The following is a 111,023-nucleotide window of genomic DNA, read 5'->3' on the forward strand; positions in this document are numbered from 1 at the left end:
CGCGCGATGCTCTACTATCCGATGGTGACGGGCCGCCAGATCGACGAAATCCTGCGCCTGCTGATCGCGCTGCAAACGGCGCAAGAGCACCAATGCGCGATGCCGGAAAACTGGCGTCCGGGCGATGCGGTGATCGTGCCGACCCCGGCCACGCCCGAAGCCGCCGAAGCCCGCGCCTCGGAAGGCTACAACACGGTCGATTGGTATTTCTCCACCCGCGCGCTTTAAGGGGAAACTTCCGGCGCGGCAGCAATGCCGCGCCAAATGATCGCGAGTAGCGCGCGGCGCTAATGACGATATCTAGGGTGCCGAGATGAGACCCCAGTCTGAGGGTTCTTGTGCGGACGACTCATCGGAAGGAGCATTGTATAGAACCTCGGTGTAGAGCCGAATTCAACTTAAGCCCCTGATAGAGGTCAACTTCTTGACATATAATAAAAAAATATGGTGCTGCAAGAGAGGATTGAACTCTGCCATTTCCTTTGAAAATAAAGGAAAAATCGGCTTTCTGGCACCTGATCTGACCCCAATTCTGGCACCTAGTGACGTGGCGTCAACTTGGCCCCGAACTGCCTCATCGTAGGCACACGAAACAGGCAGCGTCGAGTGCGAAATTCTCGTTCAAATGCGCGGCATGCCCCCTTCCGCAGGGGGAATGGCTGAGGTCCACCGTTCCGGCGCCCCATCCCTCCTTTAGCGCTCGGTGCGCGTTTTATCCTTGCGCTCCAATCGCGGGAATGCTGGTCCCGTTGTCCCGTGCTGTAAGGCAGGTTGTGCTCGGTGGCAGAAGAACCTCGCCTAGGATTGACCCCGCGTCCGCGTCAGGCCGTGCTTGCCATTTGGCATAGGATTTCGAACATCACCGAAGCCCCCAGCCACGCGGTCCCGCCCGTTGGGTCGAAGGGCGGTGAGACCTCGACAAGATCGGCCCCGATGATGTTGACCCCATCAAGGAGACGGACCACCTGCAGGGCTTGGTAGGAATTCGGCCCGCCAATCTCGGGCGTGCCCGTGCCCGGCGCGAAGGCCGGGTCAATGAAGTCGATGTCGTAAGACAGGTAGGTGGGCGCAGTGCCGACGATCTCGCGCGCCTCGGCCATGACGTCTTCCACCCCGCGCTGATGAAATTCTTCGATTGGGATCACCCGCACGCCAACGCTGGCGGCAAAGTCGCGGTCCTCGCTGTCATAGGTGGTGCCGCGAATGCCGATTTGCACAACCCGCTTGGGATCGAGCAGATTTTCCTCGATCGCGCGGCGGAAGGGCGTGCCGTGGGTATACATATTGCCGCCGAAATAGCTGTGAAACAGATCGGTGTGGCTGTCGAAATGGATCATGCCAAGTGGTGCCGCCTTGCCGAGCGCGCGCAGGATCGGCAGCGAATTGAGGTGATCACCCCCGGCGGTGAGCGGGCGGATGCCGTGGGCCATGATCACCTCCATGAACCGGGTGATCCGTGCCATCGCATCTTGGATATCGGCGGGGTTGGGGGCAATATCGCCCAGATCGGCGCAATTGACCGCCTCAAAGGGGCGCATGCCCGTCGCGCCATTTTGCGCGCGGATCATGGTGGAGCAATCGCGCAATTGCCGTGGCCCGTGACGCGGGCCGGGGCGGTTGGTGGTGCCAGAATCCCACGGGCTCCCGATTAGACCGATCTGCACCTCTTTCAGCCGAGGATTGTCAAGCGCCACATAGGGCAGCCGCATAAAGGTGGGCACGCCCGCATATCGCGGCAGATCAAAGCCAGAAACCGGGTGGAAGAAGGGATCGTTGGGCATGTTCGGCTCCTGTTGCATTCTCGGGCTGCCACCGGCGCGTGTGGGGTCGGTGACAGCATTTGTTTGAGACGCTATGCGGGCGAGGAGAATTCCTCCACGGCGAAAAGCACCGATACGCTCAATCCGAGCGTGCTATTGGCGTGTTTGCCGCCAATGTGCGCCGGGACTGCCCTGAAAGAGCGCAGATGAATGACGCGAACCCTGGGATCAGGTGGGACTGGTTTCGCGTTAGTCTGGTCAGAACCACCGTTCCGACGCCTCATCCCGCATCCAGAAGTTCACGCAGCTTGCGCACGCGCTCTGGTGTGATCTTCGGGTCGCGCCCCGCGCTGATCACCCGGATGAATTCGATCCACGCCTTCTCGTTTTCTGAAAGCTGGTCCCACTGTCCCAGTGGTCCCATCGGTGTGATGAAGAGATCGGTCATTTGCCAAAGATACCCCGCAGGGTGGTCCGCCCCCGCGCGGTCATGCGCGGATCGCTGTTGCCCGACGCATCGCGCAGTTCCTCAAGCCAAGCGCGTTCATTGGCCGTGACCGGCGAGCCGAAGATCTCGGTGATCGCCTTCGCTGCCGTCGCACCCACCGCCTGCTCAAGCGCGATGCGTAAAAGATAGGCCGGATCGACCTCAAGCGCCTTTGCCAGCGAGGGCACCCGGTCTAAGGGTAACTTGCTCTTGCCCGATTTGAGGATCGACACGAAATTCGCATTCGCAAAGCCCGCCTCGGCGGCGATTTCGCTTTGGGTTTTGCGATGCGCTAAGGCGTCAACACGGTCGGTGATGAAGCGCGCAACTTCGCTGTTTTTGAAAGGTGTGGTCATTGGTTTTGTCTCACATTTATTGCTGATGAGACGACCGTATCGAACCGCGCGAACCGCGTCGGGTGGGACTTGCATGCGCGACGATGGGAACTGCACCGAGACCGAAGTCCTAGGGAAAAGGCAAGGGCGCTATGGGGATGCAGCCAGTGCCAGCCGGTCGGGGATGCGCGAACCCTCCAGTCCTGAGAGGCGAGGCACCCAATGGCGATGGTGCAGCATTATTTGCTGAGAGCTTCGGCATCGAAAGCGCTTGCCCCTTCGTTATCGAACTCAGCACATTCATCTCGGTGTCCAGCCGATGATCAGGACACTCGGCAAGACCGTTTGTTTCATATTCACGTCTTTTGACACCATCTCAGCTCACCTCGATCCACGATGTCATACCTGCCGCCGCATGGGCCAGCATATGGCAATGCAGCAACCATTTGCCGGGGTTGTCTGCCGTGAAGGCGATTTCGTGACTTGCTCCGGCCTCGGTGAGGAGCGTGTCGCGCATCGGCCCAAATCGTTCCCCTTCCAGCACTTCGCGGAAATGCATCCCGTGGAGGTGCATCGCATGCGGGAAGGCCGTGTCATTGACCATCCGCAGCCGCACCGGTTCCCCCAAGAACAGCCGCGCGAAGGGGGGATCGACCGGGCCAGCTTGACCGCCAAGGGTCCAAAACTTGCCGCTTTGCATTAGTCCGCGCATCCGGCTCATCGGCATTCGGCCCATTGCACCACCCTCGATCTTCATCTCAAGCGGGCGCGCTTGCGCCAAATCGGGTGGGTCCATTTTCGGGTTCGGGGGTAAGGCTGCGGGCGGGGCTCGGCGGCTTCGGCTTGCCGCCCCGGTAATCTGGACCCCAACCTGCCGAGACCACTGCGCATCATTGCCAAGCCGCTCGATTGCGGCCTCTTGCCCTTCCGCAGTGACATCGACGATCAGGTCGATACGTTGAGCGGGCGCAAGCACGATCTCCTGAGCGATGGGCTCTGGCGCGGGCAGCGGCATCCCGTCGAGCGCCACCTGCCAGCCCGAAAGCCCGGTCAAACGCAGCACGAAAATACGTGCATTGGCGGCATTGATCAGACGCAACCGCAAGCGTTCGTGGCGTTTGGCGCGCAAGGTCAGGGCAAAGCGGCCATTCGTCCCAATCAGATTGCCAAAGCGCCCGCCATGGCTGAGATCCATCGGATGGCTGAAATCCGGCGCGATTTGCGCGGTCTGTGGATCGAGCAACCAATCGTCGAACATCAGCACCTCATCTCGATCAACATCCGGCGCGTCGCGTTCTTGGACAATCAGCGCGCCAGACAGGCCGCGCGCGACCTGCTCCATCGAATGGGTATGGGCATGATACCAATAGGTTCCCGCATCGGGGGCGACGAAATCGTAATCGAAGCTGGCGCCGGGGGCCACGGCCTCCTGCGTCAGCCCCGCCACGCCATCCATCGCATTCTCGATGCGTATCCCGTGCCAATGCACCGAACTTGGCACCTCAAGACTATTGACGAAGCGCCGCTGCAGACGTGTGCCTTGCGCAAGGCGCAGCTCCGGCCCCGGAAGCCGCCCGTCATAGGACCAAATCTCGGTTTGGGGGTATCCCTCGGGAGCGATTTGGGCCAGCGCGCGCTGCGCGGTGAGCGGGATCGGGGCAGGATCGGCAAATCCCGCTCGGGCAGAAAGCGCCGTCGCGCCCAGCCCGGCCAGAACGGCGCGGCGTGTCAGATGAAAACTCTGCATGTCACTCGATCCCGTTGGCGCGCTGCAGTTCACGGACATAGGTCACGATATTGCCCACATCGGCGCGCGTTAGACCCGCTTGCGGTGGCATATTGCCAAAGGGCCAGTGATGTGCCCGCACGCCCTGAGTCACTGCGAGGAAGAATGCTGCATCCGCGTGGTGACCCGGTTCATAGATCCGGTGCACCAAGGGCGGTCCCATCCCCGCGCGCCCGGTGCCATTGGAGCCATGACAAGCGGCGCAGACCGCGTCGAAGGCGCGCTGGCCCATCTGGGCTTGCGGCGACAACGTCTCGGGCAATTGCGCTTCAACGATTGGGGCGCCAAGCGCAAGTTCAGACAGCGGACGCGGATTGGCCTGCGCCTCGGTGACCGGCGATTGCAGAAGGAGTGCGGCGGAAAGCGCGAGGGCCGTGCCCCCACCCGCCAAAAGAAGCGTGTGTTTCATAGAAGACTCATGCGTTGACGGCGCTGAATTGCCGTCGTGTTGGAAACAGCCCAAGGCAATGGGCGCGATGCAGGAGTCTTACAGGCGGGGTGGACGGGGGTCCGGGGCTAAGGCACTTTGTGCGTCAGCCGGTGGCAAGGCGTGAGGCCGTTGGTTCAGACGCAAAACCGCGCCGGGCAGAGCGAAAGCCGTCCCTTGCATAACGGGGGCGGCGCACCCCGCACAGCTCGCGCACAAACCGTTTTGCGTGCAATCCTGTCCCGCCTGTCCGCCCGCTGTATCGGGGCAGTCGGCGCAATCAGTGGCAATGGTCAGCGCCATTACCGCTTCCCCATGCGGCATCCCCTCATGGGCCATTGCCGCCGCAGGCTGCGGGGCAAGAACCATGACAAGGCCCAAGGTCAAACATATGAACAAGGCAAGGCAGCGCAAGGTTATCTCGTGTCTAAAGGCGATCGCGGGGCAACCGCCATATCTTGATCGCATGGATGGCGCGCCAAGACCATTGTTTTCAACGCTGATCAGCGCGCCGGGCTATCAGGATGGCGCAAACCCCGCGTCGGCCAGGGCCTCAGCCAAAGCTGCGCGCTGCGCGGAACTGGTCACCTCTACTTTGCGGCTCGGCGGGTCGGCTTGCACCACGGCACTCGGGTCAATCGCTTGAATCGCCTTGGTCACGCCACGGGCACAACCGTCACAGGTCATGGTTTCGATGTGGAACTGCATGATGGCTCCTTTCTGGGTGCGGATCATGCGATTTGAAATAGGGCTTCCCACAGTTGTAAGGTCAAGCCTCGGTCGGTTTGGTCACGAAATCGTGGGCCTCTTGACCTTCCCATGATTGGAAGCCCTAATTTGTGCAGCGGACCGAACCTAGACAGGAGGCCGCGATGAAAGATACTGCCACCAGATCCGACACGGCGATGATGCTCAGCTTCGAAATCGAGGGGATGACCTGCGCGTCTTGCGTCGGGCGTGTGGAGCGCGCCTTACGAGCGGCACCGGGGGTGCAGTCGGCGAATGTCAACCTTGCCACCGAAAAAGCCGAAGTCGTAGGCGAGGCGCTTGACCGCGCGGCTTTGGTCGGCGCCATCGAACGGCTGGGCTATGATGTTCGGCCCCATGAAGTCGCGCTTGAGATCGAGGGGATGAGTTGTGCCTCTTGTGTCGGGCGGGTGGAGCGCGCACTGGCGGCCGTGCCGGGCGTGACAAAAGCAAGCGTGAATCTGGCGACTGAACGTGCGCAGATCACCGGCACGGCGGCGCCCGCGGCCCTGATTGCCACCGTCGATCAGCTTGGCTATCCGGCCCGTCTGGCCACGGCTTCGGCGGGCCCGTCTGAAACCGCCAGTGCGCGCCGCGAAGAAGAGGCCGGGCAATTGCGCCGCGATCTGCTGGTGGCGGCAGTGCTGACTTTGCCCGTCTTTTTGATCGAAATGGGCGGCCATCTTTTTGCCCCGGTCCATGCGTTGGCGATGCAGACATTTGGCCAACAAGGCAGTTGGCTTTTGCAAGCCGCGCTCAGCACGACCGTCATGGCCGGACCGGGGGCGCAATTCTATCGCAAGGGGGTGCCCGCGCTTTTCAAGGCGGCACCCGATATGAATAGCCTTGTGGCCGTGGGCACACTTGCGGCTTGGGGCTATTCGCTGGTGGCGACTTTTGCGCCGGGGCTTTTGCCCACAGGCACGGTGAATGTCTATTACGAAGCCGCGGCGGTGATCGTGACGCTGATCTTGTTTGGTCGCTGGATGGAGGCGCGCGCCAAGGGGCGCACCTCGCAGGCCATCGCACGGCTGGTGGGGCTGCAACCGCGCACCGCGCGTGTGGTGCGCGCCGCAGATGTGCAAGAGATTGCCGTGGCCGATCTGAAGGCGGGTGATATCATCGATTTGCGCCCCGGCGAACGGGTGCCCACCGATGGTGCGGTGACCGAGGGCACAAGTTGGATCGACGAAAGCATGCTGACGGGCGAACCCGTCCCCGTAGAAAAACGCCCCGGCGATCAGGTCACGGGCGGCACTGTGAACCAGACCGGCGTGCTGCGGCTGCGCGCCACCGCCGTGGGGCAAGAGACAATGCTGGCCCAGATCATCCGCATGGTCGAAGAGGCGCAAGGTGGCAAGCTGCCGATCCAAGGGCTGGTGGATCGGGTCACACTTTGGTTCGTGCCGACAGTGATGGTGCTTTCTGCGCTGACCTTTGCGGTGTGGCTGATCTTCGGGCCAAGCCCTGCGCTCAGCTTTGCCTTGGTCAATGCGGTGGCGGTGCTGATCATCGCCTGCCCCTGCGCGATGGGGCTGGCCACGCCAACCTCGATCATGGTGGGCACCGGGCGGGGCGCGGAGATGGGCATTCTGTTTCGGCGGGGTGCCGCGCTTCAGGCTTTGCAAGATGTGCGCTTGGTGGCCTTTGACAAGACCGGCACGCTGACCGAGGGCAAACCACGCCTGACCGATATGGTGCTTGCGCCTGATCAAACCCGCGCAGAGGTGCTGGCCGCCATCGCCGCACTGGAGGCAAAATCAGAACATCCAATTGCCCGCGCCGTGGTCATTGCCGCCGAAGAGAACGGGCTGTCCCTGCCGCAAATCGACGGGTTCGAAAGCCACACCGGACAGGGCGTTTGTGCACATCTGAACGGAACACGGCTTGCCATCGGCTCGGCGCGGTTCATGGCCACGCTGGGGCTGGACCCTGGCCCACTGGCCGAGACAGCCGCGCAATTTGCCGAAGAGGGCAAGACCCCGAGTTTCGCGGCGCGCGGTGCGCAGGTGGTGGCGGTGCTGGCCGTGGCCGACCCGGTGCGCGACAGCGCCCCGCAAGCGATTGCCGCGCTGCATGGGCTGGGGCTGAAAGTGGCGATGATCACCGGCGACACCACCCGCACCGCGCAGGCGGTGGCGCGGCAGCTTGGCATTGACGAGGTGGTGGCCGAAGTGCTGCCAGAGGGTAAGGTGCAGGCGCTTGACCGGCTGAAACGCATCGGACCGCTTGCCTTTGTGGGCGATGGTATCAACGATGCCCCGGCGTTGGCCTCCGCCGATGTTGGCATTGCCGTGGGCAGTGGCACCGATATCGCGATCGAGGCCGCCGATGTGGTCTTGATGTCGCCGCGTTTGGGCGCGGTGCCCGAGGCGATTGCGCTGTCCCGCGCGGTGCTGCGCAATATCCGCCAAAACCTGTTTTGGGCCTTTGCCTATAACACCGCGCTGATACCACTGGCGGCCGGGGCGCTTTGGCCAGCGTTTGGGCTGCTACTCTCACCCGTCTTCGCCGCCGGGGCGATGGCGCTTTCCTCTGTCTTCGTTCTGGGCAATGCGCTGCGGCTCAAGCGCTTTGCACCGCCCCAAGGAGGTCAAACATGAATATCGGTGACGCGGCCAAGGCCTCGGGCGTTTCGGCCAAGATGATCCGTTACTATGAATCGATCGGGCTGATCCCCGAGGCGGCCCGCACGGATTCGGGTTATCGCAGCTATGGCGCGCGCGAGGTGCAAATTCTGCGCTTCGTGCGCCGCGCGCGCGATCTAGGCTTTCCCGTGCCGGTAATCGAGGAATTGCTCGCCCTTTGGGGCGACCGGGATCGGCACAGCGCCGATGTGAAACGGCTCGCGCTTGACCATGTCGAAAGCCTTGAGCGCAAGATCGCCGAGATGCAGGCAATGGCTGACACCTTGCGCCATCTGGCCGAGGCTTGCTGCGGCGATGCTCGCCCCGATTGCCCGATCCTTGAAGATCTGGGCGGCCCGACTGCCCCCTGACGCGCCCAGCAAGGAACCGGGGAAAGGGGGGCAAGCCGTTGGGCCCATGAGACCAGACGGGCAGACCGCCCCTCCAAGCGTATGGCGCTCTTCGATGAACCAAGGGCCATGAGATCGCCTAGGCTCTCATCACGCAGTCCGCAGAAGGTTGCGTTTGGGTTGCATTCTGGTTGCTTTTTGGTTGCGTTTTTGGGCAAAACGATAACAAAGCTGTAACAAAATACCCCAAAAGAGGTTGCGTTTTGCGCAAAAGACCCGAAAAACGCAACCTTGCGCAACCGCAAAACCCAATAAAATAAGGGGTTTCGAGCCGTCAGGTTGACAAAAATCACCGAAAACATTTTTTCGGCCTCCAAACGCAACCTGAAGCCCCCTCAGAAAAGTAACTTTGGGCTGTCCTCCCCTTACGAAACGGACCGCAGGAAACGGCACCCTGAAATCGAAATCAGGCCAAACACGATCGTCAGTAGTCGGGCGCGTTTCGATGGAGATGGCGCAGATTTCGATTTTGGTAGTCTGTCTGCGCAGCACCGCAACCGAAAGGAGGCGTGGCGCAGGTCCGGGGAAAACCAAGCAGCTAAAGAGCTCCGCAGCTTTGTTGCGGACCAGCTAGATAGCTAGATCCACCAACGGACCTTTCGGCTTGATCTGCCAGAGCGCGTGGGGCGGTCACTGGCGAGTCTGATACGCGCGCAGCACGATGACCACCTGAAAGACTGCGGATGTTGCTCAGTGCGCGCCCCAGTGAGTCTGGCGAAGGTTCCGCACGCAGAGCGGTGAAGCAACGGAGCCGGGCGTCTCGAATTTGCTTATCGAAGGGGTGGAGTGTTGGCGCGCCGGGCACGTCCATTCAGCCCTGCGGTCCCGCACCTGCAGACTCCAGTGCCATCCTCTTCATTCCTCGGGCAGCAACACTTCGAGGGGCTTTATCAGCTTCGCAAACCCCGGAATACCCGCCGCCGCAAGGCTGTCGCGATAGGCCGTGAAGGTCAGTGGCGGTGTTCGATAATGAAGAAAATCCCCGATCACCGCCTCGGCCATGACGTCCGGGCTGAGGTTGAAGGTCTCGATCAGAAAATCGTCTGGGTGCCGGGTATGCAGGCGGAACGGCGCGATCGCTTCGGCGGGGAAGTCCTTGAGGTTGAAGGTTACGATGACATCCGCACGGGCGATGATCGCCGCTGCCACCACATGCCGATCATCCGGGTCCGGCAGCGTTACTGCCTCAATGAGCGGATCGAACCCGTCGATCAGGCAGTCGGGCACCGCTTGGTTCATCAAAGCGCGCGTCCGGTCGAGGTCTGAGGCTTTTAGATCGGGGCGGTTCTTGAGCAGGTTGCGAACCCATTCGTCATGCACCCTGTCGCTCCAGCGCGCCCGAAACAGCTTCGTCTGTGCGCTGGTCACGACGAGGCTGCGCAAGCGCGCGCCGTAGAAGACGTTTGCGTCAAAGAAGGCAGTGAATGTCGAAATCATTCGAGACCGAGGCGGCGCTCTTCGTCGTGCAGATCAGCGAGGGCTTGCGTCTGTGCATGTCGGCAGTCGCGTTCATACGTCACGAGATCGGCGAAACGAACGCGACGATGCGCCCCGACCTTGCGATAGGGAAGCGCGCCGGCATCGAGCTGACGCACGAGAAACGGGCGCGACACATTGAGAAAGTCGGCGGCTTGCTGGGTCGAAAGCTCTGCATCATGCGGAATGAGCGAGATCGGCGTGCGGTTCGCCATCGCCTCAAGCACAGCATGAAACATCGCGACCGCCGAAGCAGGCAGCGGGACGACGATATTGGTGTCGGGGCCGCCGATCGACACTTTGACGCTTTGATGCGCCTCAGCGACGGCCTTGAGGCTGTCAGCAGCACGGCGCGCGACAACGGCCTCGGCCTCATCGGCGACGAAGGGAGCGCGGGTCTGATCCATCAGGGCGAGCATGGTGTTGTCCTCGATCTTTCTGGTGACGCAGATCACCACGCAGCACCCTAGCATGGTTGCGCGCGTCGCGTCATGTCATATTCGAAATAAACGCACCAGGTGAAATAAGTGTAATCGCAACGACGTCCAGTGCGACACTGCTCGGGGTCACGGCTTGGGCGCGCTGAATCTTGCAGATATGCGCCCGGCGCATGTCCGATCACCCCTGATTTGCCTTGTGCTTGGATTAGGGGAAGCGCATTTTGCACGCTATCAGATGGGTGATGCTTAGCATAATTTGAAGCGCATTCCCGAGCTTCAACCCTCTGCAAACCACCACCCCCTAAGAAGACCCCTTATAAGATGATAGCAAGCAAAGATCGCCCAATTAAAGCAGTAGGTTACATTCGTCTGTCTACGCAGAAGCAAGCTAGAGAAGACAGTGAATTTGAAAAGCAGGCAGAGCGCATAAGAAAAGCCTGTGAACGCCGTGGGTTCACCCTTGTCGTTATTTGTGACGATACGGCTTCAGGTGCCGATCCTCTTGGTGCTGTGCGTCGTGATGGTTTGAATGATGCTGTGGCGCGGGCGCGCTATGAGGGGGCTGCGCTGATCATTCCCGAACCGACCCGGCTGTTTCGTCATGTTGAAGCGGCGCGAGATTTTCTCAAGACGCTCGATGTTCCTATCTTTTCTGTCAAAGATGGTCGCTTCATGAAAACGCCCGCCCTCCTCCGGGCGATCAAGCGCGGTGAGGAAGTTGTTCACAACATCCGCGAGGGCACTTCTGAAGCTATGGCGGCAAAAAAAGCCGAAGGCGTCGAATTCTCTGACTCTGCCGTGCGCAAGAAAGCCGCGCAGGTCTCTGCGAAGGTTAGGTCGCAAAAGGCCGAAAGCATCGCACGTAAAATTGCCAGCATCCTCCGGTCCGACCGCGCCTACCGCGACCTGTCACACAAAGCGCTTGCGGACCTTCTGAATCGTCAACGTTTGCTCACCGGCGGGGGGCGCCCTTGGACGCAAAACAGCATCAGACCTGCGCGCAAAAGAGCCGAAGAGATCATTCGGTTCGAAGAGGAAATCGACAATATCGAGGATGATTTCGAAGCCCTGCCGGTCGCAGAGGTTGCCCCGGTGCCCGCGCCGGAGGAACTGACCGAGGATGAGCTTGAGCGCCAGATATTGGAGAGCAACCCCAACTATGGGATCTTCTGAAAGATGTCCCGGTCATAATGCTTACCCGGGGCTATTCGTAGAATCCTACGCCTCGCTTGCAGAATGCTGCCCCGGTTCGCCGGGGAATGGCAGCACAGCGGGACCGATCGCCAGCGATCGTTGAAATGGCCGCAAAAGGGTGTGATCTCCGGTCCCCGTATCCGTGATCGGTTAAATTTGGCGAGGGCCGCCACTCAAGACCCTCCCAGACTCACGCAGCGAGTCACTGGCAGCGCTTGTGGGGTCATCTGGTAGGTTGGGCGCAGAAAGCACCTCAGACTCACCAGTGACTCGCTCCGGGGCTCTGAGGGGCCATGCTCTGGGCGAGCAATATCGAAGTCCTAGAAGGATGGCGCAGGTGCGATGGGGATGCGTTTGGTGCCAGCCGGTTGGGGATGCACGAACCCTCCACTCCCGAAGAGTATGATAGTGGCGTGGAGGGCGGTTCCCGACCTTGCCGTCGCTCGCATCACTGAGTGTCAAGCTCCGAAGCAGCCACTCAAGCGGGCCGCAGCAAAAGCTGTGCGCAGACTCACACCCGGTTCAGGATCACTGCGATGCGTATCGTCAACGCGAAGGGATCTATATTATCGCGCTGGTCAGAGCTTTCGATGTTTGGCGTTTCAGGGGCGCAGCAGGTCGAGCATATCAGTGCCCAGACTGCTCCTTTGTCGCAAGGCTTGATAATAGGCATGTTCTTGTTGTGTTCGTCAACCGGCTGCTACCAAGCTTGCGGATGGCGGAAAAGATCATTCGGATCATGCGCCGCTTTGATCGCCGCAAGACGCGCGGCGTTCCCGCCCCAATACGCACTGCGGTAGTCAGCACGCCCACGTTCGGGGTAATTGACATAGGCCCCACCGCTGACATGCGCCGCCAAGAGGGTCTGCATCTCGGTCATAGACCGCGCGCGGGGTGCCCGCTCTGCTTCGTCCCAGATATCACCCGAGAAATATAGCAATGCAAAGGCGTCTCGGTGCGGCCAAGATGTATCATCTGGCGCGGGGGTGGCGGCGGCTCCGCCTAGTGCCTCGAAAACCAGTTTCACCGCGCCTTCGGGCTGGGCTAGCAGCAGCGCCACCATCGCATCGACGGTTTCTGGCGGCAGCGGACGCTCGAGGATTTCGGTGCGCGAATGAAACCTGACCGCCCCCATCCCGGCGCTGGGCGGGTGCATATGATCCACGATATCGACCAATTCCCCCGAAACCACGGCGTGCTCAGGCAAGGGCGTGCGGCGGCGTAAGAGAAGCCGCAGTTCTTCCATCAATGCGGCCCGGTCTCCCTGCGCGCGGCCCATAAGATGCACTAGGAAATCGCCGCCTGATAGTCGGAACAGTTGAAGATGCGTAGTGACATGGCTCGGATTACCCGCCGACCAAAGCTGCCAAAGATAGATAATCGGGCCAATATCGGCCATTGGCACTGTCACCGTCGTGTCGATTGAATGACCACCCGCGAAGGGAGCGGTGCGAAAGGTGAATTCCGTCAACACCCCGATCCGCCCGCCGCCACCTCCCCGACAGGCCCAAAACAGGTCTGGGTTTTCGGTCGCGCTGGCGCTAAGAATTTTACCATCGGCAGTCACCAGTCGTAAGCTTTCCAACCAGTCGATGAGCAACCCCTCTGCGCGCGCGCCATAGCCGATGCCGCCCCCTGGCACGAGGCCGCCGAGCGTTACCCCGCCGTAGCTGGCCCCGGGCAGGCTGCGCCCGAAAGGGGCGAGCGCGCGATAGATATCCCCGATCTGCGCGCCGGGCCCCGCGCGCAATCGGTGGCCGCCGTCCAAAACCTCAATCTGCACGATTTCACGGGTATCGATCACCGCCTCTGGATGCTGCGAAAACCCTGCAAAACAATGCCCGCCACTGCGAAGCGCAAACCCTAAGGGCTGGTTTGAAGCCCAATCAACAGCCCGCGCCACCGCCGCCTCAGAACGGCACAAAAGCCGGTTGCGTGGTGTCACAAGCCAGTCGGCGGCATAGGCCAGAGCCAAATCTTCAGCCTCAGGCGCATCGGCCGGCACAACGGTTAGATCAGTGTCCGCCGCTGGCCCCGCCGCATTGGCAAGCGCTAGACGAGGCGCGGCCAACGCGCAGGCAGCACTCAGCAGGAAATCGCGACGATGGATCATCGCTTCAGAAAGGCAGAAAAGTCGCCTACGTCAAGCGTCTGCAGTTGGGGTGCGACAAATGCGCGGGTTTTGCTCCGGTTCTTGGTTCGGAACGCGGTCGCGTGGTAACAATTTCGTGTGATGCTCAGTTTAAGAGGAGGGACGCTGATCATGACCACCTGGAATATTCATTTCAAACCTCGCGGTTGGCGCGTCATTGCGACGGCGCTCGCGCTCGGTCTCGCCGGGGGGGGCGGGGTCGCGCCGGCATCAGCCACCACGATCCTTTCGATGACCTGCGCCGAGATTGGCTCACATTACACCGTCGCACAGAACAGCGTGCAACTGAGCGTCACCATGGCTGCGGGGGAAATCATTACCGTGAGCAAGGCCAGCGGCACGGGCAGTTATTACGGCCCGTCGGGCTATATTGGCCCGTTCACCGGCAGCGTAACCGTTGCCGTTACCGACGCCAATGCCGGTGTCTGGCAATTTGCGCGCTCTGAGAGCACTTCGGACATGACCGCTAGCTGTAGCTCGGGCGGCAGCGACCTGAGCGATACACAAGCCGGGCTGAGTTCTATGGTGATTAGCAGCCAAGCCGCAACAATGGCCAGTGCTGTGCAGCGCAACGTGGACGGGCTGTTTAATGGCGGCGCTGCGCCTAGTATATCTTCAAGCGGCTTCTTCTTTCAGACCGCTGGGCTTGGCCGCGTCCTAGACGGAACTGGTGCAATGTCGTCGAAGTCGGGTCCGGAGTCCGAGTGGAACGTTTGGGGTCAGGGCCGCTACACCCGCTACGAAGGCGATGACAACAGCTTCTCGGGCGATCAGATCGACCTAGTGCTAGGCGCCGATTATCGGCTCAATAGCGATACCGTGCTGGGCGGGCTTGTCGGCTTCGGGACGATTGATCTCGATGTTGGTGCCAATGGTGGCTTTGACGCTGATGGCAATACGCTGGGTGTCTACTGGGCGCATCGCTTTGGCAGGCTTACGGCAGATGCGATGCTAACCCATACTTGGAGCGATTATGAGGTGACATCGGCAGGGGCGACTGGCAGCTTCGATGCCAAGCGCGTCACGCTGGCGGCCTCGTTGCGCGGGCAGGTTCAGCGCCCGGGCGTGACGCTCGAGCCGGTCGTGCAACTTCTTTACGCAGTCGAGGACCAGGACGGTTATACTGACAGTCTGGGCGGCGTCATCGATGCGACGACGATCAAGGCTGGGCGCCTGTCTCTGGGCTCGCGTTTCCTATTCGATCAACGGATGACGAGCGCGGGACTTTATCGACCCTGGCTGGGGGTTTACGCCGATTATCATTTCTCGGATGCCAATACGAACCCGGCGTCGAGCTTGCCAGCGCTGGATGACCAGTTGTCGGGCCGGATCGCTGCCGGTTTCAGTTACGTGTTTGCCAATCAAGGCAATCTGAATGTTGATCTTAGCCTAGGCGGGCTTGGGAGTGGGGATTACATCTCTTACGGGCTGGGACTGGAATATGCGATCCGGTTCTGAACCTATCTGACATCCCGCGAGCCGGGCCCTTTGGGGGCCCGGTTTTATTCTGCAGATATCGACCCGAGCTTTGAAAAGAGGTCCACCAACATGCCCCCGGCCTGTTGCATCAAACCTCGGGACCAGCGCGCAATCACAAAAGCCCAGACGACACCTATGACCGGATCGAGCCGGGCCCAACCGCAGATCCGCCCGGCAATTATGGAGCCGTGTAAGAAATATCCTTCGATCAATATGCATTGGCCTTGAAGGCTGCGCTTAGCGGCATCATCTGCGTCAGATATTGCCTCACTGGCCCATTCTGGGGACTTATATGATCGAAACTTGGCTGCCCCTTCTCGCGGGGCTCGTGCTTCTTGTTGTCGGCGGGGAGCTTTTGGTGCGTGGGGCGGTGCAGGCGGCAGAGCGGATCGGGATCTCGCCTCTGGTGATTGGCCTGACGCTGGTCGGCTTCGGCACTTCGATGCCCGAGCTCGTGACCTCGGTGCAGGCAGGACTCGCGGGAGCGCCGGGGATTGCCTATGGCAATATCGTGGGCTCGAACATCGCCAATATCCTGCTAATCGGGGGCGTCTCCGCCCTGATCTGCCCGATCATCGTTGCGCGTGCGGCGCTGCGGCGCGATGCGGTGGTGATGCTTGCCGTCACGGTGGCTTTTGCTGGACTCGCTTTTTTTGCGCCAATGAGCCGTGGGATCGGTGTCGCGCTGGTCTCTGTGCTCGTCTCCTATATCTGGTTTGTGATTGCGCAGGAACGCGCTGCCGAGGACGGTGGCGCGCTTCATGACAAGAGCCTGGCGCTGGCGAGTGCCGATCCAACCCTCACGCCACGCGCCGGGAGTGGCCGCCTGCTTGTGCCGCTCTTGATCGCAGTTGCGGGGCTTGGTCTCGTGGTCGCGGGCGGTTCGCTTCTCGTCAGCGGTGCTGTCGCGCTCGCACGCGGCTTTGGCGTCTCGGAAACGGTGATCGGACTCACCATCGTTGCGATCGGCACCTCGATGCCCGAGCTCGTGACCTCGGTGATTGCCGCGCTGAAACGGCAGGGTGACGTGGCCTTTGGCAATATCGTCGGCTCAAACATCTACAACCTGCTCGGCATCGGCGGCACGACGGCGCTGATCGCCCCCTCGGAGGTGCCCGCGCAGATCGTGCGGTTCGACGCGCCGCTGATGGTGTTGGTGTCCGCCGTTCTGGTGCTTTTTGCGGCAACCGGACTGCGGATCAACCGCTGGGAAGGGCTGATGCTGATTGCGGGTTATGCGGCCTATACTTGGATCCTCCTGCCCTGACGCTGCAAAGTCTCAAAGTTCCCAGAACACCGGCACCAACACAACCGTCACGATCCCTGCGACGATGCTGAGCGGCAGACCCACGCGCAGGAAATCGGTGAAGCGGTAGCGCCTCTTCCTGCGGGTCGCGTATGTTGCTCAAGATCCGCGTGGTCTGAAGGATAATACGATGCAGCGCCCCCAACGCCGGGGAAAGGCAGCAAAGCGGGACCGATCGCCAGCGATCGTTGAAATGGCCGCCAAAGGGTGTGATCTACGGCCCCCGTATCTGCATTCGGTTAAATTTGGCGGGGGTCGCCACTCAAGGCCCTCCCAGACTCACGCAGCGAGTCACTGGCTGCGCTTGTGGGGCCGTCTGGTAGGTGGGGCGCAGAAAGCACCTCAGACTCACCAGTGACTCGCTCCGGGGCTCTGAGGGGGCATGCTCTGGACGGGCGAGATCGAAGTCCTAGAAGGATGGCGCAGGTGCGATGGGGGTGCGTTCGGTGCCAGCCGGTCGGGGGCACTTATGTCCTCCACTCCCTTCAGCGCGATCACGGTGTTTCGGGGGCTACCTGATGACACAGTGCGCAGAAAGGCACCCATCGCTTTGCGGCGGTGATATGGGTGCTCTCGCGATGCGAGGGATGCGCGGTCTCCTTGGGCTGATAGTTCAGCGACGCCTTCAAGATGCGCACCGCCTCGCGCGTCGTGAAACCGCTTTCCCGCGTCCGAACCTTTTTGGGCACTTCCTGCTCGACATCGGCCATCTCGTTGGTCGGTAACTTCCGCTCTTTCAAAGCCTTTCTCAACACGGCTCGGACGGCGACCAGATACTTGTCGCGAATGGTCTTGGGTGACTTCCCTTCCGCCTCCAGGAAATCGCGCCATCCGGTCAGATCTTCATGCTTGATGCGACGGGCATCGTCGTGACCCACAAAGTCGATGAGGGAGCGGATCGGCACCGCCCAGTTCGCTCCGCCATCCATGTGTTTGCCGACTTTTTGCTTCTTCTCGATGTATGTCTCGAACAACCCCCAAAACGAAACGGGCTCGCCCTCATCGACCACCTTCGACGGCGGGCGGACGATCGGGTCTTTCGGCGCCCCGCCAAAGTCACCCTGATCCAGTTCTCGGGTTCTCTCCAGCGCTTCGATTTCGGCGCGCATGAATTTTTGCCCCAGATCGCGCCATTGAGGCGAACCGGGGGCGACATCGAGTTTACGTTGATCGACGAACTCCTGCACCGCCACATCCACAAGCCGCGTCTTGCCACTGCTTATCTCGGCACGGAGCGCTTCGAGTTTTTTCGTGCGCAGGCGTTCATCATGGTAACGTGCGCCAGCTTTTAATTGGTAGTCGATGTCATAGTTGAAGAAGCCTGCGATGCTCTTGCTCGGATCAGCCTCGCCCGCCTCAATGCGTTTGTAAGCCTTTTCGAGCTCTTCTGCGATTTCCTCCTCGGTCGGCATCGCTGCACGTTTCTCAGCGTCCTGTTGAATTACCTTTGTGTAGTGATCCCAAACAGCGTGCTCGAAATCTGACTGGGTCAATTCGCGACGCGGGGCTGCTAGGGCAGGTGGGACTGGCGGGACAGATGGGACCGGCGCGACTTCTGCCTGCGGTGTGTGGGTGTCGAGCGCAGCCCTCGCTTGCTTGATTTGAGCTTTTAGTCGGGCGACGGCAGCGGGATGGTTGTCTTCGGCAATGCGCTTGTCACCTCCCAGTGGTTCGGTCAGTTGCGTCTTATTCCCGAAAAACGGCTTCAGCTCGGCTGGGATCGAGATGCGCGCCCAATAGCGCCCGTCCTTCTCTTTCCAATGACGCAATTTACCAGCCATCGATACCCCCATTCTGGCACCAGTTCTGGCACCTAGAATGGCACTATGCCCTTGAACGCAAGAGTTTTCTTTAAATGCAAGGGGATAGGATGGTGCTGCAAGAGAGGATTGAACTCTCGACCTCTCCCTTACCAAGGGAGTGCTCTACCACTGAGCTACTGCAGCACCCTTCGGCCTTCATCGACCGTGGCGGCGATGTAGACGACATCGCGAAGGCTTGCAAGCGCAAATTCGCACGCTCTCTCGACACATTTCATTCGGGCGGCTAGAGAAAGGCCATGACAGAGGACACGACCCCAACCCCGCAAGGCAAAAATGCCCGCACAGCCGCCCCGCAAAGCCGTGAAGAAAGGCTTGCGGCGCAATTGCGCGCCAATCTGATGCGGCGCAAAGCGCAGGCGCGGCAACGCGACGCGGCAGCGGGTGGTGTGGAAAATGAAGCCGAAAGCGGCTCGGAAGGAAACCAGTAGTGGATAGCATCTTGGTGCGCGGCAACGGGCCGCTGAATGGGCAAATTCCGATTGCCGGGGCGAAGAACGCCTGCCTTGCGCTGATGCCGGCAACGCTTTTGAGCGAAGAGCCGCTGACGCTGACCAATGCGCCGCGGCTGTCTGACATTCGCACGATGACGCAGCTTTTGGCCTCGCTTGGGGCCGAGGTTACCGCGCTGCAAGATGGTAAGGTGCTCGCCACCTCCTGCCATGGCGAGATTAACCCGGTCGCCGATTATGACATCGTGCGCAAAATGCGCGCCTCAAACCTTGTGCTGGGGCCACTTTTGGCGCGGCTGGGCCATGCGGTTGTGTCGCTGCCCGGTGGTTGCGCAATTGGCGCGCGACCGATGGACATTCACATTGATGCGCTGACCGCGCTTGGGGCCGAGATTGAACTCAAAGACGGCTACCTGCATGCGCAGGCCAAAGGTGGGCTGAAAGGCGCGGTGCATGAGATGCGCTTTGCCTCTGTCGGCGCGACCGAAAACTTCTTGATGGCGGCGGTTTTGGCCAAGGGTACATCGGTGCTAAAAAACGCCGCGCGCGAGCCTGAAATTGTTGATCTGGCGCAATGCCTACGGGCGATGGGCGCGCAGATCGAGGGCGAAGGCACCTCGGACATTGTGATTGAGGGCGTGGATCGGCTGCATGGCGCGACCCATCCGGTCGTGACCGATCGGATCGAACTGGGCACCTATATGCTGGCGCCCGCGATTTGCGGCGGCGAGGTGGAATGTTTGGGCGGGCGAATCGCGCTTGTCGAAAGCTTTTGCGAAAAGCTGGATGCCGCTGGGATTTCGGTGGAGGAAACCGCGCGCGGGCTGAAGGTGAAGCGCAAAAACGGGCGGATCAGGGCGGTGGATGTGGTGACAGAGCCCTTCCCCGGCTTCCCGACCGATTTGCAAGCGCAGATGATGGCGCTGTTGTGCACCGCCGAGGGGACCTCGGTGCTTGAAGAGCGGATCTTTGAGAATCGCTTCATGCATGCCCCCGAATTGATGCGGATGGGCGCGAAGATTGAGGTGCATGGCGGTCATGCCACGGTGCATGGGGTCGAAAAACTCAAAGGCGCGCCGGTGATGGCCACCGATCTGCGCGCCTCGGTCTCGCTGATTCTGGCGGGCTTGGCCGCCGAGGGGGAAACCGTGGTGAGCCGCGTCTACCACCTTGATCGCGGCTATGAACGGGTCGAAGACAAGCTTCGCGCCGTGGGGGCGCATATCGAACGGGTGAAAGAGTCATGAGCCGGGATGCACGTTTTGCCGATGGCGGTGAGGCGCCGCTGAACCTGCGGGCTGAAAGTGCCGAAGATCTCGCCGTGATGGCGGCTTTGGTGCAAGATGCGGTGCTGCCTGTGTCTGAAATTCGCTACGAGCCAAAGGCGCGGCGGCTTTCGATGCTGCTCAACCGCTTCCGTTGGGAAGATAAGGCGCGGGCCGAGGCGGAAGGGCGCGCTTATGAGCGGGTTCAGGCGCTGTTTGTGATTTCCGATGTGCTCAAGGTCGCCTCGCAAGGCTTTGACCGGCGCGATTCTGATTTGGTGCTGTCGGTGCTCGATATCGCGTTTGAGCCCGGGGAAGAGGGCGCGGGGCGTGTGGTCTTGGTGCTGGCGGGCGATGGCGCCTTGGCGGCTGAGGTGGAATGTTTGGCGCTCGATCTGCGCGATGTGACCCGGCCTTACGGGGCCGTTTCGGGGCAAGCGCCGCAGCACCCGGAATGATCCGCCCCGCAACAGCGGAAGATTTGCCTGCGATGGCCGCGCTGATTGCGGCGGCGATCCGTGATCTGTGCCACGCGGATCACCACGGCCAAGCCAACCGGATGCGGCCTTGGGTTGCGGCGAATGACATCGCTGCCCTTGCCGCGCGGCTCAAAGACCCGGCACAGCGCCTTTTCGTCGCGCAAGCGGCGGGGCTGGCGGCTGTTGGTGGGCTCGATTGGCGCGATCAGCCCGAGGGGCGCGGGCGGATTAGCCTATTGTTTGTCGACCCCGCACAGCAGGGCAAGGGCCACGCGCGCGCGCTTTTGGCGGCTTTGGAGGCGGAGTTGTGGGCGCTTGGCCGCACGGAGGGCCGGCTCACCGCCACCAATACCGCGCGCGGATTTTACCTCTCTCAGGGCTGGGCACCTGACCCGGCGGCCAGTGGCGGTGCGCTTTTGGGCCATGCCTTGCAAAAGGCGCTGGCCTGAGGCGTTTCGCGCACGTTGAAATCCGAGGGCAAGGATGGGCCAACCCTTGCTCCGCGCCTTGCAACGCTCTATCCCGGAACGGAACAAGGAGCCCGAGATGCCGCATTTTCTTGCCACGACCGACGCCGATTTCGAGACCCGTTTCACCGCCCTTTTGGGGATGAAGCGCGAAGACAGCCCCGATGTCGATGCCACCGTGGCGGCGATTATTGCCGATGTGCGCGCCCGTGGCGATGCGGCGGTGATCGACTATACCGCGAAATTTGATCGGCTGGCGCTCAGCCCGCAAACAATGGCCTTTTCGCGCGAAGAAATCGCGGCGGAGGTGGCTAAGGTCAGTGCCGAGGAACGCGCGGCGCTTGAACTCGCGGCAGAGCGAATTCGCGCCTATCACCTGCGGCAAATGCCGGTGATGGAAGAACGCTGGACCGAAGACAACGGGGCCGAGCTTGGCTGGCGTTGGTCGCCTGTTTCGGCAGCGGGGCTTTACGTGCCGGGCGGTTTGGCCTCCTACCCGTCTTCCGTTTTGATGAATGCGATCCCCGCGAAAGTCGCGGGGGTAGAGCGTCTGGTGGTTGTCTGCCCGACGCCCGATGGCGCCGTGAACCCGCTGGTGCTGCTCGCAGCAGAGCTTTCGGGCGTGGATGCGGTTTATCGCATTGGCGGCGCGCAGGCGGTGGCCGCGCTTGCCTATGGCACCGATACGATTGCCCCGGTTGATAAAATCACCGGGCCGGGCAACGCTTTTGTGGCGGCGGCGAAGCGGCGCGTTTTTGGCCGCGTGGGCATTGATATGATCGCGGGTCCGTCGGAAATTTTGGTGATTGCCGATAGCACGGCCAACCCCGATTGGGTGGCGATTGATCTTTTGAGCCAAGCCGAACATGACCAATCCGCCCAAGCGCTGATCCTGACGCCCGATGCGGATTTTGCCCAAGCCGTGACCAAAGCGGTCGAGAAACGCCTTGAAACGCTGGAGCGGCGCGAGATTGCGGGCCCGTCGTGGCGCGATTTTGGCACCGTTATCGTCACCCGCGATCTGGCTGAAGCGGCGATGCTGTCAAACCGCGTCGCGCCTGAACACCTTGAACTCTGCGTAGAAGACCCCGAGGCGCTTTCGGCGCAAATCACCCATGCCGGCGCGATCTTCTTGGGCACTTGGACGCCCGAAGCGATTGGCGATTACGTTGGCGGGCCGAACCACGTTCTGCCCACCGCCCGCTCGGCGCGGTTCTCCTCGGGCCTGTCGGTGTTGGATTTCCTTAAGCGCACCACTTTGGCGAAAATGACGCCCGAAGCCTTGCGCGCCATCGGCCCGGCGGCGGAGACGCTGGCGATTTCGGAAAGTCTCGAGGCGCACGGGCTATCGGTCCGCGCGCGGCTTGATGCGATCAATGATGGGGGGGCCTGATGAACCGTATCTCTCGCATCGATCTGGATGATTCCGGCCTGCCTGCGCCGACGCCGCAAATTGAACAAGAGCGCCGCGTGGCGATTTTTGACCTGCTCGAAGACAATAGCTGGACGCTGCCGGGGCGCGATGGGCAAACCGCCCCGCCCGGCCCCTATGCGCTGACTTTGGCGGTGCGCGATGGGCGGCTTGTCTTTGATACCTGCCTTGAAAGCGGTGAGAAGGTGACTGAGTTCCACCTGTCTTTTGGCCCGTTCAAGCAGGTGGTAAAAGACTACTTCCAGATTTGTGAAAGCTATTTTGAGGCGGTCAAGAAACTGCCGCCGAGCCAGATCGAAGCGATTGATATGGCGCGCCGGGGCATTCACAACGAAGGGGCGCGGGTACTGCAAGAGCGCCTTGAGGGCAAAGCCGAGATCGACATTGATACCGCGCGGCGGCTCTTCACCCTTGTTTGCGTTTTGACCCCGGTAAGCTGATGTCCAGCCTTCCCCATTCGGTCCTGTTTTGCTGCGATCACAATGCCACGCGCTCGCCGATGGCCGAAGGGATGATGAAAAAGTTCTATGGCCGTGAGGTTTATGTCCAATCGGTGGGGGTCAAGGCGGACCTTGATACCGATGGGTTCGCGATCGCCGTTTGTGCGGAAATTGGTGTGGACCTAGAGCGGCATCAGGCGCGCAGCTTCCATGAATTGCGCGAAATGGGCGATGATCTGAGCGGGTTTGACCTGATCGTCGCGCTTTCCCCTGCCTCTTATCACCAAGCGCTTGATCTGACGCGGTTCTACCACATTGAGGTTGAGCACTGGATGATCATGGACCCGACCGGCCTGGGCGAAGGGCGCGACGTGCGGTTGGGCTATTACCGCCAGACTCGCGACCAAATCCGCGATCACATCATTGAACGGTTTGGGGCACCGCATCCGGCGTAAGCGCCAACAGTTCGGGCAGGTTTTCTTCAATCCAATCGCTCAGCGCAAAGACGCGGGCAGAGATTTCGCGCCCTGCCGGGGTGAGCGTATAATCCACGCGCGGCGGCACCTCGCCATAATCTTTGCGCAAAATCAGACCGTCGCCTTCAAGCACCTGCAGGGTTTGCGCCAGCATCCGCTCGGAAATGCCATCAATCCGGCGGCGCAACTGCGCAAAGCGCAGTGTTTCCTCGCGCAAAGCAATCAGCACCAGCCCGCCCCAACGCGAGGTCACATGCTGCAAAATCTGCCGCGAGGGGCAGGCGGCGGCGAAAACATCGCCCCGTGAAAAGTTCCGCATCGGCTTTGCACCTTTCCTGTGCATGGGTAAGGCGTACTTACATATATGTAGGTACTTACCTTTTGTTAGCTTGCATGCCTATCTGTGGCAAGCAAATGATAAAGGAGATCGTCATGACCATTGCTGTGACCGCCGCCACCGGCCAATTGGGCCAACTTGTTCTTGCTGCGCTCAAAGCGCGCGGCGCCGCCCCCGTGGCCCTTGCGCGGAGCCCGGAAAAGGTAACCGGATATGAGGCGCGCGCGTTTGATTACAACGCCCCCGATGCCGCCGCCCTTGCCGGGGTTGAGGTGCTGGTGCTGATTTCGTCGAATGATTTCAATGACCGTGCGGGCCAACACAAACGCGCCATTGCCGCCGCGAAAGAGGCGGGCGTGACGCGGGTGGTCTATACCTCTGTGTTGAAGGGCGATGCCTCGCCGCTCACGCTTTTGGCGGCAGACCACATCGCGACCGAAGCCGCGCTAAAAGAAAGCGGGCTGCAATACACGCTTCTGCGCAATGGCTGGTATAGCGAAAACCTGACGGGCGCGTTGGGGGCCGCGATTGAACATGGCGCCGTGATTGGGGCCGCCGCAGATGGCAAACTCGCCACGGCCGCGCGCGCCGATTACGCCGAAGCGGCCGCGGTCGCCGCGCTTGATGCGGCGCATGCGGGCAAAACCTATGAGCTTGCGGGCGATACCGCCTTCACGATGGCGGAATTCGCCGCCGAGGTTGCGGCCCAATCCGGCAAGCCGGTCAAATTCGTCAACCTGCCCGAGGCGGAATATGCCAAAGCGCTTGAAGGATTTGGGGTGCCGACGGCCTTTGCGGAAACGCTCGCGCAATCGGATGAGCGGGCGGGCAGTGCTGCGGGCCTCTTTGATGACAGCCAAACACTGTCCAGCCTGATTGGTCGCCCGACGACGCCGATTGCGGAAACGATCCGCGCGGCGCTGGCCTGAACAGGTGCGGCAAGACGGTTTTGAGCACCGTCTTGCCGGTTCTGCGGTTTGACGGCACCGGGGTGGCATGCCAATTTGCCCCAAAGTCAGAGAGGTTTTCCAATGCCCCGTGCCGCCGCCCTTGCCGCCATTTCCAACTACTTCGACGCGTTCCATCGCGGCGACACCACCGCGATGGAAGCGCTGGTGACCGAAGATTTTGAGCATCACGTCAATGAGGGCAAAATCCGCCGCGGGGTCGAGAAATTCCGCGAATTCAACGCGCATATGACCCGTTGCTACCGGGAAACGCTCACCGATGTGGTGGTGATGGCGAATGATGCGGGCACCCGGGCCGCCGCCGAGTTCGTTGTGAACGGGGCCTATTTGGCAACCGATGAAGGTCTGCCCGAGGCGAAGGGGCAAACCTATGTGCTGCCCGCAGGCACCTTTTTCACCCTGCGCGACGGGCGCATTTCCCGCGTGACCACCTATTACAACTTGGCGGACTGGATCCGTCAGGTCAGCTAATGGAGGTTCGGGTTCTCACTGGCCCCGCTCTGGATGCCGCGCTCGACGATGTCGCCGCGCTGCGCATCGCGGTGTTTCGCGATTGGCCCTATATCTATGATGGCTCGCTCGACTATGAGCGGCGCTATCTGGAAAGCTATCGAAACTCTCAAAACGCGGTGGTCGTGGGGGCTTTTGATGGCGCGCGGTTGGTCGGCGCAGCCACGGGCACACCGCTCGAAGACCATGCCGATGATTTCGCTGCGCCCTTTGCGGAGACGGGGCTGACGCTTGAAGACGTGTTTTACTGCGCCGAATCGGTGCTGCTGCCAGACTATCGCGGGCGCGGGTTGGGCCACGCTTTCTTTGACGCGCGCGAGGCACATGGCCGCACGCTTGGGCGCCGCTATTCGGCCTTTTGCGCGGTGATGCGGCCCGACGATCATCCGCTCAAGCCCGCCACCTACCGCCCGCTCGATGCGTTTTGGCGCAAGCGCGGTTATGCCCCCATGTCGGGCGTTGTGGCGCATTTTCGCTGGACCGATTTGGGCGACAGCACCCAAACTGAAAAGGCGCTGCAATTCTGGGGGAAGCCGCTGTGAGACGCATCACCATTGCTTCTGCGGCTTATCCTCTGGATTGGCTCGTGGATTGGGCCGCTTATGAGGCGAAAATTCGCGCGTGGGTGCAAAGTGCCGCGCTCAAACAGGCCGATTTGCTGGTTTTTCCCGAATATGGCGCGATGGAGCTTGCCTCGCTTGGCGGGGCCGAGGTTGCGGCAGATTTGGAACGCGCGGTCGCCGAAGTCGCACGCCATCACGATGCGATGGAACGGCTTTTTGAAGGGCTCGCGATCGAATTTGGCCTTTATATCTTGGCCCCCTCTGGCCCGGTGGTCGAGGGGATGGTGCGGCGCAATCGGGCGGCGATTTTTGGCCCCGCAGGCCGGATCGGGCATCAAGACAAGGCAATCATGACGCGGTTTGAGCGCGAAGATTGGTTCATTGATGCCGGAGTTGAGGGGCTGCGCCTGTTTGACACGGGGCTTGGGCGGATCGCGGTGTTGATCTGTTATGACAGCGAATTTCCGCTGCTCGCGCGCGCGGTTTGCGAGGCGGGGGCAGAGCTTCTTCTAGTGCCAAGCTGCACCGATACGCGCGCGGGCTACCACCGCGTCCGCACCGGCGCACAGGCCCGCGCGCTGGAAAACCAATGTATCTCGGTCCAATCGGTGATTGTCGGTGCTGCCGCTTGGTGCCCTGCTGTGGATGAAAATCACGGTGCGGCAGCACTTTACGCACCTGCCGATGTCAATTGGTGCGACACCGGCGTGATCGCCGAAGGGGTTTATGACGAACCCGGCTGGGTGACCGCGACGGTCGATCTGGAAGCGGTTGTCAAAGCCCGCACCGACGGCGAGGTGCTGACCTTCCGCCATTGGTCCGAACAGCCTATGCAAGCTGCGCATGTCCACCTTGTCATGGAAAACCCCCGCAAGGCTTGACATTGCGCTTGAATTTTTCCTGATCCGGGCGCATGTATCGCGCGCCCGCGATCGGCGGGTATCCCCAATGGAGTGACCATGGCCAAGGAAGAAATGCTCGAATTCCCCGGCGTCGTGAAGGAACTCCTGCCGAACGCGACGTTCAAGGTCGAGCTGGAAAACGGCCATGAGATCATCGCGCATATGGCAGGCAAGATGCGGAAAAACCGCATCCGTGTTCTGGCTGGCGACCGGGTTCAGGTGGAAATGAACACCTATGACCTGACGAAGGGTCGCATCAACTACCGGTTCAAGTGAAGCTGATCTTAGGATCGGCCAGCCCCCGTCGGCGTGAGCTTCTGGCCCAATTGGGGCTGGAACCCGCCGCGGTACGTGCCCCTGACATTGATGAAACGCCAGCAAAGGGCGAGCGCCCGCGCGATTATGTGGCGCGGATGGCGCGTGAAAAGGCGGCCATTCTACCCTGCGCCGCCGATGAGGTGGTGATCTGCGCCGATACCACGGTGACCTGTGGCCGCCGGATCTTGGGCAAACCCGAAAATGAAAAAGAGGCGGCTGAGTTTTTGTGGCTGCTGTCTGGCCGTCGCCACCATGTGTTAACGGCTGTTGCCGTGCGCTCTGCCACGGGCTTGCGCGAGCGGCTGGTGGATACGGTGGTGAAATTCCGCCCGCTCTCGAATGCCGATGTGAACGGCTATCTTGCCAGCGGCGAATGGCGCGGTAAGGCGGGCGGCTATGCGATCCAAGGGTTGGGCGGCGCTTTCGTGCCGTGGATCCAAGGCTCGTTCAGCGCGGTTGTGGGCTTGCCCTTGGCCGAAACCGCTCTTTTGCTACAATCGTCGGGCATCGCGATGGGAGAAAGCGCATGAAAGGCCGGGTCGTTGTTCTTGGCGAGGTGAAGGGGCTTGAGGCCGCGGCTTTGATGGTCGACGGGCGGCTTGAAGACCTGATCGTCGATGCTTCGGATGCGGTGGCTTTGGCGCCCGGTGCGATTTGTCGTGCCAAGGTTGAGCGGCAGATGAAAGGCCAAGGCGGCGTTTTCGTGCAGCTTCCGGGCGGTGAGAAAGGCTTTTTGCGCGATGCAAAGGGGCTTTCGCCAGGGCAAAGCGTTTTGTGCCAAGTCTCGGGCGGGACAGAACCCGGCAAAGCACTGCCGGTCACCTTGCGGCTTTTGTTCAAGGGCCGCTACGGCATCGTTACCCCCGGTGCGCCGGGGCTCAATGTCTCGCGCCGGATCCGCGATGAAGAGACCCGCGACGGGCTGCAAGCGCTGGCAGGCGTGGTCATGGAAGGCTCCGATATGGGGCTGATCTTGCGCTCGGCTTGCGAAGGCACCGAAGAGGGCGAGATCGTTGAAGACCTTGCAGGCTTGCGGGATTTGGCCGAAGCCGTTTTGGGCGATAGCGAAGGCGCGCCGGAGCTTCTGGTGGATGCCCCCGGCCCCCACGAAGAAGCATGGCGCGACTGGGCCGACCCGGTGCCGGATGAAGTGGTCGAAGGGTTTGAGGCCCACGGCGTGCTAGAGGCGATCGACGCGGTTCTCTCGCCGCGCGTAGCGCTGCCGGGTGGCGGGCACATGATGATCGAGCCGACCCGCGCGCTGATTGCCGTGGATATCAATACCGGCAATGACACCTCGCCCGCCGCGAGCCTAAAAGCCAATATCGCCGCCGCGCGGGATTTGCCGCGCCAGTTGCGGCTGCGCGGCCTTGGTGGGCAGGTGGTGGTGGATTTTGCGCCGATGCCGAAAAAAGACCGTGCCACGCTGGAGCAACAACTCCGCGCCGCCTTCAAGGGCGAAGCGGCGGAAACCAGCTTGGCCGGGTGGACACCGCTCGGCATGTATGAGCTTGTGCGCAAACGCGACCGGGTGGCGCTGGCGACGCTGATCGGTGGCGCGGCATGAGCTGCCCGATCTGCGGCAAAGACGCCGATCCGAAATATCGTCCCTTCTGTTCGAAGCGCTGTGCGGACATTGATTTGGCGCGCTGGCTCAATGGGTCTTATGTGATTCCGGGCCAAGCGCTTGAGGAAGATGACCCCGCGCGGGAGCGTGATCCCGACGACACGGGCGGGCTGCGACACTGATCTGATCGCGCGGAGCAAAAATTCGCAAATACCCTCTGGACAGCCCCCGCGCCCTCGTCTAGTAACCCCCCACCAACGCCGGAACGGCCCGGTGCCCAGATAGCTCAGTTGGTAGAGCAGCGGATTGAAAATCCGCGTGTCGCTGGTTCGATTCCGGCTCTGGGCACCACTTAAATCCCTGAAAATAAACAATACTTCCAACCAAGCGCTATCAGCCTATTGCGTAGCCCTCGTTCTGGGCTACATTTCGTGTGCGCTTGATGTGATGCTTCGAGGCGGAGATTCTATGCATGGGGTTGGCAAGGTGAAGGCCGCAACCCTTCCCTGAAATCCGAGATGAAGCCCGCTTGCGACCGAATGCAGCACCGGAGAAGATCATTGAACGCACAGTCGCTAGCAAACGTAGTCTATCTGAAGGTCGAGGAAGTTGCCGCGCGCTACGGCGTCTCCATTGACACGATCTATCGGTGGAAAAGAAACGGCGACTTCCCGAAAGCTCGAAAAATCGGTCCCGGCGTCACGCGCTGGCGACTGTCTGATCTGATCGAGCACGAAGCGAATATGCAAGCGTGCTTCGCAACGCACCTGAACATTCCTCATAACGAATGATCACTCTGTGAGCGAGGGGCTCGCGCCCCTTCCGCAGGGGGAATGGCTGAGGTCCACCGTTCCGGCGTCCCATCCCTCCTTTAGCGCTCGGTGCGCGTTTTATCCTTTCGATTCATTCGCGTGAATGCTGGTCCCGTTGTCCCATGCTGTGAGTCAGGTTGTGCCTAGCGGCAGAGGAACCCCGCCTAGGATTTCCCCCCCCCCCCCCGCCCGCGTCAGGCCGTGCTTGCCATTTGGCATAGGATTTCGAACATCACCGAAGCCCCCAGCCACGCGGTCCCGCCCGTTGGGTCGAATGGTGGTGACACCTCGACAAGATCAGCCCCGATGATGTTGACCCCATCAAGGAGACGGACCACCTGCAGGGCTTGGTAGGAATTCGGCCCACCAATCTCGGGCGTGCCCGTGCCCGGTGCAAAGGCCGGGTCAATAAAGTCGATGTCGTAAGACAGGTAGGTGGGCGCAGTGCCGACGATTTCGCGCGCCTCGGCCATGACGTCTTCAACACCTCGCTGATGAAATTCTTCGATTGGGATCACCCGCACGCCAACGCTGGCGGCAAAGTCGCGGTCCTCGCTGTCATAGGTGGTGCCGCGAATGCCGATTTGCACAACCCGCTTGGGATCAAGCAGGTTTTCCTCGATCGCGCGGCGGAAGGGCGTGCCGTGGGTATACATATTGCCGCCGAAGTAGCTGTGAAACAGATCGGTGTGGCTGTCGAAATGGATCATGCCAAGCGGTGCCGCTTTGCCGAGCGCGCGCAGGATCGGCAGCGAATTGAGGTGATCACCCCCGGCGGTAAGCGGGCGGATGCCGTGGGCCATGATCACCTCCATGAACCGGGTGATCCGTGCCATCGCATCATGGATATCGGCCGGGTTGGGGGCAATATCGCCCAGATCGGCGCAATTCACCGCCTCAAAGGGGCGCACCCCGGTCGCGCCATTTTGCGCGCGGATCATGGTGGAGCAATCGCGCAATTGCCGTGGCCCGTGACGCGGGCCGGGGCGGTTGGTGGTGCCAGAATCCCACGGGCTCCCGATTAGACCGATCTGCACCTCTTTCAGCCGGGGATCGTCAAGCGCCACATAGGGCAGCCGCATAAAGGTGGGCACACCCGCATATCGCGGCAGATCAAAGCCAGAAACCGGGTGGAAGAAGGGATCGCTGGGCATGTTCGGCTCCTGTTGCATTCTCGGGCTGCCACCGGCGCGTGTGGGGGCGGTGGCAGCATTCGTTTGAGACGCTATGCGGGCGAGGAGAATTCCTCCACTGCTGAAAGCACCGATACGGTCAATCCGAGCGGGCTAGTGGCGTGTTTGCGGCCAATGCGCGCCGGGACTGCCCTGAAAGAGCGCAGATGAACGACGCGAGACATGGGACGAGGCGGGACTGGTTTCACGTCAGTCTGGTCAGAAATACCGCTCCGACGCCTCATCCCGCATCCAGAAGTTCACGCAGCTTGCGCACGCGCTCTGGTGTGATCTTCGGGTCACGCCCCGCGCTGATTACCCGGATGAACTCGATCCACGCCTTCTCGTTTTCAGAAAGCTGGTCCCACTGTCCCAGTGGTCCCATCGGTGTGATGAAGAGATCGGTCATTTGCCAAAGATACCCCGCAGGGTGGTCCGCCCCCGCGCAGTCATGCGCGGATCGCTGTTGCCCGACGCATCGCGCAACTCCTCAAGCCAAGCGCGTTCATTGGCCGTGACCGGCGAGCCGAAAATCTCGGTGATGGCCTTCGCCGCCGTCGCACCCACCGCTTGCTCAAGCGCGATGCGTAAAAGATAGGCCGGATCGACCTCAAGCGCTTTAGCGAGCGACGGCAAGAGCATAATTTCACCGTTTTGCTCGCCGCCCCCCCCCCAGACTCACGCAGCGAGTAACCGAGCGCACCCACGGGGTGCCTGGTAGGGGTGACACCAAAACCCACCAGACTCACCGGTGACTCTCTCCGAGGCTCTGGCGACGTGTGCGCTCAGATCGCGACAAGATAGCGTCTGCGCAGCTCGGCGAGGTGCTCCACGCACCAGCGCGGGGCCTGTTTCTCGCCGCATGTCAACCAAAGCTCGGGGTAACTCATCGCGCGAAATGCGATGCGATCCCCCGTCACAGCCTCGGCGAAACGCTCGATCTCGGCGCGGTGCTGCGAAAAGACTTCGACCTCGGTTGCGTTTGTGGGTTCCCAGAACAGGTAAAGCAAAGTCACCGTGCGGTCGGGGTAGCTGTGCGCGAGACCGAGCGAATGCTTGACGAGCTGGGCGGCGTCAAGGTGGTGATACCGTTTGGGATCGTCGCACAGACGCAGCATCTCGGCGAACCACGTGCTTTCGCGCCCAGACGCGGGCAGATCGCTCCGGTAGCTGTCAGCGAATTTCGCGGTTTTCGGCGTGAGATATTCGAGGCATTTCGACTCGATCGCGATTAGCCCGTCAGGCGCATCGAGCATCACGTCGAGGTTCGGAGGGGTGCCACCCAACCCGGTGGGGCATTTCTTTTCAAAAGCGACCTGGGTGAAGCCCGCGCGGTCGAGGATGTGCAACACCTCGGGCGCCCGCTTGAACGGAGCAAAGACATTCACCGCAAGTGCCGAAGAAGAATGTGCTGCGCGAAACTTCGTGGCGAGCTCCTGACCGCTCCCCTCGGACAGCTCTTGAGCCACGTCATTCGCACATACGGCGGGAAGAAGATTGCCGCGCCAATCGGGGGCATAGCCTTTTTCATCAAGATCGACGCCGGGATGTGCCCTCGCATGTGCGGTGCAAAGGGCGGTGATAGCGCGGCTGCGGATCGAAGACTTCAACATGAAAAGAGGGTGCGCGCGGTTTATGTTGAACGCAAGACAAACGCCCGGCTACTCGGTTGCGTTTGGGTTGCATTCTGGTTGCCTTTTGGTTGCGTTTTTGGGCAAAACGATAACAAAGCCGTAACAAATACCCCAAAAGGGGTTGCGTTTTGCGCGCGAGGCCCGAAAAACGCAACCTTGCGCAACCACAAAACCCAATAAAATAAGGGGTTTCGGTTCGTCAGGTTGACAAAAATCACCGAAAACACTTTTTCGGCCCCAAAATGCAACCCGAAGCCCCCTCAGAAAAGCAACTTTGGGCCGTTCTTCCCTTACGAAACGGACCGCAGGAAACGGCACCCAGAAATCGAAATAAGGCAAAACACGATCGAAAGAGGCACGCGCGTTTTGATGCGTATGGCGCGGATTTCGATTTTGGTGGTCTGTCTGCGCAGCACCGCAACCGAAAGGAGGCGTGGCGCAGGTCCGGGGAAAAACCGAAGCAGCTAAAGAGCTCCGTAGCTTTGTTGCGGACCAGCTAGATAGCTAGATCCACCAACGGACCTTCGGCTTGATCTGCCAGAGCGCGTGGGGCGGTCACTGGCGAGTCTGATATGCGGGCAGCACGGTGACCACCTGAAAGACTGTGGATGTCGCTCAGCGCGCGCCCCAGTGAGTCTGGCGAAGGTTTCGCACTTAAAGCGGTGAAGCAACGCAGCCGGGAGCCTCGAATTTGCTTATCAAAGGGGTGGAGTGTTGGCGCGCGTGGCGAGGTCTGTTGTCTTGCGGCTGCTTGCCTATAGACTCCACTCTTGGCATGCCCTACAGGCGCTCACAAAGGCTGGGGTGCAAATTTGTGCAGCTTTTTTCAACCGATCTGGGGTCGCCTTGGGGGGCTGTCAGATCGCGATTTGCCTTCCCTGAAAGGAATGGCCGATATCATTTGGGTAGCATGGCGGGTTCGTTCATGCATCTGCGTGGCTAAACTCGCCTCGACCAGCGCGACCAGAGGTTTGGGCGTCAAAAACTTGGACCAAGCCGTGCCGGAGCGCTCATCGTAGCACTTACCAAGCGTGCTTGCCACATGCGCCCCCTGGGTGCTGCTTTGTCGCTCCCTCAATTGTCATTCCTATTTGACATTTGGCGGAGTGGGGGAAATCCTGCCGCCAAATTGGCGCAGGAGGCAGGCATGAAGATCGACGGAACCCATTATCGCACGATCTGGCAAGATGACGCGGGCGTGGTGCAGGTGATTGATCAGCGTTGGCTGCCGCATGAATTGCGCATTGTGCCGCTGAAAACCCGCGCCGATTTTGTGGTGGCGATCCGCGATATGTGGGTGCGGGGCGCGCCGCTGATTGGGGCGGCGGCCGCTTGGGGCGTGGCCGTCGCGATGCAAGAAGACCCGTCCGATGCGGGTCTGACGGAAACTTGGGACGTGCTGCACGAAACTCGCCCGACGGCGATCAACCTGCGTTGGGCTTTGGATGAGATGGAGCGTGTGCTGCGCCCGCTCGCCCCGGCCGAACGTGCCGAAGCCGCCGCCAAGCGCGCCGCCGAGATTTGTGATGAAGATGTGGAGATCAACCGCAATATCGGCCTGCATGGGCTTGAGATCATCAAAGCGATTGCCGCCAAGAAGCCCGGTCAAACCGTCAATATTCTGACTCATTGTAACGCGGGCTGGCTTGCCACGGTCGATTGGGGCACGGCGACCTCGCCCATCTATCACGCGCATGAAGCGGGCATTCCCGTGCATGTGTTTGTGGATGAAACGCGCCCCCGCAACCAAGGCGCGCAACTCACCGCTTGGGAGCTCAATCACCACGGCATTCCGCATTCCTTGGTGGTGGATAACGCCGGTGGCCATTTCATGCAGCATGGCGAGGTGGATATGGTGATTGTGGGCACCGACCGCACCACCGCGCGCGGTGATGTTTGCAACAAGATCGGCACCTATCTGAAGGCGCTTGCGGCCAAGGCGAATGGTGTGCCGTTTTATGTGGCGCTGCCCTCGCCGACGATTGATTGGCGCGTTGATGACGGGGTGAAAGAAATCCCGATCGAAGAGCGCAATCAAGAAGAGGTCACGCTGGTGCAGGGGCGGGGGGCGGATGGTCAGATTGCCTTGGTGCAAATCTCGCCCGATGGCACGCCCGCGCGCAACCCGGCCTTTGATGTGACGCCCGCCGAACTGGTGACAGGGCTCTTGACCGAGCGTGGTCTGTGCCCCGCCGACACCGCCGAGATGGAGAAGATGTTCTCTGATCTGAAATCGGCCATGCTCGCGGGCTGAGTAAGCGATGGCCCGGCATGCAGCCGGGCCTGCTACCCATTTTACGCGGCCAACAGCGCCTCGGCCACGCGGGTCGAGGTGGCTATGTGGCTCACATAGCCGCCCTTGATTGCGGCAAGGCTTGGGGCGACCTTATCAAGCCCCGGCACCACCAATAGCCCCATCTCCAAACCCACAAGGCGGGGCAGGGCGATGCCGATCATCCGCGCCTCGACCGGGCCCGCCATCGGTTGCCCCTCGGCATCAATGAAGCGCCCGCAAATCACCCCCACCGCGCCGCGTGCGACTTGGGCGTCCAGTTCCTCGGGGCTGGCGAGCCCGCTTTCCACCACATGGCTTTGCGCGGTGACGGTCCCGGCGGAAAACAAGAGCTTGTTTACGCCTTCCAGCGCATCCAGTTGCCGTTTCAAAATCGGCTCGGCGCGCAATTCTGCCGCCAGTTCTGCGCGGCTCAGGATCGCGGGGGCATGAAGGTTCAGGCACCGCGCCCCAAGCCGTTGCGCGAGCCGGGTGGAGCAGGCTTCTGCCGTGAAACCATAGGGCGTTGCCATTGACCCCACCAGTTGCAGCACCGTCAAATCTGCAATCGCGCGGGCTTCGACCTGTTCGGCCAGTTCAAAAACCGTGCGCCCCCAAGCCACGCCCAATCTGTCACCGGGGGCCAGCAAATCCGGCAGCCATTGCGCCGCGCCGCGCACCACACGCGCAAAGCTCTCTTCGGCCACGAGCCCGTCATCGGGCACGACCCATGCGCCCGCGAGCCCCAATTTCTCACGCAACTCTAAAGCCAGCCGATGCGTGGTAAAGGCAGGTGCCGCCAAGGTGATACGGATGAGCCCGGTTTCCCGCGCCTCTTGCAGGTAGTTCACCACCGTCGCGCGCGAGATCCCCAGCGCCTCCGCAATCTCCTGCTGGTTGCGGCCGTCGTGGTAATACATCCACGCCACCTCAATCACCGCATTCTCGCCGCTGACCCGCCCGAGACTGCGTCGTTTCGCGCCTGCTGCCATGGTCGCCCTCCGGTTTCGCCGTTTGACAAAAATAGGTGACAAAAGTAAAGAAATCCAGCCGATATGCAGGTAAGCGAGGAGGTCCCGATGATCCGCAATCTCTGGAGCGACGAGGCCGCGCGCGCGGCGGGCGAAGGTGATCTGGCGCAGCGGGTTTACAGCTCGCGGCTGATCGGGGCGGACCCGGATTTGGTGCTGCATGGCGGGGGCAATACCTCGGTCAAAACCACGGCGTTGGATTTGTTCGGTGAGCCGGTCGATGTGCTGCATATCAAAGGCTCGGGCCATGATTTGGCAACGATTGGGGCCGATGGCCTGCCCGCCGTGCGGCTGGCGCCGATGCTGGACCTTAAAGCGCGCGACGCGGTGGCGGATGACGCTCTGGTCAAACTGCAACGGTTGAATTTGCTGGACCCGAGCGCGCCGAACCCTTCGGTTGAAATGCTACTGCACGCGTGGATGCCGCATAAATTTGTGGATCACACCCATGCGACGCCCTTCCTTGTGTTGGCGAACCTGCCCGAGGTGGAGGCGGTGCTGCGCGAACTCTTTGGCGAGCGCATCGCGCTGGTGCCCTTTGTGAAGCCCGGTTTTGGGCTCGCCAAAGCGGCGGCGGCAGCTTTTGATGCGAACCCGGATTGTGAGGGGCTTTTGCTGCACAACCACGGCCATTTCACCTGGGGGCCGGATGCAAAGGCGAGCTATACCCGCGTGATTGAGCACGCCAATACGGTTGAAGCTTGGCTGCAAGACCGTCGTCCCGCGCCGCTCAAACCCGCCGCGGCATTGCCGGTGGCGGAGGTCGCGCCGATGCTGGCCGCCTTGCGCGGGGCGCTGGCTACGTCTTTGCCCGGCGATGCGGCGCTTCCGGTGCTTGATTTGCGCGATGATGAGGATACCCGCGCTTTTTGCGCGCGCCCTGATCTGGAAGAACTGGCCGATCTGGGCGTGGCGACGCCCGACCATGTTATTCGCACAAAGGCAGAGGTTTTGGTGCTGCGCCGCGATGCGCAAACGCCCGAGGCGATGCGCGATGCTGTGGCCGCTTGGGTCGCCAGCTACGGCGCCTATTTCGAGGAAAACAAAGCCCGCTTCGGCGGCCCGGTCGAGATGCTCACGCCGCTGCCGGGGCTGTGCTGGCTTGAAGGCATTGGCGCTGTGGGTGTGGGGATGGATGCCAAAGCCGCGCGGATCGCGGCGGATATTGGCGACCAGTCGCGCCGGGTGAAAGCCGATGGCGCGGCTGCGGGCGGCTTTGCGTCAATCACCCCCGGTGATTTGTTCGACATGGAATATTGGCCGCTGGAACTTGCCAAGCTTGGCACCGCCAAACCCAAACCGCTTGCAGGCCGCGTGGTTTTGGTGACCGGGGGCGCGGGGGCAATTGGCATGGCTACGGCAGAGGCTTTTGCCGCCGAGGGCGCTTCGATCTTCATCGTCGATCGTCCCGGCGAGGTGCTTGATCAAGCGGTGGCGAAGCTTGGCCGGGACGCGGGCGGCTATGGTTGTGACATCACCCAGCAAGGGGCCGCTGCCGAGGCCGTTGCCGCCTGTGCCAAGCGGTTTGGCGGGCTGGATATTCTGGTTTCAAACGCCGGAGCGGCGATCAATGGTGATATCGCCACGCTCGATGATGCTGTGCTGCGCGGCAGTTTTGAACTCAACTTCTTCTCCCATCTGGCATTCGCGCAAGCCGCCATTGCACTCTATCGCGCGCAAGTTGGCACGCGAGGCTGCCGGGGCGCGGAGCCGGGGCAGATCTTGTTCAACGTCTCCAAGCAGGCGGTGAACCCGGGCAAGGGCTTTGCGGCTTACGGTCTGCCCAAAGCCACGCTGTTCTTCCTGCTCAAGCAACTCACGCTCGAACACGGGGGCGAGGGCATTCGCGTCAATGGTATCAATGCTGACCGCATCCGCTCAGGCCTGCTGACGCCCGACATGATCGCGGCGCGGTCTGCCGCGCGGGGGCTCGACGAGGTCAGCTATATGGCGGGCAACTTGCTCAAGGCAGAGGTTGAGGCGCGCCATGTGGCCGAAGCCTTCGTGATGCTGGCCAAAGCCGAGCGTACGACGGGCCATGTAATGACGGTGGATGGCGGCAATATCGAGGCGTCGCTGCGCTAAGCGCGGCGGCCCTCAGGTTGCGATCAGAAGCTCAATCCCGCGGGCTTCAAATTCCTTGGCGTCTTTGTCGGAAATTCCGTCATCGGTGATGAAGGAATGCACCACCTCAAGCGCGCCAAGACGCGTGAAAGAGCTTTTGTTGATCTTGGTGCTGTCGGCCACAAGATAGACATGAGAGGCTGCGCGGATCATCGCCTCTTTCAATTGCAAATCGGCAAAGCTGGGGTAGGTCAGCCCGGCGTCCAGCGCGACACCTGCGGTTGCCAAGAACAGCTTGCCTGCAAAGATATTGCGGAAATATTCGACCGATTTATCCCCCGAAAGCGAAAGCGTCGGCGCCTTGAACTGGCCCCCTGGCATATGCACCGCCGTGCCCGGCACCGAACCCAAGATGATCGCGATGTTGAGCGCGTTGGTGATCACCGTCAGGTTGCGCCGCGCCACAAGGCGGGTAGCGACCTCCGTTGTGGTGGTGCCCGCATCCAAAATGATGGTTTCGCCATCGCTCACAAGCCCGGCGGCCAGCGCCCCGATGCGGCGCTTCTTGTCCATATTTTCTTGATGATGCAGCACCAGCCCCTCGGCGGGTGAGGTGGGCGCATTCAAAAAAGCGCCGCCATGTTCGCGGGTGATGAACCCATCCGCTTCGAGCTTTTCCAAATCCTGCCGGATCGTGGCTTCGGAAACCTTGAACGCGGTTGCAAGGTCGCGCACGCGCGCCGATCCCTCTTCCTCGATCCATTCCAGAATACGGCGACGGCGCGGTTCGGACAAAAGGCCCGCCTTGCTTTCATCGCGGATCTGGTTGGGTTTTAGGGGCACGGGATCGCCTGTCGGTTGTGGTCTTTCGGGATATTGGGTCGGTCCATTCCCTTACGCGGGAAGGGCCGACCCGGTCAACGGGGCGCATCAGCGCCCCGTGGCGGCCTCTTGTTGCAGGGCGACGCGCGCTTGCAGCTTGCTTTGCGCTTGGTCGATGACCACAGCAGCGACGATCACCAGCCCTTTGATCACGGTTTGCCAGAAGGAAGAGACCCCCATCATCACCAGACCATCCGCCAAGATCGAGATTACGAAGGCGCCGACAATCGTGCCCGAGATTTTACCGCGCCCACCCGAGAGCGAGGTGCCGCCCAGAACGGCTGCGGCGATGGCGTTAAGTTCGAAGGTTTCACCCGTGGCGGGGTGCGCCGCTTGCAGTTGCGAGGCGATGATCAGCCCCACAAGCGCCGCGCAAAAGCCCGAGAACATATAGACAAAGAGCTTCACCCGGTCGACCTTCACGCCCGAAAGCGCTGCGCCCCGCTCGTTGCCGCCCACCGCGTAGATGTGGCGGCCCAAGGGGGTGCGTTTCGCGATATAGGCCGCGATCAGCCCGACGACGATCAGCATCCAAATCAGGACCGGCAGCCCCAAAAACGTGCCCGCGCCAATCAGCGGGAAGGTGTCAGAGCCATATTCGGCATTGCCCGACAAGTTCGGGAAGGTGCGCCCGCCCGAGGACAGCAGTGCCGCACCGCGCGCGATATAAAGCGTGCCAAGGGTGGCGATGAAGGGGGCAACGTTGAGCTTTGTGATCAATATCCCATTGATCCAGCCCACAAATATCCCGACACACATCACCAAAAGGGCGATTTCAATGGTGTTGAACTGGATCGACCAACCAAGGCCGGGGTCGATGCCGTGTAGGATCAACCAGCCAGAGACCATAGCCGTCAGGCCCACGGTGGAGCCGACCGAGAGGTCGATCCCCCCGGTGATGATGACGAAGGTCATGCCAATGGCCAAAAAGGCCGTCAGCGCAGCGTGTTTCGCGACGATCACGGTATTGGCGATCGAAAGGAAGTTCGGCGCCATGATTGCGAAATAGCCAAACACCAGAAGCAACGCCACATAGGTGCGGGCTTGCAAGAACGTCAGCAGGATCGACGAGCCTTGCGCGTCTTTGGTTGCGGGAACGGCGGTCATTCGGCGGCTTCCTTCGGAACTTGCGCATTGGGGGTTGTGGCAGAAATCACCTGCGCGGCATCAGTGCCAGAGGGGAATTCGCCTGTCACACGGCCTTGCGCCATGACAATGATACGGTCGGACAGGGCGAGCACCTCATCAAGGTCAGAGGTGACGAACAAAATGCCCAGACCTTCGGCGGCGAGGCGGCGCATGGTGCGGAACACCTCGGCCTTGGCGCCGATGTCGATGCCCCGCGAAGGTTCATCCATCAACAGCACCTTCGGCCCGGTCATCAGCGCTTTGCCGATCACCACCTTTTGCTGGTTGCCGCCCGAAAGCGAAGAGACCGGATTTTCCGGGCTTGCGACCTTGATCGTGAGACGTTTGATGAAGTCGCGCGCGGTCTGCGCCTCTTTTTTCAGATCAAGGTGGAAAAGCTTGGTGAAGGCAGGCAGCGAAGACAGCGTCAGGTTTTCCCGGATCGCCATGATCTGGATAAGGCCATCGCGTTTGCGGTCTTCAGGGATCAGCGCGATGCCGCGCGCAATCCGGCCCGGCACGTCGCGTTCAACAAGCGGTTTGCCTTCCACCCAGAACTTGCCGGTGGAATGCGGATGCTGTGCCATCACGCATTCCAAGAACTCAGACCGGCCTGCGCCCATCAGCCCGTAAAGGCCAACAATCTCGCCCGCGCGGATCGACAGCGACACATGGTCCACCGTGAAACCGCCGCCGGTGCGGGGCAGGGTGATCTCTTCGGCGCGGAAAATCTCTGGCCCGAATTCGGTCACTTCGGTGCGCCCATATTCTTTCGACGACGAACCGATCATCGCTTGCACAATCCACGGAATATCCACGCCCTCCATCGAGCGTGCGCCCGTGATCGTGCCGTCGCGCAAAACGGTGATGTAATCGCCGACCCGGATCAGTTCTTCGAGCCGGTGCGAGATGTAGACGATGCCAACCCCTTGGGCTTTCAGCTCGTCAATCACCCGGAACAGAACTTCCACTTCCGCCGCAGAAAGCGCCGAGGTGGGTTCATCCAAGATCAGGATTTTTGCTTGCAGCGCCAACGCTTTGGCAATTTCAACAATCTGCTGTTGGCCGATGCGCAGGGTGCCCAAAATCGTATCTGGGGCGATCGGCTGTTCAAGCCGCTCCATCAGCTTGCGGGCTTCCTCGCGTTGCGTTTCAGTGTCGATGTCTATGCCCGCGCGGGTGCGCTCATGGCCGATAAAGATGTTTTCCGCCACGCTCAGGTTCGGAAACAGGTTCAACTCCTGAAACACGATCCCAATGCCTGCGGCGACCGCATCTGCCTTGTCGCGGAAATGCATTTCGCGGCCATTCATGGTGATGACGCCTTCGGTCATCTCTTCCACGCCCGCGATCAGTTTCATCAGCGTCGATTTGCCGGCGCCATTTTCCCCCACAAGCACGTTCACCGCGCCCATGCGCAGATCGAAATCCACGCCTTTCAGCGCGCGGGTGCCGGGGTAAACCTTGACGCCGCCCCGGATCGACAGCCCGATCGGGTGCGCTTCTGTCATGGCATCACCTCAAGCGCCACAGGCGTCACAAGCCATTTGTCTTTGGCGGATTTGAGCGGCACGACACCGGTAAAGCCCACAGTTTTGCCGATCAGATCGCCCTCTGGGATCGTTAGGCTCCCAGAGGCGCGGTCATTGAGCGCGCGGCCCAGTTTCGCAAATTCGATCTGGTCGCGGAACGAGGTGAAATCATAGAGCTTGGGTGCGACATCGCGCAGTGCAGAGCCGCGCACCACCGGGCCAAGCTGCAACACGACATCTGCAGTGCCATCGGCATCGACATCCAGATCAAGCGTGCGTGCGCGGCTGTCAAGCTTGCTCGCCACAACGGTGCCTGTGTCTTTGAGCGCAAAGTTTACCGGCGCGCCCGCGCCTGCGCCCGAAGCGCCATGCTCTGCCGTTGCAGCGGCGAAATCGGCCGCAATCTGGCCGCGCAGCGTGGCAACTGATTGGGCCTTGGCCGCGATATGCGACAGAAGTTCTGTGTCATAGCTGGAGGCCAATAGGGCCTCAATCCGCGCCGCGTCCCCACTGGCATCGGCGGCGGGGGTGGCATCATTTTCGGCCGTGTCGGGCACGATCTTGCAGCCCGAAAGCGCCATGGCCGAAGCCAGGCACAGGGCCGTCACGGTAACAAATTTCATGGCCTTGGTCCCGGTAGACTCCGGCGCGCCAAGGGGTTGGCGCGCCGGTCATTTCAGCGGATCATTCCGAAAGCGCGAAGGTTTCGAGCTGCGCGGCGTTTTCAGCGTTGATCAGCACGCAGTCCATCAGCTGCTTTTCATCAACCCCGGTCGAGCCGGTTTTCAGATAGGCATCGGCTTGTTCCACCGCCATCTGCGCTTGCGCATAGGCCGGTTGCAGAACGGTCGCCTTGATGCCGCCTTTCATGATCGAGTCGCGCACGTCGTTCGACCCGTCAAAGCCCACCACGATCACATCGGTGCGGCCCGCCGCTTCCAGTGCGGCCCAAGCGCCCATCGCCATGGTGTCGTTGCCCGAGATCACACCCTTAATTTCCGGGTGCGCTTGCAGCATCGACTCCATCACGGTGAAGGCTTCGGTTTGCGACCAGTTCGCGGTTTGCTGGGCGACCAGTTCAAGATCGGGATATTGGTCGATCACGTCATGGTAGCCTTGCGAGCGGATCCCGGCATTGGTGTCGGATTCCTTGCCCAGAAGCTCGGCATATTTGCCCGCTTCGCCCATCAGCGCCACAAACTCTTCGCCGCCGAGTTGCGCACCTTGGTAGTTGTTCGACACGATCTGGCTGACAGCGATGCCCGAAGCGGTGATTTCGCGGTCAATCAGGAACGACGGGATGCCCGCATCAGCCGCTTTTTGCACGGCGGCCACGGTGGCATCGGCGCCAGCGTTGTCGAGGATGATAGCCTTCACACCGGCGGCAATCGCGCTGTCGAACAGTTCCGATTGTTTGTTGGCATCGTCGTCATGCACCAAAACCATGGTGTCATAGCCAAGCTCCACTGCTTTCGCCGCCGCGCCATCGGCTTCGGCTTTGAAGAACGGGTTGTCGTGGCTGGGCGTGATGATGGCGATCGTGTCAGCAGCCGCGGCAAAGCTCGGCATCAGACCGGTCATGGCGACGGCCATAGCCGACACCAGAAGGCGTCTTTTCAAGTTCATGGGTTCCTCCTTGTCGTCGCACCCCCTCATGGGGCGACTCCCCGAGGCTGATCCTGCGCCTTGCTCTCGTTTGTCGTCAAGTATTTTCGGATAATCGCGCTTTCTTGCGGTTTTCTGACGGTAACGTGAATGCTTGGCTTTGAATGTTTGCCCTAATGCAGCGCTGCGGCGTGAAATGCTGCAAATGCAGCCGATTCGAGGTGGTGCAAATGCGGTGCGGTGCCGCGAGCTATGCTTGCTTTTTATCTCCGACTCGGCGTAAAACGAAGAAATCGAAAGTAATCGAAAGTAACTCGCGAATATCTGCGGGTTCCCGCGAATGTCGGCCGCGAGGCCAGGAGGAGAGACATGAGCCTGAACATCCACCGCAAGGTGACCTTTGGCGTTGTCATTGGCAGCCGCGCCTTCTTTAGCCCCGCGCCCTGCAAAGATGCGCGCGACGAAGTGCTGGCGCAGCTTGAAAAAATCGGTGTGAACGCGGTGATTTTGCCGTTTGAGGCCACCGCAAACGGGGCCGTTCAGTCGATTGCGGATGCCGAGCTTTATGCACGCCATTTCAAAGCGCATCGTGACGAGATCGACGGTCTGGTGATTTGCTTGCCAAACTTTGGCGACGAGATTGCCGTGGCCGAACTGGTCAACCGCGCCAAGCTGGATGTGCCGATCTTGTTGCAAGCCTCGAATGACGAGATCGACAAGGTCGATGTGCATTCGCGCCGCGATGCGTTTTGCGGCAAGCTCTCGGTTTCGAATAACTTTTGGCAATATGGCGTGCCCTTTACTGAAACCACGACCCACACCTGCGATGTGGGCGGGGCAGAGTTCGGGGCGGATTTGGAGCGTTTCGCCCGTGTGTGCCGCACCGTGCGCGGCCTGCGCAATGCGCGCATCGGCGCGATTGGCGCGCGCACCAGCCCGTTCCAAACCATGCGGTTTTCCGAAAAGCTTCTGCAAGCAAGCGGCATGACCGTTGTGACTGCCGACCTTTCCGAACTGCTGGCGGCGGCGGGTGCGATTGCCGATGACGATGCCGATCTGGCCGTGAAGCTTGAGAAGCTGAAAAGCTACGGCAAAATCTCGGCCCATATCCAGCAAAGCCAAATCGTCAAACAGGCGAAATGGACGCTCGCGGTGAACCGCTGGATCGCGGAAAACGGCTGTGATGCCTCGGCCATTCAGTGCTGGCGGAGCTTGCAAGACAATTTCGGCTGCGCGACCTGCGTGACCATGTCGATGATGGGCGAGGAATTGATGCCCTCGGCCTGCGAGGTCGATGTGATCGGCGCCGTTTCCATGTATGCGCTGGCGCTGGCCTCGGGCCAACCATCCGCGCTTCTCGATTGGAACAACAACTACGGCTATGAGCCCGATAAATGCGTTTGCACGCATTGCGGCAACTACCCGAAAAGCTTCTTGGGCACGACGCCGGAGATTGGCGAATTGGACGTTTTGGGCGAAAGCCTTGGTCGGTCCAATTGCTTTGGCGCGGTCAAAGGCAAGGTGCAGCCCGGCCCGATGACCTATTTCCGGCTCTCGACCGATGACCGCAACGGTACGCTGAAATGCTATTTGGGCGAGGGGGATTTCACCGCTGACCCGTTTGGCATGGATGGCGGCATTGCCGTCGCGCAGGTGCCGCAGCTGCGTAAACTGATGAAATTCGCCAGCCATAACGGCTTTGAACATCACGTCGCGATGGTGCGTGGCCATGTGGCCGATGTGCTCAACGAGGCCGTGGTGCGCTACCTCGGCTGGCCGATCTATCACCACGGGGGCGAACCGGAGCCGCAGCTCTTCATCCCCCACCGTTTCTGACGAGGATACCATGACCCCGAAACCCGAAACCGTGGAGCTGATCCGCGAGAAAGCGCTGTGGATGCGCCGGACCGCGTTTGGCATGGTCCACAAAGCGCAGCTTGGGCATCCGGGCGGCGATTTCTCTGCCATCGACATTCTGGCAACGCTGTACTTTGGCGTGATGCGCTACGACAGCGCCCGCCCGCAATGGGAAGACCGCGACCGTTTCGTGATGTCGAAGGGCCATGCCACGGGGGCGCTTTACACGGCGCTTTGCGCGGCGGGCTATTTCCCGGAAAGCTGGCTGCAAACTTATATGCAGCCGCGCTCGATGCTGAACGGCCACCCGAACCGCAACTATCTGCCCGGCGTGGAAACCAACACTGGCCCCTTGGGGCATGGTTTCCCGGTGGCGACCGGCATTGCGATTGCGGGCCAATTGACCGGCGCGGAGTATCGCACCTTCGTGCTGACCGGGGATGGCGAGCAGCAAGAGGGCTCGAACTGGGAAGCGGCGATGACCGCGAGTTTCCGCAAGCTCGAAAACCTGACGCTGATCATTGACCGCAACCGTCTGCAACAGGGCCAATCGACCGAGGTGACCTCGGGCATGGATCCGATGGATGACAAATACCGGGCCTTTGGCTTTGAGGTCGCGATGGTGGATGGTCATGACGTTGGCGCGCTGCTTGAGGTGCTGTCTGCAAGCCCCAAAGGTCGTGGCAAGCCGCTGTGTGTGATTGCGAATACCGTTAAGGGCAAAGGGGTCTCCTTCATGGAGAACCAAGCGAAATGGCACCATGCCGTGCCCGATGATGCGCTTTATGCCCAAGCGATGAAGGAGTTGGTGTGATGGCCCATGATGGACCCGTGAGCGCTGGCCTGCATGATTGCCGCAATGCTTGGGTGGAAACACTGGAAGCTTTGGCCGCCGAAGACGAACGCATCGTGGCGGTGGTGAACGATTCCACCGGCTCGTCGAAACTGGGCGGGTTTCAAAAGAAATTCCCGGATCGGCTGATCAATGTCGGCATTGCCGAGCAGTTGATGGTTGGCGTGGGGGCCGGGCTTGCGAATGGCGGGCGTATTCCCTTTGTCTCGGCGGCCTCGTGCTTCCTGACCGGGCGTTCGCTTGAGCAGGTGAAGGCCGATGTGGCTTACGCCAATTTCAACGTCAAACTTGTGGGCCAATCCTCCGGCGTGGCCTATGGCGAGTTGGGCGCAACGCACCATTCGATCGAAGACTTGGCTTGGTTGCGCCCGCTCACCAATATCACCGTGATCGCCCCCGCCGACGCATGGGAAACGGCGGAGGCGGTGAAATGGGCCGCCGCGCATGAGGGGCCGGTCTATCTGCGGCTGTCGCGGATGCCGGTGCCAAACCTTGATATGCCGGGGCGCGTCTTCACGGCCGGTAAGGCCGAACTGGTCCGCTCTGGCAGCGATGTGACGGTGATTGCTTGCGGCACCACGGTGCATCTGGCGGCGGAAGCGGCGGATAAACTGGCGGATAAAGGGCTTTCGGTGAGGGTTCTGAACATGGCGACGATCAACCCGCTGGATGAGGCGGCGGTGCTTGCCGCTGCACGCGAAACCGGGGCGATTGTCACGGTCGAAGAAGCCTCGGTCCGGGGCGGCTTGGGCGGGGCTGTGGCCGAACTGACGGCAGGCGAATGCCCGGTGCCGGTTGAGCGGCTCGGCTTCCCGGGCTTTGTGCCCACCGGCTCGACCGAATGGCTGTTTGAGGAGTTTGGCCTTTCCGTGCCGGGCATCAGCGCCGCAGTGCGTAAGGTGCTTGACCGGGTAAAACGCTAAGAAATCGCGCGGCCCCCCCGCGCGCTGACCTTGGGGCAGCATTCTCCTCCCTCGCTGCCTCAAGGCCGAAGTCGCCGCCCGCCTCCCTCCCGGGGCGGGCGGTGCTCCTTTTGGGGGTTATTCGGGGCGGATCACGCCCTTTTTCAAGATCAAGCAGCCGTAAAGCCGGGTCTCACCCGTTGCGACAATGGCAAAAGCCTTTTTCGAGCGATCATAGAAATCGAACCGTTCAACCCGGCCCAGTTTCGCCTCTGGCCCTTCATGTTTGGCCAAAATCTCACGGAAATCGGCAAAAATCGGTTGTTCGGCATCGGGGTCGCCGACCACTTCCATATGGAAAGCCGCTTCAGGCACAAAGTCATCAAGCGGCATCACCGACAAAATCGCATCCATCACCCGCGTGGCCGTAAGTCCCGGCAGACGGATCAGTTCTTGCGCGCAGCTTTCCGCCGGAAAGTTGGCATCCACAATGACGATCTCGTCGCCGTGGCCCATCGCACGCAGCGTATAAAGCAGGTCTGCCGTCAGGATCGGGTCGATGTTCTTGAGCATGGTTCTTCCTCGCTTTCGGGCGCCGCATCGGGGCCGCCCAAGGCGATGAAAGACCCGTGGGAGGGCGATTGCAAGGGCTAGCGGGTCAGCGCTGCGTAAAGCATCGGGAGCCGCTCAGGGAGCCGTTCGACCTTTTCCAATACCTGCACATTTTGCGCCCCGAAAATGCGGCCTGCATAGGCATCTGCGCCGGGGTCGAGCGTGAGGCAAAAGGGCGTCACGCCCTCGCGTCGCGCCGCTTCGACCGCCGCGCGGGCATCGGCGCGCAAGTAATGCGGGTCGCGCACGTCGATGTCAGAGGGCGCGCCATCGGTCAGCACCAGCATCAGCTTGCGCGCGGCTTTCACGCGGGAAAGTTCCGCCGTCGCGTGCCGGATCGCGGTGCCCATGCGGGTGGAAAGCCTGCCCTCCGCCCCCATGATCCGCGCTTTGGGCCCGATGCCCCAAGGCGTGTCGAAATCCTTGAGCCGGGTGTAGAACACATTCTCTCGCCCATCTGACTGAAAGCCATGGATCGCAAATCGGTCGCCCACCCTGTCGATCGCTTGCGACAGGATCAGACAGGAGGATTGGGTCAGGCTCAACACCGTTTCGCCGCCCGGCGCGGGGTCATTGGTTGATTCTGAAAGATCAAGCAGCACCAAAACAGCGGTGTCGCGGGTTTTGCGGATCACCCGCATCATCACGCGTGGGTCAGGCTCGCGCCCCATCCGGATATCACTCACCGCGCGGATTGCCGCCTCAAGGTCGATCTCATCGCCATCTTCGAGCTTACGAATGCGCTGCGTGCCTTGCGGGCGCATGGCCTCCATCAAATGCCGCAGTCGGTCTGAGGTCTTGCGATGCGCCTCCAAAATCGCCTCCGCCGCAACCGCGTGGCCCGCTTTGGGGCGCATCTCGCGCAGGGTCGCCCAAGCCGGGCGGGTCATTTGCAGGCGGTGGTCAAACTCTTCATACAGCACCGGCGGCGCGAGCGCGGGCTTGCCCTCGCGCGCATTGAAACTGGTACCGTCATCGTCAAAGAACTCGGCCGATTGCACCCAGATTTCTTGCGCATCCTCGCCTGCGGTCTCGACCTCCACCTCATTCACCATCTCGCTGACCGAGACATAGCGGCGCGTTTGCGCGGGGGCGGTAAGAACCTCCCAGTCGATTTCCTCAAATTCCCAAAGCACCCGGTTGTCGCAGCGATAAGGGCACGACGGCTGATCACGATGCGCGGAATAGGGCTGGTTGCGGAGCCGATTGGCAAGCGCCAGCCCAAGCGCCCGCGTGGCCTCTGGCTCTTGCAAATCCAACGCGCTGAACTGCGCCAGAACCCAGCTTGAAAAGTCGTCTTCTGCGGTGCCCGTCAGCAGCACGCGGGCAATGCGATCAAAGACCCCGGCAATGCCGCTCGCGGTTTGGCTGTGAAACCGCGCCCAAAGCCCGCGCAGATTTGGGAAGCGGCGGATTGCCAGTGCTTCGGCGCGGGCGTCTTCAATCAACCCGATGCAGGCAAGGTCCAGCGCGCCCAGCCCTTCGGCCAAAATCGGTGCGCGTAAAACGGCCAAATGTGCCGCCAGATGCGCGACTTGCGCGCGGTAGAGATCAAGCCCCGGTTCGCCGTGCCAATCATCCAAAGCATCGGGGAGATGCAGCATATGGCTTTCGGCAAAGGGGCGCAGCCCAGCACGGGTTTCAAAATCGCCCGCCGTGGGCACAAGCACGAAATCGCGCCCCCAAAGTGCCCGCAAATACATGCCCAAGCGCCGCTGCAAATCAACCAGCAGAACGCCTTTGCGCTCGGATTGCAGCACCGATTTAGAGGCGTCCGAGCCGAGTGCGAAATAAGCCTCTAGCGCGGGGGTATCGGTGCGATGCGCCTCGATCCCCCAGTCGGCCCAACGGCGCAGACCGCCAAGCGTGAGCACATCGAACAGCTCGCCCAGATGGTCAAGCATCGGGCGGATCGCGCGCGGCGCACGGGCCAGCACATGTTCCAAGAACCGCAAGTAAGCCAGAAACAGCCCCGCATCGGCGAGCCGCTTTGCCGCCAAGGGCGCGGTTTCCAAGATCCGCTCGATCACCGCGCCAGAGGTGCGGGAGGCAAAGCCAAGGCAGGCGGTGGTGGTTTCGGCCAGAACATCTTCGCCCAAATCGCGCGCCACTTGCGGCATGGCATTGGCATAGGCCGCAATCGGCCCCGCACCGCGCCCCATTTGGTTGAGCGCATCTATCCCGCGCAACCATGTATCAAGCCCGCGCGGTGAAAGCCGCCGCCGTGCCTCTGGCAGCATTTGATCGAGGGCCTTCGCCGCCGGGTCCGGAAGGGAGAAGGGAAGGCCTGCATGATCGGCAGGAAGGCCCTCAAAGCCCAAAGCGGGCTTTTCAGAAGAATGTGGCAACGGCTGCATCAAGTGCATCGCGCATATCCATATCGTCGGTGATCGGGCGGGTGATTGCCATGGTGCAGGCGGCCACCGGGGCCACGCCTTGGGCGATCAATTGCCCCGCATGCACGAGCATCCGGGTCGAGACGCCCTCATCCAGCCCGTGGCCTTTGAGGTTGCGCGCACGGGCCCCAATTTCGACCAGTTTCTGGGCGGTGTCTTCACTCACCCGAGCCTCATGGGCGACGATCTCCACCTCTACCGCAGCTTCGGGCCATGCAAAGTCGAGCGCGCCAAAGCGTTGCTTGGTAGATTGCTTGAGGTCTTTCATCAGCGATTGGTAGCCGGGGTTATAGCTGATCACGAGATGAAAATCGGGATGCGCCTTGAGCAATTCGCCCTTCTTTTCAAGCGGCAGCACGCGGCGGCCATCGGTGAGGGGGTGGATCGCAACGGTCGTGTCTTGGCGTGCCTCGACCACCTCATCGAGATAGCAAATCGCACCATGTCGCGCAGCAAAGGCGAGCGGGCCATCTTGCCAGCGGGTGCCATTGGCATCGAGCAAGAACCGCCCGACAAGGTCCGAGGCGGTCATGTCTTCGTTGCACGCCACTGTGACAAGCGGCTTGCCCAAGCGCCACGCCATATGTTCGACAAAGCGGGTTTTGCCGCAGCCTGTGGGGCCTTTAAGCATCACCGGCATTCGCGCAGCGTAAGCGGCCTGAAACAGCGCAACCTCATCTGCGACCGGGCGATACCACGGCTCTGCCGCAACCAGATGGTCTTCGATCATATCCTTCATCGCATCCTCCCCGTAAATGCGACCCGCCGGGGCAGGCGGGCCGCGAGGTGCCGGGCGTCACACGGCGGCGCCGCGATAGACGACCATATTGGCACCTTGGCTTTGGGTGAAATTGTCATAGCCGATCAGCCGGACATGGTGGCCGGGGTTGGCATCGTGGCAGGCTTTCAACTCTGCCAAGATCGCATCAACATCGCTTTCGCCAAACATCGGCAGCTTCCACATATACCAGTAGGTGGCGCCCGCAAATTCGGGCTCGGTATGCTCAATCGCCGGGTTCCAGCCGTGTTTCACGATCCATTCCACCTGCTTGCGAATTTCGCCGTCATCCATCGGCGGCAGGTAGGAAAAGGTGCCCATCTTGCGGCTTTCGGGCGTGGAAAGGCGGGAGGGATAGTCTTGAACGGTGCTCATTTCGGGGTGTCCTTTTTGAGGAAGGGGGGAGCGATCAGCGGTGCTGCACGTCGAGCTTGTCGACGGTGTCGAACTCGAACTTGATCTCTTTCCACGTCTCCATCGCCACTTTCAGTTCGGGGCTGTGCTGGGCGGCTTTGGTCAGGATGTCTTTGCCCTCTTTTTCAAGCTGACGGCCTTCGTTACGGGCTTGCACGCAGGCCTCCAGCGCCACGCGGTTTGCCGCCGCGCCCGCCGCATTGCCCCAAGGGTGGCCGAGCGTGCCGCCGCCGAATTGCAATACCGAGTCATTGCCAAAGATCGAAACCAGCGCGGGCATGTGCCAGACGTGGATACCCCCCGAGGCGACCGGGAAGACGCCGGGCATCGAGCCCCAATCTTGATCGAAGAAAATCCCCCGCTCGCGGTCTTCCGCTACGAACCGGTCGCGCAGAAGGTCGATCCAACCGAGCGTTGCGGCACGGTCGCCCTCAAGCTTGCCGACCACGGTGCCCGAGTGCAAATGATCGCCGCCCAAAAGGCGGAGCAGTTTCGCCAGCACCCGGAAATTGATGCCGTGGTTCGGGTTGCGGTCAATCACGGCATGCATGGCGCGGTGGACGTGCAACAGCATCCCGTTTTCGCGGCACCATTTGGACAGCGAATTATGCGCGGCCCAGCCGAGCGTGATGTAATCCGACATGATGATCGGCGTGCCAAGTTCCTTGGCAAATTCGGCGCGGCGGAACATTTCTTCCACCGTCGGCGCGGTGACATTCATGTAATGGCCCTTGCGCTCGCCCGTCTCTGCCTCGGATTTGGTGATCGCTTCCTGACAGAACAGGAACCGGTCGCGCCAGCGCATGAAGGGTTGCGAATTGACGTTCTCGTCGTCTTTCGTGAAGTCGAGCCCGCCGCGCAGGCATTCATAAACGGCGCGGCCATAGTTTTTCGCGGAAAGGCCAAGCTTCGGTTTGATCGTGCAGCCCAAAAGCGGGCGGCCATATTTGTCCATCTTGTCGCGTTCGACCTGAATGCCATGGGGCGGGCCGAAACAGGTTTTCACGAACCAGATCGGGAAGCGCACATCTTCCAGCCGCAGCGAGCGCACCGCTTTGAAGCCAAAGACATTGCCCACAAGCGAGGTGAAGACGTTGACGACCGAACCTTCCTCAAACAGGTCTGCCGGGTAGGCGATGAAGGCGTAAAAGGCTTCGTCATGGCCGGGCACGTCCTCCACCCGATAAGCGCGGCCCTTGTAGTGATCGAGATCGGTCAAAAGGTCGGTCCAGACCGTGGTCCAAGTCCCGGTGGAGCTTTCCGCGGCGACGGCCGCGGCGGCCTCTTCGCGGCTTACGCCCGCTTGCGGGATCACTTTGAACACCGCCAGAACGTCGGTGTCTTTCACCGCGTAATTCGGCTCCCAATAGGTGGCGCGGTAGTCTTTTACCCCTGCGTCATAGGTCTTTCTGGGCTGGGCATTCATTGGCGGGTCTCCTCCCCATGCGTTGGCTTGGGAGGAAGCTAGCGGCTTGCGAGACTAGGTAAAAATGAATAGTTTTTAGATATGGACTTTAGAAAAGGCTATTCATGCGAGCGAGTTTACGGCAATTGCAGATCTTTGCGGCGGTGGCGCGGGAGCTTTCCTACACCCGCGCGGCGGAGGCTTTGCACCTGACCCAGCCCGCCGTTTTCACCCAAGTGCGCACGCTGGAAGAGCAAATCGGCGCGGCGCTGATCGAGCGGATCGGCAAGCGGCTTTACCTTACGCAGGCGGGGGAGGTGGTGCTGGCTTCCGCGCGCGAGATTTTGGGAGAGATCGACCGGATGGAGGCCCGCTTGGCCGAGGTGCAAGGGCTTTCCTCCGGCTCCTTGCGGCTCGCGGCGGTCTCCACTGCGCAATATGATGCGCCCACGCTTTTGGGCATCTTTTGCAAAAACCATCCGGGGATTGAGGTTGCGCTGAAGGTCGGCAACCGGGGCGAATTGCTCGCGCGCTTCGCCGCGAATGAAGACGATCTTTACATCCTTGGCACCCCGCCCGAGGAGGTGGAGGCAGAGCATTTCGCCTTTGCGCAAAACCCGTTGGTGCTGGTGGCGCCGCCCGATCACCCGCTGGCAACTGCGCGTGCCATCGCGCCCGAGATGCTCGCCGAAGCCCCTTTTGTGATGCGTGAAAAGGGATCGGGCACGCGGATCGCGACCGAACGCTTCTTTGCCGCACAGGGGCTTTCGCCCAAAGTACGGTTGGAACTTGGCGCCAATGCCGCGATCCGGCAGGCGGTGCGGGCGGGGCTTGGGATTGCGGTTTTGTCCCGCGCGACGGTGGAGGTGGAACTGGAACTTGGGCGGCTCGTGGCGCTCGATGTTATTGGTTTTCCACTCAAACGTGCATGGCATGTGGCGTGGCCGCGGGGCAAACGGCTTTCCCCGGCGGCGCAGGCCTTTTTGGATCAGCTCCGCGCCACAGCAGGTGCCTAATCCGCCGCAACCTTTGGTTGACAGTTTTGTCTTGTCACATGCTGCTTTCTGAATAACACTTAACCTGCGGGAGGGGAGCCCGCTTAGGGAGGGAGGCCATCAGTTATGACGGCCCATTTTATCACCGCTGCCTGTTTTCGGCAGACGGGCTATTCTGGTAATCATCCGCTGGCCATTCCGCGCGTTGGAACGGTGGAGCGACTTTGCGAGGCGCTGGGCTGGTTTGGGCGCGGCCATGCGCCGCTTGAATGCTTGCCCGCCAGCCGGGCCGAGATTGCCCGGTTCCATCAACCCGATTATCTAGACGCGATCCAGCGGTCCGAGGCGGCTGGCCATGCCAGCAGCGAAGATCGCGCGCGCTACCATATTGGCACTTTGGAAAACCCCGTTTTCGAGGGGCTTTGGCATCGTGCGGCGGTGTCTGTGGGGGGCGCGATGCTGGCGGCACGGCTTGCGCATCAAGGCGCGGTGGCCTTTCATCCCGGCGGCGGCACGCATCATGGGCTGCGTGGGTGCGCGAGCGGCTTTTGCTTCCTCAATGATCCGGTTTTCGCAATCTTGACGCTTCTCGATCTTGGTCGGTCCCGCGTCCTTTATGTCGATTTTGATGCCCACCATGGCGATGGGGTGGAACTGGCCTTTGCCAAAGACCCGCGTGTGATGACGCTTTCCTTGCATGAGGCGGGGCGCTGGCCCTTTACCGGCGGGGCCGAAGATCAGGGGGAAACGCTTCGCAATTTGCCGCTTCCGCCACGGCTCAATGACACCGAATTCGACTATGTTTTGGAAAAGGCTGTGCTGCCCGCCGCACGGGACTTTGCCCCCGATGCGGTGGTGGTGACGGTGGGGGCGGATGCGCTTTTGGGTGATCCGCTTTCGTCGCTTGCCATTACCAACACCCGGCTTTGGGCCGCGACCGATGCCGTTTGTGCCTTGGCTCCGGCGCGGGTGGTTTTGGGCGGGGGGGGCTATAACCCTTGGACGCTGGGGCGCGCTTGGGCAGGGCTTTGGGCACGGCTTTCGGGGCAAGACATTCCAGTGGAACTGCCCAAAGCGGCGCGCAGCGTTTTAGAAAGTCTCGATTGCGATCTGGTTGAGCCCGAAGACCGCGCAGCTGTTTGGTTTGAACGCATCGCCGACCCGGAAAACCCCGGCCCGATCCGGCCGGAGGTCGAGGCGCTTGTTGCTGCCACCTGTGGCTTTTCCGCGACGATAGGAAGGAGGCTTCCATGCGTGACTGGATAGAGCGTTTGGGCGATATTGAGCCGCTGGAAGATGCGGTCTTCGACGCTGGTTTGGTGGCAGAAATGCAGGCGCATGCCGCGCGCACACGCGCCCGACCCGTGCGCTTTTCCACGCCCACCTTCAAGGAATATGACAGCCAAGAGATCAAAGGCTGTGGCAAGAACGCTTTCCCGGCCTTTTCGATCACGGGCGGCGCCTGCGCGCTTGATTGCGATCACTGCAAGGCGAAGATCCTTGAACCAATGATCCCGGCCACAAAGCCCGAAGAATTGGATCGTAAAGTCCGCGATCTGGTAATTTTGCAAGGTTTGCAGGGGTTTTTGCTCTCGGGCGGTTCGAACCGGCGCAATGAAATTCGCTATGATAAATTCTATCCGGTGATCGAGGGGCTGAAACGCGATTTCCCTGAGATGCGGATCGCCATCCATACCGCGCTGACCGATGTGGCGGGCGCCAAAAGGATGGAGGCGGCGGGCGTCGATACGGCGATGATGGATGTGATCGGCGCGCAAGAAACGATTGAGCAGGTCTATCATCTTCAGCGCCCGGTGGAGGATTTTGAGGCCACACTTGCCGCGCTCAGCGCCACGAAAATGGAAATCTCGCCTCATATCGTGATTGGGCTGCATTACGGGCGGCTTTTGGGCGAAGACCGCGCGCTGGAGATGGTTGCGCGCTATCCAACGAAGGCGCTTGTTTTGGTGGTGGTGATGCCGTTTTACGCAACGCCCGGCACCTTCGTCACCGTGCCCGCCGATGATGTGGGGCGCATCTTTTTGCGCGCGCGGCAGGTGCTGCCGGATCGCGATGTGCTTTTGGGCTGCGCGCGACCGGCGGGGATGCACAAGCGTATCATCGATGCCTATGCCGTGATGGCGGGGCTGGATGGCATTGCCTTCCCGGCAGAGGGCGCGGTGGCCGTAGCCGAAATGGTCGGGCGGCCTTGGGACCAAGCCCATGCTTGCTGCTCGATCAAGCTCGGGCAGGGGGAAAGTCTGCGTGCGGGGTGCGCGGCATGAGTGTGGATGTGCTGATTGTCGGGCTTGGCCCGGCGGGGGCATCTGCCGCAGCGGCGGCGGCGCAGGCGGGGGCGCGGGTGCTGGCGGTAGATAAACGCGCCATACCGGGCCAGCCCGTGCAATGCGCTGAATTCGTGCCTGCGGCGCTGGCTTTGGAAACCCCCGCCGTGCGGACCGCTGCGGTGCAAGAAATCGCCGCGATGGAGACGTATTTGACCGATGACCCGCTGCGCAGCGCGGGCTTTTCGGGCGTGATGATCGACCGCGCGCGCTTTGATGCGGCTCTGGTCGCGCAAGCCTGTAAGGCGGGCGCGGAACTTGTCTCTGGCTGTGCGCTTGTGGCGTTTATGGCGGATGGCGCTGTGCTTTTGGCCGATGGGCGCCGTTTTGCTCCCCGTGTGGTGATCGGTGCCGATGGTCCGCGCTCAGCCGTCGGGCGGGCCGTTGGGTTGGTGAACCGCGATTTGTGCGAGGCGCGGCAAATCACTGTGCCGCTGCGGGTTGCCCATGATGCGACCGATATCTTCCTCGCGCCCGAGATTGTCGGCGGCTATGGCTGGCTCTTTCCGCGCGGGGAGGAGGCGAACCTTGGTCTTGGCGTGGCAGGGCAGGCGCGCGGGAGCCTTAAGCCCCTGCTTGAGCAACTCCATCAAGAACTGATCGCCGAAGGACGTGTGGGCACTCAGGCGCGCTGCTTGACCGGGGGCACAATACCCGTGGGCGGGTTGGTTGGCCCCGTTGCGCGGCGTGGTGCGGCAACTGTTTTGCTGGCGGGCGATGCGGCGGGTCTGACCCACCCCATCACCGGCGCGGGGATCGCAACAGCGGTTCTTTCGGGCCGGATGGCCGGTGAGGCCGCTGCGCAAATGGCCGCCGGGAAGGCTGCGGCAGAGACGGATTATGCCGAGGAGATCGAAGATCTGTTTGGCCCCTCGCTTACACTTGCGGTGCGCCGCCGCGCCGAATTGATGGCGCATTACGCGGCGGGCCGCCGCCCCGATGTGGCTGCTTTGCGCCGCGCGTGGATTGCTTGGCCCGAATACCGCACAGACCCCACCCGCGTGGAGGAGCTCGCATGAGTTGCACGAAATCCGAAACCCCAGCCCAAGGCGTTGCCAGCGGCTTTAATGCGCCCGAAATTATGTTTCCACGCGCCCCGGCGCCGACACCTGCTGGCATGAAAAACGGTGGTGCGGTGAAACAGGCGGGCCACGCGCCGCAAGGGCTTTACCGCCCCGATTACCGGGTGATGACGCCTGCCATGCGCTCGCCCGACTACGTGCAAATGTCCACCGCCGCCGCGATCACGCTCGGGCTGGTCGAGGGGCAGATGTATAATTGTTCCTGCACGCGCTGTTTGAACCTGCTTTTGACCTATCCCGAGGGATGCCGGGCCAATTGCGCCTATTGCGGGCTCGCGCGCCACCGCGAGGCCGAGCGCAACTATGCAGACCGCAACTTTATCCGCGTGGATTGGCCCGCCGTGCCGATGGCCGAGGTGGTGGACCGGATCGCGGCAGATGTCGAGAATACCCCCTTCCACCGCATGTGCATTTCCATGATCACGCATCCGAACTCAGATGCCGATACGGTGACGGTGCTGAAGACATGGACCGACCGGATCGACCCGGATCAAATCCCAATCTCGATCCTGTCGAACCCGACAACGATGACGCGTGAAGATGTCGTGCGGTTGCGCGATATGGGATCGGATATTTTTACCGTGGCGCTTGATGCTGCGACGCCGATGATCTTTGACCGCACGCGCGGCAAAGGCGTGCAATCGCCGCATTCTTGGGCGGGCTATTGGGAGGCGCTTGACTGGGCGCGCGATGTGTTCGGCCCGCAAAAGTTCGGCGCGCATCTTATCGTTGGTATGGGCGAGACCGAGGCCGAGATGCTGGCCGTGGCGCAGCGCTTGGTCGATATGGGCGGGCACAGCCATATGTTTAGCTTCTATCCCGAACAGGGCAGCTTGATGGACCATCTGCCTGCCACCCCGCGCGACCAATGGCGGCGTGTGCAACTGGGGCGCTATCTGATCGACTATTATGGGGTGCGGGTGGAACAGATGCGGTTTGATGATCTGGGTCGGGTGGCGGATTTTGGGCTGCCGCAATCGGAACTGGATGCGATCATTGATGCCGGGATCGCCTTTCGCACCTCCGGTTGCCCGGGCAAGTTTGCCGAAGATATTTCCGCCTGCGATCGGCCCTATGGCGACAGCCCGCCCTCGGACATTGCCTCTTACCCCTTTGCGCTGCGCCCGGTGGACATCAAACGGGTGCGCAGCCAGTTGAACATGGCGCGGGCCAACGAGAGCTATGAGCCGGGAGAGGAGTTCGAATATGACTAAGCCTTTCCGCGTGATTGATACGGGCGTGCGGCCGGGCCGTGCGCAGATCGCTTTTGATCAGGCACTGATCGAGGCGCATAAGGCGGGCACCATCCCCGATACGATCCGTTTTTTGACCTTTCCGCCCACGGTTTTGGTGGGGCGGCATCAGGCGATTGGGCAGGAGTTGAACTTGCCCGCTTGCCGCGCCGCGGGGGTCGGGATTGGGCGGCGCGTCACGGGCGGCGGCGCGCTTTATTTGGATGAAGGCCAGTTTGGTTGGGAATTGGTGTTTCACAAGCAAACCCTTGGCTTGCCCAGCTTGGGCGATGTGGCGCGTGAATTGTGCGAGGCAGCGGCTGAGGGGCTGCAAAGCCTAGGAATTGCCGCACGCTACCGCCCGCGCAATGACATTGAGGTGGAGGGGCGGAAGATCTCGGGCACCGGTGGGTTCTTCGACGGCGACACGATCTTTTATCAGGGCACGATCTTGCGCGATATGGATGGGGCGAAGATGGCGGGGCTGTTGAACATCCCCGCCGCCAAGCTCGCACGCCATGGGGCGCAAGCCGGGGCGCAGCGGATCGTGACAATGACGGAATTGTTTAATGGCGCCCCACCGCCCGAAGCTGAGGTGAAAGAGGCGCTCGTCGCGGCTTTTGCCAAGCGCCTCGGCATTGCGCCCTCTTGGGGGGCGATCACTTCTGAGGAAGAGGCACTGGCGCAAAAGTTCCATGACGAAGAGATCGGGACCGATGATTTCGTCTACGGCATTGATGATCCGACCCGCGTGGCGGATGTGCTTTCGGGGACGCATGCCGGGGCGGGGGGCACAATTACCGCGCATCTGCGGCTTGAAGGCCCCGCGCAAGACCGCATTCGCGAGGTGCTGTTCACAGGCGATTTCTTTGTTGCCCCGCCGCGGATCGTGCCGGATTTGGAGGCGGCTTTGCGCGGGGTCGAACTCGCTGCCGTGGAAAGCACCGTGGCGCAGTATTTTGAAAACGCGCAGGCGGCGCTGATGTCCGCCCCCGGCAGCGATTTTGCGCGTGCGGTGCGCGTGGCGGCGGCGATGCGCCACGAACCCGCAGGCTAAAGCCTCGGGTCGGGCAGGGCGAGGCGCAAAAAGGCCTTTGCCGCTTCTGTCAGGTGACGCTCCGGGTGCATCAGCAGCCGGAAGTTGCGCGCGGCGGGCGGGGCTTCTAGCCGCACCAGCCGCCCATCGGCCAGTTCAGCCTCCACCGCGAGCCGCGAAATGAGCGTGGCGCCGCCACCTGCGATCACCGCTGAGCGCACCGCTTCGTTCGAGGGGAATTCAAGCTTGCCGCCGGGATTGGGCACGCCCATTTCGATCAACGCTTCATCCATCCGCGCGCGGGTGCCAGAGCCTTCTTCGCGCATGATCCATGGGCCAGCGGCAAGAATGTCTTGGCTTGGGGCGCTTGCCGCCCAAGGGTGGCCGGGGGCAACGACCAGATACAGCTCATCTTCACCGAAGGGTTCATCGCTAAGGCCGGGGTGGGCAGCGCCGCCTTCGATAAAACCGAAATCGGCGGAAAGGGCGGCGACCTCATGGCCCACGGTTTCGGAATTGGCTGTCACCAGATCAAGCGCAATGCCGGGATAGGCCGCGTGAAAGCGCACAACGAGCGGCGGCAGCCAATAGGTGGCAAGGGTTTGGCTTGCGGCAATGCGCAGGCTGCCCCGTGCAAGCCCGGCAAGATCATCCAGCACCCGCTCGGCGGCGGCGGCGCGTGCAAGTACGGCGCGTGCTTCGGGGACGAAAAGCTTGCCCGCATCCGTCAGTTTGATGCCGCGCCCGATCCGGTCAAAAAGCTTGGTGCCGTGGCGGGCTTCCAGTGCAGAAACGGCGGCAGAAACCGCCGATTGCGTCAGGTGCAAAGCCTCTGCGGCGCGGGTCACATGCTCGCGTTCTGCCACCGCCAGAAAGATGCGCAATTGCTCAAGGGTCATGGCCCGAAGTTAAAAGAGCGAAGCGCCCATGACCAGTACGAAGGTCACACCGGCAATAAAGAGCGAAGCCACAAGGCCAAGCGCGAGCGGGCGCACCCCTTTGGCTCGCAGCCGGCCAACATCGGTTTGCAGCCCCATTGCGGCAAGCCCCATCGCCAACAGCACCTGCGTGATCGGGCCAGAAGCTTTGGTGACGAACTCGGGCACATAACCGGTGGAGGCCAGCCCAACCATGGCGATGAAGCCGATCACGAACCACGGAAATGGCGCGCGGCCAGAACTGCCCACGTGGCGCGCCATGATCAGGATCAGCGGTGCCAAAAGGGCAACCCGGGTCAGTTTGGCGATGGTGGCAAAAGCGGTGGCTTCCGGCCCGCCTTGCGCACCGGCGGCAACCACCTGCGCCACTTCGTGGATCGAGGCACCCGCCCAAAGCCCATAATTATGCGCGCTCATCGACTGGCCGACCACCGGGTAAAGCACCATCGCGAGCGTGCCGAAAATGGTGACCGAGGCGATGGCATAGGCCACATCTTCATCGCTTTCGCGCCCAACGGCATTTGCCGCAAGCACGGCAGACGCCCCACAGATCGAGGTGCCGGTGGCTATCAACCGTGTTAGCCCGGCTTCCACGCCTAGCCAGTGCCCGGCGGCCAGCGTGAAGAAATACGTGGCAAAGAGCCCAATCAAGATTGTTGCAAGCCCCATGCCGCCGACCGATAGCACTTGCCCCAGCGTGAGTTGCAGACCCAGCGTCACAATGCCAGCGCGCAAGAGCCGCCGGAGCGAAAAGGCAAGCCCCGGCACCGCGCCCGCGGGCAAACCGTAGGTGTTTCGCACGACAACGCCGATGACGATGGCGATGATCAGCGGGCTGAACATGGAAACCCCCGGCAGGATGCGCACGGCAAAGGCTGCCGCCACGATTGCCGCCACCAAGGAGACCCCGGGCCAGATCGAAATGCGTGGCTCGGCGGCCGGAACGGCAGTGGCAGTCATGGCGGCTCCTTCGGGCTTGGCATCCGTGAGGGTGTTCAGATGCAAATAGCTTGATACGATTCCGTCATTCATAAAAGCGAGATGATATTATTGAATTGATCGGAAAAATGAATGAATGCGCCGTGCGTTGACTTGTGTGGGTTTCCTGCTCTGATCGAGGCAAAGGGGAGGATGCGATGAAAACGATCTGGGTGATCCAGCACACGCAGGCCGAATACCTTGGCCTGATCGAAGACCATCTGGAGGGGCGGAACCTGCGGTTCCGTTATTTTCGCCCCTTTGTGGCCGGGGGCAGCTTGCCCGAGGGCACCGCGGCCGATGGGTTGATCCTCTTGGGGGCGGGGCCCTATGGCGTCGTTTCCGGGCATATCCTGCCCTCGCTTGGGCCCGAGTTGCGCTTGGCGCAGGCTTTTTTGCATGCAGGCAAGCCCGTGGTGGGGTTTGGGCTGGGCGCGCTGATTCTGGCTGTGGCGGGGGGCGGCGGTGCCGAGGAAGCGCCGTTGCGATTCGAGGTTGCCGGTGCAGAAATCACAGGGCTTGGCCCTGCCGCGCCGCAGCGAATGCCCTTGGCCTGCTATTTGCGCGATCGCCCTGTTTTGGGCCCCGGCATGGCCCCGGTGATGACCGGATCGGTGGGAGAATTGCTGGGCTTCACGGTCGGGGAAAACAGCCTTGGCCTGCTTGGCCATCCGGGGATGAAACGCGGCATGGCAGAAGATCTGATCATGGAATTTTCCGAAACGCCCGAGGCCACGGTGGAGGCGCTTGACGCGCTGGGCATGGCACAGCGCGAGATTGCCGAAAGCTTGGGTCCGTTCATGGTCGCGCTGATCGCGCAAACTGGCTGGATGTCGCCTTCTGCAACGCAGCGTTGAAAAAATCTTTTGACATTCCAAAAATTACATCTGACGATTTAAGCATTCGAACGGTGTTGGGAGTGCCGTTCGAATACTCCGATAAAATGTGGTCACGGTCGTTTGGGAGGGCGCCTTGGCGAGCAAGCTTATCATACTCATGGTCAATACAGATCCCCGCAATGGCGAGGAATTGGGGGCCCCGTTCTTTCAAGCCACGGTCGCCGCGGCAATGGATTACGAGGTCGATGTGGTGTGCACCGCCACGGCAGGGCGTTTGATGAAAAAGGGCGTGGCCGAAGGGCTTGTGGTCAAGGAAGGCTCGCCCAAAACGGTCTATGATTTCATCAAAGATGCGCATGAGGCAGGGGCCAAATTCTGGTGCTGTTCGCCCAATCTTGATCTCTTTGATATGACCCCCGAAGACCTGATCCCGGAATGTTCGGGGATCGTTGGCGGGGCCAAGGTGATCGAAGATATCATGGAAGACGACGACGCCAAGGTGCTGACTTACTAAGATTTTCTTGCGCTTTGTAAGAGGATTGCGCCAGCCCGGGGAGGGGCCAGCCATGAATGCGCATACCAAAATGCCACAACCTCAGATTGCGGACCCGGTCTCGGAAAAGCCGGTCGTGGCCTATGAAGAACTCGAAGAAATCTTCGACGATATTCGGGGCCATCCGCTTTACGATCACGAGATTCACGGCTGTCTGAATTGTGGGATTTGCACCGCCACCTGCCCCTCGGCGCAGTATTACGATTATTCGCCACGCGAGATTGTTCAGCTGCTTTGGACCGAAAATCTCGAGGGCATTTACGACGCGATGCACGAGAAAATCTGGGCTTGCGCGCAATGCTATACCTGCGCCGCGCGCTGCCCGTTTGAAAACTCGCCCGGTGGGCTGGTGATGATCATGCGCGAAGTGGCGATCAAACATGAATTGCCCTCGGTGAAAGAGGTGCTGCGGCCATTTTCGCGCGTTCTGCTCAAGGTTGTGTCGACCGGTAACCAGTTGGCGCCGAACATGATTACCCGGGAAGCCTTTCCCGATTGGGGGCCGAATGTCGCGAAGGTCGATGCGCCGTTGATGGTGCTGCGCAAGGCGATCCCGATGCCGACGATGCACACGCTCGACACAGCTTGGGAGGTGAACCTGCGCACCTCGGTCGAGCTTTATACGATTTGGGAGGCGACCGGGGTGCTCAAGCAGCTCGAACAGGTCGATGAAAACCTCTTCGACGTGGTCTCTGACGTGATGGAGGAGAAGCGCGACGAATGGGAGGAATGGCTCGAAGAGCAAGAAGAGGAAGAGGACGACGATTGAGCGTCGCCGCCACGCCTGTGGCGAAATGAGGCCCGCAGCTTTTGGGAGGAGTGCGGCAGATGGCCAACGAGACCGAGGGGAAAGGCGCCTATAATGGCTTTGGCGCCGATTGGGCCCCCACCAACTTGACCGAAAACGAGGCGCAGCGCGCCACCGATTGGGTCACACAAAAGATCGACAAGCGCTTCCTTCTGACCGGCAAAGACCGCAAAGAAGATGTGCGCGATATCATGTGGCAGCTTGAAAAAGAGGGTGAAATCGTCGTGCATCGGGTGGGGGATCATCACGCCCCCGAAATGGCGAAAACGCTTTACGGCTGGGACAAGAAGATCCCGACGACGAACCTTTGGCACCACAAGTCCTGCGGCCAATGCGGCAATATTCCGGGCTATCCTTCCTCGGTGCTGTGGATCATGAACCAACTTGATCTGACGTACCTTGATGAGACGGATCAGACCTCTTGCACGGCATGGAATTACCACGGCTCGGGCATCGGCAATGTGGTTTCGCTGGCCGCCGTGTTCTTACGTAACATGCATCAGGCCTATGTGTCGGCGAAGGCGCAGGGGCTCCCAGAAGGCACCTATTACCCACTCATCCACTGCGGAACATCCTTCGGAAACTACAAAGAAATCAGGGGCTTTTTGCTGCATTCGGCAGAGCTGCGCGAAGAGGTCAAAAAGATCCTCGGCAAGCTGGGGCGGCTGGTGGATGGAAAGCTTCTGATCCCGGAAGAGATCGTCCATTACTCGGAATGGCTGCACGTCATGCGCCACCGGATCAAAGAGCGCCAGCAGATCGACGTGTCGAACATCCGCACCACGGTGCACCCGGCCTGCCATGTCTATAAAATGGTGCCGGAAGACGTGATCTATGACGATACGGTGATGAATGGTGACCGGGTCGCTGTGACGACGGGGCTTTTGAACAGCCTTGGCACGCAGGTGATCGACTATTCCACGTGGTATGATTGCTGCGGATTTGGTTTCCGCCACATCATCGGCGAGCGTGAGTTTACCCGCTCCTATGCGATTGATCGCAAAATCAAGGTGGCGGTCGAAGAGGCGCGGTCAGATGTGATGATCGGCCATGACACCGGCTGCATCACCACGCTCGATAAAAACCAGTGGATCGGCAAGGCGGTGGACAAGGTCTATGCGCTGCCGGTGATGGCCGATTGCCAGTTTGCGGCGCTGACGATGGGCGCGCATCCCTACAAACTTGCCCAACTCCATTGGCATGCCAGCCCGTTCGAGGGGCTGCTCGAGAAAATGGGGATCGACTGGGAAAAGGCTAAGGCCGAGTTCGAGAGCTATCTTGAAGAGGTGAAAGAGGGCCGGATCGAGACGCTTTACGACCCCAAGCGCGCGATCACCTCAGGCCCCGGCTATGTCAACCCCCCGAAAAGCCTGCCCGAAAAAACCGAACAGGGAGCGTGAAGTATGAGTGAGAAACCCATCCTGATCGTGGGCGGTGGCCCGGCGGGGCTTTCGGCGGCCCACGCGGTTGCGGCCTCGGGTCGGCAAGCGGTTATTGTGGAAAAGGCCGACCGTCTGGGCGGCGCGCCGATCTTGCAAGGCTATGCGAAACTCGTGCCGAGCCATGAATGGGCGAAAGATGCCATCGGCGGCATGGTCACGCGTGTGCAGCAAAACGCGAAGGTCACCGTGCACACCGGCGCGCAGGTGCAAAGCTTCGCGGGCGATCCGGGGAACTTTGTTGCGACGCTGAAAGACGGCACCAAGATCGAGGCCGATGCGGCGATCTTGGCCACCGGCTTCACCCATTTCGACAGCCTCAACAAGCCGGAATGGGGCTTTGGCACTTACCCGGATGTGGTGACCACGGTGCAGGTGGAGCAGATGATCTCCTCGGGCAAGGGCATCCGCTGCCCGTCCGATGGCCGTGTGCCCGACCGGGTGGCGATCTTGCTGTGCGTCGGCTCGCGCGACCGGCAGATTGGCCGCGAATGGTGCTCGAAAATCTGCTGCACCGTTTCGGCCAATATGGCGATGGAAATTCGCGAACTGAGCCCGAAAACCAACGTCTATATCTATTACATGGATATCCGCACCTTCGGGCTCTACGAGGGCGAGTTCTACTGGAAGAGCCAAGAAGAGGCGCGGGTCAAATATATCAAGGCGCGGATCGCCGAGGTGACATCGGACGGCATGCGGCTTGTCGTGAAGGGTGAGGATACGCTGGTCAAGCGCCCGATCACCATTCCCTTCGACATGGTAGTGCACGCGATCGGTATGGACCCGAATGTCGATAACATGACGCTCGGTTCGGTCTTCGGCGTCAACCTCAACCAATACGGCTATATCGGCAAGGCGGCGGCCTATACCACCACCGGCCAAACCTCGCGCCCCGGTGTTTATGTTTGTGGTGCGGCCTCTGGCCCGGAAACGATTGACGATTCCATTGCGCAAGGCCAAGCGGCGGCGATTGCCGCGCTGTCGCGCCAAGGCGTGGGCATGGCACAGGCGGCAGAGTGATGTTTGGCCGTAATCGCAAACAGGCGGTGCTTGCCAAAGGCCCGGTGCTGGACCTTTCAGGGGATCGTTTGCGCCGCGCCTTCACCAATTTGGGCGAGTCCGCGCAGCCGACCGGCGGGGTCAGCCGCTATATCACGGCACTGCATCTGAAATCGGCGCTTTTCAAAGAGCTGTTGGGGCAGTCTGCCACCGGGATCACCGAGACCGAATTCCTTGATTTGGCGGCCTTTATCGCGCCGGTGCGCCGTCGCATTGGTCCGGCGATTGCGCGGATCGGTATCGAAGAAATGGCCGCGCGGATTGAGGTGCTGTTGCACGGCGGTGGCACGGTGGAGGAGCGGCTGGCCCATTTCATGGCGAGCTTCCCGGATGGCAAGGAAATGCGTTGGGTGCGCGACCTTGGGGCGGAGCTTTTGCATTTCACCCAGCCCTCGGTCCCGCTGATGACGCGCTGGATCTGGGATGCGCGCGTTTCCACCGGAGTATTGCGTGAGATTTGGCATGCCGAAGACGTCGATGCCGCAGAAATCACCGCGCCCGATGATCTGGCGACCTTCACCACCTTGCGTGCCGAGATTGACGGTTTTCTGGAAGGCGAAGGCGTCTACCGTGACCGGCTTTGGATGACCGATCTGCTGATGGCGCATATCTATGCGGGCTATATCAATGATCGCGGCGGGCAATATCTGCGCAATGATTTCACGCAAGAAGGCGATCCGATGCTGCACACGCGCCGGATGCTGGGTCTTGATGCTGTGGATACCAAGACCGGGCGCACTCGACTGCGGTTGATTGATGGCTCCGCCCATGAATTTGGCGGTTCGCTTTCCGCCCGTCTCGACCTGACCACCGCCGAAGACGCTCCGGAGGCTGCTGATGCCCATTCATGAAAAGACCCTGATCCGGCCCGAGAACCTGGTGACCAATGATGAGTTGGTGATTGATGGCGTCGATGTCTCGGGCCATTGGTCCACCTTCATCAAGCCGCGCACGATCACCGATTATAACGAGGCGATGCAGGAGGAAATCGCGGCGCTGCCGGGGGGCGAGAACATCCACCGCTGCTGGCAATGCGGCTCTTGCACCAATTCCTGCACGATGAATGCGGTCAACCCCGAGTTCAACCCGCGCTACTGGATTTACCTGATCCGGCAGGGGCTTGAGGAAGAACTGCTGCGCGACAAGGACATCATCTGGCAATGCGTGTCGTGCAACAAATGCACCTATGCCTGCCCGCGCGATGTGGTGCCCGAAGCGGTGATGAAAGCCACTGCGCATTGGCTGGAGTTGAAGGGCCATACCAGCGAAAGCCCGTCTTCGGTGTTCGACCGGGGCTTTACCGACAATGTGCTGAAGTCCGGCAAGATCGAGGAAGGCCATGTGCTGCGCATCTTCTTTTGGCGCACCGGGCAGCCGCTCGCGCCGCCGTGGCTGCGGGACCTGATCGCTGGCTTGGTGAAGAAATTCCCGGTCTTTTACTTGTTCAACCTGCTGAAAACGGCGGTGTTCCGGCCCAAAACGCGTGGCTGGGGCAAAACCGGCGTGGCGATTGAGGACTATGTGCGCGAACGCCATGCCGAACAGGCGCAGGCGCTTGGGCTTTCGGGCAAGGGGGGGCACTGATGGCCAAAGATCTCAAGGAAAAGGATCTCAAACAGGTGGCCTATTATCCGGGCTGCGCGCTTGAGGGGACGGGGCACGCCTATAACCGTTCTACCAAGGCGGTGGGCAAGGCGCTTGGGCTTGAACTCGTTGAGGTGAAAGACTGGAACTGCTGCGGCGCGATGGAGGTAAAAAACATCGACCCGCAGGTGCAAACCTACCTTTCGGCGCGCAATCTGACGAAGACCGAAGAGATGGGCTTTAATGTGGTGATGGCGCCCTGCAACGGCTGCTATCACAACCTCAAAAAGGCCGAATACGATCTGGCGCAGAACCCACAGGCGGTGGAGGCGAACGAGCGTATCTCCGCCAAGGCGGGGCACCATGCCTATAGGCCCGGCGGCGTTGAAACGATCCACGCGCTGGATTGGCTTAAACGTGCGGTGGGTGAAGAAGAATTGGCGCGCCGCACCGCAGGCAAGCTCAAAGGCATGAAGGTCGCGAATTACTATGGCTGCATGTACACGCGCCCGCGCCACATCTTCCCCGAGAAAGATCAGGGCGAAGGCAGCGAGTCGACTTATGCGCCGCATTTCATGGATGATCTCTTGGCTTCTGCAGGCGCAGAGAACGTAGATTTTCCGCTGAAAACGGCCTGCTGCGGCGGCGCGCATGCAATGTCGGATGCCGACACATCAACCCAACTGGTGCTCAATATCCTGACGACGGCGGAGGCCTGCGGGGCCGAGGTGATCGCCACCGAATGCCCGACCTGTCACACCAGTTTGGAGATCCATCAACTGCGCGCCGAGAAGCTTTTGGGCCGCAAGACCAATGTCAAAATCCTCTATTTCACGCAGCTTTTGGGCATGGCGCTCGGCCTTTCGCAGCGCAAGGTGGGGGTGGCCGAGAATATGGCCGATCCGCGCGCCTACTTGCGGGAAAAGGGGCTGAAGTGATGGACACGGTTTTCCCCGAAATTCTGGCGGAGATCGACGCGGGGCTTGAGGGGCGCGCGGAACTGCCCTCGCCGGATGCGCTTTTGAAACGGGCTGAAGAGATTTTGGAGGCGTGGCTTACGGCGCGTGGCGAAGTGCCCGAAGCGGGGGAGGTGGAGGGCTTTCGGTTGCTGGCGCTGCACCGGCAGGGCTGCAAGGGCACGCCCAGTTTTAACGCCTGTCGTGAGACCTGCCGCGAAATAGTATTTCGCAGAAACGTCACACTGGAATACGGTGAAGATACGGTCACCGCACATCGATTGGAGGCGATGGTGGTGAAGCATTTGGCCCTCTTCGTCGGTGGTAAGCTTGAGCAGACGGGGCTGGGCGAATTTTGTTGTTCGTCACGTCCGTTGCATGCAGGCGTGGCCAGAGGAGGAAAAACACATGCCCATCGTGCGCGGATGTAACCTGCCCGACGAGCTTTTCTATGATGTGCCCAACAACCTTTGGTATCGTGCCGAGTCCGACGGCACCTATACCGTTGGGATGACGATGATCGCCACGGCCATGGCCGGGGCGCTGGTGGCCTTTACGGCCAAAAAGGTCGGCAAGACGATTGATGCGGGCAAATCGGTCGCCACGGTCGAAAGCGGCAAATGGGTTGGGCCGGCAAAAATCGGGTTCCGCTCCGAAATTGTCGCCGTGAACGACGAACTGACCGGCAGCCCCAAGCTTGCCAACACCGATACCTATGGTGCGGGCTGGATGGTGCGGGTGAAGCCCGAAGACCCGGCCGCCGCTGAGGCGGTTTTGGTGCCGGGGTCAGAGGTTGCCGGGCCTTATGAGGCCAAGATGGAAGCCGATAACTTTGCCGGCTGCGCGGCCTGATTGATGTGAGTGTTTCCTCTCGGGCATGGGCTCGGGAGGATGTGAAACGGGGCAGGGAGGCCCCGACCACCGGCCGACTTTGGCGGCGGGACGGGTGATGATTGCCCATGCTCAAGGGAGGGAGCATGACGGATACAGAAACCAAATCCATGTCGATCATTGTCACCAAGGGCACGCTCGACTGGGGCTACCCGCCGTTCATTCTGGCCACGACCGCGGCCGCGATGGGGCTAGAGGTGACGATGTTCTTCACCTTTTACGGGCTGACATTGCTCAAGAAAAAGCTCGACCTAAAGATCAACCCGCTGGGCAATGCGGCGATGGAAATGCCCATGGGCGGCATGCATATGGCGATGCCCAACATCGTGGCTGCGATGCCCGGCGCGACCGCGCTCACCACCACGATGATGAAGGACATGCTCAAGAAAAAGGGCGTCGCCTCGATTGAGGAGCTGCGCGAAATGGCGGTGGAGGCCGATGTGAAGATCATCGCCTGCCAGATGACCATGGACCTTTTTGAATACAAGAAAAGCGACATGATCGACGGGCTCGAACTGGGTGGCGCGGCCACCTGGGTCGATGCCGCGACGCGCTGCGACATCAATCTTTACATCTGAGGGAGGAACAGATGATGGCTGATCAGGTGCTTGATGCAAAAGGGCTCAATTGTCCTTTGCCAATCTTGCGGGCGAAAAAGGCGATCAAGGAAATGACCGCCGGGCAGGTTCTTGAAATTCAGGCAACCGACCCCGGCGCAGTGAAGGATTTTGAAGCCTTCTGCCGCACCACCGGCAATGAAATGGTGGACCATCACATGGATGGCGGCACCTATGTGTTCAACATCCGGGTCAATTGAGCTTTAGCGAAACAGCACCACCGGCACGCGGCAGGCGCGCATCGTGGCGGTGGTGGTTGACCCGATGAAGAGCGAACGAATGCGGGAATGGCCATAGGCGCCCATCACCAGCATGTCGTAGTTTTCTTCATCGACCATGCGCCCCAGCACGGCCTCGGGTTGGCCTTGGGTCAGCGTGGTTTCGGCCACAATCCCCGCGGCGGCGAGCATGGCTTGCGCATCGCTGAGCCGCTTTTTGACGGCAGGTGAGTCGATGTCCACCGCGACCAGATGCACCGTCAGCCCGGTGTAAAGTGGGCTGCGGGCAATATGGTCCACCGCCTTGAGCGCGGAGACCCCGCCATCATGGGCGACCAAAATCCGCTCAATCGGCTTGAAGGCGCGGTTGGCTACCAGCACCGGCCCCCGGCAAGACCGCGAAATCCGCTCGAGGTTGGCGCCCAAATGCTCCATCGCCTGATCGGCCTCTTCGCCGCGCTTGCCAAGAACGATGCCGCGCGCCTCAGGCTCATAGTCCCCAACGATTGAGACAAGATCGCCTTGCCGCAATTCGGTGGTCACATCTTGAATGCCCGCTGCTTCCAGCAAAGTCTTGGCATCTTCCAAAAGCGCGCGGCCTTGGACGCCCATCAATCGGGCGCGCTGCGCATCAAGCGCGGCGAGTTCATCCATCACGCCAGAACGGCGGCCAAGCGGCGCGGGGGCCCCCACATCGGGCGGGATGACGCCATTGGAGCGCAGCACATGCACCACCACAACGGGCGCGCCAGTGCGCTTTGCGATCCATGCCGCGTGGTCGCAGACGCTGGTGGCGTAAATCGACCCATCGACGAATGCGATGACCTTGCCGCTCATGCGCCCTCCCTCGGCGATCTGGCCTTTCCGGGGCCTTGAATAATTGGCGCTTATACCCGTTTGGCACGCCTCACAAGGATGCGCGCATGGGTTTAGAAATCAAGCGAGGCGTCGCTCGTTTCTTCGGCGAAATAGTCGTGGTTTTGCTGCAAAATCCGGTCGATTTGTTCTTTAATCCGGCTCAGGTGGGCGCGCATCGCCGCCGCCGCCGCTTCGGGCTCGCGGCCGCGCAGCGCGGCCAGAATCGCGACATGGTCTTCCCAAGCGGTGCGTGAGGCAAAGGACAGTGAAAGCATCCGCACCCGGTCCATGTGGCCCTTGTTTTCCGAGATCAATTCCCACGTAAACGCCAGATTCGCCCGCGCACAAATCTCGTGGTGAAATGCATCGTCCAGCAGATGAAATCCGTTGCGATCATCCGCCTTGATCGCCACGTCTTGCTTTTCAATGATCTCGGCCAATGCATCCAGATCCGCTTCGCTCAGCCGGGGGGCGGCGGTGCGGATCGTCTCGACCTCAAGCGCGGTGCGGATGAAGCGCGCGCGCATCACCGCAGCGCCAGAAATCAGCGTGACCGTGGTCGCGCGTTGGGGGCGAATGAGCAAAAAACCAAGCTTTGACAGACGGTAAAACGCATCGCGCACAGGCTGGCGCGACACGCCCATCGCTTTGGCGACCTCAATTTCAGAGATCTTGGCGCCGGGTTTGAGTTCTAGCGACAAAACCTGTCGGTGCAGCTCTGCATAGACCTGATCGGCCACGGTTGTGGGGGCAAAATCGAGTTTCGGAAGTTGCAAAGCGTTGGTCATGTCCATCCTCATTGACGGCGCGGTTATACTAGCATATTAGTTTATATCAGTGGCACAGTCCACTGTCGGAATAACAAGAGAATGGGGGATGAACCATGGCTCTGCTGGACGCTGACCGCCTGTTTCCGGTTGAAGAACGGGTGCGGGGCATGGCCCGGGCGCTTTACGACACCGTCAAAGATGCGCCGATTATCTCTCCCCATGGTCACACTGATCCCCGTTGGTTTGCTGAAAACGCAGCCTTTCCGGACCCCGCCCAATTGTTTGTGACGCCGGACCATTACGTGTTCCGCATGTTGCACAGCCAAGGCGTGAAACTGGAAAGCCTTGGCGTTCCGCGTGCCGATGGTGGCCCGGTGGAAACCGATGGCCGCACAATCTGGCGCCGCTTTGCTGAGCATTTCCACCTGCTGCGCGCAACGCCTTCGCGGATTTGGCTCGACCACGCTTTTGAAACCGTTTTCGGCCTTGATCAGCGGCTCAGCGCTGCGACCGCCGATATGTATTACGACCACATCGCCGAGTGCCTCGCCAAGCCCGAGTTCAGGCCGCGCGCGCTGTTCGAGCGGTTCAAGATCGACGTGATCGCGACCACCGAAAGCCCGCTGGATGACCTGAAATGGCACCGGATGATCCGCGAAAGCGGCTGGACGGGGCGGGTGATCACCGCCTATCGCCCTGACCCGGTGGTTGATCCGGACTTCGGTGGCTTTGTGCAAAACGTCGAACAGTTTTGCGCGATGGCGGGCGAAGATCCGGGCTCTTACGCGGGCTACTTGGCCGCGCACCGCAACCGACGTGCCTATTTCAAGGAATTCGGCGCGACCTCCACAGACCACGGCCACCCGACAGCCACCACTCACAACTTTGGCCCGCAAGAAGCTGCTGCGCTTTATAACCGGGTTATGTCGGGGCAGGCCGATGCCGCGGAGCGCGAGGCGTTCCGCGGACAGATGCTCACCGAAATGGCGAAGATGTCGCTCGATGACGGGTTGGTGATGCAAATCCACCCTGGCGCCTTCCGCAACCATTCTGGCCCGGTGCTGGATCGTTTTGGCCGCGATAAGGGCTATGACATTCCCTCGCGCACCGATTACGTCACCGCGCTCAAGCCGCTGTTGGATGCGGTGGGCGAAGAGCCGAACCTGACGGTGATCTTGTTCACGCTCGATGAAACCACCTATGCACGCGAATTGGCGCCGCTGGCGGGCGTTTACCCATGCCTGCGTCTGGGGCCGCCGTGGTGGTTCCATGACAGCTACGAGGGCATGTGGCGCTTCCGCCAAATGACCACCGAGACTGCGGGTCTTTATAACACCGTCGGTTTCAACGACGACACCCGCGCCTTTTGCTCGATCCCGGCCCGTCATGACGTGTCGCGCCGGGTCGACTCTGCCTTCCTCGCCACGCTGGTCGCCACGGGGCGGCTTGCGGAGGATGAGGCCTTTGAGGTCGCTCAAGACCTCGCTCACCGGCTTGCGCGGCAGGCCTATCGGCTCTGAGAGCCACTCATGGGAGGAGACAATCCATGAAACATCTCACCACCCTTGCAACCCTTCTGGCTGGCGTGGCCTTCGCCGGGGCCGCGACGGCCTGCGAAACCACCTTCCGTTCGTCGGATACGCACCCGGAGGGCTACCCCACCGTTGCGGCCGTTGAATATATGGGCAAGCTGCTGGAAGAGCGCACCGATGGTCGGCTGTGCATCGAGGTTTATCACTCCGCCCAGCTGGGCGAAGAGAAAGACAGCATCGAACAAACTCAGTTCGGTGTGATCGATATGAACCGCGTTAGCCTTGGGCCGTTCAACAACATCATCGAAGAAACGCAAGTTCCTTCGCTGCCCTATATCTTCCGTTCGGTGGACCATATGCACACCGTGATGGACGGCGACATCGGCCAGCAAATTCTGGACGCTTTCACGCCCCACGATCTGATTGGTTTGGCCTTCTACGATGGCGGCTCGCGCAGCTTCTACAACAGCCAAAAGCCGATCAAAACGATGGCCGACCTTGAAGGCATGAAGTTCCGCGTCATGCAATCGGACCTGTTTGTCGACATGGTCAGCGCGGTCGGCGCCAACGCGACCCCGATGCCCTATGGCGAGGTTTACAGCTCGATCCAAACCGGCGTGATCGACGGGGCCGAAAACAACTGGCCGTCCTATGACAGCTCGGGTCACTTTGAAGTTGCCAAATACTACACGCTCGACCAGCATCTGATCGTGCCGGAAGTGCTGGTGATGTCGAAAGTGACTTGGGATGGGCTGAGCGCTGAAGACCAAGCCGCCGTGCGTCAAGCCGCGCGGGATTCGGTTCCGGAAATGCGTCGCCTGTGGGCCGAGCAAGAAGCCCAGTCGGAGGCCAAGCTCGAAGCCGCTGGTGTCGAAGTCATCACCGATATCGACAAAACCCCGTTCATCGAAGCGATGGAACCGGTTTACGCGAAATACGTGACCTCGGACGTGCTCAAAGACCTCGTCGCGCGCATTCAAGCGACCGAGTGATCTAACTGCTTGCGCCGCGCGAGGGGGGCCTCGCGCGGCGTTTCTCTAGTAGCCGGGAGGGGTCGGTGAAAAATTTCATGCTTATGGTCGCACGCGTGACCGGGCTGTTGGGTACGATTGCGCTGTGGATTGCTGGCACGGGCGTCGTGATCATGACTGCCTTTATCGCGATGCAGGTCTTCTTCCGCTATGTCTTGAACTCGTCGCTGCCGTGGACAGAACCGGCGGCGGTGATGATCATGGGGTGGTTTATCTTTCTGGGGGCCGCGGTCGGTATCCGGGAAGGCTATCACCTCAGCTTCGACGTGGTGCTTTATTTCGTGCCCGAGAAGGTGAAGCTCGCGCTCTACACGATTTCGGACATCGTGGTGGGTGCCTTCGCCGTTGGCATGGTGAAATACGGCTGGGAACTGGCCGAGCGCACCGCGCATAACAAATTGCCGAGCCTTGGTATTTCCGGCGCTTTCGACTTTTTGCCGATCGTTGTGGGCGGCTGTTTGCTGGTGCTTTTCTGCATTGAGCGGATCGCGCGCCGCGCGTCTGGTCTGCCCACGTCGCGCTTCGGGGATGACCACGAAGACGAGACCCCCAAATCCACCAAAGCAGAGGCCTGAGCCATGGAACTTTGGATCCTTTTTGGCACCTTCGTGTCACTTCTGCTGATCGGCACCCCGGTCGCCTTTTGCCTTGGTGCAGCGTCCTTTGCGACGGTTGTCTATCTGGGCTTGCCGCCGGTGGTGGTGTTCCAACGGCTGAACTCTGGGGTCTCTGTTTACGCGCTGATGGCCATTCCCTTCTTCATCTACGCGGGCGATCTAATGGTGCGCGGCGATATCGCGCGGCGCCTTGTGGCGCTTGCGGGCGCACTTGTCGGCCATTTGCGCGGCGGCCTTGGGCAGGTGAACATCATGGCTTCGGTCATGTTCGGGGGCGTGTCTGGCTCTGCCGCTGCCGACGCCTCGGCCGTGGGTGGTCTGATGGTCCCGCAGATGAAAGAGCGCGGCTATGGCACCGACTACGCGGTAAACATCACCGTTGTGGCCTCGATCATCGCGCTGATGCTGCCGCCCAGCCACAATATGATCATCTATTCGATCTCTGCTGGCGGGAAAATCTCGATTGCGGACCTCTTCACCGCGGGCATCGTGCCGGGCATCACGCTCGCGCTCTCGCTCATGGTTGCGGCCTATTTCGTGGCCAAAAAACGCGGCTATCCGACCGAGCCCTTCCCGGGCTGGCACATGATGGGCCGGATCTTCGCCAATGCGGTGCCGGGCCTGATCTTGGTGGCGATCATCTTTGGCGGGGTGCGTTCGGGTATTTTTACCGCGTCGGAAAGCTCCAACATCGCCGTGGTCTACGCGATCTTTGTGACCGCGCTGGTGTACCGCACGCTTAGCTTTTCGGAGTTCGTTGCCGCGACAAAAGCTGCCGTGCGCACCACTGCGATGGTGTTGATGGTGATCGGTTGTGCGGCCGCCTTTGGTTGGTTGCTGGCGTTCTTGAAAGTCCCCACCGCCCTTGTTGGCGCGCTGCAAGACTTCTCGAACAACCCGATCGTGATCTTGCTTTTGATCAACGTCGTGCTGCTGATCCTTGGCACCTTCATGGATATGTCGCCGCTGATCGTGATCTGCACGCCGATCTTCTTGCCGGTGGCGCAGGCCTTTGGGATCGACCCGGTGCATTTCGGCGTGATCTTGGTGCTTAACCTCGGCATCGGCCTGTGCACACCGCCGGTGGGGGCCGTGCTCTTTGTCGGCTGTGCGGTGGGCAAGGTCTCGATCTGGTCGGTGGTCCGCTCGATCTGGCCCTTCTACATCGCCGCTTTTGGCACGCTGATGCTGGTCACTTATGTCCCGGCGCTCTCGCTCTGGCTGCCGAGTGTGTTCCACTAAGGAGGCTTTGATGAAAAGCTACCCCGTTATCGAAACCGGACCTGGCGCATCGCGCCAGGTTCTGACCGAAACGCCTGATCTGATGGTGGTGCGCTTCGCCTTTGAGGCGGGCGGCGAGGGGCTCTTGCATTCGCACCCCCATGTGCAAACCACCTATTGCCAATCGGGCCGCTTCCGCTTCGAGCTTTCGGGCGAGCGGTTTGAGGTCGGTCCGGGCGATGCGTTTTCCATCCCATCGGGCGCAGTGCATGGCTGCCTGTGCCTTGAGCCGGGCGTGCTGATCGACAGCTTTGCGCCCCGCCGCGACGATTTTCTGTGAAAGGAGACACCATGCTGCGCGTTGAAACCCGTCACGCCGTGCATCAAGATCACGCAAAAACCCTCGATACTGCGGGGCTGCGTCAGCATTTCCTGGCAGAAAACCTGTTTGTTACGGGCGAGATTCGCTTGGTTTACACCCATTATGACCGCTTCGTTTTGGGCGGCGCTGTGCCGGGTGCGGGCACGTTGGTGCTTGATAAGGTCGAGGAAACCCGCACCCCTTCGTTCCTTGATCGGCGCGAGATGGGCATCGTCAACGTTGGTGACACCGGCACCGTGACGGCGGCGGGTGAAAGCTACACGATGGAGCGCGGCGACGTACTCTACCTTGGCATGGGCACTGGGCCGGTGAGCTTCTCGGGCGCGGGACGGTTTTACATCACCTCGGCCCCGGCGCATCGCACCTGCCCGTCGCGGCTCATTCGCTTGGCCGATGCCAAAGAGGTGCGTCTTGGCGACACTGCCACCGCCAACAAGCGCGTCATCAACCAATTCATCCATCCGCTAGTGATGGAAAGCTGCCAACTGGTGCTGGGCTATACCACGCTTCTGGATGGCTCGGTCTGGAACACCATGCCCGCCCACACCCATGACCGCCGGATGGAGGCTTACCTCTACTGGAACATGGATGAAAAAGCCCGCGTGATGCATTTGATGGGCGAGCCCACCGAGACGCGGCACTTGTTCGTGGCCAATGAAGAGGCCGCGATCTCGCCGCCGTGGTCGATCCACTCCGGGGCGGGCACTGGGCCTTACACCTTCATCTGGGCGATGGCGGGCGACAATGTCGATTACACCGATATGGACTTCATCCAGCCGGAGGAGTTGCGGTGAACCCGTTTTCGCTAGAAGGCCGCCGCGCGCTGGTGACAGGCGCCAATACCGGGATTGGACAAGCGATTGCGGTTTCGCTCGCCGCGCAAGGCGCGCGGGTCACCTGCGTTGGTCGGCGCGATTGTGATGAAACGGTTGCGTTGATTGAGAAGGCGGGTGGCAAAGCAGAGTCCCTTTTGCTGGATCTCGCCAATCCGATGGCGGGGCAGGGCGTGTTCGCGGGCGAAGGCTATTCGATCCTTGTGAACAATGCTGGGATCATTCGCCGTGACGACAGCCTTTCTTTCACCGAAGCGGATTGGGATGCGGTGATGGATGTGAACCTGAAGGCGGTGTTCTTCACCACCCAAGCCTTCGCCGAAGCGGCACTCGAGCAAGACAATACGCCCGCGGCTGTGGTTAACATCGCGTCGCTTTTGAGCTTCCAAGGCGGCATTCGCGTGCCGTCTTACACTGCGGCCAAACATGGCGTTGCCGGGATTACCAAGATCTTGGCCAATGAATGGGCGGCCAAAGGGATCAACGTCAACGCGATCGCCCCCGGTTACATTGCCACCAACAACACCGCGGCGCTGCGCGCTGATCCGGTGCGCAACAAAGCGATCTTGGATCGTATTCCGGCGGGCCGTTGGGGCGCGTCCGAAGATATTGGCGGCACCGCCGCTTTCCTGTGTTCTCCCGCCGCGCGCTACATCCACGGCGCGGTGCTCAATGTCGATGGAGGCTGGCTTGCCCGCTGACACTTCCCCCCGTTTGGACCGCACCCAGCCCGCCCCGAAAGTGGGCATCGTGCATCTTGGCCTTGGCGCCTTTTTCCGTGCGCATGGCGCCATTTTCACCGAAGAGGCAATCGCCGCTTCGGGGGGCGATTGGGGCATTCTGGGCGTGTCGTTGCAAAGCGCGGGCACGCGGGATGCGCTGGCGCCGCAATCGGGCACCTATATCGCGCTTGAGCTTGCGCCCGAGGGGGTGAAGCCGCGCCATGTGCAGGTGGTGACCGATGTTCTGGTCGCACCGGAAAACCCCGAGGCGGTGCTGGCCGCTATGGCGGACCCGGCGGTGAAGATCGTTTCGCTTACCGTCACCGAAAAGGGCTATTGCCACGAGCCCTCGACCGGGGCGCTGAACCTCTCCCATCCCGATATCGTGCATGATATCGCCAATGCGCTGCCGCGTTCGGCGCCGGGCTATATTGTGCGCGCACTGCAACGCCGTCAGGCGGCGGGTGGGGCGCCGTTTACGGCGATGACCTGTGACAACCTTCCCAATAACGGCAAGGTGCTGCGCGGCGTGGTGCTGGCGCTCGCGCGCGAGATTGACCCGGTTTTGGCCGATTGGATTGAGGCGGAGGGCCGCTTCCCGGCAACGATGGTGGACCGGATCGTCCCCGCCACGAAGCCCGAAGATATTGCACAAGTGACGGATCTCATTGGCTGCCATGATGCGGCTCCGGTGATGCACGAACCCTTCCGCCAATGGGTGATTGAAGACACGTTTGTGAACGATGAGCGGCCCGATTGGGGCGCCGTGGGCGCGCAAATGGTGGCCGATGTCACGCCCTACGAGCATATGAAGCTGCGTATGCTCAACGGCACGCATTCCTCGCTGGCTTATCTGGGCTATCTGGCGGGCCATGAGACCATTGCCGAAGTGATGGCCGATGAGGTCTTTGCGCGGTTTGTCAAAAAGCTCTGGAGTGATGAAATCATCCCGGCGCTGACGCCGCCCCCCGGTGAAAGCCTTGAAGCCTATGCCGAGGCGCTTGCCGCGCGTTACGCGAACCCCGCGATCCGGCACCGGACGTGGCAAATCGCCATGGATGGCAGCCAAAAACTGCCGCAGCGCATTTTGGGCACTTTGGCGGAAGACATTGTCGTCGGGCGCAAGGCGCCGGGCCTTGTGCTCGCGGTGGCGGCATGGATGCGCTACGTCGGCGGCGTCGATGAGACAGGCGCGCCGATTGAGGTGAAAGATCCGCTGTCGGCGCAGTTGCGCACGCTTTCGGACAACAGCGAGTCCCCGGCTGGCAAAGTGGCGGCGCTTTTGGGGCTGCGCGAGGTGTTTTCGCATGAGATGGCCGAAATGCTGCAAATGCCCGTGACCGAAGCCTATGGGCGGTTGCTTGAAGTGGGTGCGCGTAAGGCGATTGAGGAGGTGCTCTGATGGAAGAATGCTGGCGTTGGTACGGACCTGACTTCGACCGCCTCACTTTGCCTGAAATCGCGCAAACGGGCGCCACGGGCATCGTGCATGCGCTTCACGAAATTCCCTATGGTGAGGTCTGGTCGCGCGAAGCGATCGCCGCGCGCAAGGGCCAGATTGAGGCTGCGGGCTTTCGTTGGTCTGTCGTGGAGAGCCTGCCGATCCATGAACGGATCAAACGCGACGACGGCGATCTAAGCGCGCTTTTTGCCAATTACCGGCAGTCGATGGCGAACCTTGCCGCCGAGGGCATCGAGGTGATCTGCTACAACTTTATGCCGGTGCTGGATTGGACCCGGACCGATCTGCAAGCGCCCCTGGCACGTGGCGGGACATGTTTGCGGTTCGAGGCTTACCGCATGGCGGCCTTTGAAATCCATATGCTGGGCCGCGCAGGCGCGGAGGACGACTATTCCCCCGAGGTCTGCGCGCGCGCGAAAGCGTGGTTCGAGGCGAGCACGGAATCGGATCGCAATGCACTTTTGCATGCGATCATGTCGGGCCTGCCCGGGGCCTTTGATCGCTATGATATTGACGGTCTGCGGGGCCAATTGGCGCTTTATGACGGCATTGGTCGCGAAGAAATCCGCCGGAACTACAAGCGCTTCTTGGAAGAGGTGATCCCGACAGCGGAAGAGCTTGGTATTCGGATGTGCGTGCACCCCGATGACCCGCCGCGCGATATTTTGGGCCTGCCGCGTGTGGTCTCGAATGCCGAAGACATCGCGTGGATCTTGCAAGCGGTTGAAAGCGTGGCGAACGGGCTGACACTGTGCACCGGCTCGCTGGGCGCAAACCCGGCCAATGACCCGGCAGCGATTGCGGCACAATTCGCCGCGCGCATTCACTTTGCCCATCTGCGCAATGTGAAAAAAGACCCCGATGGCAGCTTTGAAGAGGCCGCGCATCTGGGCGGGGACACCGATATGGTTGCCGTGGTGAAGGCGCTTTTGGCCGAAGAAACGCGCCGCGTGGCGGAGGGCCGGTCCGATGCGGTCATTCCGATGCGCCCCGATCATGGGCATGAGCTTTTGTCTGACACCGGGCGCGGCACCTTCCCGGGCTATCCGCTGATTGGGCGGATGCGCGGCTTGGCCGAATTGCGCGGTGTGATGGCGGCTGTGGCCCATGGCTGAGGTGTTGATCCTCAACCCCGCCGATACGGTGGCGGTGCTGACCGCCCGTGCGGCGGCGGGGGCGGACCCGCTTGGCCTTGGGGCGGGCCTTCCCGCGCCCTTGGCGGCGGGGCACAAAATCGCGCGGGTTGCGATGGCGTCGGGCGATGCGGTGGTGAAATTTGGCCAGATCATTGGTTTGGCCACCGAAGCCATTGCGGCGGGCGCGCATGTACACAGCCACAATTGCGCCTTCAGTGACCATGACCGCGCCTACGCGGTGGGCGCAGATTTGGCGCAGGCCGAGGCGGCTGTCCCAGCGATGGAGCCGCGCAGCTTCATGGGCTATCAGCGCGGCGATGGCCGGGTTGGTACGCGCAATATGGTGGCGCTCTGCGCGACGGTGAACTGCTCGGCCACCGTCATTCGCCATGCCGCGCAAGAGCTGATCGCCGAAGGCGCGCTGAAAGACTTCCCCAATATCGATGGTATCGCCGCTTTTGCCCATGGTACGGGCTGCGGCATGGCCGCGACCGGGCGCGGGGCGGATAACCTCGAGCGCGTGCTTTGGGGAACCGCCACCCACCCCAATGTAGGCGCCACGATCTTTGTGGGTCTTGGCTGCGAGGTGATGCAGGTCGCGCGGATGCAGGCACGCTTTGGCGATGCCGGCGCAGAGCGGTTTCACGGCCTAACGATCCAAGAAATGGGCGGCACCCGTGTCACGATTGAGAAGATCAAAGCCGAGGTGCGCCGCCTGCTGCCGCAGGTGAACGCGATCACGCGTCAGCCTTGCCCGGTTTCGGCCCTGACTATTGGCCTGCAATGCGGCGGGTCGGATGGCTTTTCGGGCATCACCGCGAACCCGGCGCTTGGCGTGGCCTCTGACATGATCGTGGCCCAAGGCGGCACGGTGATCTTGTCGGAAACGCCCGAGATTCACGGGGCCGAGCAGCTTTTGCTACGCCGCACCACGGCTGATGTGGCTGACAAGCTCACCGGCTGTTTGGCGTGGTGGGAGGAGTATTCCGCCCAAGGTGGCGGGTCGATGGACAACAACCCCTCTCCGGGCAACAAGCAAGGTGGCATCACCACGATCTTGGAAAAGTCGCTTGGTGCTGTCGCCAAGGCGGGCTCCACCCCCTTGCGCGCCTATTATGACTATGCCGAACAGGTCACGGCCAAGGGCCTCGTCTATATGGATACGCCCGGCTATGATCCGGTTTCTGCCACCGGGCAGATTGCAGGCGGGGCGCAGTTGATTGTGTTTACCACCGGGCGCGGCTCTGCCTTTGGCTCTAAACCCGCCCCCACAATCAAGATTGCCACCTCGGATCGGCTGTTTGCGGCCATGCCCGAAGATATGGATCTGAACGCGGGCGATGTGCTTTCGGGGGTCAGTTTGGCCGAGAAGGGCGTGCAAATCTTTGAAGAGATTTTGCGCGTGGCTTCGGGCGGTGTGACGAAATCTGAGGCCCAAGGCCTTGGTGATAATGAATTCCTGCCGTGGCAGGTTGGCGCGGTAATGTGAGGACCCCATGAAGATTGCCTGTGTTGGCGAAGCGATGATCGAGTTGAACCCGGATCGCGCGGGCGCCCAAATCGGCTATGCGGGCGATACGCTCAACACCGCGATCTACCTCGCGCGCGGGTTCCCGCAGGCGCAGGTTGAGTTTGTGACGGTGCTGGGCAGTGACGCGATGTCGGCCCGGATGGAGGCGTTTATTCGCTCCGAAGGGGTGGGAACGTCTTGCATCACCCATCACGCTGACCGTCTGCCGGGTGTCTATGCGATTGCCACCGACGCGGCGGGGGAGCGCAGCTTTAGCTATTGGCGCAACCAATCCGCCGCGCGTACGCTTTTTGAAGATGGGTTCGCTCAGCTTGAAGGCATGGATGTGATCTATCTCAGCGCCATCACGCTTGCGATCTTGCCGCCCGATGTGCGTGCGCATCTGATCGAGCATTTGGCGCAGCACCAGGCGACGGTGGTGTTTGACAGCAACTACCGTCCGCGCCTGTGGGAAAACGAGGCGACCGCGCGCAAGACAATCTCGGCGGCTTGGGAAGTCACCGATATCGCGCTGCCCTCGGTCGATGACGAGATGGCGCTTGGTGGCGAGAGCGATCCGGTTGAAGTGCTCAAACGGTTCCGTGCGGCGGGCTTTACCGAAGGCGCGCTCAAATGTGGTTCGGCCGGGGCCATGCCTTTTGATGCTACTGTGACCGCGCCGCCCTATGCGCCTGCACCGCGTGTGGTGGATACCACCGCCGCCGGCGACAGTTTCAACGGCGCCTATCTGGCGGCGGTGCTTCAGGGCGCTTCGGAGGCCGAGGCATTGGGGCGCGCGCATCTGCAAGCCTGTGCGGTGATTGCACAACCGGGCGCGATCATCCCGCGCTAAGGGCGGCTTGGCGGTGCGATGTTCTACATCGCATCGGCACTCAAAATGATGCATCATTTGATGATTTGATGTGATTTAGACCCGCTTGAGCGGGCCTCTTTCATTTGGATACAGGTGCAGTGCTAGACCGATGCGCCCACCCTCCTTAGGCAGAGGCAGTGCTTCCAGCCTTGAGGATGATATGGATCTGAGCCTTTCCCACGAGCAAAAACTTCTTGTGCAAACTGTGCGCGATTTCATTGCCGAAGAGCTTGCGCCGCTTGAGGCGGAGGTCGAGGAAAACGGCGCTTTAGCGCAGGAAAAGGCTGATACGATCTTTGCGAAAAGCCGCGACCTAGGGCTTTATGCGATGAACATTCCCGAAGAATTTGGCGGCGGTGGTCTCAGCGCTTTTGACACGATGCTGGTCGAGGAACAGTTTGGCCGCACCACCGACATTTTGGTGCGCCGCGCCTTTGGCAACGTGTATGAAGTGCTGCTCGCCAGCCAAGGCGAACAGATCGAGCGTTGGCTGACCCCGACCGTGCGGGGGGAACGCGTCTGCTCCATCGCCATCACCGAACCCGGTGCGGGCTCTGACGCAGGTTCCATCCGCACCAAAGCGGTGGAAGACGGGCAGGGGGGCTGGAAGCTTTCGGGCTCCAAACACTTCATTTCGGATGGCTTTGTGTCGGACTTTTTCGTTGTCTCTGCGGTCACTGACCCAGACAAGGGCGCGAAAGGTATCTCTTTGTTCTTGGTTGATAAAGGCGCGCCGGGGCTGACCATTGGGCGCGATCAGCCAATGATGGGGCTGCGCGGCACGTCCCATGTGGAGCTCAGCTTTGATGAGGTGCCGCTGAAGCCCATCCATATGCTGGGCGAGCGCGGCATGGGGTTCCGCATGGCACTTGGCGTTTTGGGCCGGGTGCGGCTGGCGCAGGTGGGCGCGCGTTCGATTGGCAAGGCCACCAAAGTGCTGGATTTGATGATCGACTACGCGCGCGAACGGAAGCAATTCGGCCAAGCGATTGGCGAGTTCCAACTCGTGGCGCAGATGCTGGCCGACAGCGCGATGGAGATCAACGCTGCCCGTCTGGCGCTGTGGCAAACCGCCGTGGAAATTGACGAGGGCAAAGACCCGCGCACGCGCATCAGCCTTGTGAAGGTGCAAGCGGCGGAAACCTTGGGCCGGGTGGTGGACCGCGCGGTTCAGGTCTTTGGCGGGATGGGCTTTTGCAAAGACCTGCCGATTGAGCGCTATTACCGCGATGCTCGCATCTACCGGATTTTCGATGGCACCTCGGAAATTCACCGCACCGTTATGGGGCGCTCGTTGATGAAGGGGGAGCCGGGCCTTTACGACCCGTATGCATGATGCATCAATAAGCGCAGGAAACGATCAGGCGCTGCCCTTTTAAAGAAGGTGCAGCGCCTCTTCGGCTTCAATCTCGCGCAGCTGCGCGAGCATCCGCACCGGAGCATTGGCCGCGCCCATGCCCGTATAGCCGCGCCGTTCCACCACCTCAAAGAAGAAGCCGTTGATCGCGCGGGTATAAAGCTGCAGGTAGGTGCCGCGCTCGTCGCGGTCATACATCAAATTGCCTTCGCGTAGGCGGGCGATAAAATCGGGCGCAAGGTCGAAGCGCAGCGCCAAATCTTCGTAGTAATTCGCCGGCACGCTCAACAGGTCTTGCGGCTCCATTTTGGCGGCAAGGCCAAAGATGTCGTCGCTTGCAAGCGCGATATGATGGAAGGGTGCAAAGCCCGATTTGCCAAGGAAGCGCTGCGTCGTGGTGCCCGCGCCAAAGCTCGCGTTGAGTGACATGCGGAAAGCGGCGCTGTCGTTGACGAGCGTGCGCGAATGCACCGTTCCATGCGGGTCAAGCACGTCGCGCAACTCATGCGCGCGCAAATCAAAGGTGGCGCGGTAGAACAGAAGCCCCGACAGGAACAGGTTCGGCTGCAGCGCTTGCGCGACATGGTCGATATGGGTCAGCCCATCGCCCGGTTTCGCCCCCGTCGCGGTGAATTCAGAGCCCGGGGTGAACGCCTCGGGCTGCAAGAACAGCACCGATCCGCCGGGGCCGCGCAATCGCGCCAGCCCATAGGGTTCGGCCAGTTCTACCGCCTCGCCATGAAAGCGCCCGATCCGGTCGAGCATCAGCGGCATATCGTTGACGACAAGGCCGACCCCCGAAACAGAGGCGCCCTGCACAAGATAGATCGAATGCGCGAGCCCACTCGTGGCGGTGTTCAGCGCAAGGGTGATCTGCCCCTGTTGCCACAGGCTGACGGCCCCGTTTTCATGGGTTTTGGCAAAGCCAAGCGCGGTGAACAGGCGGATGAAATCGTCGGCATCCTCACCTTGCGCGGTGAACTCGACAAGCCCCGGGGCCTGCATGTCCGAACGTGGATGCGCCCCGCGGGCATGGGTTTCTTCGAGCAGGTGAAAGGCGCGCATCGCATCTTCGGCAATCCGCGTGGCGGGCAAAGAGCGGATCTGGTCGTTGAAAGTCTCAATCGAGAGCGGGCCTTCGAAGCCTTGCACCAAAAGCTGGCTGTAAAGCGCGGCCACGGGCAGCGTGCCTTGCCCCGGAAACAGCCGGAAAGAGGCGGCGATCAGTGCCGGGTCAATGCGGGTGGTGGGCGTGTCGGCGAGGTGAACCAAAAAGATATCCTTCGGCTCAATCTCGCGCAGGGTGGCCAGCGCATCTTCCAGCGAGCCACTGGCCGAGGCGAACAGGTGCACCGTGCCGATCACAAGGCCGAAATTGGCGCGCCCCACGGCCTTCACAGCCTCATAAGCGGCGGTGACGGAGGTGATTTGGCGCGACGAGGCCAGCGCCTCATAGCCCACTTTCAGCCCGCGCGACGCGGCCATATCGGCCAAAAGACGCAAATCTTCCAGCGCACCAGCGGCATTGCTGTCGGCGCGGGTATTGGCGCACAGGATCAGCATTTCCGCCCCGATCCGCTGCGCAAGGTCGAGGAACTTTTCCGCCCGCGCCAAAGCCTCGGTCCGCGCGGTACCGGTCAGCCCCTCAAAGTCGCGCAAAGATTGCAGCGACAGGATTTTGATCCCGGCTTCGCGCGCGAAGGGGCCGATATCGTCGGGCGTGCCCTCAAAGCCGATGATGTCTTCGCGGAAAAGCTCAATCGCGTCGAAGCCATTTTCGGCGGCGGCGGTGATCTTGTCTTCAAGCTGGCCGGAGAAGGAAATCGAGGAGATCGCGCGCATCAGGGCCTCCGGGCGGTGCAGTGATCTGCAAGCGGTTGTTATTCTTGATCTGGGGGCCGTTGCTGGCCCGGTTCGGCGCCAGTTTAGTCGAAGCCGGGCGGCAGGTGCAAACCGCAAATGGGGAGGGAGCGTTTTGCCCTGCCGCCCGCCTTATTCCCTGCCCGCTGGCCCACGTGGCAGGGTCCAGGGCCGCCGGGGTAGGGGCGGCCCGTGGTTCTGGTTTAATCGGTGGTCACGTGACCCACGCCGCCCTCGGGCGAGTAGATGTCAAGGATGTTCCAATGCCCCGAGGTGGGGGTTGGGTTGTTGATCATCGCGACATCAATCACCGTCGGCTTGCCCGAGGCAATCGCGGCTTCTAGTGCCGGTTTGAACTCGGCGGCCGAGGCCACGCGCACACCTTCCACGCCATAGGCGCGGGCGATGGCGGCGTAATCGGGCGTTTGCTCTAGCGGGCTTTCGGCCTTTTGGAAGGTGGTGCCGTAGGTCAGATCATAATGCGCCTTTTGCAGCCCCGCGATGGTGCCAAAGGCGTTGTTGTTCATCACCACCCAAATCACGGCGAGCCGCTCAGCCGCGGCGGTCGCCAGCACGGCGGGGTTCTGGCCAAAGCCCCCATCCCCCACAAGCGAGATCACCACGCGATCAGGGGCCGCCACTTTGGCGCCCACAGCGGCGGGCGGGCCAAAGCCCATCGTCGCAAAACCACCCGGGATCAGGATCGAGCCGGGGGTGTAGATGTCAAACTGCTGCGCGACGCCGTTTTTGTTCCAACCTACATCCGAGGTCAGGATCGCGTCGCGCGGCATGGCGGCGCGCAGATCGGCCAAGATGCGCTCGGGCATCATCGGGAAGGCGTCTGAGGTCTGCATCGCGGTGTTCGAGGCTTTGAACTCGGCGCGGAACTTGGCGATTTCGGCCACCAGTTCGGGGCGTTGCACGCCTTCCGGGCACATTTCTTTGGCCACCCGCACCAGCACTTTCAGCGCCGCTTTGAGGTCTGCCACCGCGCCAATGTCGACCGGGTAGTTGCGCCCGATTTCTTGCGGCTCGATGTCAATATGGATCAGGCTGGTTTTGCCCGGCCCAATGTCGAACGTATATTCGGGATACCACGAGGAACTATCGGCTTCCTTGAAGCGGCTGCCGAGTGCCAAGAGCCAATCCGCCCCAAGCGTTTGCGCATTGGTGAAGCTTGTGCCCCAAAAGCCCGTCATCCCCAGCACGAGCGGATGATCATCGGACAGGCAGCCTTTGCCCATCAGCGAGTGGGCAACGGGCAGTTGCAGATGGTCCACCAGTGCTTTCAGCTCATCCCACGCTTTTGCCAGCGCGACGCCACCGCCTGCGTAGATCACCGGGCGCTCTGCGGAAAGCAGTTTGCCGACAATCTCCCGCGCGGTTTCGTCATCGAGCGAGGGTTTGCGCAGTTCTTTGGCATTGGCCGAGAGCCGATCCCACAGCGCATTCGGAACCTGCGCCGAGAAGTAATCCATCGGCACGTTCACAAGCACCGGGCCGGGTTGGCCGGATTCCGCCAAAGCGAAGGCTTTTTCCATGATTTCGGGCAGCAGTTCGGGGGTATCAACCCGCCAAGCGCGCTTCACGAAGGGGCGGTAAATCTCATACTGGCTGCCATCGGCGTGCAGGTTCACCTCTTGGTGCGGGTGCTTGCCGTAGTAATAAGACGGGATATCCCCGGCGATCACCACCATCGGGATGCAATCAAGCGCGGCATTCGCCACTCCGGTGGCGGCATTGGTCAGGCCCGGGGAAAGGTGGCTCAGCACGACCGAGGCTTTGCCGGTTACCCGCGCATAACCATCGGCGGCGTGGCTCGCGATTTGCTCATGGCGCACATTCACAAACTCAATGCCGCTTTCCGACATCGCCGCCAAAACGGCGATATTGGTGTGCCCGCACAGGCCAAAGACGTGTTTCACGCCCCGGCCTTCAAGGTAGCGGCAAAGCTGGTTCGAGATCAGGTCTTTGCCCGGTTCGATATGCGTCGTGACCATTCTTACATGACCTCGGTGTTGTAGAATTCGCCAAAGAGTTCTTCGTCCGAGGGGCGGTCCATCGGGATCGGGCGCGCGACCCAAGTCACGTTCATGTAGTGCTTGAGCGAGACGTTCTCGTTGGTGATGTTGCCGCCCCAGATGCCGCAGCCAAGCGACGAGGTCATCGGCATGCCGTTTTCAAACGAACCCGCATTGGCCTTGGATTGCGGCTGGCGCACCATCACGCGGGAGACCGGCGCGTTTTCGGCGTGGCGCAGGATATGCTCTTCGTTGAAGGAATAAATCCCGCAGCTATGGCCCTTGCCGCCCACGTCATAGATCGCGCGGACTTTGGCGAGCGCGTCGTCAAAGTCGGCGGCTTTATAAAGCGCCATCGTGACCGAGAGTTTCTCGCCCGAGAATTTATGCTCTTTGCCGATCTCGTCTTGTTCGACCATCAGGAATTTGCGGTCCTCGGGGATGGTGAAGCCCGCAAATTCGGCAATCCGCTGCGCGGCAATCGCCACGGTTTCAATGCGGCGGGAGCCGTCTTCTTTCCACAGTGCTTTCGCCAGAAGCTCTTTTTCTTCGGGGGCGCACAGATAGCCACCTTCGCGGATCAGCGCGGCTTTCATTGCATCATAGACTGCCGAGTGAATGACCAAGTTGCCATCGGCCGAACAGCCCGAGCCGAAATCCGAGGTTTTCGAGATGCGCGAGTTCATCGCCGCTTCGTCAATATCGGCGTCGGCATCAATCACCATCGTCGCATTGCCCGCGCCCACGCCATAAGCCGGTTTGCCCGAGGAATAGGCCGCCTGCACCATCGGCTTGCCGCCCGTCGCCATCGTCAGATCGCAATGGGCCATCAGGTAATCGGTCATCGGGATCGAGGGGTTCTCGACACATTGGAAAATATCGCGCGGCGCGCCCAGTTTGGCGAGCGTTTCACGCATCACGCGCACCATCTCAAAGGTGGTTTTCTTGGCCCGCGGGTGGGGCGAAAAGATCACCGCATCTTTGCATTTGATCGCATAGATGCCGGTCACCGGGGGGGTGAGCTCGGGGTTGGTGGTCGGGATGAGCGAGGCAATGACGCCCGCCGGTTTCGCGATCTTGGTCAGGCCTTTAGCGGTGTCTTCTTCGATCACGCCAACCGATTTGCCACGCAGCGCATCGCGCAGTACGCCCAAGATTTTGAAGCGTTTGCCCGCGCGGCCCGCACGGTCGCCAATGCCGCTTTCATCCACGCCCATCTGGGCAATGCGCAAGAAGGTGGTTTCGTTGCCGCAGTTCCAGCCAAGCGCACGGGCCAGACGGTCCACCTGCTCTTGGTCGTAATCTTTGATTTCTTCCATCGCGGCACGCGCGCGGGCGATCATCGCATCGGCGGTCGCCATTTCTTCTTGGGTGAGTTCACGGGCCATATTGGGTCTCCTGAGTGGCTGGCGCTCAAGCGGCGCTGACGGTGGCGGCTTCGCCATCGTCGAAAAAGCGTTTCGCGGCCATAAGCGCGCGGCGGGCGTGTTCGGTGGGGCCAAGAACGGCCATGCGCTCGGCATTGGGCAGTTCAATGGCAATATCGGCCTCGGGGAAGGTGGCGGCGATCATCGCGAAAGGAATGACCCCTTCACCCGGATAAAGCCGCGCATCGCGGGCGATATGAATCATCTCAGCCTTGGAAAAGGCCATGTGATGGGTGTCATTCACATGCAGGAAATTGACCCATTTCTTCGGCACGCGGGCAAGATCGGCGAGCTTCCCGCCGGTGAAATAGTGATAGAGCGTGTCTATCAAAAGACCTTGGTTCGGCGCGCGGGTCAGTGTCAGCACCTCTTGCGCATCTTCAATGCAGCACAGCCGCGAAAAGGCCGGGTATTCAAGGTTCACCGTCAACCCATATTGCGACCCAAGGGCGCAAATCTCGCCAAAGCGCTCGACGATAAAGGGCAGGTCGTTGCGCACATCCGTCCAAGCCGAGGAAATGGCCTGCGTGCAGCCCAATTCGGCGGCGGCGGCAAAGGCGCGCTCATAGTCAGCGGCGGGCGTTTCGCGCAGGATGCGCGCCAGTTCCACGTCATAGGCTTTCAGCCCGCGCGCCTGCAATTCCGCCTTGGTTTCGCGGATCATTTGCGCGGCGCAGGGGTCGCAATCGGGTTCGCCCGCCACGCCCATGTGAATGAGCCGGAAGCTTGCCGCATCATAGCCCGCGTCGGCCGCCACTGTGACCAGCTCGCGCGGAGTGAGGCCCGGAACCGTTAGATATTCAAGGGCATAGATACGGCTCATGCGGCATTCTCCTGCGCTTCACCGGGTTGGAAAATATGGCCCATGCGGCCGGGCAGGGGGCGGTCAAGCTGTGCTTCGGCGCGGGCCACCGCGCTGCGCAAGGCGCGCCAGTTGATGCCGCTTTCAAAGCCCATTTCCTCCAGCGCAAAGGCCACATCTTCGGTGGAAATGTTGCCAGCGGCTTTTGGGATGAACGGGCAGCCGCCAAGGCCGCCAAGCGCAGTGTCAAAGACCCGCACGCCCGCTTGTAGACCCGCCAGCATATTCGCCATGCCAAGCCCGCGCGTGTCATGCAGATGCAGAGACAGCGCCACTTCAGGGGCAATCGCGTCGCGCACGCGGGCGCACAGGTCGGCTACCTGCACCGGATTGGCGAGGCCTGCCGTATCGGCCAAGTTGATCTCATGCGCGCCAAGGGCGGACCATTGCTTGGCAATGGAAATCACCACCTCAGGGTCGATCTTGCCTTCAAAGCCGCAGCCAAGCGCAGATTGAATGCCCGCGCGCACGGCAATGCCATCGGTAAGTGCCGCTTCAATCACCGGCGCCATCGCGGCGCGTCCTTCATCAACGCTGCGGTTGGTGTTCTTCCGGCTATGCGTTTCTGAGGCCGAGACCGAAAGCGACAGATGCCTCAGCCCCACAGCCTGCGCGCGCTTGAGCCCCGCGCCATTGAGCACGAGCGCGGTATAGGTCACGCCCGCAGCTTCGGGCAGCGCCGCGCAAAGCTCATCGGTATTGGCCATCGTCGGCACCCATTTCGGATGCACAAAGCTGCCCACTTGGATGCGTTTCACCCCAGCAGCAATCAGATCGCGCACATAGGCCAGCTTTTCTTCAACCGAGAAAACCCGCGCCTCGTTTTGCAAGCCGTCGCGCAGGAATTCGTCTTCAATGAGCACGCTGTTCGATAAGGTCATGGTCTTTCCCGCTCCCATTCGGGGTCGGCGCGACCATAAGGCTCGCATTACATAACAACAAATATCCGTATTTGCCTTGATGCGTATGCGATGTTAATTTCTGTGCGCGTGATAGGGAGGTCCCATGCTGACATTGCGGCAAATTGAGGTGATCCGGGCCATCTTGATTACCGGAACGGTCAAGGGCGCGGCGGATTTGCTGGGCGTGTCTGCGCCGGGCATTAGCCGGGTGATGAAGCACACCGAAAGCCAATTGGGGCTGCGGCTTTTTTCACGCGCGCATGGGCGTTTCGCACCAACCGAAGAGGCGCGGGGGATCTTTTCTCAGATCAACGAGGTCTTCGCCAAGGTGGAGAACCTGCAAAGCTCGATTGATATGCTCAAGCGCGGCGAAAGCCGGGTGTTTGCTTTTGCCTCTGTGCCCTCGATTGCGCAGCGCGTCCTGCCCTATGCCGTGCGGCGGCTGCGCGAACGCTACCCCGATCTGCGCATGACCATCGACCAAACGAAGATCGAAGAGAGCATCGACTATCTTTTGCTGCGCAAGGGCGAGTTGGTAGCCAATAGCTTCAAGATCGACCATCCGGGGCTGACCTGCCTGCCTTTGGGCACCGGGCGGGTGGTGGCTTTGGTGCCCGAAGGGCATGAACTGGCCGAGGAGCCACGTGTTTCGATCCATGATCTGGCGAAAAACCCGATGATCGGGATTTCCCCGTCGGACCCATATGGGGCGATTGTTGCGCGGCCTTTGAAAGATGCGGGGCTGCCGGTGGATTTCATCATCGAGGCACGCTTTGGCCAAACTGTGCAAGCCTTGGTGCGCCAAGCGGTCGGGGTGGCCTTGATTGACGAATTTTCGGTGGCCGATCAGAACCTAGAAGGGCTCAAGGTGATCGCGCTGAAGGAACCCACCACTTTCCGCACCTATGCGGTGGTGAACAGCGAAACCCCGCGTTCGATTTTTGCCGAAGAGCTGATTGAACTTTTGCGCGCGGAAATGCGGGCCGTGACCACGGTAGGTTAAAGCTTCCGCGACGGCGGGCTGGACGGCGCGGTTTTGATGCCTCATCTTGCCCGCATGAGCGATCACGACAAGCAAAAGCCCCGCATTTCCGATATTGCCCTTTTGGCAGGGGTGGGCACCGCCACCGTTGACCGGGTGCTGAATGGCCGACCGGGGGTGCGGAGCGCCACGGTTGAAAAGGTTCGTGCGGCAGAGCGGGAATTGGCGGCCTCGGGTGCACGACCAAAGCTGATGCAGCCCGCGCCGGCTGGGCTCGCGCTGCGCGCGTTCCTCGGTGGGCCGCCGGGGTTTGCCAATGACAATCTGGGCCGATGCCTGCGCGCGACCGCGCGCCAAAAAGGGGTGGCGCTGCGGCTCGATTTTGTCAAACGCACCGATGTGGTCACTTTGGCCGAGGCCTTGTTGGCCTGTTTGGGCGATGGCGCCGGGGGGGTGATCGTACAGCCGGTCGAACATCCCCTGGTGCGTGACGCGATTGGCAAATTGATCGCTGCGGGCGTTCCCGTGGTCAGCGTGCTGACAACTTTGCCAGGGCTGACGGGCCTGCCCTATATCGGGCTTGATAACCGGGCGGCGGGCCGCTTGGCGGGGCAGATCATGGGCAATATGATGGGGAAGAAAGGGAAAATCGCCTATTTCTTTTCCGAAGCGATCTACCGCAGCCATGAAGAGCGCGAGGCGGGCCTGCGCTCGATCTTGCGCGAAGACTTTCCTGCCATTGAGGTGGTCGAAACGCTTTCGACCAATGACACGCCCGAGGAATGCTTCCGCCTGGCCACAACGCTTTTGAAGCGTTTTCCTGCGCTGGAGGGGATTGTGAACTTTGCGGCGGGCAACCGGGGCATTGAGCGTGCGTTATCGGATGCCGGGCGTGCGCGCGATCTGTGCTTTGTCACCTTCAACCTGACGGCGTTGTCGCGCGCTGCGCTGATTGAGGGGCGCATGGCCGCCGTGATCCATCAAGATATGCAGGTGATCGCGTCGCGGGCTGTGGCGGCTGTCATCGCGCAGCATCGCGGCACGGCCCCCGATCTACGCCCGATTCCGGCAGAACTGATCTTGCGCGAGAATATCCGCGATCTTGATGGCGAATGATGCATCAATTGATGTTTTGAGGTGGAAATCAGACGCGCTGCCGCTTGTTCGGGCCTCGGCTTGGCTCGGAACGCTTGGGAAGGCGCAGGCGGCCCTATAGCTAGGGCGCAAGAAAAGGAGCCCGCGATGACCAACCCCACCGCGCCGCTGCCCCTTCAGGGCATTAAGGTGATTGATTACAGCCACTTCCTTGCCGGGCCGTTCCTGTCGCGCCAATTGGCGGCGCTGGGTGCTGATGTGATCAAGGTGGAGCGGCCGCGTGCGGGCGATGCGGGCCGCGCTTCGCCCACGCAGCGCGAGGGCGTTTCGGGGTATTTCCTGCAACAGAACATGGGCAAGCGGGGCCTATGCCTTGATCTGCGCCAGCCGCAAGCGGTGGAATTGATGAAGCGCCTCGCCGCCACGGCCGATGTCTTCGTCGAAAACTACCGCCCCGGCGCGCTGAAAAAGCTGGGGCTGGGCTATGAAGAGCTCTCTCAGCTGAACCCGCGGCTGATTTATGCCTCTGTCTCCGCCTTCGGGCATTCTGGGCCTTTGTCGAAACGCCCCGGCTTTGGGCTGATTGCCGAGGCGATGTCGGGCGCGATGTCGATTGTGGGCACCGAAGGCGCACCGCCGCCGCTGTTCCGGATGCCTTTGGCCGATATGTATACCGGCAGCCATGGGGCGACCGCCGTTTTGGCGGCGATCATCAGCCGGATGCAAACCGGGCGTGGCCAGCATGTCGACCTTGCGCTTTATGATTGCATGGTCTCGATGCATGACTACGCGCTGCAAGGCTATCTGATGTCAGACGGCGCAGAAATGCCCAAGCGCACTGGCGATAACCTCCCCGATTCCACGGTTTATGGCTGTTTTTCGGCGCCCGATGGCGATCTGGTGATCGCCGCGCAGGTCGATGATACGTGGTTGAAGCTTGCGCATCTGATTGGGGGCGAGGCGCTTGCCGCCGATGTCCGCTTCCACGGTGCGGCCAATCGCAATGACCACAATGCCGAGGCGATTGTGCTGGTGCGGGCATGGTGTGCCGCGCAACCCAGCCGCGCCGCCGCCCTTGCCGCGTTGGATGCGGCTGGCGTGCCTGCGGCCCCCATTCAGACCATTGCCGAAGTGGCGAATGACCCGCAGGTGGCCGCGCGCAATATGGTGCTGGAACAAGATCACCCGAAACTGGGCAAGGTGAAAGTGCCGAACCTGCCGTTCAAATTCTCGGGCCTTGATCTCGGCACGCCGGTCGCCGCGCCGGGGCTGGGCGAACACAACCGGGATTTGGCGCTTGAGCTTGGCTTCACCGATGCCGAGGTCGATGCGATGCTGGAAAGCGGGGCGCTTTACACCAGCGCCGACTGACGGGGGGTTAGACCCCCATCAGCGTGATCAGCGCCGTCAGCGTGATGAAAGAGACCGCGGTGGTGAAAATCACCGCGCTTGCCGCAAGTTGCGGGCGACCATAGTTGAGCCCGAACAGCGCAAAGCTCGACATCATCGGCACGGCAGCGGTCAAAATGCCCGCCTTGGCCATGGTGGGCTCGACCCCGAAACCAAACATCAAAGCGGCGGTGACGGCAGGGAAGACAATCAGCTTGATCGGGATCAGTCGCAGTGCGCCGCCCGCAATCGCGCTGGCTTTCAAATCCGCGACCGCCGCGCCAATCACCAAAAGCGCCACCGGAGCCGCGACGGGCCCTAACATCTCAAATGTGCGGATAAGCGGTTCGGGCAGTGGCAACCCCGTTGCCCCAAAGGCAAGCCCCGCGACCGAGGCGATCAGAAGCGGGTTGCGCGCCGTGGTGCGCAGTAAGCTTTTGGCACTGATGCGCCCGCCCGCCGTGTCGAGGTAGCCAATCGCCAGCGGCAAAACGACCAAGTTTTCGACCAGTAGGTTCAGCGCAAAGACCCGCAGCGCCAATTCATGGCCGAAGACCATGGTGACGACGGGCAGGCCAAAATAGGCCGAGTTCGAGACAGAGGCGCCCATCGCCTCCAGCCCCGCCTCTGTCCGACCATTGCCAAGCGCTTTGGAAAGCGCAAGCGTTCCGCCCCACATGATGACCGAGGCGAGCGCATAGGCCGCCAAGAAACCGGGGCGGATCGTTTCGTGCAAAGGCGCGCTGGACAGCGCGTAAAACAGCATCGCCGGGATGAAGACCCGCAATACCAGTCGCCCAAGCGAGCCCATTTCTGCGCCCGCGACCCAATTTGTGCGCACCACCACATAGCCTGCCGCCACCAGCAGATAGACGGGCAGCAGCAGAGCAAGGACGGTCAGCATGGGCTTATTTCGACAAAAGTGAGCAGGCGCGGCGCACGCAAAGCTCGTAGCCTTCAACGCCAAAGCCCGCCATCACCCCATCGGCGCGGCCCGACACAAAGCTGTGGTGGCGGAAGCTTTCGCGCTTATGCACGTTCGAGATGTGGCATTCGAATACCAGCCCGTCATAGGCGTTGAGCGCATCCAAGATGGCGACCGAGGTATGGGTGAACGCGCCGGGGTTGATGACGATCGCGGCGGCTTCTTCCCGGGCGCGGTGGATCGTGTCGATGATCACGCCTTCATGGTTTGATTGAAACAGCTCAATCTGAAAGCCAAGGCTTGTCGCAAGCGCACGGCAGCGAGTTTCCACGTCGTCAAGCGTGTCTGCGCCGTAAATCTCGGGCTGGCGCTTGCCGAGCAGGTTCAGGTTGGGGCCGTTCAGGATGAAGATGGTCTTCGACAATTTTGCCTCCCGTCAAAGGTTTGGCGAACCCTAACTTGCGGCGCGCGCGGGTTCTATTGCAATTGCGAAATTCATCCCTGCGTTGATGTTAATTTTTTGCTCGAAAAATGCGCTTAAATGCATGTGTATGCTTTGAAAATCATGGTTCGGGGGAGGGGCGCGGGCTAGATTGGCGCATCTTTCGCGCCCCGACTCGTCGCGCTTTCGCGATGCTCGGCCCAACGGAACCGGACTTCATGACGCAACAACCTTCGCCGCGCACTTTGCGCCTCGGCCTGATTGGCGGCAACATCACTGCCACCCGTTCGCCCGCGCTGCATGTGACCTGTGGGCTCTCGCTCAACCGCAATGTGACTTATGACCTGATCATCCCGGCAGAGCGCGGCAAAGGCTTTTCTGAGGTGTTGGCCGATTGCGCGGCGCAAGGCTTTGATGGGGTGAATGTCACCTATCCGTTCAAAGAAGAGGCCGCCGCCCAAGTGCAACCGGGCGACCCTGTGGTGGCGGCGATGGGCGCGGCCAACACGGTCAAATTCACGCCGATGGGGCCTTTGGCGTTCAATACCGATCACTCGGGCTTCAAGGCCGCTTACCACGCCACCTTCGGCGCGGTGCTGCCGGGGCGCGTGCTGCTGTTGGGCACAGGCGGCGTAGGCCGTGCTGTGGCTTTTGGGCTGGCCGACCTGCACGCGACCGAACTTGTGCTGGTCGATATGGACCCGGCCAAGGTCGAAAGCTTGGCGGCAGCCCTCGCCAGCCATGCGCCTTTGATGAAAGTGACCGCAGGCAGCGCGGAAAACGCGGCGGAGCTGTCCGGTTTTGATGGGGTGGTGAACTGTACGCCGCTCGGCATGGTGGGGCGTGAAGGCTCACCTCTGCCCGAAGGCGTGACCGGCGCGCCGCGTTGGGCCTTTGATGCGGTTTACACGCCGATCAACACGCAGTTCCGCGCGCAGGTGGAGGCGCTCGGGGCAGAGTTCCTGTCGGGCTATGAACTTTATTTCCACCAAGGGATTGATGCGTTCGAGATTTTCTCAGACCAGCACGTTGCCGCGCCCGCATGGGTGCGTGAGATCATTCAACGCGGCAGCTAAGCGCCTCGGTGCCTTGAAAACACCGCCCCGAACCGACCTTTAGGGCAGGTTCGGGCGCTTTGCGCCAATTCGGGTTTGCCGGATTGGCCCTTATGCTGCATGCTGGACCCAGCATTTTTACGATGGGGTCCGTTTCATGACAGTCGACCTGCGTCAATCGGATCGGCTCGGGCGTCTAAAAACTGCGCTCGGTGACGATGTTTTGGTTTTGCTCCGTTTCGAGGGCACCGACTATTTGAATGATCTGTTCGAGTATCGCGTGGAAGCGCTCTCGACCGATGCCGATATCAACTTCGATGATCTGATTGGCACGCATGCCACGGTGGAAATCGAAAACGGCGACGAGGACCGCCCCTTCGATGGGATCGTGACTCGTGCGCGCTGGATTGGCCCGGGCGAAGGCGGGCACCGCTATGAGATGGTGCTGCGTCCGCGTGTTTGGTTGGCGAGCCTCCGGCGCAACCAGCGGATCTTCCACAATATGACCGTCGTCGACATTCTTGGCGAGTTGCTGGGCGATTATGGCGGTCTCGATGTTATGGTGATGCGCAACTATCCCGAGCTCGAATATACCGTGCAATATCGCGAGAGTGATCTGGCCTTTGCGCGGCGCCAGATGGAGCGGTTCGGGATCAGCTTTCATTTCCTCCACGAAGTCGGCAATCACCGCATGGTGCTGACCGATGATCCGAGCGCCCATGAAACGATTGGCACGCGCGCCTATGTTGGCTTTGACGCGCATCACCAATCTGATGAAGAACATTTCTGGAGTTGGGAAACAGAACGGAACCTGACCACAGGCGCGATCAAGCTCACGGATTACGAGTTCAAAAAGCCCAATCAGGCGATGGAAGTCGTGCAGCAGGGCGATGCGCAATATGCCGAAGGCTCGATTGAAAGCTTTGATTATCCCGGCGATTATCTGAGCCAAGGCGATGGGCGGGCGATGGTGCGGCTGGGCCTAGACCGTGCACGCGGCGGCGATGCGCGCGTGCGCGCCTCGGGCGATGTGGTGACGCTTGCGGGTGGGCTCCGGGTGACGCTTGGGAGCGAGCAAGGCAGCAATGGGAAGGTGCCGGGGCAGGGGGATAGCTACATCTGCCTATCGGCGCACCATCGTTTTGTCGGCGAAGGCTATGCCACGGGCGGCGCAGATGCTGACGAGGTCGCCTTCCGGGGGGCTTATGTGCTGATCCCCGAAAAAAGCCCGCTGGCACCGCCTTTGCGCAGCCCTATTCCCTCGGTGCAGGGGCCACAAACCGCGAAAGTGGTGGGCGAAGGAGAGATTGACTGCGACGAGCATGGCCGGATTTTGGTGCAGTTTCACTGGGATCTGGACGGTGCATATTCGATGCGCTGCCGGGTCAGCCAAAATTGGGCGGGCGCGGGCTGGGGGGGGATGATCATTCCGCGCATCGGCATGGAAGTGGTGGTCGAATTCCTTGAAGGTGACCCGGATAAGCCGCTGGTCACTGGCTGCGTTTATAATGGGTCGAACACGCCGCCCTATGATCTGCCCGGCAAGAAAACCGTCAGCACGTGGAAATCCAACACCCATAAAGGCAGTGGGTATAACGAATTCCGCTTTGAAGATGAGGCGGGCAGTGAAGAGGTCTTTATGCATGCGCAAAAAGACCACAACACGGTGATCGAGAACGACGAAACCCACCAGATCGGCCATGACCGGGCGAAGACGGTTGGCAATGATCAGTCCGAGCAGATCGGCCATGATAAGTCGAGCACGGTGGGCAACGATAAGACCATCACCGTCGCAAACAATCACACCGAGTCCATTGGCCACGACATGGTTTTAACGGTCGGGAACAACACGACCACGACCGTCGGCGCAAGTGCGACCACAACGATTGGGGCGGCTTCATCGCTTACGATTGGGGCGGATTCGGCGACAACTATCGGGGCCGGTTCGACCTATGTCGTGAGCAATGATGCGATTGAATCGATTGGGTCGTCACATAGTGTCAGCATCGGCAAAAGCGCGAGCGAAACCGTTGGCAAAAGTAAGACGGTGGTGGTTGGCGACGAATTGGCGCTGATCGTCGGCAAGAGCCAACTGATCATGAAAAAAGACGGCACGATCACGCTGACGGGCAAGAACATCACCGTCACCGGGTCGGGCAATGCCACCGTTACGGCCAAGGGCAAGATGGTGCTGAAGGCCAGTTCGACCGTGACGGTCAAAGGATCGAAAGTGCTGCAAAACTAGCGGGCCGCGCCCGATTTTCGGAGACAGGATTTGAGACCAAAAGGCAGTTCAGCGCGGGTGTTAAGAACCGATCTGGCGTGCTGCGCTGGTGCCGGGGCGTGGGGCATGGGTCATGCAGATTGATGCTTCACCGGGGTTGGTGACGGGCTTCACCCTTGGGCTTGACCCTGACGGGCGCGAAAATGTCGTGGTGGTGATCAAGCGCACCTTTGCTTTCCCTTCCGCGCCGGATCGGCCCTGCACATTGGCTGACGTGCCCGAAGGGCTGGCCACGGCGGACACGTTTTGGGGCGCGCCCGGCTTTTCTTCACCGCGTGACGAATCCGATTTTGCGCCGCGTAAGCCCTACTGCGATGTGCTGGTTGAGGCCGTGGCCCATGCGCCGGGGGGGCGCCCGGCACGGCGCGTGCCAACAGGGCTGCGTCTTGGGAACCTGAGCAAACAGATTGACGTGGTCGGGGACCGGGTTTGGCAAGAGGCGGGGGCAAGGCCCACGATCTCCGAGGCGACGCCCTTCACCTTGATGCCCATCACCTATGACCGGGCTTTTGGCGGAGTGGATGCGCTTGATCCGGAAGATGATCCGCCCCCAGCTTACGCGAAAAACCCGGTCGGGCGTGGCTGGCATCAGCCCGGCAATCGGAGCCTGCTGGATGGTCAGCCGCTGCCCAATACCGAACAACCGGGCCGCCCGGTCACCTTGCCGTGGGAGCATCACGCGCCGATGAGTTTCGGCCCGCTTGGGCGCGGCTGGCCCGAGCGTCTTCGCCACGGCGGCACCTATGACCAAAACTGGATCGACAATGTCTTTCCGTTTTTGCCCGCCGATTTCGACCCGCGCTACCACCAAGCCGCGCCACCTGATCAGCAGATGCCTGCGCCAATCGGCGGCGAATTGGTCGAGCTTCATAACCTCACGCCAGAGGGTTACACGGCCTTTCCTCTTCCGAGCACTGAAATGCCAGTGTTGTTCGTGCGCGTCCGCGCGCCAGATGTCAGCACGCAGGCGATGCTGGATACGGTGGTGATCCGCCCTGCCGCGCGGCAGTTTAGCCTGACTTGGCGGGCATCGCTGCCGCTTACGCGCGATATTTTTGAAGTGCCGTCTTGCATCGTTGGGCCGCGCAGCCGCAGCTATTGGCGCGCCCGTGCTTTGGGCAAGGCTTACTATCCTTCGCTCGGGGCCTTGGTCGCTCAGAAAACCGCGGAGGAGGTCGAATGAGCGGGCTGGCGCTTTTGGGCTGCGGAATGTGCAGCGCGATTGGGCTGAACGCGCCGGCCGCCTGTGCCGCCTTCCGCGCGCGGCTCGATAATTTTACCGAGACACGGTTCATTTCGCAGGGGGGCGATTGGCTGCTCGGTGCGCAGGTGCCGCTGGAGCAGCCTTTGCGCGGCACGGCGCGGTTGGTGGACCTAATCGCCGGGCCGATCCGGGAGTGCTTTGCACAGGCGCGCAGTCCCGCCGCTGAAATTCCAATCCTTCTTTGTCTTTCTGAAACCCGCCGTCCGGGTCGCCGTCCGGGCTTTGACGAGGCTTTGCTCGAGGGGCTGATCGCGGCGCTTGATCTGCCCGGCCCGGAAATGTTGCGCCCTTACGCGTTTGGGCAGGTTGGCGGAGCTGTTGCTCTACGCGATGCTCGTGCGCTGATTGCCTCGGGCACGCCCGAGGTGATTGTCGCCGGGGTGGATAGCCTGCTCGAGGCGGGCGCCTTGAGGCACTACGATCATGCGGGCCGGGTGCTGAGCGAGAATAATCCGACCGGGTTTATGCCGGGCGAGGCGGGGGCTGCCGTGCTGCTTGGCGCGACAGGTGGGCCTTTGGTGCGCGGGATTGGTTTCGGAGTGGAAGAGGCCACGCTGGATTCTGGTCAACCTTTGCGGGCCGAGGGGATGGTCACCGCGATGCGGCAGGCGCTTGGGGAGGCGGGGCTGGACTACGGCCAGATTTCCTATCGCATCAATGATCTAACCGGCGAACAATATTATTTCCGCGAGGCGACCTTGGCGCAAACGCGTTTGTGGCGAGGCAAAGGGGACCCGGAGCAGGTGTGGACGCTCGCCGATGGTATGGGCCACACCGGCGCCGCTGTGGTGCCGATCGGCCTAGCGGTGGCGCTTACGGCGGCACGCAAGGGCTATGCGCCAGGGCCAATCGCGCTTTACCATGGGGCCGATGACAGCGGCCGGCGCGCTGCCATTGTGATCGAAGCGGCTTAGCGGGGGGAGGGAGGACATGAGCAACAATGTCTTTGCCAATGGACGCGAGCTTTCGTGTAAGGCGGGGTCTGGCAAGTCCATCTGCGCTTTCCCCGATGTTTGCATGACGCCTCCGGAATGCCCCGCGACGCCGCCCGGTGTTCCCGTGCCTTATCCGAATACGGGCATGACCACCGACACAACGCAGGGCAGCCGCACGGTGAAGATCTCGAAAAAGGAGGTCATGCTCAAGAACCGCAGCTATTTCAAGAAATCCACCGGGGATGAGGCGGGCTCTGCCGCGAAGAAGGGCGTGGTTTCCTCGGTCAATCGCGGAAAAGTCTATTTCACCTCGTGGTCGATGGATGTGAAGATCGAAGGGGAAAACGCGGTACGCCACCTTGATATGACGACGCACAACCACGGCTCGCCCCCAAATACGCCGCCTTGGATGTTTTTGGACTCCATGAGTGCTCCGGGCCGGGTGGATAAAGATCATCCCTGTAAAGATGACATCAAAGACGCAAAGAAAGCCTGCAAGAAGGCAAAAAAGTATAAAACAAAGACAGGGCTGCCACGGTTGGATTGCTCTGAGGCCCCGGATTGCGCCAAGAAAATGGCCTGCATCCTCGTCCCTAAAAAGAAAGATAAAGCCATGTGCTGTGCGCCCAATAACACGGGGCACCATATGATCGAGGATCATTGGGTAAAGGGAAACTCAAATTTTCCGATGGCGCAGAAATCTGCGCAGCCGAACGGTTACAAGGAAGCCCCTTGTGTTTGTGTGAACAATGGTCGGACCAAGAAAGAACATGGGATATTCCATAGTGTCCAAGGGGTTTATGAAGAATCCTTCATGAAAGGGGGAAAGCGATACAAGGCAGATAAACCCAATGGTGGTTGGAACTACGGTGCAGCACGGCGCGCTACGTTGATTGCACATGCGCATGCTTTCGGACGCAATTGCACGCGTGGATGTCTCGAATCCCAGTTGGATGATTTTTATGGCGCGGATCGCGATCGGCCTTTGAATAAACCGCACAAGCAGGCAATCGAAAAGGCCACGCGACCCGATTACGAGAAAAAACATGGAGGACGGCCGAAGAAATGAGCGATGATTCTGGGGAAAAGGCAGAATATCATTTCACTGGCGGGCGTATCGATGATGATGGTCAGTCACTGGTGCTGACTGCGGTGCGTGACGATATCGAGGAGGCGCTGGAAAAGCGCATGTACCTATTCTTCTATTACACTGGAGAATGGACAAAGTCCTACGTTGACAATCTGATCGCCGATATCCGCAGTTTTGATACGGAAGACGGGCCAACCCTGATCTCTGTCGCCCCTGACGGTGAAGTGATCAGGTCTATTCCAGAAGATGCGGATTACGCTCAAGTGGACCCAACCGACAATGGCCCTAATGATCTACGGGCTATTAAGGGTTTGTCGAAGTTAGGAAATACGCTGCTGTGTTATGGAATGCGGCGTCAGGTCTATCGCTCTGATCTGCGTGCGATGAGATGGGTGCGTGCCGACTCAGGGGTTTTCGTGACCGACGATGAGGATGAGGTCGCGGGTTTTCTGGGGCTCGATGGTACTTGGCCGGATAATTTGGTTGCGGTTGGGATGCAGGGAGATCTTTGGACCAAGCGCAAGAAATGGGTTCGGCGCGAGGTGCCTACCAACGTCAATTTAACTGGCGTGAAAATGCTCGAAGATGGTCGTGCAGTCGTATGTGGCGGTGCCGGTGTTGTTTTGATCGGGCGCGATGATACCTGGGACATCGTGCCAAATGACGCGACCGAAGCGAATTTTTGGGACATAGCGGAATTTAAGGGCAAGCTGTATCTTGCCGCAGAAACTGGAGGGCTATTCACCATCGAAGACGGTGCGGTGGTCGCGGTCGACCTGCCGAAAGGGATGATTGAAGATGTTTCGGCATTAGACGCCAATGCTGGCAAACTCCTGTTAATTGGGGACCAGCAGGTCGTCTGGTTCGACGGCGAATCTTGGACAGATCTTGAAGCACCGATCATCTGAGATGTTTCGCGGGACAAGGAGAGTTTAGATGACCAAACACAAACCAATTCCGGCCCCCGCCACGTCGGATGTGCCAGCACAGCCTAGCACCATCCACCTTGCGCAACTGGCTGCGTTTGAGGCGGATGGAACGCCATGTATCATATGTGAAGGGGTGCCACACCCACGCCCTGCGCTCGCACTTGTCTCGTTGGGGATCGGCGATGTCGGGTGTCGGGTTGCAGTGTCGTTTAGTCTCGCGGGGGGCTCGGGAGGGCTGCAACCAGTGATCCTCGGAAAAATCGTGGCTCCGCTCGTACCTTCGCCCCCCCCCAACCTCAGTGGCACGCCCGTGTCGGCCGAGGTTGATGGCCGCGAAGAACGGCTTGAGATCACGGGCGAGCGGGAGATTGTTTTGCGCTGTGGCAAGGCTTCCATCACGCTCACCCGTGCGGGCAAGATCGTGTTGCGGGGCACCTATATTTCCAGCCGCTCTTCGGGGATGAACCGGATCAAGGGCGGTTCCGTGCAGCTCAATTGACCATGGCTGCGCATATCCCGCTGATGGTTGAAGTTCATGCCGAGGAAGTGGCGATCCACTGGCTGCGGCGTGACTTGGCGGTTGATGCGCCGCATTATGACCGGAAATTCCTCTCGCGCCTTGATGAACGGATTGAGGCCAATCTGGACGGCCTTCGTGTGGCGGGGGCTGTGGGGCTTGAAATTGCACAGGCGGCTTTTGACGCGAGCCAAGAGCCGGGAGAGGCGTTTGCGCTGGCCGTGTGCGCCTTTGAAACGGGCGATGAGGCCGCCATCGCGCAAGTGGTGGATGCCGTGGCAATCGACGGCACCGGGGCGTTGCGTCGTGCGGTTGCCTCCGCCTCGGGCTGGCTGACCTCGGAGCAGATGGGGGCCCATGTTCCTGCGCTTCTGGAAGATATGCGCGCCACAGTGCGGGCGTTGGGGCTTGCCATTGCATCGGTGCATCGCGGCGCAATCGAGGCGCCGCTTGAAACGCTTCTGCAAGACCCGGTGCCAATGGTGCGTGCACAGGCGGCCAAATTGGCCGGGGTGACGGGGCGCAGCGATCTTGTGCCGCTTATTCGCCCCAGCAAGGAGTTCGCGCCGGAGGTAGCGTTTGAACTGATCCGCGCGGCGGTTCTGTTGGGCGAGCGCGGGCGCCCGCTTGATGCGCTGCGTAGCCTTGCGGTTGGGCCCGGTGCGCGCGCGCGAACTGCTTTGGAATTGGCGGTGCTCGCAAGTCCCATGGACGTTGCGCAAAACTGGCTTGCAGGTCTGGGCTTTGAGGAGGCCGAAACCGTGGCGTTGGCGATTGGCTTGATGGGCCTGCCCGCACAGGTGCCGTGGCTCATTGAGGCGATGCGTGACCCAAAATTGGCGCGCCGCGCCGGCGAAAGCTTGAGCCTGATCACGGGCGTAGATTTGGCAGCACTGGATCTGGAGGGAAGCGCTCCAGAAGACTTCGATGAGGGGCCCAATGATGACCCCGAAGACGAGATGGTTGCGCTTGATCCGGACGAGGATCTGCCTTGGCCAGAGCCCGATCTGGTGGCCGAATGGTGGGCGGGGGAAAGCGGGCGCTATGCCGCCGATGGCCGCTATTTTCTGGGCCAACCCGTTTCAGAGGCGGGCTTGGGGGAGGCTTTTGCGAAGGGAACGCAGCGCCACCGGCGCATTGCGGCGCTGGCGCAAGTTTTGGCCAAGCCTGGGTCCGTGCTCCCGAATTGGCGGGCGCGTGAACCTTTGGTACTTGGCTGATTGGCTCTATTCCGCTGAAGTGGCGGTATTGCCCAAGAGCATCCGGCGTGGCGCTGGCGGGCTTGCAATCCCACGCGCCGCCAAACTGGCGCGGGCAAGTTGCGTGAACCGCCGCCCGACAGCCCATTGGGCCGCCGGAGCGGTGCGCAAAAGCGCGCGGTAGGTGTAGAACCCATCCGACATGCCCACGATCCCTTGAAGATCGACGTCTCCGCGTAGATCGGCCCCAAGATCGGAGGCTTTGAGTTGAGCAAAAGCCTCTTGCAAGGAGTCGTGCACCGCCGCCACATCTTCCTCGGCAGCAATCGCGAATTCCGCGACATGGGCCGAGAAATCGCGGGTCATGTTCGACACGGTCGTGACCGAGGAAAACGGCACAATATGCAGCGTACCATCTAGCGCGCGCAGCCGGATGGATCGGATCGAAACCCGTTCAACCCCGCCCGAAAGCCCGGCCACTTCCACGACATCGCCTTCGTTCACGGCGTTTTCGATCTGGATGAAAATGCCGGTGATGATGTCTTGCACCAGTTTTTGTGCACCAAAGCCGACGGCAATGCCGACAACGCCAGCCCCGGCGAGGAGCGGTGCCACATCAAGCCCAAGTTGGGAGAGCGCCAGCATCACCGAGATAATCACCACCGCGAGCCCAAAAGCATTGCGGAAAAGGCGCAAAAGCGTGCGGCGGCGGTTATATTCACGCCGTCCGGGAAGGGCGGCCATCAGCCAGCGGTCAAAGAGATTGGAGACCGCAAACCATAGCGCGGTGGCGCCTGCCAAAACCAAAAACGCAGAGGCCACGCGCCAAAAGGCTCCTTTTACCGCGGCGCTGCTGACCAAGGCGAAGAGGTCAATCACCCCCCAACCCGCCAGAAGGGCAACAACGGCAAAGGTCATCAGCCCTGCACTTGCAATTGCGCCAAGCGCTTGCAGCAAGGGTGTGGTGGCTGGGGGCGTTTCTGGCAGGGTTTGAAACGCGCCGTTTTGCGCGGCCATCATCGCGGAAAGACCGCTTCTGTCCCAAAGCTCAAGCGCTGCCGCCACAAGGATCAGGGCGACAACCGTGCCGCCAAGCCCGGCCAGCACGATCTGCCCCGCCAAAGCGGGCATGGTGATGGTGACGAGCCATGCGTAAAGCGCAGCCACGCGCGCGGGCCAAGCCCAAAGCCCGGGGGAGCGGGTGAGAAGCGCTGCGGCGCTGCGCGACAGATCTGGGGTGGCTGGCGCGGCAGGGTCAGGCCGCAGGTCGGTGGCACGATGCGCGCAGGCGGCTTTGACAACGCGCTGAATGCCCCAAAGCGCTGCCATCAGCGCGAGCGTTGCCACCAACACGCGGGTTGGCCGCAAGACGGCAAGGCCCGCGATTTCGCGCAGGCCCGGCGCGACAAACATCATCCCCTGCACGGTGATCCCAATAGGCACCACCGCGCTTTGATAGATTGCGCGTTGAAGCGGTGGGGCGACCCAAGACAGACTGCGCCCGCTTTCGGCTTCGGGGCTGGCGACAAGGGCGAGCACGATCCGGCTCAGCCCAAACAGCGCAAAGGCAGACAGATAGAGCGTTTGCAGGATGAAAAGCTGCCCTGTTAGGGCTGAAAGCCAGCTCGCTACAGTCAGGCCCACCGCCCAAGCCACGCCAAGGTTCACAAGCCGAAAGAGCGTGGCGACCAGTGTGCCTTGCACCTTCGCAAGCGTTCCGCGCTGGGCAATAGGGCGCTTGCGCCAGCGCGCAAAGAGGGCGCTAAGCGCAAGCGAGGTGCCCACGGTCACCACAATACTGGCGAAAAGCGAGGCCAGCTCTGCTCCGGCAAGGCCATTCCAAATCCGCGAGGTCAGTTCGCTAAGGGAATCTGCGCTGGAAATCCGCGATAATTCGCGCGCGAGCGCCGCCATCTGCTCGCGCAGGGTCGCGGCAAGGTCATGGCCAAAGCCGGTGCCGATATCAAGCGCTTGGGAGGCGAGTGGCGCCGATGTGACCGGCGCCTCCTCCACGGCAGGGGTTGCGACCTCCTGCGTGGTCGGTGTCGCGGCGCTCTCCGTCGTTTTGTCAGAAGATGCCGCGGCCTCAACTTCGGTGCTTTGGGTCGGCGCGGCGGGCTCCACCGTATTTTGGGCCAAGGTGGGCAGCGCCAGTGTCACGATCAGCGCAAGGCTGCTTAGGGCAGGCAGGGTGCGCAATGTCTTCATTCTTGGCCCTCTTTTCGCAAGTTTTTCGTATTGCGGCGGTTCTGCGCGCCGCTTCTGTCAGCATGGCCAAGCAATTGGGCGCCGTCAGCCCCTTTCCCTGCGGCAAACCACCTCGCATGCCAGCCGAGGTCTCAATTCCCAACGCGCCGCATCGCAGCAAGTTCCGTGTTTTCTGGAGAGTGTCCGGATCTAGGGATCGTTTTGTGCGTCTGTGCGTTCTTCCTTGGGAAACGAAGCGATCTGTGCGGCAGCGCAAAAAGAAGGAGATGCAGATGCAATTGGGAATGATCGGTCTGGGCCGGATGGGGGCCAATATGGTGCGCCGCTTGCAGGCCAAAGGGCAGGACTGCGTTGTCTATGACCTTGATGCGAGCGCCGTTGAAAAACTGGTGGCCGAGGGTGCAACTGGCGCCGAAAGCATGGCCGATCTGGTGGCGCAGCTGACCCCGCCGCGGGCGATTTGGCTGATGCTGCCGGCGGCTATCACCGGCAAAGTCGCGCGGGACTTGGCGAGCCTGATGGACCGCGGCGATGTGGTGATTGATGGTGGCAATTCCTTCTACCGCGATGCTGTCGATCTGGCCGCAGAACTGGCCCCGCAAGGGATTGAAGTGATTGATACCGGCACCAGCGGCGGCGTTTGGGGGCGGGAGCGCGGCTATTGTTTGATGATTGGTGGGCCAAAAGGGGCTGTTGAGCGGCTCGACCCGATTTTTGCGGCCCTCGCGCCGGGCGATGAAACGGGGCAGGCGCATGACCCAGCCACTGGCACTGCGCCGCTCGGTTATTTGCATTGTGGGCCGACTGGGGCGGGGCATTTCGTGAAAATGGTCCACAATGGCATCGAATATGGCGTGATGGCCGCCTATGCCGAGGGGCTGAATGTTCTGGCGGCGGCCAATGATGGGGCTGCGAACCGGGAAGCGGATGCCGAAACATCGCCGCTTTCTAACCCGGAATACTACCGCTTTGATATTGATCTGGCGGCGGTCACCGAGGTGTGGCGGCATTCGAGCGTGATCGGGTCTTGGCTTTTGGATCTGACCGCGCAGGCGCTCAAACACGAACCAAAGCTTGAACGCTTCGCGGGGCATGTATCGGATTCGGGCGAGGGGCGCTGGACGGTGCAGGCGGCGGTGGAAACTGGCGTTCCGGTGCCGGTTCTGTCATCGGCGCTGTTTTCGCGCTTTGCCTCGCGCGGCGAGGATGAATTCGCCAATAAGGTGCTTTCGGCGATGCGCTATGCCTTTGGCGGGCATTTGGAGAAGACCGGCGCACAGTAGCGCGCCGGTTGTGGTGTTGCGGCTTACTCGGCCAGACCTTCGGCCGCGAGCCAACGCTCGGCATCCAGCGCGGCCATGCAGCCCATGCCCGCCGAGGTCACGGCTTGGCGATAGACATGGTCTGTCAAATCGCCCGCCGCAAACACACCGGGGATCGAGGTGCGGGTGGTGCCCGGCTCCACCTTCACATAGCCGCCGTGATGCAACTCTAGCTGGTCTTTCACCAGTTCAGACGCCGGGGCATGGCCAATTGCCACAAAGAAGCCGTCGCAAGCGATCTCGCTTTCGGCTCCGGTTTTGACGTTTTTCACCCGGCACCCGGTGACGCCCAAGGGCGCCTCGTTGCCCATCACTTCTTCGACGACGCTGTCCCAGACCACTTCGATCTTGGGGTTCTTCATCAGGCGCTCGATCAAAATCTTTTCTGCACGGAAGCTGTCGCGGCGGTGGATCACCGTCACTTTGGTGGCGAAATTGGTCAAGAACATCGCCTCTTCCACAGCGGCATTGCCGCCGCCCACGACGACCACCTCTTTGCCGCGATAGAAGAAGCCGTCACAGGTCGCACAGGCGGAAACGCCAAAGCCTTGGAACTTTTGTTCGGAGGGAAGGCCCAGCCAGCGCGCCTGCGCCCCGGTCGCCAGAATCACCGAATCGGCGACATATTCCGTGCCCGAATCGCCCACAGCGGTGAACGGACGGTTGCCCAGATCAAGCGAGGTGATCAGATCAGAAATCACCTCAGCCCCCATCGCGCGGGCATGTTCTTCCATCTGCATCATCAAATCGGGGCCTTGCACCTCGGTGCGACCGGGCCAGTTTTCCACTTCGGTGGTGATGGTCAGCTGCCCGCCGGGCTGCATCCCTTGCACCAAAACCGGGTTCAGCATCGCGCGCGAGGCATAGACCGCTGCGGTATATCCTGCAGGGCCGGAGCCAATGATCAGCACCTTCGTCCGCTTCGTCTCGCCCATGATCCGCTCCTTTGTTTGTCTGCGCTCATATAAGCGGCAGGCGCCCTTTGTGAAAGCCCCCGGGGGTTTGCGATGTGGTTTGCGGGGCCGCAAGTGCCGATTGCGCTTGCGCCTGCGCGCGCGAAACAATATTGCGCCCAAAGGCGCCACTCGATAAGGTTCGCACAACCAAGGAGGGAAACCATGGGCACGAGCAAGCTCGACGAGATCGACCGGAAGATTCTGGCCGAGCTTCAGGCTGATGGGCGCATGACCAACGTGGAACTGGCCAAAAGGGTGGGGATTTCTGCGCCGCCGTGTTTGCGCCGGGTCCGGACCTTGGAAGAGGCAGGCTACATTCGCGGCTATCATGCCGATGTGAACCCGCGCGAATTGGGCTTTGAAGTGCAGGTCTTTGCAATGGTGCGGCTGCACAGCCAAGCCGAAGCGGATCTGAGCGCCTTTGAAGCGCGCTGTCGGGCTTGGCCCTTGGTGCGCGAGTGCCACATGCTCAATGGTGAGATTGATTTCGTGCTGAAATGCGCGGCCCCCGATCTAAGCACCTTCCAAAACTTCCTGACCGGTGAATTGACGGCGGCCGACAATGTGGCGAGCGTGAAAACCTCTCTGGTGATCCGCTGCGCGAAAGATGAGCCGGGCGTGCCCTTTGACGTGCTTGAAGAGCGGTTGGCCAAGCTGGCATAAGCCGCTTTCATCTCGGGATATACGAACAAAGTCGAAGGGCCCCGCTTTGGAGGCCCTTTTTATTTGGCTGTCAAACTTCTCCCGCGCGGACCATGTCGATCATCGCTTGGCCTTTTTGCGCGTCTTCCAGCATCCACGGATAGGATGCTCCGTCGCGGATATGGGCGACGAAAGCTTCCACCTGAAGCACATATTGGTTCACACCGGGGAAGCGATGGGTCTCGGTGGTGGTTTTCGTGTGCAAATGCACCTGCGCCTCGCCAAAGACATTGGCGTTGAAGGGCGCGGTCAGCGTGATGCGCCCGCTCTCGCCATGGAAGGTCACCTCTTGGCGCGCAAAAAGGCGCGTTGCGGTGAGCGCGGCATAGCTGAACTGGCCACCAGGCCCCGCCATTTCCCCCCGCACTTGGGTGAAGGTATCGACCCCGTTTTCGCGTTTGATAAGTGCACTCATTTCCACAGGTTCAGCGCGGGCGGCAAAGCGAACCGAGGAATAAGCATAAACCCCGATATCCGGGATCGAGCCGCCGCCGACATCGGCGCGGTTGCGGATGTTGTTCGGGTCTGGGTTGTCATAGGTGAAAGCGACATCGGCATGGCGCAACTGCCCGATCCGCCCTTCATCAAGCCAGCGCCGCACCAACTGCCATTGGGGATGGTGCACGATCATATAGGCTTCGGTCGCAAATTTGCCCGATGCATCGCGCGCGGCGATCAGCGGGTCGATCTCTGCCGCGGTCATCGCGAGCGGCTTTTCAATCAGCACGTGTTTGCCTGCTGCGAGCGCCTTGAGGCCCCATTCGATATGCAGCGTGTTGGGCAGCGGAATATAGACCGCCTCAATGCTAGG

The 111,023-nt window shown here is 61.1% G+C and carries 109 protein-coding genes, 2 tRNA genes and 1 pseudogene (1 of these 112 running past the window's edge); 71 read left to right on the top strand and 41 right to left on the bottom strand.

From position 1 onward, the window contains the following. Positions 1–228: pseudogene (locus CRO18_RS06815) on the top strand (peroxiredoxin); the annotation flags it as partial. Positions 229–821: 593 nt separating this feature from the next. Here CRO18_RS06815 and speB (CRO18_RS06820) read toward each other — a convergent pair. The 6 genes from speB (CRO18_RS06820) to CRO18_RS06840 form a co-directional block, all read right to left on the bottom strand. Then, a complete protein-coding gene (gene speB, locus CRO18_RS06820; RefSeq protein WP_097081583.1) occupies positions 822–1,781 on the bottom strand; it encodes an agmatinase in 960 nt (319 codons plus the stop codon). 259 nt (positions 1,782–2,040) lie between these two features. Then, positions 2,041–2,208 (bottom strand): hypothetical protein, encoded by a 168-nt coding sequence (locus CRO18_RS18770; protein WP_170952586.1) that lies wholly within the window; start codon positions 2,206–2,208, stop codon positions 2,041–2,043. Beyond that, entirely contained in the window at positions 2,205–2,603 is a 399-nt protein-coding gene (locus CRO18_RS06825) for a helix-turn-helix transcriptional regulator (protein WP_097081584.1), read from the bottom strand. Before CRO18_RS06825 ends, CRO18_RS18770 begins: the two co-directional genes overlap by 4 nt. 355 nt (positions 2,604–2,958) lie before the next feature. Beyond that, positions 2,959–4,329, bottom strand: a complete 1,371-nt coding sequence (locus tag CRO18_RS06830) for a multicopper oxidase family protein (RefSeq protein WP_097081585.1) — start codon at positions 4,327–4,329, stop codon at positions 2,959–2,961. 1 nt (position 4,330) lies between these two features. Continuing rightward, positions 4,331–4,777 carry a cytochrome c gene (locus CRO18_RS06835; protein WP_076486037.1) on the bottom strand — a complete coding sequence of 149 codons (447 nt, stop codon included), beginning with the start codon at positions 4,775–4,777 and terminating at the stop codon, positions 4,331–4,333. Between the two features lie 537 nt (positions 4,778–5,314). Further along, entirely contained in the window at positions 5,315–5,530 is a 216-nt protein-coding gene (locus CRO18_RS06840) for a heavy-metal-associated domain-containing protein (protein WP_249276006.1), read from the bottom strand. Between the two features lie 137 nt (positions 5,531–5,667). Here CRO18_RS06840 and CRO18_RS06845 point away from each other — a divergent pair, with 137 nt between their 5' ends. Next, positions 5,668–8,145 (top strand): heavy metal translocating P-type ATPase, encoded by a 2,478-nt coding sequence (locus CRO18_RS06845; protein ID WP_249276007.1) that lies wholly within the window; start codon positions 5,668–5,670, stop codon positions 8,143–8,145. After that, the gene (gene cueR / locus CRO18_RS06850) at positions 8,142–8,540 is read left to right on the top strand and encodes a Cu(I)-responsive transcriptional regulator (protein ID WP_076486040.1); all 399 of its coding nucleotides are present in this window, start codon (positions 8,142–8,144) and stop codon (positions 8,538–8,540) included. The genes CRO18_RS06845 and cueR overlap by 4 nt, the downstream gene beginning before the upstream one ends. An 894-nt stretch (positions 8,541–9,434) precedes the next feature. Here cueR and CRO18_RS06855 read toward each other — a convergent pair. Beyond that, positions 9,435–10,016: a PIN domain-containing protein gene (locus tag CRO18_RS06855; protein ID WP_097081587.1), complete on the bottom strand. Its 582-nt coding sequence runs from the start codon at positions 10,014–10,016 to the stop codon at positions 9,435–9,437. Further along, positions 10,013–10,528 (bottom strand): helix-turn-helix domain-containing protein, encoded by a 516-nt coding sequence (locus CRO18_RS06860; RefSeq protein ID WP_097081588.1) that lies wholly within the window; start codon positions 10,526–10,528, stop codon positions 10,013–10,015. Before CRO18_RS06860 ends, CRO18_RS06855 begins: the two co-directional genes overlap by 4 nt. Before the next feature lie 288 nt (positions 10,529–10,816). On the opposite strand from CRO18_RS06860, the gene CRO18_RS06865 reads away from it, so the two are divergent. Next, positions 10,817–11,668 (top strand): recombinase family protein, encoded by an 852-nt coding sequence (locus CRO18_RS06865; RefSeq protein ID WP_097081589.1) that lies wholly within the window; start codon positions 10,817–10,819, stop codon positions 11,666–11,668. 721 nt (positions 11,669–12,389) lie between these two features. Here CRO18_RS06865 and CRO18_RS06870 read toward each other — a convergent pair. Next, complete coding sequence (locus tag CRO18_RS06870; protein WP_097081590.1) at positions 12,390–13,802, bottom strand: FAD-dependent oxidoreductase; 1,413 nt, start codon at positions 13,800–13,802, stop codon at positions 12,390–12,392. 150 nt (positions 13,803–13,952) lie between these two features. On the opposite strand from CRO18_RS06870, the gene CRO18_RS06875 reads away from it, so the two are divergent. Together CRO18_RS06875 and CRO18_RS06880 are read left to right on the top strand one after the other, a co-directional pair. After that, positions 13,953–15,299 (top strand): autotransporter outer membrane beta-barrel domain-containing protein, encoded by a 1,347-nt coding sequence (locus CRO18_RS06875; RefSeq protein WP_097081591.1) that lies wholly within the window; start codon positions 13,953–13,955, stop codon positions 15,297–15,299. A gap of 313 nt (positions 15,300–15,612) precedes the next feature. Beyond that, positions 15,613–16,587, top strand: a complete 975-nt coding sequence (locus CRO18_RS06880; RefSeq protein ID WP_097081592.1) for a calcium/sodium antiporter — start codon at positions 15,613–15,615, stop codon at positions 16,585–16,587. Positions 16,588–17,120: 533 nt separating this feature from the next. Here CRO18_RS06880 and CRO18_RS06885 read toward each other — a convergent pair. Then, the gene (locus tag CRO18_RS06885; RefSeq protein ID WP_143128609.1) at positions 17,121–18,407 is read right to left on the bottom strand and encodes a hypothetical protein; all 1,287 of its coding nucleotides are present in this window, start codon (positions 18,405–18,407) and stop codon (positions 17,121–17,123) included. A gap of 90 nt (positions 18,408–18,497) precedes the next feature. Continuing rightward, positions 18,498–18,572 (bottom strand) — tRNA-Thr (locus CRO18_RS06890). A gap of 113 nt (positions 18,573–18,685) precedes the next feature. Here CRO18_RS06890 and CRO18_RS06895 point away from each other — a divergent pair. The 7 genes from CRO18_RS06895 (at position 18,686) to CRO18_RS06925 (ending at position 23,436) form a co-directional block, all read left to right on the top strand. Beyond that, positions 18,686–18,877, top strand: coding sequence for a hypothetical protein (locus CRO18_RS06895; protein ID WP_076485756.1), 192 nt, complete (start codon positions 18,686–18,688; stop codon positions 18,875–18,877). Then, the gene (gene murA, locus CRO18_RS06900) at positions 18,877–20,145 is read left to right on the top strand and encodes a UDP-N-acetylglucosamine 1-carboxyvinyltransferase (protein WP_076485757.1); all 1,269 of its coding nucleotides are present in this window, start codon (positions 18,877–18,879) and stop codon (positions 20,143–20,145) included. The genes CRO18_RS06895 and murA overlap by 1 nt, the downstream gene beginning before the upstream one ends. After that, positions 20,142–20,621, top strand: coding sequence for a DUF2948 family protein (locus CRO18_RS06905; protein ID WP_076485758.1), 480 nt, complete (start codon positions 20,142–20,144; stop codon positions 20,619–20,621). The genes murA and CRO18_RS06905 overlap by 4 nt, the downstream gene beginning before the upstream one ends. Then, positions 20,618–21,091, top strand: a complete 474-nt coding sequence (locus CRO18_RS06910; protein ID WP_170952588.1) for a GNAT family N-acetyltransferase — start codon at positions 20,618–20,620, stop codon at positions 21,089–21,091. The genes CRO18_RS06905 and CRO18_RS06910 overlap by 4 nt, the downstream gene beginning before the upstream one ends. A 97-nt stretch (positions 21,092–21,188) precedes the next feature. Continuing rightward, the gene (gene hisD, locus CRO18_RS06915) at positions 21,189–22,502 is read left to right on the top strand and encodes a histidinol dehydrogenase (protein ID WP_097081896.1); all 1,314 of its coding nucleotides are present in this window, start codon (positions 21,189–21,191) and stop codon (positions 22,500–22,502) included. Further along, the gene (locus CRO18_RS06920) at positions 22,502–22,981 is read left to right on the top strand and encodes a UPF0262 family protein (RefSeq protein ID WP_097081594.1); all 480 of its coding nucleotides are present in this window, start codon (positions 22,502–22,504) and stop codon (positions 22,979–22,981) included. Before hisD ends, CRO18_RS06920 begins: the two co-directional genes overlap by 1 nt. Further along, positions 22,981–23,436, top strand: a complete 456-nt coding sequence (locus CRO18_RS06925) for a low molecular weight phosphatase family protein (RefSeq protein WP_097081595.1) — start codon at positions 22,981–22,983, stop codon at positions 23,434–23,436. Before CRO18_RS06920 ends, CRO18_RS06925 begins: the two co-directional genes overlap by 1 nt. Here CRO18_RS06925 and CRO18_RS06930 read toward each other — a convergent pair. Then, complete coding sequence (locus tag CRO18_RS06930; RefSeq protein WP_170952589.1) at positions 23,402–23,776, bottom strand: helix-turn-helix domain-containing protein; 375 nt, start codon at positions 23,774–23,776, stop codon at positions 23,402–23,404. The two genes, CRO18_RS06925 and CRO18_RS06930, sit on opposite strands and share 35 nt — an antisense overlap. A 113-nt stretch (positions 23,777–23,889) precedes the next feature. Here CRO18_RS06930 and CRO18_RS06935 point away from each other — a divergent pair, with 113 nt between their 5' ends. From CRO18_RS06935 to CRO18_RS06980, 10 genes are all read left to right on the top strand, one after another. Further along, positions 23,890–24,723 carry an NAD(P)H-binding protein gene (locus CRO18_RS06935; protein WP_097081597.1) on the top strand — a complete coding sequence of 278 codons (834 nt, stop codon included), beginning with the start codon at positions 23,890–23,892 and terminating at the stop codon, positions 24,721–24,723. Between the two features lie 102 nt (positions 24,724–24,825). After that, complete coding sequence (locus tag CRO18_RS06940) at positions 24,826–25,233, top strand: ketosteroid isomerase-related protein (RefSeq protein ID WP_097081598.1); 408 nt, start codon at positions 24,826–24,828, stop codon at positions 25,231–25,233. Further along, entirely contained in the window at positions 25,233–25,814 is a 582-nt protein-coding gene (locus CRO18_RS06945; RefSeq protein ID WP_097081599.1) for a GNAT family N-acetyltransferase, read from the top strand. The genes CRO18_RS06940 and CRO18_RS06945 overlap by 1 nt, the downstream gene beginning before the upstream one ends. Positions 25,815–25,819: 5 nt before the next feature. Further along, positions 25,820–26,716, top strand: coding sequence for a carbon-nitrogen hydrolase family protein (locus CRO18_RS06950; RefSeq protein WP_097081897.1), 897 nt, complete (start codon positions 25,820–25,822; stop codon positions 26,714–26,716). A gap of 78 nt (positions 26,717–26,794) precedes the next feature. Beyond that, positions 26,795–27,013, top strand: coding sequence for a translation initiation factor IF-1 (infA, locus tag CRO18_RS06955; RefSeq protein WP_055212580.1), 219 nt, complete (start codon positions 26,795–26,797; stop codon positions 27,011–27,013). Continuing rightward, the gene (locus CRO18_RS06960) at positions 27,010–27,585 is read left to right on the top strand and encodes a nucleoside triphosphate pyrophosphatase (RefSeq protein ID WP_097081600.1); all 576 of its coding nucleotides are present in this window, start codon (positions 27,010–27,012) and stop codon (positions 27,583–27,585) included. The genes infA and CRO18_RS06960 overlap by 4 nt, the downstream gene beginning before the upstream one ends. Further along, positions 27,582–28,622, top strand: coding sequence for a ribonuclease E/G (locus CRO18_RS06965; protein ID WP_097081601.1), 1,041 nt, complete (start codon positions 27,582–27,584; stop codon positions 28,620–28,622). Before CRO18_RS06960 ends, CRO18_RS06965 begins: the two co-directional genes overlap by 4 nt. Continuing rightward, entirely contained in the window at positions 28,619–28,804 is a 186-nt protein-coding gene (locus CRO18_RS06970) for a DNA gyrase inhibitor YacG (RefSeq protein ID WP_076485767.1), read from the top strand. Before CRO18_RS06965 ends, CRO18_RS06970 begins: the two co-directional genes overlap by 4 nt. A 93-nt stretch (positions 28,805–28,897) precedes the next feature. After that, positions 28,898–28,973 (top strand) — tRNA-Phe (locus CRO18_RS06975). 209 nt (positions 28,974–29,182) lie between these two features. After that, the gene (locus tag CRO18_RS06980; RefSeq protein ID WP_249276008.1) at positions 29,183–29,413 is read left to right on the top strand and encodes an AlpA family transcriptional regulator; all 231 of its coding nucleotides are present in this window, start codon (positions 29,183–29,185) and stop codon (positions 29,411–29,413) included. A 215-nt stretch (positions 29,414–29,628) separates the two neighbouring features. Here the strand turns inward: CRO18_RS06980 and speB (CRO18_RS06985) are convergent, their stop codons facing one another. The 4 genes from speB (CRO18_RS06985) to CRO18_RS06995 form a co-directional block, all read right to left on the bottom strand. After that, positions 29,629–30,588 carry an agmatinase gene (gene speB / locus CRO18_RS06985; protein ID WP_097081602.1) on the bottom strand — a complete coding sequence of 320 codons (960 nt, stop codon included), beginning with the start codon at positions 30,586–30,588 and terminating at the stop codon, positions 29,629–29,631. A gap of 259 nt (positions 30,589–30,847) precedes the next feature. Further along, a complete protein-coding gene (locus CRO18_RS18775) occupies positions 30,848–31,015 on the bottom strand; it encodes a hypothetical protein (RefSeq protein WP_170952586.1) in 168 nt (55 codons plus the stop codon). Continuing rightward, entirely contained in the window at positions 31,012–31,248 is a 237-nt protein-coding gene (locus CRO18_RS06990; protein ID WP_097081603.1) for a hypothetical protein, read from the bottom strand. The genes CRO18_RS18775 and CRO18_RS06990 overlap by 4 nt, the downstream gene beginning before the upstream one ends. Before the next feature lie 143 nt (positions 31,249–31,391). After that, positions 31,392–32,219 carry a PGN_0703 family putative restriction endonuclease gene (locus tag CRO18_RS06995; RefSeq protein ID WP_097081604.1) on the bottom strand — a complete coding sequence of 276 codons (828 nt, stop codon included), beginning with the start codon at positions 32,217–32,219 and terminating at the stop codon, positions 31,392–31,394. Positions 32,220–33,387: 1,168 nt separating this feature from the next. Between CRO18_RS06995 and mtnA the strand changes: the two genes are divergently transcribed. Next, positions 33,388–34,494 carry an S-methyl-5-thioribose-1-phosphate isomerase gene (gene mtnA / locus CRO18_RS07005; protein WP_076485770.1) on the top strand — a complete coding sequence of 369 codons (1,107 nt, stop codon included), beginning with the start codon at positions 33,388–33,390 and terminating at the stop codon, positions 34,492–34,494. Positions 34,495–34,535: 41 nt separating this feature from the next. Here the strand turns inward: mtnA and CRO18_RS07010 are convergent, their stop codons facing one another. Beyond that, positions 34,536–35,504, bottom strand: coding sequence for a sugar-binding transcriptional regulator (locus tag CRO18_RS07010; protein ID WP_097081606.1), 969 nt, complete (start codon positions 35,502–35,504; stop codon positions 34,536–34,538). Between the two features lie 87 nt (positions 35,505–35,591). On the opposite strand from CRO18_RS07010, the gene CRO18_RS07015 reads away from it, so the two are divergent. Beyond that, positions 35,592–37,628: a bifunctional aldolase/short-chain dehydrogenase gene (locus tag CRO18_RS07015; protein WP_170952590.1), complete on the top strand. Its 2,037-nt coding sequence runs from the start codon at positions 35,592–35,594 to the stop codon at positions 37,626–37,628. A gap of 12 nt (positions 37,629–37,640) precedes the next feature. Here CRO18_RS07015 and CRO18_RS07020 read toward each other — a convergent pair whose 3' ends face one another. From CRO18_RS07020 to CRO18_RS07040, 5 genes are all read right to left on the bottom strand, one after another. Next, positions 37,641–38,450: a DeoR/GlpR family DNA-binding transcription regulator gene (locus CRO18_RS07020; RefSeq protein WP_212710069.1), complete on the bottom strand. Its 810-nt coding sequence runs from the start codon at positions 38,448–38,450 to the stop codon at positions 37,641–37,643. 87 nt (positions 38,451–38,537) lie between these two features. Further along, the gene (locus CRO18_RS07025) at positions 38,538–39,596 is read right to left on the bottom strand and encodes an ABC transporter permease (RefSeq protein WP_097081607.1); all 1,059 of its coding nucleotides are present in this window, start codon (positions 39,594–39,596) and stop codon (positions 38,538–38,540) included. After that, on the bottom strand, positions 39,593–41,128 hold the full coding sequence (locus CRO18_RS07030; protein WP_097081608.1) for a sugar ABC transporter ATP-binding protein: 1,536 nt from the start codon (positions 41,126–41,128) through the stop codon (positions 39,593–39,595). The genes CRO18_RS07025 and CRO18_RS07030 overlap by 4 nt, the downstream gene beginning before the upstream one ends. Then, the gene (locus CRO18_RS07035) at positions 41,125–41,772 is read right to left on the bottom strand and encodes a DUF2291 family protein (RefSeq protein ID WP_097081609.1); all 648 of its coding nucleotides are present in this window, start codon (positions 41,770–41,772) and stop codon (positions 41,125–41,127) included. Before CRO18_RS07035 ends, CRO18_RS07030 begins: the two co-directional genes overlap by 4 nt. A 61-nt stretch (positions 41,773–41,833) precedes the next feature. After that, positions 41,834–42,775 carry a D-ribose ABC transporter substrate-binding protein gene (locus CRO18_RS07040; protein ID WP_076485775.1) on the bottom strand — a complete coding sequence of 314 codons (942 nt, stop codon included), beginning with the start codon at positions 42,773–42,775 and terminating at the stop codon, positions 41,834–41,836. 348 nt (positions 42,776–43,123) lie between these two features. On the opposite strand from CRO18_RS07040, the gene CRO18_RS07045 reads away from it, so the two are divergent. Genes CRO18_RS07045 through CRO18_RS07055 form a run of 3 tightly spaced genes read left to right on the top strand, consistent with a single transcriptional unit; the run spans position 43,124 to position 46,387 of the window. Beyond that, complete coding sequence (locus CRO18_RS07045; RefSeq protein ID WP_097081610.1) at positions 43,124–44,590, top strand: L-fucose/L-arabinose isomerase family protein; 1,467 nt, start codon at positions 43,124–43,126, stop codon at positions 44,588–44,590. A 10-nt stretch (positions 44,591–44,600) separates the two neighbouring features. Continuing rightward, positions 44,601–45,425 (top strand): transketolase, encoded by an 825-nt coding sequence (locus CRO18_RS07050; protein WP_076485777.1) that lies wholly within the window; start codon positions 44,601–44,603, stop codon positions 45,423–45,425. Beyond that, positions 45,425–46,387, top strand: a complete 963-nt coding sequence (locus CRO18_RS07055; protein ID WP_097081611.1) for a transketolase family protein — start codon at positions 45,425–45,427, stop codon at positions 46,385–46,387. Before CRO18_RS07050 ends, CRO18_RS07055 begins: the two co-directional genes overlap by 1 nt. Before the next feature lie 117 nt (positions 46,388–46,504). Here the strand turns inward: CRO18_RS07055 and CRO18_RS07060 are convergent, their stop codons facing one another. From CRO18_RS07060 to CRO18_RS07080, 5 genes are all read right to left on the bottom strand, one after another. After that, complete coding sequence (locus tag CRO18_RS07060) at positions 46,505–46,939, bottom strand: RbsD/FucU family protein (RefSeq protein ID WP_076485779.1); 435 nt, start codon at positions 46,937–46,939, stop codon at positions 46,505–46,507. A 77-nt stretch (positions 46,940–47,016) separates the two neighbouring features. Beyond that, complete coding sequence (locus tag CRO18_RS07065) at positions 47,017–49,344, bottom strand: nitric oxide reductase activation protein NorD (RefSeq protein WP_249276009.1); 2,328 nt, start codon at positions 49,342–49,344, stop codon at positions 47,017–47,019. Beyond that, complete coding sequence (locus CRO18_RS07070; protein WP_097081612.1) at positions 49,310–50,113, bottom strand: CbbQ/NirQ/NorQ/GpvN family protein; 804 nt, start codon at positions 50,111–50,113, stop codon at positions 49,310–49,312. Before CRO18_RS07070 ends, CRO18_RS07065 begins: the two co-directional genes overlap by 35 nt. A gap of 57 nt (positions 50,114–50,170) precedes the next feature. Beyond that, positions 50,171–50,527, bottom strand: a complete 357-nt coding sequence (locus CRO18_RS07075) for a ribulose bisphosphate carboxylase small subunit (RefSeq protein ID WP_076485782.1) — start codon at positions 50,525–50,527, stop codon at positions 50,171–50,173. Between the two features lie 34 nt (positions 50,528–50,561). Continuing rightward, positions 50,562–51,992 (bottom strand): form I ribulose bisphosphate carboxylase large subunit, encoded by a 1,431-nt coding sequence (locus CRO18_RS07080; RefSeq protein WP_097081613.1) that lies wholly within the window; start codon positions 51,990–51,992, stop codon positions 50,562–50,564. 104 nt (positions 51,993–52,096) lie between these two features. Here CRO18_RS07080 and CRO18_RS07085 point away from each other — a divergent pair, with 104 nt between their 5' ends. The 6 genes from CRO18_RS07085 to CRO18_RS07110 all read left to right on the top strand — a co-directional run bounded on the left by CRO18_RS07085 (position 52,097) and on the right by CRO18_RS07110 (position 58,682). After that, positions 52,097–52,987: a LysR family transcriptional regulator gene (locus tag CRO18_RS07085; protein WP_097081614.1), complete on the top strand. Its 891-nt coding sequence runs from the start codon at positions 52,097–52,099 to the stop codon at positions 52,985–52,987. A gap of 105 nt (positions 52,988–53,092) precedes the next feature. Further along, positions 53,093–54,232, top strand: a complete 1,140-nt coding sequence (locus CRO18_RS07090) for an acetoin utilization protein AcuC (protein ID WP_097081615.1) — start codon at positions 53,093–53,095, stop codon at positions 54,230–54,232. Continuing rightward, positions 54,217–55,251, top strand: a complete 1,035-nt coding sequence (locus CRO18_RS07095; RefSeq protein WP_097081616.1) for a radical SAM protein — start codon at positions 54,217–54,219, stop codon at positions 55,249–55,251. The genes CRO18_RS07090 and CRO18_RS07095 overlap by 16 nt, the downstream gene beginning before the upstream one ends. Beyond that, positions 55,248–56,330: a geranylgeranyl reductase family protein gene (locus CRO18_RS07100; protein WP_097081617.1), complete on the top strand. Its 1,083-nt coding sequence runs from the start codon at positions 55,248–55,250 to the stop codon at positions 56,328–56,330. Before CRO18_RS07095 ends, CRO18_RS07100 begins: the two co-directional genes overlap by 4 nt. Continuing rightward, positions 56,327–57,607, top strand: coding sequence for a radical SAM protein (locus CRO18_RS07105; protein WP_170952591.1), 1,281 nt, complete (start codon positions 56,327–56,329; stop codon positions 57,605–57,607). The genes CRO18_RS07100 and CRO18_RS07105 overlap by 4 nt, the downstream gene beginning before the upstream one ends. Next, positions 57,600–58,682 (top strand): biotin/lipoate A/B protein ligase family protein, encoded by a 1,083-nt coding sequence (locus CRO18_RS07110; RefSeq protein ID WP_097081618.1) that lies wholly within the window; start codon positions 57,600–57,602, stop codon positions 58,680–58,682. The genes CRO18_RS07105 and CRO18_RS07110 overlap by 8 nt, the downstream gene beginning before the upstream one ends. Here CRO18_RS07110 and CRO18_RS07115 read toward each other — a convergent pair. Then, positions 58,679–59,560, bottom strand: coding sequence for a LysR family transcriptional regulator (locus CRO18_RS07115; RefSeq protein ID WP_097081619.1), 882 nt, complete (start codon positions 59,558–59,560; stop codon positions 58,679–58,681). The two genes, CRO18_RS07110 and CRO18_RS07115, sit on opposite strands and share 4 nt — an antisense overlap. 9 nt (positions 59,561–59,569) lie before the next feature. Beyond that, the gene (locus tag CRO18_RS07120; RefSeq protein WP_097081620.1) at positions 59,570–60,559 is read right to left on the bottom strand and encodes a YeiH family protein; all 990 of its coding nucleotides are present in this window, start codon (positions 60,557–60,559) and stop codon (positions 59,570–59,572) included. A 176-nt stretch (positions 60,560–60,735) separates the two neighbouring features. Here CRO18_RS07120 and CRO18_RS07125 point away from each other — a divergent pair, with 176 nt between their 5' ends. The 12 genes from CRO18_RS07125 (at position 60,736) to CRO18_RS07180 (ending at position 69,523) form a co-directional block, all read left to right on the top strand. Further along, complete coding sequence (locus CRO18_RS07125) at positions 60,736–61,434, top strand: GMP synthase (protein ID WP_097081621.1); 699 nt, start codon at positions 60,736–60,738, stop codon at positions 61,432–61,434. Positions 61,435–61,573: 139 nt separating this feature from the next. Next, positions 61,574–61,930 carry a DsrE/DsrF/DrsH-like family protein gene (locus tag CRO18_RS07130; protein ID WP_249276010.1) on the top strand — a complete coding sequence of 119 codons (357 nt, stop codon included), beginning with the start codon at positions 61,574–61,576 and terminating at the stop codon, positions 61,928–61,930. 70 nt (positions 61,931–62,000) lie between these two features. After that, positions 62,001–62,738: a 4Fe-4S dicluster domain-containing protein gene (locus CRO18_RS07135; RefSeq protein WP_097081902.1), complete on the top strand. Its 738-nt coding sequence runs from the start codon at positions 62,001–62,003 to the stop codon at positions 62,736–62,738. Positions 62,739–62,797: 59 nt separating this feature from the next. After that, complete coding sequence (locus CRO18_RS07140) at positions 62,798–64,177, top strand: heterodisulfide reductase-related iron-sulfur binding cluster (RefSeq protein WP_097081622.1); 1,380 nt, start codon at positions 62,798–62,800, stop codon at positions 64,175–64,177. A 3-nt stretch (positions 64,178–64,180) separates the two neighbouring features. After that, on the top strand, positions 64,181–65,236 hold the full coding sequence (locus CRO18_RS07145) for an FAD-dependent oxidoreductase (protein ID WP_097081623.1): 1,056 nt from the start codon (positions 64,181–64,183) through the stop codon (positions 65,234–65,236). Next, positions 65,236–66,126, top strand: a complete 891-nt coding sequence (locus CRO18_RS07150) for a hypothetical protein (protein ID WP_076485795.1) — start codon at positions 65,236–65,238, stop codon at positions 66,124–66,126. Before CRO18_RS07145 ends, CRO18_RS07150 begins: the two co-directional genes overlap by 1 nt. Beyond that, the gene (locus tag CRO18_RS07155; protein WP_076485796.1) at positions 66,113–66,859 is read left to right on the top strand and encodes a 4Fe-4S dicluster domain-containing protein; all 747 of its coding nucleotides are present in this window, start codon (positions 66,113–66,115) and stop codon (positions 66,857–66,859) included. Before CRO18_RS07150 ends, CRO18_RS07155 begins: the two co-directional genes overlap by 14 nt. Next, positions 66,859–67,797, top strand: coding sequence for a CoB--CoM heterodisulfide reductase iron-sulfur subunit B family protein (locus CRO18_RS07160; protein ID WP_076485797.1), 939 nt, complete (start codon positions 66,859–66,861; stop codon positions 67,795–67,797). The genes CRO18_RS07155 and CRO18_RS07160 overlap by 1 nt, the downstream gene beginning before the upstream one ends. Further along, on the top strand, positions 67,797–68,246 hold the full coding sequence (locus CRO18_RS07165; RefSeq protein WP_097081624.1) for a hypothetical protein: 450 nt from the start codon (positions 67,797–67,799) through the stop codon (positions 68,244–68,246). Before CRO18_RS07160 ends, CRO18_RS07165 begins: the two co-directional genes overlap by 1 nt. Further along, positions 68,224–68,667, top strand: a complete 444-nt coding sequence (locus CRO18_RS07170) for a glycine cleavage system protein H (RefSeq protein WP_097081625.1) — start codon at positions 68,224–68,226, stop codon at positions 68,665–68,667. Before CRO18_RS07165 ends, CRO18_RS07170 begins: the two co-directional genes overlap by 23 nt. Positions 68,668–68,792: 125 nt before the next feature. Continuing rightward, positions 68,793–69,284 (top strand): sulfur carrier protein DsrE2, encoded by a 492-nt coding sequence (dsrE2, locus tag CRO18_RS07175; RefSeq protein WP_076485800.1) that lies wholly within the window; start codon positions 68,793–68,795, stop codon positions 69,282–69,284. An 11-nt stretch (positions 69,285–69,295) separates the two neighbouring features. Continuing rightward, positions 69,296–69,523 carry a sulfurtransferase TusA family protein gene (locus tag CRO18_RS07180; RefSeq protein ID WP_212710072.1) on the top strand — a complete coding sequence of 76 codons (228 nt, stop codon included), beginning with the start codon at positions 69,296–69,298 and terminating at the stop codon, positions 69,521–69,523. Between the two features lie 3 nt (positions 69,524–69,526). Here CRO18_RS07180 and CRO18_RS07185 read toward each other — a convergent pair whose 3' ends face one another. Continuing rightward, a complete protein-coding gene (locus CRO18_RS07185) occupies positions 69,527–70,378 on the bottom strand; it encodes a universal stress protein (protein ID WP_076485801.1) in 852 nt (283 codons plus the stop codon). A gap of 92 nt (positions 70,379–70,470) precedes the next feature. Beyond that, entirely contained in the window at positions 70,471–71,187 is a 717-nt protein-coding gene (locus CRO18_RS07190; protein WP_097081626.1) for a GntR family transcriptional regulator, read from the bottom strand. A gap of 95 nt (positions 71,188–71,282) precedes the next feature. On the opposite strand from CRO18_RS07190, the gene uxaC reads away from it, so the two are divergent. The 12 genes from uxaC to CRO18_RS07250 all read left to right on the top strand — a co-directional run bounded on the left by uxaC (position 71,283) and on the right by CRO18_RS07250 (position 83,825). Continuing rightward, positions 71,283–72,689 carry a glucuronate isomerase gene (gene uxaC, locus CRO18_RS07195; protein ID WP_097081627.1) on the top strand — a complete coding sequence of 469 codons (1,407 nt, stop codon included), beginning with the start codon at positions 71,283–71,285 and terminating at the stop codon, positions 72,687–72,689. Between the two features lie 26 nt (positions 72,690–72,715). Then, a complete protein-coding gene (locus CRO18_RS07200; RefSeq protein WP_076485804.1) occupies positions 72,716–73,693 on the top strand; it encodes a TRAP transporter substrate-binding protein in 978 nt (325 codons plus the stop codon). A 65-nt stretch (positions 73,694–73,758) separates the two neighbouring features. Next, positions 73,759–74,307, top strand: a complete 549-nt coding sequence (locus CRO18_RS07205) for a TRAP transporter small permease (protein ID WP_212710074.1) — start codon at positions 73,759–73,761, stop codon at positions 74,305–74,307. Positions 74,308–74,310: 3 nt separating this feature from the next. Then, positions 74,311–75,591 (top strand): TRAP transporter large permease, encoded by a 1,281-nt coding sequence (locus CRO18_RS07210; protein ID WP_076485806.1) that lies wholly within the window; start codon positions 74,311–74,313, stop codon positions 75,589–75,591. A 10-nt stretch (positions 75,592–75,601) separates the two neighbouring features. Beyond that, the gene (locus tag CRO18_RS07215) at positions 75,602–75,910 is read left to right on the top strand and encodes a cupin domain-containing protein (RefSeq protein ID WP_076485807.1); all 309 of its coding nucleotides are present in this window, start codon (positions 75,602–75,604) and stop codon (positions 75,908–75,910) included. Positions 75,911–75,921: 11 nt separating this feature from the next. Beyond that, complete coding sequence (gene kduI, locus CRO18_RS07220) at positions 75,922–76,746, top strand: 5-dehydro-4-deoxy-D-glucuronate isomerase (protein ID WP_097081629.1); 825 nt, start codon at positions 75,922–75,924, stop codon at positions 76,744–76,746. Beyond that, entirely contained in the window at positions 76,743–77,486 is a 744-nt protein-coding gene (gene kduD / locus CRO18_RS07225; RefSeq protein ID WP_097081630.1) for a 2-dehydro-3-deoxy-D-gluconate 5-dehydrogenase KduD, read from the top strand. The genes kduI and kduD overlap by 4 nt, the downstream gene beginning before the upstream one ends. Further along, entirely contained in the window at positions 77,476–78,909 is a 1,434-nt protein-coding gene (locus CRO18_RS07230) for a mannitol dehydrogenase family protein (protein ID WP_394341444.1), read from the top strand. The genes kduD and CRO18_RS07230 overlap by 11 nt, the downstream gene beginning before the upstream one ends. Further along, positions 78,909–80,084, top strand: a complete 1,176-nt coding sequence (gene uxuA / locus CRO18_RS07235; RefSeq protein WP_097081631.1) for a mannonate dehydratase — start codon at positions 78,909–78,911, stop codon at positions 80,082–80,084. The genes CRO18_RS07230 and uxuA overlap by 1 nt, the downstream gene beginning before the upstream one ends. Further along, a complete protein-coding gene (locus CRO18_RS07240) occupies positions 80,077–81,594 on the top strand; it encodes a UxaA family hydrolase (RefSeq protein ID WP_097081632.1) in 1,518 nt (505 codons plus the stop codon). The genes uxuA and CRO18_RS07240 overlap by 8 nt, the downstream gene beginning before the upstream one ends. 7 nt (positions 81,595–81,601) lie before the next feature. Then, positions 81,602–82,468, top strand: a complete 867-nt coding sequence (locus CRO18_RS07245; RefSeq protein ID WP_097081633.1) for a sugar kinase — start codon at positions 81,602–81,604, stop codon at positions 82,466–82,468. Positions 82,469–82,649: 181 nt separating this feature from the next. After that, entirely contained in the window at positions 82,650–83,825 is a 1,176-nt protein-coding gene (locus CRO18_RS07250; protein WP_097081634.1) for an acyl-CoA dehydrogenase family protein, read from the top strand. A gap of 39 nt (positions 83,826–83,864) precedes the next feature. Here CRO18_RS07250 and CRO18_RS07255 read toward each other — a convergent pair whose 3' ends face one another. The 5 genes from CRO18_RS07255 to CRO18_RS07275 form a co-directional block, all read right to left on the bottom strand. Continuing rightward, complete coding sequence (locus CRO18_RS07255; RefSeq protein WP_097081635.1) at positions 83,865–85,688, bottom strand: bifunctional sugar phosphate isomerase/epimerase/4-hydroxyphenylpyruvate dioxygenase family protein; 1,824 nt, start codon at positions 85,686–85,688, stop codon at positions 83,865–83,867. Positions 85,689–85,909: 221 nt separating this feature from the next. Continuing rightward, positions 85,910–87,706, bottom strand: coding sequence for a thiamine pyrophosphate-binding protein (locus CRO18_RS07260; RefSeq protein ID WP_097081636.1), 1,797 nt, complete (start codon positions 87,704–87,706; stop codon positions 85,910–85,912). Positions 87,707–87,708: 2 nt separating this feature from the next. Next, on the bottom strand, positions 87,709–89,115 hold the full coding sequence (locus tag CRO18_RS07265) for an aldehyde dehydrogenase family protein (protein ID WP_097081637.1): 1,407 nt from the start codon (positions 89,113–89,115) through the stop codon (positions 87,709–87,711). A gap of 25 nt (positions 89,116–89,140) precedes the next feature. Beyond that, positions 89,141–89,977, bottom strand: a complete 837-nt coding sequence (locus CRO18_RS07270; protein ID WP_097081638.1) for a sugar phosphate isomerase/epimerase — start codon at positions 89,975–89,977, stop codon at positions 89,141–89,143. Continuing rightward, positions 89,974–90,897: a hydroxymethylglutaryl-CoA lyase gene (locus CRO18_RS07275; RefSeq protein ID WP_170952593.1), complete on the bottom strand. Its 924-nt coding sequence runs from the start codon at positions 90,895–90,897 to the stop codon at positions 89,974–89,976. Before CRO18_RS07275 ends, CRO18_RS07270 begins: the two co-directional genes overlap by 4 nt. A 124-nt stretch (positions 90,898–91,021) precedes the next feature. Here CRO18_RS07275 and CRO18_RS07280 point away from each other — a divergent pair, with 124 nt between their 5' ends. The 3 genes from CRO18_RS07280 (at position 91,022) to CRO18_RS07290 (ending at position 94,366) form a co-directional block, all read left to right on the top strand. Continuing rightward, positions 91,022–91,921, top strand: a complete 900-nt coding sequence (locus CRO18_RS07280) for a LysR family transcriptional regulator (RefSeq protein WP_076485819.1) — start codon at positions 91,022–91,024, stop codon at positions 91,919–91,921. A 54-nt stretch (positions 91,922–91,975) separates the two neighbouring features. Continuing rightward, on the top strand, positions 91,976–93,016 hold the full coding sequence (locus CRO18_RS07285; protein WP_170952594.1) for a LacI family DNA-binding transcriptional regulator: 1,041 nt from the start codon (positions 91,976–91,978) through the stop codon (positions 93,014–93,016). A gap of 126 nt (positions 93,017–93,142) precedes the next feature. Continuing rightward, on the top strand, positions 93,143–94,366 hold the full coding sequence (locus CRO18_RS07290; protein WP_097081641.1) for a CaiB/BaiF CoA-transferase family protein: 1,224 nt from the start codon (positions 93,143–93,145) through the stop codon (positions 94,364–94,366). A 7-nt stretch (positions 94,367–94,373) separates the two neighbouring features. On the opposite strand, the gene CRO18_RS07295 is transcribed toward CRO18_RS07290, so the two are convergent. Then, the gene (locus tag CRO18_RS07295) at positions 94,374–95,288 is read right to left on the bottom strand and encodes an AEC family transporter (RefSeq protein WP_097081642.1); all 915 of its coding nucleotides are present in this window, start codon (positions 95,286–95,288) and stop codon (positions 94,374–94,376) included. Between the two features lie 4 nt (positions 95,289–95,292). Then, positions 95,293–95,733, bottom strand: coding sequence for a type II 3-dehydroquinate dehydratase (gene aroQ / locus CRO18_RS07300; RefSeq protein ID WP_097081643.1), 441 nt, complete (start codon positions 95,731–95,733; stop codon positions 95,293–95,295). A gap of 236 nt (positions 95,734–95,969) precedes the next feature. On the opposite strand from aroQ, the gene CRO18_RS07305 reads away from it, so the two are divergent. From CRO18_RS07305 to CRO18_RS07340, 8 genes are all read left to right on the top strand, one after another. Continuing rightward, the gene (locus tag CRO18_RS07305) at positions 95,970–96,827 is read left to right on the top strand and encodes a shikimate dehydrogenase (RefSeq protein ID WP_097081644.1); all 858 of its coding nucleotides are present in this window, start codon (positions 95,970–95,972) and stop codon (positions 96,825–96,827) included. A gap of 136 nt (positions 96,828–96,963) precedes the next feature. Next, on the top strand, positions 96,964–99,051 hold the full coding sequence (locus CRO18_RS07310; RefSeq protein WP_097081645.1) for a type VI secretion system Vgr family protein: 2,088 nt from the start codon (positions 96,964–96,966) through the stop codon (positions 99,049–99,051). Between the two features lie 112 nt (positions 99,052–99,163). Then, complete coding sequence (locus tag CRO18_RS07315) at positions 99,164–100,273, top strand: DUF2169 domain-containing protein (protein WP_097081646.1); 1,110 nt, start codon at positions 99,164–99,166, stop codon at positions 100,271–100,273. Further along, positions 100,270–101,268 (top strand): 3-oxoacyl-ACP synthase, encoded by a 999-nt coding sequence (locus CRO18_RS07320; protein ID WP_097081647.1) that lies wholly within the window; start codon positions 100,270–100,272, stop codon positions 101,266–101,268. The genes CRO18_RS07315 and CRO18_RS07320 overlap by 4 nt, the downstream gene beginning before the upstream one ends. A gap of 16 nt (positions 101,269–101,284) precedes the next feature. Beyond that, positions 101,285–102,358, top strand: coding sequence for a PAAR-like domain-containing protein (locus tag CRO18_RS07325; RefSeq protein ID WP_076485827.1), 1,074 nt, complete (start codon positions 101,285–101,287; stop codon positions 102,356–102,358). Beyond that, complete coding sequence (locus CRO18_RS07330; protein ID WP_097081648.1) at positions 102,355–103,287, top strand: hypothetical protein; 933 nt, start codon at positions 102,355–102,357, stop codon at positions 103,285–103,287. The genes CRO18_RS07325 and CRO18_RS07330 overlap by 4 nt, the downstream gene beginning before the upstream one ends. A 265-nt stretch (positions 103,288–103,552) precedes the next feature. Next, positions 103,553–103,807: a hypothetical protein gene (locus CRO18_RS07335; protein WP_212710076.1), complete on the top strand. Its 255-nt coding sequence runs from the start codon at positions 103,553–103,555 to the stop codon at positions 103,805–103,807. Between the two features lie 2 nt (positions 103,808–103,809). After that, positions 103,810–105,045 (top strand): TIGR02270 family protein, encoded by a 1,236-nt coding sequence (locus CRO18_RS07340; RefSeq protein ID WP_097081649.1) that lies wholly within the window; start codon positions 103,810–103,812, stop codon positions 105,043–105,045. Between the two features lie 6 nt (positions 105,046–105,051). Here the strand turns inward: CRO18_RS07340 and CRO18_RS07345 are convergent, their stop codons facing one another. Further along, positions 105,052–107,232, bottom strand: a complete 2,181-nt coding sequence (locus CRO18_RS07345) for a mechanosensitive ion channel domain-containing protein (protein WP_097081650.1) — start codon at positions 107,230–107,232, stop codon at positions 105,052–105,054. A 272-nt stretch (positions 107,233–107,504) separates the two neighbouring features. Between CRO18_RS07345 and gnd the strand changes: the two genes are divergently transcribed. Next, entirely contained in the window at positions 107,505–108,515 is a 1,011-nt protein-coding gene (gnd, locus tag CRO18_RS07350) for a phosphogluconate dehydrogenase (NAD(+)-dependent, decarboxylating) (protein WP_097081905.1), read from the top strand. Positions 108,516–108,538: 23 nt separating this feature from the next. Here the strand turns inward: gnd and trxB are convergent, their stop codons facing one another. Continuing rightward, entirely contained in the window at positions 108,539–109,489 is a 951-nt protein-coding gene (gene trxB, locus CRO18_RS07355) for a thioredoxin-disulfide reductase (protein ID WP_097081651.1), read from the bottom strand. Positions 109,490–109,672: 183 nt separating this feature from the next. Between trxB and CRO18_RS07360 the strand changes: the two genes are divergently transcribed. Next, entirely contained in the window at positions 109,673–110,173 is a 501-nt protein-coding gene (locus CRO18_RS07360) for an Lrp/AsnC family transcriptional regulator (protein ID WP_076485833.1), read from the top strand. Between the two features lie 70 nt (positions 110,174–110,243). Here CRO18_RS07360 and CRO18_RS07365 read toward each other — a convergent pair whose 3' ends face one another. After that, positions 110,244–111,023: the 3' portion of a Gfo/Idh/MocA family protein gene (locus CRO18_RS07365; protein ID WP_097081652.1), read on the bottom strand. The gene runs 192 nt beyond the window's last position; 780 of the gene's 972 nt are visible here — the last part of the coding sequence; its start codon lies off the right edge, out of view — the gene reads right to left on this strand; it ends in the stop codon at positions 110,244–110,246.

This window comes from Rhodobacter sp. JA431 (assembly GCF_900217725.1).
GTDB lineage: Bacteria > Pseudomonadota > Alphaproteobacteria > Rhodobacterales > Rhodobacteraceae > Rhodobacter > Rhodobacter aestuarii.

Excerpts from the sequence above, each read along its gene's own strand:
- speB (WP_097081583.1), bottom strand. The coding sequence starts at position 1,781 with ATGCCCAACGATCCCTTCTTCCACCCGGTTTCTGGCTTTGATCTGCCG.
- CRO18_RS18770 (WP_170952586.1), bottom strand. The coding sequence starts at position 2,208 with ATGACCGATCTCTTCATCACACCGATGGGACCACTGGGACAGTGGGAC.
- CRO18_RS06825 (WP_097081584.1), bottom strand. The coding sequence starts at position 2,603 with ATGACCACACCTTTCAAAAACAGCGAAGTTGCGCGCTTCATCACCGAC.
- CRO18_RS06830 (WP_097081585.1), bottom strand. The coding sequence starts at position 4,329 with ATGCAGAGTTTTCATCTGACACGCCGCGCCGTTCTGGCCGGGCTGGGC.
- CRO18_RS06835 (WP_076486037.1), bottom strand. The coding sequence starts at position 4,777 with ATGAAACACACGCTTCTTTTGGCGGGTGGGGGCACGGCCCTCGCGCTT.
- CRO18_RS06840 (WP_249276006.1), bottom strand. The coding sequence starts at position 5,530 with ATGATCCGCACCCAGAAAGGAGCCATCATGCAGTTCCACATCGAAACC.
- CRO18_RS06845 (WP_249276007.1), top strand. The coding sequence starts at position 5,668 with ATGAAAGATACTGCCACCAGATCCGACACGGCGATGATGCTCAGCTTC.
- cueR (WP_076486040.1), top strand. The coding sequence starts at position 8,142 with ATGAATATCGGTGACGCGGCCAAGGCCTCGGGCGTTTCGGCCAAGATG.
- CRO18_RS06855 (WP_097081587.1), bottom strand. The coding sequence starts at position 10,016 with ATGATTTCGACATTCACTGCCTTCTTTGACGCAAACGTCTTCTACGGC.
- CRO18_RS06860 (WP_097081588.1), bottom strand. The coding sequence starts at position 10,528 with ATGCTAGGGTGCTGCGTGGTGATCTGCGTCACCAGAAAGATCGAGGAC.
- CRO18_RS06865 (WP_097081589.1), top strand. The coding sequence starts at position 10,817 with ATGATAGCAAGCAAAGATCGCCCAATTAAAGCAGTAGGTTACATTCGT.
- CRO18_RS06870 (WP_097081590.1), bottom strand. The coding sequence starts at position 13,802 with ATGATCCATCGTCGCGATTTCCTGCTGAGTGCTGCCTGCGCGTTGGCC.
- CRO18_RS06875 (WP_097081591.1), top strand. The coding sequence starts at position 13,953 with ATGACCACCTGGAATATTCATTTCAAACCTCGCGGTTGGCGCGTCATT.
- CRO18_RS06880 (WP_097081592.1), top strand. The coding sequence starts at position 15,613 with ATGATCGAAACTTGGCTGCCCCTTCTCGCGGGGCTCGTGCTTCTTGTT.
- CRO18_RS06885 (WP_143128609.1), bottom strand. The coding sequence starts at position 18,407 with ATGGCTGGTAAATTGCGTCATTGGAAAGAGAAGGACGGGCGCTATTGG.
- CRO18_RS06895 (WP_076485756.1), top strand. The coding sequence starts at position 18,686 with ATGACAGAGGACACGACCCCAACCCCGCAAGGCAAAAATGCCCGCACA.
- CRO18_RS06905 (WP_076485758.1), top strand. The coding sequence starts at position 20,142 with ATGAGCCGGGATGCACGTTTTGCCGATGGCGGTGAGGCGCCGCTGAAC.
- CRO18_RS06910 (WP_170952588.1), top strand. The coding sequence starts at position 20,618 with ATGATCCGCCCCGCAACAGCGGAAGATTTGCCTGCGATGGCCGCGCTG.
- hisD (WP_097081896.1), top strand. The coding sequence starts at position 21,189 with ATGCCGCATTTTCTTGCCACGACCGACGCCGATTTCGAGACCCGTTTC.
- CRO18_RS06920 (WP_097081594.1), top strand. The coding sequence starts at position 22,502 with ATGAACCGTATCTCTCGCATCGATCTGGATGATTCCGGCCTGCCTGCG.
- CRO18_RS06925 (WP_097081595.1), top strand. The coding sequence starts at position 22,981 with ATGTCCAGCCTTCCCCATTCGGTCCTGTTTTGCTGCGATCACAATGCC.
- CRO18_RS06930 (WP_170952589.1), bottom strand. The coding sequence starts at position 23,776 with ATGCGGAACTTTTCACGGGGCGATGTTTTCGCCGCCGCCTGCCCCTCG.
- CRO18_RS06935 (WP_097081597.1), top strand. The coding sequence starts at position 23,890 with ATGACCATTGCTGTGACCGCCGCCACCGGCCAATTGGGCCAACTTGTT.
- CRO18_RS06940 (WP_097081598.1), top strand. The coding sequence starts at position 24,826 with ATGCCCCGTGCCGCCGCCCTTGCCGCCATTTCCAACTACTTCGACGCG.
- CRO18_RS06945 (WP_097081599.1), top strand. The coding sequence starts at position 25,233 with ATGGAGGTTCGGGTTCTCACTGGCCCCGCTCTGGATGCCGCGCTCGAC.
- infA (WP_055212580.1), top strand. The coding sequence starts at position 26,795 with ATGGCCAAGGAAGAAATGCTCGAATTCCCCGGCGTCGTGAAGGAACTC.
- CRO18_RS06965 (WP_097081601.1), top strand. The coding sequence starts at position 27,582 with ATGAAAGGCCGGGTCGTTGTTCTTGGCGAGGTGAAGGGGCTTGAGGCC.
- CRO18_RS06970 (WP_076485767.1), top strand. The coding sequence starts at position 28,619 with ATGAGCTGCCCGATCTGCGGCAAAGACGCCGATCCGAAATATCGTCCC.
- speB (WP_097081602.1), bottom strand. The coding sequence starts at position 30,588 with ATGCCCAGCGATCCCTTCTTCCACCCGGTTTCTGGCTTTGATCTGCCG.
- CRO18_RS18775 (WP_170952586.1), bottom strand. The coding sequence starts at position 31,015 with ATGACCGATCTCTTCATCACACCGATGGGACCACTGGGACAGTGGGAC.
- CRO18_RS06990 (WP_097081603.1), bottom strand. The coding sequence starts at position 31,248 with ATGCTCTTGCCGTCGCTCGCTAAAGCGCTTGAGGTCGATCCGGCCTAT.
- CRO18_RS06995 (WP_097081604.1), bottom strand. The coding sequence starts at position 32,219 with ATGTTGAAGTCTTCGATCCGCAGCCGCGCTATCACCGCCCTTTGCACC.
- mtnA (WP_076485770.1), top strand. The coding sequence starts at position 33,388 with ATGAAGATCGACGGAACCCATTATCGCACGATCTGGCAAGATGACGCG.
- CRO18_RS07010 (WP_097081606.1), bottom strand. The coding sequence starts at position 35,504 with ATGGCAGCAGGCGCGAAACGACGCAGTCTCGGGCGGGTCAGCGGCGAG.
- CRO18_RS07015 (WP_170952590.1), top strand. The coding sequence starts at position 35,592 with ATGATCCGCAATCTCTGGAGCGACGAGGCCGCGCGCGCGGCGGGCGAA.
- CRO18_RS07025 (WP_097081607.1), bottom strand. The coding sequence starts at position 39,596 with ATGACCGCCGTTCCCGCAACCAAAGACGCGCAAGGCTCGTCGATCCTG.
- CRO18_RS07030 (WP_097081608.1), bottom strand. The coding sequence starts at position 41,128 with ATGACAGAAGCGCACCCGATCGGGCTGTCGATCCGGGGCGGCGTCAAG.
- CRO18_RS07035 (WP_097081609.1), bottom strand. The coding sequence starts at position 41,772 with ATGAAATTTGTTACCGTGACGGCCCTGTGCCTGGCTTCGGCCATGGCG.
- CRO18_RS07040 (WP_076485775.1), bottom strand. The coding sequence starts at position 42,775 with ATGAACTTGAAAAGACGCCTTCTGGTGTCGGCTATGGCCGTCGCCATG.
- CRO18_RS07045 (WP_097081610.1), top strand. The coding sequence starts at position 43,124 with ATGAGCCTGAACATCCACCGCAAGGTGACCTTTGGCGTTGTCATTGGC.
- CRO18_RS07050 (WP_076485777.1), top strand. The coding sequence starts at position 44,601 with ATGACCCCGAAACCCGAAACCGTGGAGCTGATCCGCGAGAAAGCGCTG.
- CRO18_RS07055 (WP_097081611.1), top strand. The coding sequence starts at position 45,425 with ATGGCCCATGATGGACCCGTGAGCGCTGGCCTGCATGATTGCCGCAAT.
- CRO18_RS07060 (WP_076485779.1), bottom strand. The coding sequence starts at position 46,939 with ATGCTCAAGAACATCGACCCGATCCTGACGGCAGACCTGCTTTATACG.
- CRO18_RS07065 (WP_249276009.1), bottom strand. The coding sequence starts at position 49,344 with ATGCACTTGATGCAGCCGTTGCCACATTCTTCTGAAAAGCCCGCTTTG.
- CRO18_RS07070 (WP_097081612.1), bottom strand. The coding sequence starts at position 50,113 with ATGAAGGATATGATCGAAGACCATCTGGTTGCGGCAGAGCCGTGGTAT.
- CRO18_RS07075 (WP_076485782.1), bottom strand. The coding sequence starts at position 50,527 with ATGAGCACCGTTCAAGACTATCCCTCCCGCCTTTCCACGCCCGAAAGC.
- CRO18_RS07080 (WP_097081613.1), bottom strand. The coding sequence starts at position 51,992 with ATGAATGCCCAGCCCAGAAAGACCTATGACGCAGGGGTAAAAGACTAC.
- CRO18_RS07085 (WP_097081614.1), top strand. The coding sequence starts at position 52,097 with ATGCGAGCGAGTTTACGGCAATTGCAGATCTTTGCGGCGGTGGCGCGG.
- CRO18_RS07090 (WP_097081615.1), top strand. The coding sequence starts at position 53,093 with ATGACGGCCCATTTTATCACCGCTGCCTGTTTTCGGCAGACGGGCTAT.
- CRO18_RS07095 (WP_097081616.1), top strand. The coding sequence starts at position 54,217 with ATGCGTGACTGGATAGAGCGTTTGGGCGATATTGAGCCGCTGGAAGAT.
- CRO18_RS07100 (WP_097081617.1), top strand. The coding sequence starts at position 55,248 with ATGAGTGTGGATGTGCTGATTGTCGGGCTTGGCCCGGCGGGGGCATCT.
- CRO18_RS07105 (WP_170952591.1), top strand. The coding sequence starts at position 56,327 with ATGAGTTGCACGAAATCCGAAACCCCAGCCCAAGGCGTTGCCAGCGGC.
- CRO18_RS07110 (WP_097081618.1), top strand. The coding sequence starts at position 57,600 with ATGACTAAGCCTTTCCGCGTGATTGATACGGGCGTGCGGCCGGGCCGT.
- CRO18_RS07115 (WP_097081619.1), bottom strand. The coding sequence starts at position 59,560 with ATGACCCTTGAGCAATTGCGCATCTTTCTGGCGGTGGCAGAACGCGAG.
- CRO18_RS07120 (WP_097081620.1), bottom strand. The coding sequence starts at position 60,559 with ATGACTGCCACTGCCGTTCCGGCCGCCGAGCCACGCATTTCGATCTGG.
- CRO18_RS07125 (WP_097081621.1), top strand. The coding sequence starts at position 60,736 with ATGAAAACGATCTGGGTGATCCAGCACACGCAGGCCGAATACCTTGGC.
- CRO18_RS07130 (WP_249276010.1), top strand. The coding sequence starts at position 61,574 with ATGGTCAATACAGATCCCCGCAATGGCGAGGAATTGGGGGCCCCGTTC.
- CRO18_RS07135 (WP_097081902.1), top strand. The coding sequence starts at position 62,001 with ATGCCACAACCTCAGATTGCGGACCCGGTCTCGGAAAAGCCGGTCGTG.
- CRO18_RS07140 (WP_097081622.1), top strand. The coding sequence starts at position 62,798 with ATGGCCAACGAGACCGAGGGGAAAGGCGCCTATAATGGCTTTGGCGCC.
- CRO18_RS07145 (WP_097081623.1), top strand. The coding sequence starts at position 64,181 with ATGAGTGAGAAACCCATCCTGATCGTGGGCGGTGGCCCGGCGGGGCTT.
- CRO18_RS07150 (WP_076485795.1), top strand. The coding sequence starts at position 65,236 with ATGTTTGGCCGTAATCGCAAACAGGCGGTGCTTGCCAAAGGCCCGGTG.
- CRO18_RS07155 (WP_076485796.1), top strand. The coding sequence starts at position 66,113 with ATGCCCATTCATGAAAAGACCCTGATCCGGCCCGAGAACCTGGTGACC.
- CRO18_RS07160 (WP_076485797.1), top strand. The coding sequence starts at position 66,859 with ATGGCCAAAGATCTCAAGGAAAAGGATCTCAAACAGGTGGCCTATTAT.
- CRO18_RS07165 (WP_097081624.1), top strand. The coding sequence starts at position 67,797 with ATGGACACGGTTTTCCCCGAAATTCTGGCGGAGATCGACGCGGGGCTT.
- CRO18_RS07170 (WP_097081625.1), top strand. The coding sequence starts at position 68,224 with ATGCCCATCGTGCGCGGATGTAACCTGCCCGACGAGCTTTTCTATGAT.
- dsrE2 (WP_076485800.1), top strand. The coding sequence starts at position 68,793 with ATGACGGATACAGAAACCAAATCCATGTCGATCATTGTCACCAAGGGC.
- CRO18_RS07180 (WP_212710072.1), top strand. The coding sequence starts at position 69,296 with ATGATGGCTGATCAGGTGCTTGATGCAAAAGGGCTCAATTGTCCTTTG.
- CRO18_RS07185 (WP_076485801.1), bottom strand. The coding sequence starts at position 70,378 with ATGAGCGGCAAGGTCATCGCATTCGTCGATGGGTCGATTTACGCCACC.
- CRO18_RS07190 (WP_097081626.1), bottom strand. The coding sequence starts at position 71,187 with ATGACCAACGCTTTGCAACTTCCGAAACTCGATTTTGCCCCCACAACC.
- uxaC (WP_097081627.1), top strand. The coding sequence starts at position 71,283 with ATGGCTCTGCTGGACGCTGACCGCCTGTTTCCGGTTGAAGAACGGGTG.
- CRO18_RS07200 (WP_076485804.1), top strand. The coding sequence starts at position 72,716 with ATGAAACATCTCACCACCCTTGCAACCCTTCTGGCTGGCGTGGCCTTC.
- CRO18_RS07210 (WP_076485806.1), top strand. The coding sequence starts at position 74,311 with ATGGAACTTTGGATCCTTTTTGGCACCTTCGTGTCACTTCTGCTGATC.
- CRO18_RS07215 (WP_076485807.1), top strand. The coding sequence starts at position 75,602 with ATGAAAAGCTACCCCGTTATCGAAACCGGACCTGGCGCATCGCGCCAG.
- kduI (WP_097081629.1), top strand. The coding sequence starts at position 75,922 with ATGCTGCGCGTTGAAACCCGTCACGCCGTGCATCAAGATCACGCAAAA.
- uxuA (WP_097081631.1), top strand. The coding sequence starts at position 78,909 with ATGGAAGAATGCTGGCGTTGGTACGGACCTGACTTCGACCGCCTCACT.
- CRO18_RS07240 (WP_097081632.1), top strand. The coding sequence starts at position 80,077 with ATGGCTGAGGTGTTGATCCTCAACCCCGCCGATACGGTGGCGGTGCTG.
- CRO18_RS07245 (WP_097081633.1), top strand. The coding sequence starts at position 81,602 with ATGAAGATTGCCTGTGTTGGCGAAGCGATGATCGAGTTGAACCCGGAT.
- CRO18_RS07250 (WP_097081634.1), top strand. The coding sequence starts at position 82,650 with ATGGATCTGAGCCTTTCCCACGAGCAAAAACTTCTTGTGCAAACTGTG.
- CRO18_RS07255 (WP_097081635.1), bottom strand. The coding sequence starts at position 85,688 with ATGCGCGCGATCTCCTCGATTTCCTTCTCCGGCCAGCTTGAAGACAAG.
- CRO18_RS07260 (WP_097081636.1), bottom strand. The coding sequence starts at position 87,706 with ATGGTCACGACGCATATCGAACCGGGCAAAGACCTGATCTCGAACCAG.
- CRO18_RS07265 (WP_097081637.1), bottom strand. The coding sequence starts at position 89,115 with ATGGCCCGTGAACTCACCCAAGAAGAAATGGCGACCGCCGATGCGATG.
- CRO18_RS07270 (WP_097081638.1), bottom strand. The coding sequence starts at position 89,977 with ATGAGCCGTATCTATGCCCTTGAATATCTAACGGTTCCGGGCCTCACT.
- CRO18_RS07275 (WP_170952593.1), bottom strand. The coding sequence starts at position 90,897 with ATGACCTTATCGAACAGCGTGCTCATTGAAGACGAATTCCTGCGCGAC.
- CRO18_RS07280 (WP_076485819.1), top strand. The coding sequence starts at position 91,022 with ATGCTGACATTGCGGCAAATTGAGGTGATCCGGGCCATCTTGATTACC.
- CRO18_RS07285 (WP_170952594.1), top strand. The coding sequence starts at position 91,976 with ATGAGCGATCACGACAAGCAAAAGCCCCGCATTTCCGATATTGCCCTT.
- CRO18_RS07290 (WP_097081641.1), top strand. The coding sequence starts at position 93,143 with ATGACCAACCCCACCGCGCCGCTGCCCCTTCAGGGCATTAAGGTGATT.
- CRO18_RS07295 (WP_097081642.1), bottom strand. The coding sequence starts at position 95,288 with ATGCTGACCGTCCTTGCTCTGCTGCTGCCCGTCTATCTGCTGGTGGCG.
- CRO18_RS07305 (WP_097081644.1), top strand. The coding sequence starts at position 95,970 with ATGACGCAACAACCTTCGCCGCGCACTTTGCGCCTCGGCCTGATTGGC.
- CRO18_RS07310 (WP_097081645.1), top strand. The coding sequence starts at position 96,964 with ATGACAGTCGACCTGCGTCAATCGGATCGGCTCGGGCGTCTAAAAACT.
- CRO18_RS07315 (WP_097081646.1), top strand. The coding sequence starts at position 99,164 with ATGCAGATTGATGCTTCACCGGGGTTGGTGACGGGCTTCACCCTTGGG.
- CRO18_RS07320 (WP_097081647.1), top strand. The coding sequence starts at position 100,270 with ATGAGCGGGCTGGCGCTTTTGGGCTGCGGAATGTGCAGCGCGATTGGG.
- CRO18_RS07325 (WP_076485827.1), top strand. The coding sequence starts at position 101,285 with ATGAGCAACAATGTCTTTGCCAATGGACGCGAGCTTTCGTGTAAGGCG.
- CRO18_RS07330 (WP_097081648.1), top strand. The coding sequence starts at position 102,355 with ATGAGCGATGATTCTGGGGAAAAGGCAGAATATCATTTCACTGGCGGG.
- CRO18_RS07340 (WP_097081649.1), top strand. The coding sequence starts at position 103,810 with ATGGCTGCGCATATCCCGCTGATGGTTGAAGTTCATGCCGAGGAAGTG.
- CRO18_RS07345 (WP_097081650.1), bottom strand. The coding sequence starts at position 107,232 with ATGAAGACATTGCGCACCCTGCCTGCCCTAAGCAGCCTTGCGCTGATC.
- gnd (WP_097081905.1), top strand. The coding sequence starts at position 107,505 with ATGCAATTGGGAATGATCGGTCTGGGCCGGATGGGGGCCAATATGGTG.
- trxB (WP_097081651.1), bottom strand. The coding sequence starts at position 109,489 with ATGGGCGAGACGAAGCGGACGAAGGTGCTGATCATTGGCTCCGGCCCT.
- CRO18_RS07360 (WP_076485833.1), top strand. The coding sequence starts at position 109,673 with ATGGGCACGAGCAAGCTCGACGAGATCGACCGGAAGATTCTGGCCGAG.